Source organism: Salibacterium lacus (genome assembly GCF_042684865.1).
Classification (GTDB): domain Bacteria; phylum Bacillota; class Bacilli; order Bacillales; family Marinococcaceae; genus Salibacterium; species Salibacterium lacus.
On the sequence record NZ_JBHUML010000002.1, the window covers coordinates 730,289 to 845,631 of the forward strand.

A 115,343-nucleotide genomic window follows, 5' to 3' on the forward strand; every position below is an offset into this window, starting at 1 on the left:
GCCCGCCATGTTTTCCGTATCATGGACATTCATCTGGCATCCGTACGTACGAATTAAATACTGTTTGCCAGTGCCGATATGCTGCATATGCTCCGGAATGGAAAAGTCATAATGCACTGCGACTTCTTCCCGGCCGCGTTTACGCCCTTTTTTATAATCGGGCTGCTCATTGATTAAAATACTGCGTCCACCGATTTTCATGTACTGTCTGCCGTCTTCTTCTTCCATTTCCGCGCCGGAAAAATCAAAGTATTTACTGAAATCTTTATTTTCCAGCCGATCTGTGCCGCTGCTGGATTTTAAGTCCGAGGGCGCAGCGTCGGCGGATGTTCTGCGGTTCTCATCGTCATTCATTGGATAGTCACCGTTCCTTTCAATCTTTCATGATGTCCTGCCAGTCGGCCTGTACAGACAGTCATGTTTCCCCTGAAATTATACCTTCTCACCCGCTGGAAAACAATAGTGCGCTGCAGCAGCAGCGCACGTTTTCGTATTATTTCACTTTTACGGGGCGGTAGCGGTTGATGGCTGCGGCGAGCTCGAAGCGGCGCGGCCGGGCCAGATCTCCCGGGTGCTGCCCCTGAAACGGCGATACGGCATCAAGCCCCTGCTCCTTGAGCTCCTGTTCGATAAATGACAGCATGTCCTCCAGAACCGCCTCTTTTCCAAGCTCCCGCACAGCGTGGCGGATCATTTCAGCGATGGCGTTCGTCTGGCTCGAATCAATAAGCTGTTCCACGCCGGATACATCAATATTATCTTTGCCGTACATGATTGTGTAGAGTCCTTTTCCGCCCACTTTTTCCTTTTTGCCTTTCTGGGCCTGAAAGCTTGTAAGCTGTATCGTCCGCGGTGTAATGTCTCCAAACGTGGTGCCCGCTTCTTTTTTGCGGTCCGAACCGATACGTCCGGCAATATCTTTTGCTTCCTGCGTGACATCTTTTGGAAGGTATTCCTCCATCATGACGACGCGGTCGGCTACGTCGAAGTAGTCACCCGCTCCGCCGACGACCAGAATCGTGGATACTCCATGTTCTTCATGGAGAGCTCTCACTTTATCAATGAACGGGGTGATCGGCTCTTTTTCTTTGGATACCAGTTCCTGCATACGGCCGTCCCGGATCATGAAATTGGTAGCGCTCGTGTCTTCATCCATCAACAGGCATTCTGTTCCGGCTTCCAGACTTTCCATGATGCCCGCGGCCTGGGAAGTGCTTCCACTTGCATTGTCAGTGGAAAACGAGCGGGTGTCTTTTTCATTTGGCAGGTTGGCAATAAACGGAGATATGTTCACGCCGGATACGCTTCTGCCGTCTTCTGCCCTGACTTTACAGGAGGAATCATTCGTGAGAACAAATTCTCTGCCATCTTCAAGGCGGTGGTTATACACTCCTCGTTCCACCGCTTCCAGCAGTGTACTCTTCCCGTGATAACCGCCGCCGACGATGATATTTATGCCTTCTTTGAGCGCCATGCCCCTGATGGGTCCGCGGTGCGGAAGATCAATTTCCACTTCGAGCGGCTCCGGCGACTGAAAAGGAACAACACCGCTGTCACGGAGCGGTTTGTTGCTGATTCCGCTTTGTCTGGGCAGAATGGATCCATTGGCAACAAACGTGATGTATCCATTTTCCTTCAGAAAACGACGAACCGCCTGCTGCTCGTCAGCAAGCTTCAGGTGCTGCTCCAGCTGCTCTTTCTGAAATTGGGTGACCGCTTTATCGATAACCTCAGGCAGGTCTTTTGTCATTCGCTGCTGCGCCTGTTTTCCGAGAATCGTCCGACCTTTTGCCGGCAGGTGGAGGGAAAGACGGATACTCAACTCCTTCTCACCGAGCGCCACAGCCGTGCGGTCCATCACTTCCTGGCCGGGGCCGTCAATGACAATCGCCTGCTTTTGTTCATCCTTGTTCAACTGCTGCTGCACGTTGCGGGCAAAAAAGTCAACTACCGCTGTCTGTCGTGCTTCGGTCTCGTCACACTCAGGACCGAGTCCAAGACTGCTTCTTTTCATGACCACTCTAATGCGGGACGGACTCGCAAATGGGTCAGCCTGTACATGGTCCACCCAGAGGGTAAAGGCTCCGAATGAATACGAACCTTTTATATCGTTATATGCTTTATATCCTTTGTTATCAATTCGTTGTAAAATCTGCGTCAATTGCTGCATCGTAAGCGGTACTCCTTTCTTTCATTTCTTTTTATATTTTCCGTGAGCCCTCCTGATAAAACGTTGAATATCAGGCTGCTGTTTTTTAGTGAAAAAAGCAGCCTGATATTCAAAAAAACCGGTTCCAGGCCGAAGCGGAACCGGAAAAGCCTCGGCTTACAATCACCTTGGCTCTATAATTAATTTAATAGCCGTTCGTTCTTCGCCGTCGATTTGAATGTCAGTAAAGGCAGGAATACAAATTAGGTCAATACCGCTTGGAGCCACAAATCCCCGTGCGATAGCCACCGCTTTTATGGACTGATTAAGGGCACCCGCTCCGATAGCCTGGATTTCGGCAGCACCTCTTTCCCGGATAACGTTTGCTAATGCGCCGGCAACGGAATTTGGAGTGGATTTTGCTGAAACTTTTAATACTTCCATTTGTAGTACCTCCTTATGTGGTATAATGCCCCTCTTCCTTTTATATTCCTGTTAAAGCCGCCGTATTCCTGCCATACATATTTCTTTATTTTATTTCAGCCTAATCATTCATAAAAAGGAGAATCTTCGCTGATCTGAATACGATCTATTTTTTTTGTCCGGCCGGTTTTGTCATCTATATGAAACAGTACTCCATTTAATTGTTCCCGGCCGCCGGCTACTTCAAACTTTACCGGCAGATTCGTTAAAAATTTATGAATGATATCTTCCTTTTCCATCCCCAGAATACCGTCCATAGGTCCTGTCATGCCGGCATCGCTGATATAACCTGTACCTTCGGGCAGAATCCGGTTATCCGCTGTCTGTACGTGGGTATGAGTTCCGGTGACCGCTGTCACGCGCCCGTCGAGAAACCAGCCCATTGCCTGCTTTTCACTGGTCGTTTCCGCATGGAAATCGACGAAAATATACGGTGTCCGTTTCCGGATCTTTTCGACAATCTCATCTGCCTTCTGGAACGGACAGTCATTGGGCTGCATAAACGTGCGGCCGATAAGATTGACAATCCCGACTTCCAGATCATTTACTTTCAAAAGCAGATACCCGTTGCCCGGATTGCTTTCCGGATAGTTTGCGGGCCGTATCATGGACGATGCACTGTCGATAAACTCAAATATTTCTTTATTGTCCCACGTGTGATTGCCAAGGGTAACAGCCTGAGCTCCCTGTTCGAGAAACCCTTTATATATTTTCTCGGTTATTCCTTTCCCGGCCGCCGCGTTTTCTCCATTAATGACCGTTACGGTTGGTTTGTATTTCTGTTTTAGTTTCGGCAGGTACTCCTGAACCATGCTGCGTCCCGGTCTGCCGACAACATCTCCGATAAATAATAGTTTCATCCAACTACCCTTTCTTCTTCGTTCATGATGCGTTCTGGTTTATTTCTGCCCCAAAATCCAGAAAATCCTGCTCTTTTCTATACATGAGAGGCATTAAAATAAAGCGGCATGTAAGCCGCTTTATTTAGCATATTCTACTGCTCTGGTTTCCCGAATCACCGTCACCCTGATATGTCCCGGATAATCCAGGTCATTTTCAATCTGCTTTGTAATATCGCGGGCGAGCCGGTGGGAGGTTATATCATCCACCACATCCGGCTTAACCATAATGCGGACTTCCCGTCCGGCCTGAATGGCGTACGTCTTTTCCACTCCGTCAAACGACTCGGCGATTTCTTCGAGTTTTTCAAGACGGCGGATGTAGGTTTCCAGTGTTTCTCTCCGTGCTCCCGGGCGGGCCGCGGACAAGGTATCTGCGGCAGCAACCAGAGTAGCAATGATAGATGTAGCTTCTGTGTCACCATGGTGAGAGGCGATGCTGTTAATCACTACATCGTGTTCTTTATACTTCTGAGCCAGCTCCACTCCGATTTCCACGTGGCTTCCTTCCACTTCATGGTCGATGGCTTTTCCGATATCGTGAAGCAGTCCGGCCCGTTTCGCCAGCTGCTGGTCTTCACCAAGTTCTGCCGCCATGAGCGCGGTGAGATTGGCCACTTCCATCGAGTGTTTCAGCACATTCTGGCCGTAACTGGAGCGGAATTTCATCCGTCCGAGAATCTTTATCAGGTCAGGATGGAGATCGTGGATACCCATTTCAAACGTCGTTTCTTCCCCGTACTCACGTATCGCATCATCCACTTCGCGTCTGGATTTTTCCACCGTTTCTTCAATCCGGGCCGGATGAATACGACCATCCTGAACCAGTTTATCAAGCGCCGTCCGTGCAATTTCACGGCGGATTGGATCAAAACCGGAAAGAATGACGGCTTCCGGAGTATCATCAATAATGAGATCAATGCCTGTCAATGTCTCCAGCGCACGGATATTGCGGCCTTCCCTGCCGATAATGCGTCCTTTCATTTCATCATTCGGCAGATTCACTACAGACACGGTCGTCTCTGCAATATGATCAGCAGAACAACGCTGAATGGCAAGAGACAGAATTTCCCGCGCCTTCTTGTCGGCCTCTTCTTTGGTCTTTTCTGTATACTCCTTGACCATCAGTGCTGAATCATGCTCCAGTTCCTTCTGCAGGTCCTGTTTGAGCATTTCTTTGGCTTCTTCTCTTGTTAATCCCGAGATTCTTTCCAACTCTTCCTGCTGCTTAGATAAAATCTCCTCCACTTTGCTGTTTTGCTCTTCCACCTGTCGTTGTTTATCGGCGAGAGATTCTTCTCTCTTTTCCAACGATTCTTCTTTTTTGTCCAAAGTTTCGCTTTTACGGTCGAGAATCTCTTCTTTCTGCATTAAGCGGTTTTCCTGCTTCTGCACTTCATTTCTGCGCCCGCGGAGATCTTCTTCCGCTTCTTCGCGAAGCTTGTGCGCTTCATCTTTGGCTTCCAGCACCGCTTCTTTCTTATCAGCTTCCGCCTGACGGTGGGCATCATCAATAATCTGTCTGGAAGCCTGTTCCGCGCTGGCTATTTTAGCTTCTGCTGTCGACTTACGAACAAAATAACCAATACTTCCACTCAAAGCTGCAACGACAACAAGCAAAATGGAGATGAGAAAGATACTATCCATGTCTTTTCACCTCCTCTTGCTATCCTTTTTTTGCTTTCTGCCATCCGGCAGAAAGGTGTGTTGTTTTCGGAATTCATACATCATCCGGAATGGATGATACTGCTTGAATGTTTCGGACACTTATACCGATCGACAGCGCCCTGACGTTCCGGTTCCTGGATTTTTGCGTTTTCTAAATAAAAAAAGAGAACACCTCAAACGGTAAACATTCCATCATGCTGAGAGAAGCATCATTCCCCTTAATTGTATCCCTGTGTCAGAACCATGTCAAGACTTGCCATAGCGCACTTTCCAGCGGTACGACGTGAAAAACCCCTCCGGACGGAGAGGTTTTGCATCCTTTATTCACGGTTTTCCGTGTCAAGCGGGAGTTCTTCTTCCGCGTTTTCCTCTTCAGGTGCTTCAGGCTTATTCGTGTCAAGTTGATAGTGAGCCCGGATATGCTGCTCAATCGCATTTGTAACCTCCGGATTTTCCTTCAGGTACTGTTTAGCATTTTCACGTCCCTGGCCGAGACGGTCTCCTTCATAGGAGTACCAGGCTCCACTTTTTTGAATGATCTCCAGTTCCGCTCCCATATCAAGCACGGAGCCTTCTCTGGAAATGCCTTCGCCGTACATGATATCGACTTCCGCCTGTTTGAACGGCGGTGCGACCTTATTTTTCACGATCTTCACTCTTGTCTTGTTACCGACCATTTCATTTCCCTGCTTCAGCGTCTCGGCCCGGCGGACCTCAAGACGGACGCTGGAATAGAACTTCAAAGCTCTTCCGCCGGTCGTGGTTTCGGGGCTTCCAAACATGACGCCGACTTTCTCCCGGATCTGGTTGATAAACATGGCGATGGAATTGGATTTGCTGATGGCGCCGGAGAGCTTACGCAGCGCCTGGGACATCAGACGAGCCTGCAGCCCGACATGGCTGTCTCCCATTTCACCTTCGATTTCCGCCTTCGGAACAAGGGCGGCAACAGAGTCAACGACAATGATATCGACCGCCGCACTGCGGACAAGGGCTTCTGCGATTTCAAGCGCCTGCTCCCCTGTATCGGGCTGGGAAAGCAGCAGCTCATCTATGTCCACCCCGAGATTCTGGGCATATACCGGGTCCAGAGCGTGTTCAGCGTCAATAAAAGCGGCCTGGCCGCCCTGACGCTGTATTTCAGCGATCGAATGAAGAGCGACGGTTGTTTTACCGGAAGATTCCGGGCCGAATACTTCCACGATCCTGCCCCGCGGGTAACCGCCTACACCAAGGGCTACGTCAACGGCCAGCGCTCCGCTGGAGAAGGTGGAAACTCTCCGTTCCGCCTGTTCGCCCAGTTTCATGATGGAGCCTTTTCCAAATTGTTTCTCAATATTTTTCAGCGCCTGATCCAGGGCTGTTTTGCGTTCACTCATCAAGACCTCTCCTTTTTACGTGCACTGCTGCTTCCCGTTAATCCGCCGCTGCCCCCGCTGCAGCGGCCGGTAACAGGAAGCGGGTGCCTGTTTCTTTTGAACGGGGACCGTCTAACTTTATCACCACGTTCATCATATCTTTTTTTCGAGAGTTTGCCAATAGGAATGACGAACATTTATTCGTTTTTTTAAGAGAACAGTCTTTCAGCGGAATATGCCGGATACGGAAAAACTGTCCAAGGCGCTGCCGTTGAACAGTTTTTTCAGCGTTTTACCGGGCCGCTCCTTTTTCCTTCGGAGGACCGGTTTTTTTCGGGCGCGGTTTGGCTGGTTCCAGATTGACCCGGGCTCCGTTAATACGGGAGTAACGGAGAGCTTCATAAACAAATGGAGCCGATTCTTCCGGTACTTCTACGAACGTGAAGTTTTCAAAAATATCAATACGTCCGACTGCCTTGTCGGAGATACCAACAGCGTCGGATATTTCCTGAACGAGAATTTTCGGATTTAAGCCTACATTACGGCCTACATTTATAAAGAAACGGATCATCCCTTTTGCAGCTCCTGTTTCTCCAAAGTTATAACCGTCACTCGTTTCATTGATAGACGTAGAGAAGTTCATTTTCATCAAGGAGCGGATGATGTTTTTCGCATCATATTCGGCCAGCAGCTCATCTGCAATATCATCAAACAGGGAGAGGCTCTGCTCATCCTGAAACTGATCGACGACCATTTTCTTCCACGACTCCTGTTGTTTTTCAACAACTTCCTCGATGGTAGGAACACTCTGCGTCGGAATGGTCATTTTAATTTCTGACTCAATGGAGCGCAGATGCTTCATCTCTCTTGGTGTGACAAGCGTGAGAGCCTGGCCTTTGCGGCCGGCGCGTCCCGTTCTGCCGATACGGTGCACATAACTTTCCGGATCCTGTGGAATATCGTAGTTGATCACGTGGCTTACATTCTGAACATCAATGCCGCGTGCGGCTACGTCTGTCGCAACGAGGAACTCAATCGTGCCTTTGCGGAACTTGTTCATAACGTCATCACGCTGGGACTGAGTTAGATCGCCATGCAGGCCGTCTGCGAGATACCCCCGCGCCTGCAGTACTTCCGCCAGTTCAGCCACCCCTTTTTTCGTACGACAGAAAATGATACCGAGTTCCGGGTTCTCGCTGTCCAGAATACGGCACAGAGATTCCTGTTTGTTCCGCTCCAGCACTTTGTAGTATACCTGATCAATCGACGGTGCCGTGACTTCACTTTTGTTGACGGAAATCGTCGTCGGCTGTACCATATATCTCTTCGAAAGTTTACGGATCGCCGGCGGGATGGTTGCAGAAAACAAAAGCGTCTGCCGGTCTACATTAATCTGCTTGAGAATCGTTTCAATATCATCGATAAAGCCCATATCAAGCATCTCATCGGCTTCATCAAGAACAACCGCGCGCACTCTGTCCAGTTTCAGTGTTTTCCGGCGCAGATGGTCCTGGACACGGCCGGGCGTTCCAATGACGATTTGGACTCCTTGATTCAACGCTTTAATCTGATGCCCGATGGACTGCCCGCCGTAAATCGGAAGCGTCCGGATATTTAAATGTTTGGACAGTTTCTGCAGCTCTCCGGAGACTTGAATGGCAAGTTCTCTTGTCGGAGTCAAAATCATCGCCTGCACGTGATCTTCATTGGTAATACGGTTGATCAGCGGAATGCCGAACGCGGCCGTCTTTCCTGTCCCTGTCTGGGCCTGGCCGATTAAATCCCGGCATTGCAGAATTTCCGGGATGGCTTTTTCCTGAACAGGGGAAGGTTCTTCAAATCCCATTTCCCGTACAGCCTGTTTTATTTCATCTTTTACTTCAAAATCGTCAAAATACGTCATACGTTACCACCTTTTCTTTTAAAGAAGCCCGCTTTCCACTGCCTTGCACAGCGGAAGGGCTGGTATCAACCGGACGGTGAGTCACTCCCGGCCGGTTCTATCTGTTCAAAACGTGCCAGCATCCGTAATAAACCGCCATCCGCCGGATATGTTCCCGGCTTCCTGACAGTTGAAGAAGGTGCGATTCGGTCGTTCCATTTACCGAAATTCCGATCCATACGGTGCCGGGTTCCTTTCCTTCCAGTGTACCGGGTCCTGCACTTCCTGTAAAACTGATACCAATCGTCGTGCCGTAAAGAACACGGACCTTCTCGGCCATCTGCTCTGCGCATTCCCTGCTGACCGCTCCGAAATCATCAAGAATGCTCTGCTCTATTCCAAGCACATTCGTTTTGGCTTTTTCTGTATAGACGGTGGACGCCCCTTCAAACACAGTGGATGCACCAGAAATGTCTACGAGAGCTTTGGAGAACCACCCGCCCGTTACACTTTCAGCAGCTGCTATTGTTTCATTGCTTCGGCCTAGTTCCGTAACAACCCGGGAAGGCAGCGTTTCCTGATCTCTTCCATAAAGGTAGGAGCCGGCTGTGCGGGTGATTTCCTCCTCTATGTTATCCAGCATCTCTTCAGCTTTTTGACGGTCCGGTGCCTTGGCGGTCAGCCTCACGGTCACTTCCCCGTCTGAAGCGAGAGGAGCGATGGTTGGATTTGTCTGCTTTTCAATGATATCAGACAGCTGTTCTTCCAGGCTTGATTCACCGATACCAAAAAAACGGAGTACCCGGGAATGAACGACCGCGTGTTCGTCCATCCGGTTCAGAAGATAAGGTTTCATACTGGATTCAAACATATGTTTCAATTCACGCGGGGGTCCCGGAAGCAGCAGAAACAGGGAACGTTCCCACACTTCTGCAACACCGCACGCAAAACCTGCTTCATTATAAAATACATCGCTGCCCTCTGTATAGAGCGCCTGTTTCTTATTATTTTCCGGCATAGATTTTTCTTTTCCCTCAAAATATGCTGTCATTTTCTGAAGGGTGGGTTCATGAATAATGAGCGGTCTTTCGGTGAGACGTGCGAGCATATCTTTGGTGATATCATCCTGCGTGGGCCCGAGTCCGCCTGTGACTACAACGACGTCTGCACGTTCGGAGGCTTCCCGGAACGCTTCGAGAAGACGCGTCTCATTGTCACCAACGACCGTGTGGCGGTACACATTCATACCGATTCCGGCCAGCTCCTCAGACAAATACTTTCCGTTTGTATTTGCAATTTGTCCAAGGAGGAGCTCCGAACCTACAGCAATGATTTCTGCATTCATGATTATCCTCTCCGTTCTTTGTTTACATGGAACCTTTGAAAACGTGGCGGTTTTTCACGAAATAGTCCACTCCCGACACAATCGTCAACACTACGGCTGCCCACATGAAAATCATGCCTGTTGGAATATTCCACGCGGCAAACGGTACATTGTGCAGAAGAAGCACAGCCAGAGCCAGCATCTGAAACACCGTTTTCCATTTGGCCAGGCCGCTTGCGGCGATGACCATCCCATCAGAGGCAGCCACCAGTCTCATCCCGGTTACGGCAAATTCACGGCTTAATATGACAATGCCCATCCAGGCGGGAACGATCTGCAGTTCAATCAATGAGAGGAGGGCCGCCGTAACGAGAAGTTTATCGGCCAGCGGGTCCAGAAACTTGCCGAACGTGCTGACGAGATTATACTTTCTGGCAAAATATCCATCCAGCCAGTCCGTCGCTGCTGCGATGATGAAAAGAACAGCACCGGCGAAGTGGGTGTACGGAAGCGCCGTCCCGCTTATTTCAAACTGTCCCGCAGAAAAAGGAATAAGCATCAATACCATAAATACGGGGATCATCAGGACACGGGCTGTTGTTATTTGGTTTGGCAGATTCATCATGGGTCCCCCGCTTCTTTCTATTTGCACGGCGTCTGCAGAAATCCAGTTTTCATTGTATCATACTGCCGGCATAAACGAGATGGAAAGGCTCGGATTCTTTCACAAAAAAACCCGGGGACGGCTGGCCGATCCGGGTTGTTCTTTTATTCCGGCTGTTTCTCGAAAATAAGGTGCTGCAATACTTTTTCGTTTGGATCGATGGGATATTCAACCTTTTCCCCGTTGAACTGTACCGTGGCATTAGGCGCGCTGCCGATAATCAACTTGATATAGTCTTCATCGCTCAAATCCATTTCGATACTGTCCCCCGGCTGCAGTGCGGACACATCTTCCAGGCTGTTGCCGTTCTCGTCCTCCACCCCAAGCCATGAATTACCGGAAAGTGACAGTTCAATTACCATTTCTTCCGCTCCCGATACATCAAAAATCGATCGGTTGCCTTCTACCGTTTCTACCAATTCCGGCGTCACCGTCTCGTTTGTTTCTCCGGAATCACCGGTGTCAGACTCTTCGCCGGAGGACGGATCTGTATCTTCGTTGTCACTGCCGCCGCTGTTCCCGGAACCTCCGTCCTCATTATTTTTGGAGGAGTCGGAATCAGAAGACGCAGCTCCTTCTTCCTGCTGGTTGTCCTGATTGTCCGGCTGCTGCTCACCGGTTTCATTCGAATCCATCTCAATGGATGGTTCCCCGTCCGGTGAAGATCCTTCCGAACTGCCCTGATCTGTTCCCTGTACGACAAGATAAACCGCCGCTGCTACAACGAGCAGAAAAAGAACCCCGAGCAGAGCGGGCAGTACCGGGGACTTACGGCGCCCCGTTTTCCCGGCTTTTGAATTGACTTTTTCCGCCCGGGACGGCAGATCCGTCGTCTGTTGTTTCGGCTGGGGCAGCTCATTTCCATATGTTTCAAACACATCTTCGGGGTTCAGCCGCAGCGCTTCGGCGTAGCTCTTCACGAAAGCCCTCGTGTAAAAGGAACCGGGGAGGGAATCATACCGGCCTTCTTCAATGGCAGTCAGATACCTTTTTTGTATCTTTGTCATTTCCTGAAGGTTTTCAATCGTGATACCCTGTTCTTCTCTTTTTGTTTTTAAGTATTGACCAAGCTCTGACAATGTTACCACCTACCACTTAACTGATATCAAATGACGAAAAACCGGACTCTACTACTTCATATGTAATTTCTTCGGATTCATCGTTCCGCAGTTCTATCATACAGTCAAAATCATCCAATGTATACCGGGATTCGCGGACAAATATATCCGGATGCTCCACTACCTTAACGGCGGGCTGCTTCATAATATCATGGACAAGCTCCTGATGACGGATGGAAGCTCTCATCATCGATACAATGCCGTCTATAATGTAGATATGGCCCTTTTCCAGTTCGTCCTCCGCCAGTTGATTCCGAATGGTCTGCCGGAGCATGGTGGACGAAATAAAAGACCATCGTTTATTGGCGCAGACACTTGCAGCCACCAGCGACTCGGTCTTTCCAACCCTCGGCATGCCGCGTATGCCGACAAGATAATGACGGTCCTTTTTAAACAGTTCGGCCATAAAATCAACAAGGAGTCCGAGTTCATCGCGGACGAAACGAAATGTCTTTTTGCCGTCGGCATCACGCTCAATATAACGACCGTGCATAACCGCCAGCCTGTCCCGGAGCTGCGGTTCCCTCATTCTGCGTACCGTAATATTATCCATCGTACCGAGAATCGCACGAAAACGCGCGATCTGATCATCCCGGGCGCTGCGGATCAGCATACCGCGCCTTCCATCTTCCACACCATTTATCGTTACTATATTAATGGAAAGAATACCGAGCAGAGAAGAAATATCTCCGAGAAGTCCCGGACGGTTTTGATGAATCTCATATTCAAGATACCATTCCTTTTTCTCTTCCATGCCGTTTCCCACCTCTAAAACAGACACATTTATCAGATATATGTCATTTTACGCTATTTTTTTCTGTTTGAATAGTACTATTACAATTTTGAGCACAATATCTATTCCAGAACAAAGAAATAAAACGGCAGGCTGTATCCGGAAAACAGCCTGCCGCTTTATTTATTTCGATGAACCCGATTGAACCAGTTTTACCATCATGTTGGCAATGGCGTGCTGCTCCTCCTTGTCGGCAACATGCCAGAGGTCGGATAAAATCCGTTCCTGCTCATTTTTCGGATCAACCGAATCAGCAAGGTACTCGCCGACTTCATAGGCCACGTCCGACACGACACTGTCATTCATGCCTTCCTGCTTCGCCTGATCCAGCCTGCCGTCCAGAAACTGTTTCCATTGATCCCAGTTGTCCATAACCGACATTGCTATTTCCTCCTTCCAGAACATTTCATTTCTAGTCTGCTCCGGTGGAAAAAATATATGTATCATCCGGGGTATGTTTTCACCAGGCACCGTTAACATCGAGAATGTGTCCATTAATATACGATGCGGCAGGATCCATCAGAAAACGTACGGCTTCCGCTATTTCCCCGGGCCGGGCAAATCGTCCTGCCGGAACTTCTTCGGCCAGTTTACGCTGCTCGTCTTCTGTGAATTCCTGCATCATGGGGCTGTCCACCATACCTGGGGCGACCGCATTGACACGGATACCCGAAGGTGCTGTTTCCTTTGCGAGAGCCTTCACGAATGTATTCATTCCGCCTTTCATAGCGGAGTAGGCTGTTTCAAGCGCTGCACCACGGTCTCCCCAGATCGAAGAAATGAGTACGACGGACCCTTGTTTCCGGGAGATCATAGCGGGAAGTAGTTCGTGAACAAGCCACATCGCATTTAACAGATGAAGATTTGCGAGTTCGTACAATTCTCTCTCTTCGATATCCTGAAACAATCCGTAGGAAGCCGACCCGCAATTGTAGACGATACGACCGATTGGACCGTGAAGCTGCGCTGCAAGAGAAGAAGCCCCTCCGGCGGCGGAGAGGTCGGCTTCTATCAGATACACTTCACTGCCGCGTTCTTCACACTGCTTTTTTACACGTTCTGCGTTTTCCCGTGAACGGTGATAATGAAGAAAAAGCACCTCGTCTTCCCCGGCCAGAGAACGGGAAACGGCGCTGCCTATGGCACCTCCCGCCCCTGTGATGAGTGTGCCGGGTTTCACGATGACTGCTCCTGTTTTTTTGTAATACGGGAGACCGCCCGGTTATGCTCCTGAAACAGCTCCGGAAGCAGAGCATGGATCTCTTCGCTTGTAATCTCCTCAAGAAGCGGGATGACATCAAACAGATGCAGCCCGAAAAACGCGTATTCGGTATACTGGTTGGCAAGAAACTCCGGCGAATTAAGCTGTTTCAGAAAAGAGCCGATCTTTTTACGGCGGACCACTTCGATCTGGTCCTCGTTTATGCCGGATGATTTTGCCTCTTCCACCGCCTGGATAATACGTTCGGCGAGTGTGTCGGGGTCGTTTGTATCTCCCCCGAAGGCTGCAAACGAAAACGAGCGCTCCAGCATGAATTCCGATGAAAAGGAATCATCAATCAATCCTTCACGGTAGAGAGATTCATAAACGTCCGATCCGGCTCCGAACAACGTCTCCAGTAAAATTTCAATCGTCAGTTCATAGCGGAGAAGATCTTTCCCCTCTTTATCCGGCACCGGAATTTTATATCCTACCATACATTTTGGTGTGTTCACGCTCATCGGAACCGTTGACACGCGCTGTACCGCCTCTGCCGGTTCGTCTTCCACTACCCGTTCCACCGGTTCCGGCTCCTTGAATGACTTTTGCTCCTGATTTTGTTTCACGAGCTCTATGGTACGGGCAGGATCCGCATTTCCCGCTACGCAGAGAATCATGTTTCCAGGATGATAAAAGGTTTCATAGCACGTATACAGGTCTTCCTTTGAGATCTGCTGAATGGAATCGACGGTGCCGGCAATATCTATCTTCACAGGATGATGGTGATAAAGCGAGGACAACAGATGAAAAAACAGCTGCCAGTCCGGATTATCATCATACATTCTTATCTCCTGGCCGATAATACCCTTTTCTTTTTCCACGGACTCATCGGTGAAATAAGGGTGCTGGACGAAATCAAGAAGGGTTGTTAAATTTTTGTCGACCTCCTGGGTACTTGAAAAGAGGTAAGCGGTTTTCGTGAAGCTCGTAAAAGCATTAGCCGAGGCTCCCTGCTCCCCGAAAGTCTGGAAAACATCGCCTTCTTCATCTTCAAACATTTTATGTTCCAGAAAATGAGCGATGCCATCCGGAACGTTTACCGGCTCGTTTTTGCCGATGGGTACAAAACGATTGTCAATGGAGCCGTAATTCGTCGTAAAAACAGCAAACGTCTTCTGAAAATCCTGTTTTGGAATCACTAAAACAGTTAATCCGTTCGGCAGTACTTCTTTATGCACTGTCTCCTGCACCTGCTCAAATGTCAGCGTTTCGCTCATGTATGATCCTCCTCATTTCTCAGAAAGTAAGCCGTATCCAGTACGGTCCGGGAGGCACAGTCTGTCACGTCTTCTTTTTTCACGTCTTCAATTTGATTCAGCCAGTCTTCAAATGGACGGCGGTGCTGTGCCATGCGCTGCTGGTAATACAATTCAATCAGACCACGGGGATGGTCCATCGTTTCGAGCAGCTGATTTTTTAACATCGTTTTCGTCTGTTCCAGATCTTCATCGGTAAATAATCCCTGACGGATATCTTCCATCTGCTGTTTAATGATAGTGGACGCTTTTTCGTAATCTTCCGGTTCAATGCCTGCCATGACCAGGATAATACCTTTCTGGCTTTCATAGCGGGATGCTGCGTAATAGGCCATGCTTTCTTTTTCCCTGACATTGACGAACAGTTTGGAATTTGGAAAACCTCCGAACATTCCGTTCATCACCTGCATCGCCGAAAACTGTTCGTCGGCAAATGTTACCGGTGTCCGGTACCCAAGATGCAGTTTACCCTGCTGAATATCATCTGTTTCCAGTATTTCTTCAGCCGTCTGTTTTCTTTCTTCCGTTTCCGCAACATTGGATGAATCTTCCGGATGAGGAGAAACGGTGAAGACGGATACGGCTTTTTGGGCTTCCTCGGTTGTTACGTTCCCTACAATGTAGAGGCACATGTCATCCCCGGCAAGCATGCGGCGGTATTCTTCCATCAAATCACCGGCGGTAAGACGTTCTACATCTTCTGCTTCGCCGTACGGGTGAACGGAAAACGGTTCCCCGCTGCACATATGTTCAATGAGGCGCTTGTTCGCATACCGCATCTTATCATCGTAGATGGACTGAATTCTCTGAATCAGCGTCCTTTTCTCTTCGTTGATGACCTGCTCGTCAAACGTTCCATCCGGTAAATAAGGATTTTCCAGTACCTGCTGCAAAAAAGATACACTTTCCTGAAACAGCGGAGGAGCATTCTTGATGAAGGTTTCGTTTGCAATTTCCATTTTCACCGATATGACATGGTGTTCGCCTTTTCGCTGGACATCAGCGTGTAAAGAGGCCCCGTACAGTTCATCCAGGTAACGGCGGATCGATTTGCGCGAACGCCGGCTGTCTGTGGCACTCTCCAGAACACTTGCCAGCAGAGCCCGGGCGGCTGCCGTTTTTCTCTGTAACGTCGTTTTGATCTGCAGAACAAGCGTCGTCGTTTTGTATTTTTCCGTCGGTATGATCCGGACATCCAGACCATGACTGTCTACTTTTTTTTCCTCAAGCATGCTTTTTTATCCTCCTTCTTCTCATCCACGTTCCCCGGCAGAAGGCTCCTCCTCGGGGCCCTGCACTGCGCTGACCAGCACTTCCCGTGGTTTACTGCCGCCGTAAGGCCCTACAATCCCGCGCATTTCCATCTCATCAATAAGCCGGGCCGCCCTTGTGTATCCGATCCGGAATCTCCGCTGGAGCATAGAGACCGACGCGCTCTGCATATGCACAATGAGTTCCACGGCGTCCGGATAGAGTTCATCATCCACTTCATCCTGATTCTCCGGCTGCTCTTCCGGTATCATTTCTTCCTGATAGGCTGCTTTCTGCTGGGCAACGACTGCCTCGACCACTTTTTCCACTTCTTCATCCGAAACGAAAGCGCCCTGCACACGGGTCGACTTGTTTGAACCGACAGACTGAAAAAGCATATCTCCTTTGCCAAGCAGTTTCTCTGCCCCTCCTGCATCAAGTATAGTCCGGGAATCGGTTTGACTCGACACACCAAAGGCGATCCGGGAAGGAATATTTGCTTTAATAACGCCGGTGATGACATCTACCGAAGGGCGCTGCGTGGCAATAATCATGTGTATACCTGCTGCTCTGGCCATCTGGGCAAGTCTTGTTATGGCATCTTCCACTTCATTGGAAGCGACCATCATCAAGTCGGCAAGTTCATCCACGACAACAACGATGTACGGAAGTTCAGGATGATGCTCTCCTGTCTTTTCGTTTTGTTTTTTCACCCATTCATTGTATCCTTCCATGTTTCTCGTTCCCGACTGGGAGAACAGATCATAACGCCGTTCCATTTCAGCCACTACTTTTTTCAGGGCCTGTGCTGCTTTTTTCGGCTCTGTGACAACAGGGGAAAGAAGATGGGGGACTCCGTTGTACACATTCAATTCCACCATTTTCGGATCAATCATCATCATTTTCACTTCGCTTGGCCTTGCCTTCATTAAAATGCTGGTAATAATCCCGTTAATACAGACACTTTTGCCGCTTCCGGTCGCCCCGGCAACAAGCAGATGGGGCATCTTATCAAGAGCGGCGAGAACCGGTTCTCCGGAAATATCGCGCCCGAGCGCCACCGAAAGAACGTGATCATCCCGCAGATACCCTGCTTCTATCACTTCCCGCAGTGTTACCATGGCAACTTCGGTGTTCGGGACTTCAATGCCGATTGCAGCTTTACCGGGAATGGGCGCCTCCATCCGGATACCGCTTGCAGCAAGCGCCAAAGCCAGATCATCTGCCAGGTTGACAATTTTACTCACCTTCACTCCGGTGTCCGGCTGCACTTCGTATTTGGTCACCGCCGGACCAAGATGCACTTCATTCACTTTTGCCTTCACCCCGAAGCTCTGCAGCGTATCTTCCAGTTTTCTCGCATTGGAAGAAATCAAATTGCGCTCCTGCTCCTGCGAATTATAAGACGAAGTACCGAGTATACTGATAGGAGGAAGCTCATAATTCTCATTTTCCGTTTCATCCGGAAGAAGCGGCGCCCGGTTTTCCTCCTGATTCTCTGCGGACGCCGGAGCCGCCTTATATGGTTCTTCTTTTGTAGTATGGACGTCTCCCTGCCCGCTATTCGCCTGAATCTCGCCCGTATCCTGCTTCTGTCCGGCAGCCGGGTATGCGTTTTCGGCAAAGTTATAAATGACGGGAGCTTCTTCACCGGCAGAATCCGGTGTCTTCTTCTCGTTGTCATTAGAAGGAGGGACCGGAGCAGACTGCTTCTTTGTCTCTTTCGACTGCTGCTGCTTTTTTTCCTTTACTTCTTTTGTTTTTTCCTGAAAAAAAGTACGGATGGTGTTCCATGCAGGAGCTCCTTTGTTCATCCCGTACCGGACGACATCCTGCATCGACAGACCGGTCACGAGTAAAAACGAAAGAAGGAACAAAAAGATGGAAACAACCCGTGTTCCACCGGCATCAAATAAAAAGCGGCTGAACACAAACAGCACCGCACCGATCATGCCTCCTCCCATATCATCGACTGTTCCGTTTCCAAACGGATCCAGCATAAACAGTTCAAATGTCGTGACCACGGCTGAATCTTCAGGGTACTCTCCTGTTTCACCGAGGTTTTCAAACATTTGAACATGGGTAAGGAGCAGAATCGTAACCACCGCCAGATATATACCACTCATTCGTTTGCCGGTAAGCGGCGGAGCGCTTCTTTTAACGATGAATACGACCGCGGTCCATAACAATGCAGCTGTCAGCAGGACCGCCCATTCTCCGGCAAGAAAACGAAACAGGGAGTGAATGACGTCTCCAGCAAGTCCCAGGTGGAAAAGAGCCAGGATGCCGGCGGTAAATAAAATCAGGCCGGTTAATTCAAATTTCAGCTGCGCTTTCCACTGTCTCGATTTTTTTGTTCCGCGTTTTTTCCGCTTGGATTTCTGGGCCATGTTTAGTTCCCTGCCTTCCGGTTCCGGTTTTCCTATGTATAGAACGAAGCAGGCTGCCTCCAGTTGACGATATAGAGACAGCCTGCGCATCACACGCTCCAGCATCTATTATAGCATACCTTCGGCTCTATTCCTTCCCTTGTGCACAAGATCATTCCGATTGGTTCCATATTGCTCCCGGCTGACAGGCAGGATGGAGATAATCCTGCGGGTCGGAACTTTGCAGCGCATGCACAATCCATTCTTTTTGTTCATTTTTATAGAGTGTTACTACACCGGATCCGGTTTCCACCGTTTTCATTTCCATCTCCGCTCCGGCTTCAGACGGAAACACCGCTTCCGGGGGCATAGGGGTATAAAGTATCATTGAAGCATGTCCCCTTCCGATTCTTCCATCATTTCATTCAGCCGCGAGAGGGCAGCGCCGATTCCGCCTACGGCATCAATCAAGCCGTGCTTTACAGCATCTTCACCGATGACGTTTGTGCCGATGTCACGGGTCAGGTTCCCCTTGGCGAACATCAGGTCCTTAAACGTTTCTTCCGGAATATCTGAATGCCGGGTCACAAAGTTGATGACACGTTCCTGCATTTTTTCAAGGTACTCAAATGTCTGGGGAACGCCGATAACAAGACCGTTCAACCGGATGGGATGGATCGTCATCGTCGCTGTTTCAGCAATATGGGAATAATCGGCGGCAACAGCAATAGGTACACCAATAGAGTGGCCGCCTCCAAGAACAAGGGTCGTCGTCGGTTTGCTCATGCTTGCCACCATTTCCGCAATAGCAAGACCTGCTTCCACATCTCCGCCCACAGTGTTGAGTACAAGCATCAACCCTTTAATTTTTGGATTCTGTTCGACTGCTACCAGCTGGGGAATGATATGTTCATATTTGGTCGTCTTATTTTGAGGCGGCAGCTGCATGTGCCCTTCAATCTGGCCGACGACAGTAATACAGTGAATGTTGGAGTTTTCCATGTCGGCCACATTCGTCTGTCCAAGTTCCTGAATCTTCTGAACGAGACTGTTCTTCTGATCGTCCTGCTCCGTCCCCCCGGGAGGGTTATCCGTACCAGGGTCCTGCGTTTTTTTCGGCTCCTGGGATCCGTCGGTATGTTGTTCACGCGTCATAAGTGAAACCTCCTTTTTTGTATCCATTTCTAGTATGAATCAATCCGCCTTTTCTCATTCTCTTCCATTGGTTTCATCAGACAATTTAAAGGATCCGGAACATAAAATCTCTGCAACATTAAAAACGAGTTCGGGACAAAACTTCTATAAGAACGAAAAATACCGAACGATTTTTTGAAATCGTTCGGTATTTTTCGTTGCAGAGACAAGCCGCTGCGCCAAAATGCTTTGCTTGCACTCCGGAGTACAAGGGCGACATCGATTCGCTTGGGCTCATCGTGTCTTCTATGCCGCGGGCACGGCTCAAAAAGAGGAAGATCGGCTAAAAGCGCCACGTCCTGGCGGGCGCCGACCTGACCCGCATCCTGCGGGGTCCCCGTGACTCGTGCTGTCCCCGCAGGAGTCAAAGCATTTTGGGTCCGCTATTATACAGTTTTTGATCAATGACCCAGAACATTTGTGTTATCTGCCACCTTATGTTCTTTTGTCCCAGACGCGTTTGTTTGAGGGATTCATTTTATCGGCGGCATGAATGTACTGCCATCTTCCGGGGCATTTCAGCGTATTTTACTGCAGCTTCTGTGTTCCATCAGACTTCCATGATAATCGGCAGAATCATCGGGCGCCGTTTCGTTTTTTCATATAGGAAACGGCTCAGCACATCCCTGATGTTGCTTTTGAGCGTAGACCATTCTTTCACATTTTCACTCAATGCTTTTTCCAGGGTCGTTTTCACCTTCGTATTGGCTTCCTCCATTAACTCCTCTGATTCGCGGACGTACACAAACCCTCTGGAAATAATGTCGGGACCTGAAACGATGCCGGTTGATTTTTTATTCAGTGTCACGACAACGACCAGAATTCCATCTTCGGAAAGGAGACGGCGGTCGCGGAGCACAATATTGCCTACATCCCCGACACCAAGGCCGTCAATCAGTACATTGCCGGACGGTACCTTGCCGGATCGTTTCGCTTTTTTATTCGTAAATTCGACAACTTCCCCTTTATCGAGGAGGAACGTATTATCCGGTGATACACCTGCTGCTTCTGCCAGCTCGCCATGAGCCTGCTGCATCCGGAATTCCCCATGCACCGGAATGAAGTGGGCCGGACGGAGGAGGTTGAGCATCAGCATCAGTTCTTCCTGATAGCCGTGACCGGAGGCATGCACATTATCACGTCCGTAAATAACTTCCGCACCGAGCTGGTAAAGAAAATCAATCAGGCGCGATACCGACTTTTCGTTCCCTGCTTTCGGATTAGCTGCGATAACTACCGTGTCGCCTTTTTCCACCGCCAGTTCGTGGTGGGATCCTTTAGCCATCTGGGTCAGCGCCGACATCGGTTCGCCCTGGCTGCCGGTGCAAAGCACAGCTGTACGCTCCGGATCCATATTTTCCACCTCGGACGGGTCGACAAATATGTCGTCCGGGCAGTGCAGGTAACCGAGCTTTTGGGATATTTCCATGACTTTGCTTATCGAATGACCAACGACGGCGATTTTGCGCTGCTCGCTCTCGGCTGCATTAATCACCTGCTGAATGCGGTGGACGTTGGAAGCAAATGTCGTTACAATAATTCGTCCATGTGCCTCCTGAAACATCTCTGCAATACCCGATCCCGTTGTTGTTTCCGATGGAGAGGTGCCGGGAATCTCCGCATTGGTGCTGTCCGAAAGCAGACACAAAACGCCGCGTTTTCCAATCCGGGTGAGCTTGTCTATGTCTGTGTAACGGCCGTCAACCGGACTCTGGTCAAACTTGAAATCACCTGTGTGGACAATAAGTCCCTGCGGTGTTTCTATACTGATTCCCACCGAATCGGGAATGCTGTGCGTAACGCGGAAAAAGTGGACGGGAAACTGTCCGACTGTAATGCGGCTTTCTCCGTGAATCTGGCGGAGATCCGCTTTTTTACGCAGACCCTTTTCTTTTAAATGATCTTCCACAAGTCCGATTGTTAATTTCGTTCCATATACAGGCGCATGAATCTTGCGGAGAATGTAGGCCAGCGCCCCGATATGGTCTTCGTGACCGTGGGTAATAATAATGCCCCGTACTTTTTCTTTATTCTGGACAAGGTAAGAGATATCGGGGATCACAACGTCCACACCGAGCATGTCATCCTCGGGGAACATCCATCCTGCATCAATAATTAGTATTTCTTCTTCTGTTTCAACGACGTACATGTTTTTGCCTAGCTCTCCCAAACCTCCGAGCGCAAACACACGTATCGTATCTAAAGACTGCTTTGCCAACGTTATTTCCTCCTAAATATACCATTGTAAATATTACTGCAACGTTACACCGTATTTATACACCCCAGGGCATTCCGCAGCCTGCGGCACACTTCTTCCAGGGCACTCTTTCCACGGCGGCGGGAAAGACTGGTCAGTTTATGAAAAATTTCACACCCGAACATATCACTTCTTTGTAGTATAACCTAAACAGAAATGAGAATACAAGTCTCTTCTAACGCTGTCCCGCGAAAAATTGATTCTATGTTTTCAGAACAGCCGGGATGTTCCAACGGCTGAAAAGCCCGGTCCAGTAAAAAATCAGCCCGGCTTATGCCGGGCTGAACGTCTTTTTCAGCTGGGTAACTTCCGCTTCGGTTAAGGACAGAAGCGGGGCTCTTGTGTATCTTGAAATCAAACCCAGCTGTTCGAGCATTCCTTTGACAGGCGCCGGACTCGGCGTCATAAAGCACGCTTTCATTTTCGGCAGTAAAGAGCGGTGTATAGAAGCCGCCTGGGCCGGATTTCCATCTGCAAAACGATCAATCATCGTGCTCATCTCACGTCCTGCAATATGGGAGGCCACCGATACAGCGCCTGTTCCCCCAACCGACATCAGCGGCAGCGTGGATGAATCATCCCCGCTGTAGACTTGAAAATAGTCCGGTGTATGCTCAATAACGTGCGAGATCTGATCAAAGTCCCCGCTCGCTTCTTTCACGGAACGTATATTTGATATGCCCGTCATGCGAAGCAGCGTCCCGGGCTCAAGATTGACGATACAGCGTCCCGGAATATTATAAATCATGACCGGCAGCGATGGAGCGGCTTCTGCCACTCTGCGGAAATGATGATACATTCCTTCCTGGCTGGGCTTACTGTAATAAGGTGTGACTGCCATAATGCCGTCTATATTACAGGACACCGCTCGTTGTGTCATTTGCTCGGAATAGGCAGTGTCGTTTGTGCCCGTTCCTGCTATAACGGCTCCGCGCGTGCCGGCAATCTCTTTCACCCTTCGAAATAAAGCCAGCTTTTCATCTGTCGAGAGAGTGGGAGATTCCCCGGTTGTTCCGGCCACGACCAAACCTTTTGAACCAGTGGCCAGCAGGTGCTCTACAAGTGGTTCAAGCGCCTCCCAGTCAATGGCGCCGCTGCTGTCAAACGGGGTGACCATGGCGGTAATTAATCGACCAAATTCCAATCCTTTTCCGCCCCTTTCTTCATAGCTGTTCCTGCAGGGTTCAGCTTGAACGGTTCAGACAAAACGCATCGTGAAGTGCCGACACTGCCTGCTTTTCATAACTGGAGGAGACGAGCACCCAGATTGTTGTGTGGGAGTCCGACGCCTGGTATATCTCTATACCGTATGTGGCCAGCGCATCAATCATCGCTGCAGCGACGCCGGGAACACCGGTCATTCCCGCTCCGACCGCCGATATTTTCGTACAGCCTTCCAGACATTCCGGTTCATATCCCTTCTGCTGCAGCCGCCGCACCGCTTCCGGGGCACGTTCGGATGGAACAGTATACAAGACAGCAAAAGGCTGTATCGAAATAAAATCAACCGAAATACCCGCATCCGCCATTTCCCGGAATACAGTCTGCTGCAAAGTGTCGTCCTCTGCGCTTCGAACGGTAATCCGCGTCAGTCCGGATTTGTGGGCTATCCCTGTCACCTGCCGTTTTCCGGATCCCGACGCTGCACTCCGCGAAGAGATCCACGTGCCCGGTCTATCAGACATCGTGGAACGAATCCGCATCGGAATGCCGCCCTGTCTTGCCGTTTCCACTGCCCGTGGATGAACGACACGTGCCCCGTGGACTGCCAGATTACTTACTTCTTCATACGTCACTGACGGCAGCAGTGATGCTTCTTTGACAATCCCCGGGTCTGCGGTCATCACGCCATCGACGTCCGTAAAGATTTCCACGACTTCCGCTTGAAGAGCTGCGCCGAGGGCAGCGGCGGTCGTGTCACTTCCACCCCGGCCGAGCGTTGTAATGTCGGGGCCGGATGTCCCCTGAAATCCTGCCACAACAGCTGCATCGATATGTTCAAACGCTTCTTCAAGAAAACTGGTTTGTACTTCTTCGATGCCGGCGTCCCCGAACGAGTTGTTCGTCCGGATGCCGGCCTGGCCTCCCGTAAAAGCCATGGTTTCAAGGCCTGCCACCCGCAGCTGTTCACTAAAAACAACCGCGGAAATGACTTCCCCGCACGAAAGCAGCAAATCCTGCTCCCTCCGCGGCGCCGGCGTTTTTTCGTCCCGGATCAGGTCAGAAAGGGTGTCTGTCGCATAAGGACTTCCTTTGCGTCCCATGGCCGACACCACTACCACAACTTTCACCCCGCTCTCTACAGCCCGCTTTACATGAGCGCATGCAGCAGACCGGGTGTTTTCATCCTGTACGGAGGTTCCTCCGAATTTTTGAACCATGACTTTCATGAGTGCATCCCCTTTTTCATTGGTCACTGCAGCAGGACATCTGCTTTGAAAGGTTTTCCCCTCCAAATGCAGACCTATTATTTTATGAGCTCTTGATTAATCAGACTTTCTGCAATCTGAACCGAGTTGTAGGCGGCCCCTTTCATCAAGTTGTCAGAAACCACCCAGAAGTGATAGCCGTTTTCAAAATCAAGATCCCTGCGGATTCTTCCCACAAAGACATCCGGCAGTCCGACACTGTTTACAGCCATCGGGTATTCCTGTTCTGAAGGATTATCCTGAATCGTAATCCCTCCGCCGGAACCGATTGTTTCTCTCAGCTCTGAAGCTGTCGGCGCGTCATGTTCCACTTCGATATAGACAGATTCCGAGTGTCCGGTTTCGACCGGCAGACGTACACACGTCGCCGCCACCGGCAGATCGTTTTCATGAAGAATTTTTTTCGTTTCATTAATCATTTTCATCTCTTCAAACGTATAGCCGTTGTCCTGAAATTTATCGATCTGCGGAACAGCGTTGAATGCAATCTGATAATGTTTTTCGTCTCCGCTTACCGGCAGCACTTCCGGCTCGGCAGGTTTTCCATCCAGCACGTTCCTGGACTGTTCTTTCATTTCGTCGACCGCTTCATAGCCCGCTCCGGAAACAGCCTGATAAGTTGATACGATCACTTTCTTCAATCCATAAGCACTACGCACCGGTTCGAGTGCCGCCACCATTTGAATGGTGGAACAGTTCGGATTGGAGATAATGCCTTTATGATCTTTGATGTCCTCCTCATTCACTTCCGGTACAACGAGCGGCACCTCTTCATCCATCCGGTAGGCACTCGTATTATCTATAACAATCGTCCCGCGTTTCACTGCTTCCGGGGCCAGTTCTTTAGAAATGGAGCCTCCTGCGGAGAAAAGACCGATTTGTATCCCGTCAAATGATTCGGGTTTCGCTTCTTCGACGATATACTCTTCCCCGCGGAACGTAATTTTTTTCCCGGCAGAACGCGGGGATGACAATAATTTAAGTTCTTTCACCGGAAAATCTTTCATTTCGAGCGTTCTCAAAATCTGCTCTCCGACTGCTCCGGTAGCTCCAAGTACTGCTACAGAATATCCTGTTTCTCCTGTCATAAATGATAATCTCCTTCCAGCTTCGTGTTTTTCTATTTAAAATCTAGTTTATTTAACGTCTATTGTAACATAATAGCTGAAGCTGAAAGAAGCAATTCCCGTGACAGTTCACTTATCGAAATTTTCCACGATGACGGGCTGATATTGGCGTCCGGACAGCGCTTCTTCCAATGTTGGTACGATATCTTCCATTCTGGCAACGAGTGACGTAGGTTTAGCCGCCGGATTATCCTGCCCGAATGGAACAAAGTAGATGTTTTTGGCATTCATCAGTTTCATAATGTTGCCGCCGTTTAATCCAAGCGCATCGTTGGTGGAAATCGCCAGGACAACCGGGCTGCTGTTGCGAAGCGTTGCCTTGGCGGCCATTAACACCGGGGAATCCGTAATGGCATTGGCAAACCGGCTGATGGAATTCCCTGTCATCGGTGCAATAAGCATCGCATCCAGCGGATATTTCGGACCGAACGGTTCTGTTTTGACGATGGAGTCGGCAACGTCTTCTTTTCCAGACGCTGTTTTAATTTCTTTCAGCCACTTTTCCGCTGCGCCGAATTTTGAATCGGTCTTCAGCACTGTGGGCGTGATAATCGGATACACATCAGCCCCCTTCTCACGAAGATATCTCATATACGGGATAGCCTCTTCAAGCGTACAGTGTGACCCAGTCACGCCGAATCCTATTTTTTTATTTTCAAAAGGCAGCATGATGACGCCTCCTTTACTCATTCGTACAGCCCTGATGGAAATCTCCCTTTTTCCCCTCCGGATCGTCAAACAGCTGAAGAAGAACACTGCCAAGAATACGTCCCGCTGTTTTTGGTGCTGTCTTTCCAGGGAGTCCAGGTGTCCAAAGGGCCGTAATTCCTTTTTCTGCAGCATAGGAAAAGTCTGTTCCACCCGGCCGGGATGCAATGTCGATGATTAACGTACGCAGAGAAACGTCCTGCAGCACGCTTTTTGTTAAAAGAAAAGCCGGAATCGTGTTAATGCATAAATCTTTGCGCTGCACTGCCTGCGCCATCTCATCGAGGTGAAAAACGGAATGTCCGTAGGTTTTTGCTCTTGCTTTTTCCACGGGGTCTGAGGTCCCTACTTCTACATATGCGCCAAGTGCGGAGAACGTGCGGGCAATGACACTGCCTGTGCGGCCGAATCCGAGTACAACAACACGTGACCCGTGAATCGTCCGGTTCGTATTCTGAATCGCTGTAAGCAGTACACCTTCAGCTGTCGGTACAGCGTTATACAGAGCTGTTTCCTCCTGTTCCAGAAGAGCTGTATACGCTCTGCCGGATTTCTTTATCCATTGATCCGCTTCATCCGTTGTAATCCCCGTGCAGATACGGGCCTCCCGTGGAAGGCGCTGCAGCCAGTTTTCTTCCACTTTTAAAGGCGATGCCGACAAAGGAGCATGTACGGTGAGTCCGGACTGGATGCCCGATGCCGGGAAAACGACGATATCCAGGTGTTCCCACTGCAGTTCTTCTCCTGTTTGATGACAGGGTATTTCTGCCGGTAATTTGTTCTCTTCCGGAAAACCGAGCATCGCAACGGACATTCCCTGTTCGTGTAGATATTCTGCCATTTCCAGCTGTCTTTCATCTCCACCTGCGAGCAGTATGTTTTTTTTCATCATCCGCTCCGCCTTCCTTTTCATGAATAATTCTCTATGTATCCTATGATAAGCCGGCAAATGGGTGAAAGCGGAACAAAAGAGAAATCAGGGATAAAACATAAAGACACGGCATACAAAAAATCCGAACGATACCTATCAGGTGCCCCCCGCAGCACCGGACTCATCGTTCGGATTTTCTATCTTTCCTGTATTTTCTTATCCGCGCCTTGTTAAACTTTCGGCCTGCCGGGTTGATATTTACCGGCATTTATAATGATCACGTCTTCACCGATTTTCAGGATATCCTGCCAGTGGAACTTCCATTCTCCAGCCTTTTTCCGAAACGGAGAGGAGGGGATGATTAATTCCTTGATTCTGCCGGTGTTTTCATCAATGTCGAGCTCAATGCGCCCCGGCATTCCCAGTTTTTCAGCATAATTTCCATCAATAATTTCTTTTCTGGATATATCACTCAACAGCACGGAAATCACACTCCTTGCGGCTTGTTCTCACGTGAACGTTTTCGATTTATACAAACGGGATTCTGCCGCTGTTTGAAATAAAAGAAAGCGCGTACCCGGACCGGAACATCGTAGAGGCCGTCCGCTGAATGTCTTCCCTGCTTACATTCTCAAGCCGCTGCACTGTATCTTCAAGGGAACGGTGCCGGCCGAGAAGAAGTTCATTTCTCCCATTTCTGGACATACGGCTGCTTGTGCTTTCCAGGCCGAGTATCAAATTTCCTTTTAACTGTTCTTTTCCATTCTCAATCTCTTTTTCCGTCAGTCCGTCTGCAGCAACGTCTTCCACAATCTCAAACACAGCAGCTGCCGCTTCTTCCTGCTGCTCAAGCCCTGTTCCCGCATAAATGGTCAGCATGCCGGTATCAAGAAACGGCACGTGATAGGAAAAGACGGAATAAGCAAGGCCCCTGTCTTCACGGATCCGTTGAAACAACCGGCTGCTCATACTGTCCCCCAGCGCATTATTCATGAGCATTAACGGGTACACCGCTTCATCATCCATGGCAGCCCCTGGAAACCCAAGACAAAGATGAGCCTGCTCTGTTTCTTTCTGGATGCCCGCTTTCCCGGGAAGGAACGACGGCTTCTGAAAAGGCTGCTCCACGTAACCGTTCGGGAGTCCGCCGAACAATGTTTCCAGCTGTTCCAGCAGCTCTGTGCTTTCATTACCGACTGCGGATATGACCATATTTTCAGCTGTATAATGTCTTTCCCTGAAATCAAGAATGCCTTCTCTTGTAAACGTGCGTACGGTTTCTACTGTTCCGAGAATCGGACGGGCAAGCGGGTGATGACCAAATGCCTCCCTGTCCAGGTAATCATGAATGATGTCATCAGGCGTATCTTCCACCATTTTAATTTCTTCCATAACCACCTGCTTTTCTTTTTCTATCTCTTCACGGTCAAACATGGAGTGAAAAAGCATGTCAGCCAAAATCGATAGCGCTGTCACTGTATGTTTATCAAGCACTTTTGCGTAAAAGCATGTATATTCCTTGGACGTAAAAGCGTTGACATCTCCGCCGATTTTATCAAAGCTCTCTGCAATATCAGCAGCACTCCGGTGGGTCGTCCCCTTAAAAAACATATGTTCCAGAAAATGCGATATGCCATTTTCTTCTGCGGTTTCATACCTTGAACCTGTTTTAATCCAGATGCCGATTGTCATAGACTGTACCGACGGGGTGTGTTCCGTTACAACCCGCAGGCCGTTGGATAATTTGTTTCTCTTCATCATAAACAGTCTCTCCTTCTCCGTTGCCCTATCTATCTATACGCGTTTCATCCAGCACGCCGGATACAGTATCCAGACGTATACCCTCCACCCTGATCTGTTCAATCATTTCTTTCAGTCCCGAGGAGGCTGCTGCCGTCGGGTGCATCAAAATCAGGGAACCATTCTCTACTTCAGCTGCCGTCCGGGATGCCATGGCTGCAGGATCCGGGTCTTTCCAGTCCACCGTATCGACTGTCCATAAGATGGTGTGCATGCCGAGTTGATCTGCTGTCTCCACGACCAGATCATTGTAACTGCCGGAAGGAGGAGCAAATAATGCCGGGTCCTCTGACAGCACTGCCTCAAGCACATCACCGGTCTCCTGCAGTTCCTGCTTGATTTCTTCCTCGGAGGAAGCCGCCATATCCGGATGCGAGTAAGCATGACTGCCGATTTCATGGCCTTCTTCCTGAATCATTTTGGCGGCTTTCGGTTGATTCCTCACCCAGCGTCCTTCCAGAAAAAACGTTGCTTTCACCTTTTTCTCACGCAAAACCTTGAGCATGCGGGGAATATACTCATCTCCCCAAGACACATTAATCATCAGCGCTGCCGCCGGCTTGGCCGGGTTTCCTCTGTAAACAGGGGCAGGGGGAAGGTCATCGAGGTGGACCTTGGGGGGGACCTGTTCAAAGACAATATCCTCCTCCCGGAACCGGCCTCGTTCTTTCATCGCTTCAAACGATGCCTTCATGTTGACCATTCTCCCATTATAGCCGGGAAGTGCTTTCCATACTTTATCAATGACCGCATCCCGGGGTGGTTTGTTCCACTGCCCGGCTGCCTGTTCAAGTTTTTCATACATCGAAGGTGCGGAAGGTTCCGAAGAGACTGGAGCAGCTTCTTCGTTATGTACAGAGAAAAAGTGATACAGCGGAGAGCTGTTCACAAAAATCGTAATGATGATAATAAAGAAAAAAGGCAAGGAAAGCAGCAGCTTTTTCATGATATCTCCCTCCTGCTTGTACCATATGATGGAGGAAGCAGGAGTTAGAACATGAAAAAGAACTTGGCATCTGCCAAGTCTTTCCTATCCCCAGTTTATTCAGCTTTGGTTCTGCTCGTTCAAAAGTGCTTTCCTGGACAGATTGATACGTCCCTGATTATCAATTTCCGTTACTTTCACAAGGATTTCGTCCCCAATCTGTACGACATCTTCTACTTTGTTCACGCGTTCTTCAGCCAGCTGGGAAATATGAACCAGACCGTCTTTTCCTTTAATTATCTCTACAAACGCTCCGAATTTTTCAATCCGTTTCACTTTTCCAAGATACGTCTCGCCGACTTCAACTTCACGAACCAGATCTTCAATCTGTTTTTTCGCGTCGTCGTTGGCTTTGGCATCTGTGGACGAGATATAAACCGTACCGTCCTGTTCAATATCAATCTTCACACCGGTGTCTTCAATAATCTGGTTAATTGTTTTCCCACTCGGTCCGATAACGTCACGGATTTTATTCGAAGAAATGGACATGGTAAGGATTTTCGGTGCATATTCAGACAATTCGCTTCTTGTTTCACTGATCGTCGACAGCATATTGCCGAGCACTTTCATCCGGGCGGAACGGGCTTTTTCCAGTGCATATTCAAGCACTTCCCGGTTGATGCCGGCAATTTTTATATCCATTTGGAGCGCCGTCACACCTTCTTCGGTTCCGGCAACTTTAAAGTCCATATCACCAAGTGCATCTTCCATTCCCTGAATATCGGTAAGCACCGTGAGATCTTCGCCTTCTTTCACAAGACCCATTGCGATACCTGCTACCGGAGCTTTAATCGGCACACCGGCATCCATCATAGCAAGGATGCTGGCGCAGATGCTTGCCTGTGACGTAGAACCGTTGGACTCCAGCACTTCCGATACGAGACGGATGGTATATGGAAAGTCCTGCTCCGATGGAATGACCGGTTCAAGCGCCCGTTCGCCAAGAGCACCGTGACCGATTTCCCGGCGGCCCGGTCCGCGTATCGGTCCTGTTTCGCCGACACTGAACTGCGGGAAGTTGTAGTGATGCATAAACCGTTTGGATTCTTCCATGCCAAGTCCGTCCAGCACCTGCATATCACCAAGCGGTCCGAGGGTGCACACGCTGAGCGCCTGTGTCTGCCCGCGGGTGAAAAGTCCGGAGCCGTGTGTGCGTGGAAGCAGCTGCACCTGCGAAGCAAGGTTTCGGATTTCTTCAGGACCGCGTCCATCCGGCCGGATCTTTTCTTCGGTAATAAAGCGCCGGAATTCTTCTTTGACGATGCCCTGCAGGACGTCTTTCACATCTTCCTGCTCTTCTTCATCAAACTGTTCCACCACCGCATCTTTTGCTTCATCTATAGCCTGTTCACGTGCTTTCTTCTCTTTTACAAGCACTGCTTCCTTGATGCCGGCTTCCCCGGATTCACGAACCCGTTCTTCCAGTTCTTTTGGCGGCTGCTTCAATTCCACTTCCATCACTTCACCGGTACCGGCTTCAGCCATAATATCTTCCTGAAACGCGACCAGCCGCTTTATTTCTTCATGACCGAACATGATAGCTTCCAGCATATCATCCTCCGGTACTTCAGAGGCGCCTGCTTCCACCATGTTGATCGCATCTTTTGTACCGGCAACGGTTAAGTCAATATCTGTTTTCTCTTCCTGTTCGACGGTCGGGTTGATAACAAACTCACCGTCCACTCTGCCGACCTGGACACCTGCGACCGGCCCTGAGAAAGGAATATCCGACAGAGAAAGGGCAAGCGAAGAGCCAAGCATGGCTGCCATTTCCGACGAACAATCCTGATCTGAACTCATGACCATGCTTACGACCTGTACCTCATTTCGGAACCCTTCCGGAAACAGCGGACGGATCGGGCGGTCAATCAGACGGCTTGTCAGCACGGCTTCATCACTGGGACGCCCTTCTCTTTTGATAAAGCCTCCCGGTATTTTTCCAGCTGCATAGAGGCGTTCCTCATAATTCACAGTCAATGGAAAAAAAGGAAGGTCTTTCGGAGTGTCCGAAGCAGTGGCTGTGGAAAGAACGGCTGTGTCCCCGTATCTTACCATAACCGCTCCGTTTGCCTGTTTGGCAAGATGGCCGGTTTCTATCGTTAACTGCCTGCCGGCCCAGTCAAATGTGAATGTCTGCATACTCTGTTCCATTTCCAAAGGATCTTCCTCCTGTACTAATATGTTCTTACGTTAAAGTGTTTCCTTCTACCTTTTATTTTACAATCCTCAGAGTCAATATGAAAAGCGTCAGCGCCTCTTTCCAATCTGTAAAGGCCGTACATGGGTGTTAAACGGCTGCACAAAACAGAGCCGCGGCGTGTGCTTATCCATAACAAAAAGCGGGAGATATGACTCCCGCTTTTTTCTCTTTATCGACGCAGACCCAGCTGTTTGATCAGGCTGCGGTATCTGGTAACATCTTTCTTCCGCAGAAATGTCAGCAGGTTACGGCGCTTACCGACCATTTTTAGCAGACCGCGGCGGGAATGGTGGTCTTTTTTGTGATCCCGCAGGTGTTGGTTTAACGTCGTAATCTGTTCAGTCAGGATAGCAATCTGGACTTCCGGAGAACCAGTATCATTTTCATGTGTCTTGAACTCCTGTACCAATTCCTGTTTTCTTTCATTTGTTAATGCCATATCCGGCACCTCCTATTCTTGTAATAACCGCCGATTCCCCAGTCATACGCCGGAGGTACGTTTTGACCGAGCAATGGCTGGCTTGCTGTTACAATCACCAGCATACCCGTTTTAACCGCAGAATGCAAGAGAAAAATTTCAGGATGATCCGGGCACATCAGGATATGCAGCCAGCGCGCCGCGTGCTTTTTCCACATCCCTGTTCATTTCCTCTATCAGTTCCTGGGCGCTGTTAAATGCTTCTTCCCCGCGTATAAATGTATAAAAGCAGACCTCCACATTTTCACCGTATATGTCCTCATTAAAGTCAAAGATATATACTTCGATTAACGGGTCTTCCGGTGCTTCGTCATGAAAGGTGGGCTTAAAGCCGATACTTGCCGCCCCGTCAAGCCACCGGCCGCCGACATGTATGCGGACAGAATAGACTCCCGGCTGCGGTACAACGTAGGTATGGTGTTTCTCTATATTTGCTGTAGGAAAACCAATCGTACGTCCGCGCTGTTCCCCACTTTCAACCATACCTCTGATGCTGTACGGTCTTCCAAGCAGGGCACGAGCTTTTTCGACATCCCCGGTGCGGATATACTCTTTAACCGCCGTGGAACTGATTTTTTCCCCTTCCCGGGTCACTTCCCCTACTACCGTTTGTCCGAACCTGCCTCTGGAGTGAAACGGCAGGGTTTCCATTGTTCCTCTTCCAAGACGTCCATAGGAGTAATCAAATCCGGCCGTGACGTGAACAACCTGAAGCGGCAGAAGGTAATGATCTACAAATTCCTGAGGTTCCTGGGAGGCAAACTGCTTATCAAACTGAACGACAAACAGATAATCCGGGCCTTCCCTCTGGAGACAGTCCTCTTTATGAGGAAGCGGTGTAATGTAACGCATATTGCTTTCATCCGTGTCGGGGGAGAGAACGACTTTCGGATGAGGATGAAACGTCATAACACCCAGAGCACAGCTCTTTTCAGCTGCGATAGCTGCGGCGGTCCGGATCACTTCCTGGTGACCGGTATGCACTCCATCAAAATAGCCGAGCGCAAGTACCATATCCGGAAAGCCGGCGGGTATTTCGTTTTGATGGGAAAGGTAGAAAGTTTGCAACAATGTTCACCTGCCGATCATGAATTTCCTGAAGTGGACTGCTGCGGTGCCAGCTGCAGCATCGTTTTCGGTTTAATGAGCCACGGTTTTTCGGGATGGATCTGATACACAGCAACGGCTCTGTTTTGATGCAGAAACAGAAAAGGGGAGTCTCCTTTTGGGCCTGATTCCGCTGGAAGCAGGCGCCCGTTTCGAATGTCAGCTGCCGTTTCTTTTGTCACTTCCACAGAAGGAAGATGCTGGAGTGCTGTTTCTATGCTCAAGCCGGTCTCATCGAGCGTGTCGTTATCCTTTTTTGCTTCAAGCTCTTCAAATGTATAGCAGCTTCCCACGTCCACCGGGCCGGAACGGGTCCGTTTCAAGTCAGACATGTGAGCAGGAAAGCCGAGCGCGCGCCCGATATCCACCGCAAGTGTACGAATAAACGTACCTTTGCTGCAGGTTACCCGGATGGAAAATGATACGGTTTCGGTGCCCGCGGTGAACGTTTCCTCCAGATACTGCAGTTCATGGATAGCAATATCACGGGCCGGACGCTCTACTGTTTTCCCTTCGCGGGCATATTCGTACAGTTTTTTTCCGTTTACTTTTACTGCCGAATACATCGGGGGAATCTGCTTTTGTTCTCCCTCAAAGGTGTGAAACGTATCTTTCAGCTGTTTTTCAGACGGTATTTTCATCACCGGTTGGGTTTCTGTCACTGTACCGGACGCATCTTCGGTCGTTGTGGCATATCCGAGTGTTATCTCGGCTTCATACTGTTTGTCAGCGTCCGTCATATAGTCGGCGATTTTCGTTGCCCTGCCGATACATACCGGAAGTACTCCTTCCACGTCAGGGTCAAGTGTACCGGTGTGACCTGCTTTTTTCACCCCGTACAGGCGGCGGATCCGGTTCACGCAGTCATGGGATGTTAGTCCTCTGTCTTTATAAAGGGGTATGACCATGTCTTCCATATGTATCCCACCTTTATTCGGAACAGGAAAAAGGCTTGAGCGGCCCAAGCCTTTTAGTCCTGTTTTTCTTCATTTAAATCTTTCAGGAGACGTTCAATCCGGTTGCCGTAATCAATCGATTCATCAAAGTGAAACGATATTTCCGGTGTTTTTCGAAGCTGAATCCTGTTTCCGATTTCACTTCGTATGAACCCCCGGGCTTTCTGAAGGGCCTGAATCGTGTTTTCCTGATCTTCTTCGCTGCCAAGTACAGTCACATATACTCCGGCCTGTTGAAGATCCCCGGTGACGTCTACACCCGTGACGGTGACAAACTGTACACGTGGGTCTTTGACTTCCCGGGCCAGAATATCAGCCATTTCTTTTTTGATTTGTTCTCCCACCCGGTCTGCTCTGACATTGCTCATCAACGTTCCCTCCTTTCCGCTACAGCCATTCCATTTCAGTGATGGTGCGTTCAAGTTCCGGACGCCCGTCGATCATATCTATTGCTTTTTGCAGTTCCTGCTCTACGACAACACGGTCGCGGTTCACCGATACAATAGTGAGTGCCGTCCGCTGCCATAAATCATGATGATCCATTTCGGCAGCAGCGGCATTCAGCTTCTGTTTCACTCTGGTCGTTACGCTTTTGACAACAGCCCGTTTTTCTTTCAGTGAACGGGCTTCATAAATGTAACATTCACAGTGAAGAGCGCCTATCATACAGGTTTAACTTCCTCCATTACATAAGCTTCAATGATGTCGCCTTCCTTAATATCATTGAATTTTTCGATGGTTATACCACACTCATATCCGGACTGTACTTCTTTCGCGTCGTCTTTGTAACGCTTCAAATCATTGATTTTTCCTTCATGGATAACGACACCTTCACGAATAACCCGGATGCTTGAGTCTCTTGTGATTTTCCCTTCTGTCACATAACTCCCTGCGATCGTACCAATTCGTGACACTTTGAAGAGCTGACGCACTTCCACCTGTCCGATAACTTTTTCCTCATAAACCGGGTCCAGCATGCCTTTCATCGCTGACTCGATTTCCTCGATGGCATCATAGATAACACGGTGCAGACGGACATCAACTTTTTCGGCTTCCGCCGTCCTTTTAGCATTGGCATCCGGGCGCACATTAAACCCGATAACAATCGCATTGGATGCAGACGCGAGAATAATATCGGATTCTGCAATGGCACCGGCGCCGGCATGAATGATATTTACTTTGACGCCTTCTACATCAATCTTTTCAAGGGACCCTTTCACGGCCTCGACAGAGCCCTGCACGTCCGCTTTGACAATGACGTTGATTTCTTTCATTTCGTTTTCCTGAATCTGGCTGAAGAGGTCATCAATGTTGACTTTCGCCGTCTGTCCGCGTTCCTGCTCCCGGGCTCTGACAGCACGGGCTTCGCCAAGCTGGCGGGCTTTCTTTTCGTCCTGCATCTGAACGAACGGATCTCCAGCGAGCGGAACTCCGTTCAGACCGGTGATCTCAACAGGGGTGGACGGTCCTGCTGATTTCACACGGTGTCCGGTATCGCTCACCATCGCCCGGATCTTCCCGTGGGTGTTGCCGACAACAACCGGATCTCCAACCTTCATCGTTCCTGCCTGGACGAGTAGTGTCGCCAGAGGGCCGCGTCCTTTATCCAGTTCCGCTTCCACAACCGTTCCACGTGCCCGGGTACCCGGATTTGCTTTTAGTTCTTCCACTTCTGCAACAAGCAGAATCATCTCGAGCAGTTCATCCAGACCACGGTTATTAACGGCGGAAACATTCACAAATATTGTATCGCCGCCCCACGCTTCCGGCACCAGTTCGAACTCCGTCAGCTCCTGCATGACACGGTCAGGGTTCGCACCTTCTTTGTCCATTTTATTGACTGCTACAATAATCGGAACTTCCGCTGCTTTCGCGTGGTTGATGGCTTCTTTTGTCTGCGGCATCACACCGTCATCAGCCGCGACAACAAGAATGGTGATGTCGGTCACCTGGGCACCACGGGCACGCATTGTTGTAAATGCGGCGTGTCCCGGCGTGTCAAGAAACGTAATTTTCTTATCGTTTTCTTTGACCTGATACGCCCCGATATGCTGGGTAATGCCTCCTGCTTCTCCTGCCGTTACTTTTGTGTGGCGTATGGCATCAAGAAGTGTAGTTTTCCCGTGGTCGACGTGTCCCATGATGGTAACAACCGGCGGGCGTTCCTGCAGAGATTCCGGGTCCTCCATTTCAACTTGATGATCGAGATCAAGTTCATCCACTTCCACTTCTTCTTCCACTTCTACGTTGTAATCGGCTGCGATTAATTCAATAGACTCTTTTTCAAGATCCTGGTTAATTGTGGCCATTACACCAAGGTTCATCAGTTTCTTAATGATTTCGGAGGATTCTTTATTCAGCTTATCGGCCAGCTCTCCAACAGTCAGCGAACCAATGAATGTGATTTTTTCCGGTGTTGGTGCGGCCTGTTTCTGTCCGCTGTTTCTGCGATTCTTCTTGCCCTTGTTCCTGTTGTTTGGTTTTTTGTTTTTCGTTTGATTCTGCGGGTGATTATTGTTTTTACGGTTATTGTTACCGCCCGGACGCGCCGGCTGCTGATTGTTATTGCTGTTGTTGCTGTTGTTGCTGCTGCTCTGCCGGCTGTTGTTGCTGCTGTTGCTGCTGCCCTGCCGGCTACTGCTGTTGTTATTCTGCCCGGTGGTATTGCGGGGTTGTTCTGTCTTCTTCTCTGCTGTATCTTCCTGCTTTTTATTTTTTCCTTCCAGTTTTGCCACTGTGTCCTCACTAATAACGGACATATGATTGGAAACCGGTATATTCATATTTTTCAGTTCATTCACTACTTCCTTACTGGATTTATTGACTGTTTTAGCATATTCATAAATTCTCATCTTACTCATAAGCATAACCTCCACCTTTATTCATCCAGCATTGTCATCAGCCTTTCTGCAAAACCTTTGTCTGTAATACCGATAAGTACTCGGCTTTCTTTACCGACGGAGGTGCCAAGCCGCTGGCGGTCTCCGGTAATATAAACAGGAATCTGATAATAACTGGATTTGTCTTTAAATTTTTTTGTCGTATTCGGTGAAGCATCTCCGGCAATAAGCACGAGAAACAGAGTCTGGTTTCTGATTCCGTCCAAAACGACTCCCTCACCTGTCTTCACTCTGCCTGCTTTAGCGGCCAGGCCTAAAAACGAATATATCGATGTTGTCATCGTTTTATTCCTTTCCTGCGTTCCTCCAGCAGACGATCATAGTCCTCTCCGGTTACCTTGATGTTCAAATGGCGGGAAAGAGCATCTTTTTGTTTGGCCTCCAGAAAACACTCATCGCTGTTTGTAAGATAGGCGCCGCGGCCGTTCTTTTTTCCACCGGGGTCTACAAATACCTCACCTTCCGGGCTTCGCACCACGCGGATTAATTCCTTCTTTTCAGCAGTGCTTCCCGTCACAATGCATTTTCTTATCGGCTTCTTTTTTTTCGCCATCCTCTCGCCCTTTCTGACATCAGTATTCTTCGTCGTCGTCGATTTCCTGTTCAGGCTCTTCTTCTTCAGGATCCACCGCGAAAAACTCATCATCTTCTTCCGGTGTCTCTTCCATTATTTCCAAAGGCAGTGTGCCGCGTGCTCCGTATGAAGGATTCTCGGGATCATACAGACCACTTTCAAGTGCTTCGGATTCACTCTTGATGTCAATTTTCCAGCCGGTCAGTTTCGCAGCCAGTCTCGCGTTTTGTCCGCGTTTACCGATAGCAAGCGACAACTGGTAATCCGGTACGATCACGAGCGTGCTTTTGTCCTCGGCGTCCACTTTGACGTCCAGTACCTTGGAAGGACTGAGCGCGTTCGTTACGTAATCAAACACATCCTCTGAATAATGAACAATGTCTATCTTTTCGCCTTTAAGTTCATTTACAATGGTCTGTACCCGCTGTCCCTTGGGTCCTACACAGGATCCAACGGGATCGACTTCCGGATCTTCGGCATGTACTGAAATTTTGGAACGATCCCCGGCTTCCCTTGCGACAGAGAGAATTTCCACCGTACCATCATGAATCTCCGGTACTTCCAGTTCAAACAAACGTTTCAAAAGCCCCGGGTGGGATCTGGAAATGAGTATCTGCGGCCCTTTTGTCGTCTTTTCCACTTTAGTGATATACACTTTGAGACGGTCATTGTGCCGGTATGCTTCATTCGACATCTGTTCGCCCTGCGGAAGAAGCGCCTCCACTTTACCGAGATCTACATAAACAAACCGGTGATCCTGACGCTGGACGATCCCTGTCATGATATCTTCTTCACGATCAATAAAGTCAGAATATATAATACCTCGTTCTGCTTCCCGAACCCTTTGGGTCACTACCTGTTTTGCCGTCTGAGCCGCGATTCTTCCAAAGTTCTTCGGCGTGACCTCCAGCTCGACAATATCATCCAGATCATAGTTGGGATCCATCGTCTGAGCCTCTTCAAGAGCTATCTCCAGCCTCGGATCAAATACTTCCTCGACGATTTCTTTGCGTGCAAACACGCGGATCGTGCCATCTTCACGGTCGATATCAATCCGCACATTCTGAGCCTGGTTAAAATTTCGTTTATAGGCGGAAATAAGCGCTGCTTCGATGGCTTCAATAATAATTTCCTTTTCAATTCCCTTGTCCGTTTCCAGTGTGGACAGCGCGTCCATAAAATCACTGTTCATGAGTATCGGTTTCCCCCTTACACCTGCCGCAGCCCCGTAGTGAAGCTGTGGTCTTCTAAAATTGGATTGCCAGTCTCGCTTTTGCTACTTTTTCGTATGGTACGTCATAGGTGACGGTTTTCTGCTTTTCGGTTGTTTCGATGCTGAGCCGTTCTTCATCAAAGTCCGAAAGTGTGCCTTCAAAGGCTTTCCCGCCGTCCACCGCTTCGTACGTCGTTACATACACATGCTTTCCTACAGCACGGTGCAGGTCTTTTTTCGTTTTCAACGGACGCTCGGCTCCCGGTGAGGAAACGTCGAGATAATAGGCTCCCTGAATGATATTCTCATGATCCAGTGCCTCACCCAGTTTTTCACTCACACTGCCGCAGTCTTCAATATCCACGCCGTTTTCTCCATCAATGTACACTTTCAAAAACCAGTGTTTTCCCTCTTGTTTATATTCAACATCCACAAGCTCCAGTCCCATTTCTTCCACAATCGGTTCTGCTATCCCGGATGCCTGCTCTATTATCCTGTTACTCATCGCCTGCCTCCTTTGCTTCACTGCCATGACCGGTTCATCCCGCACAGTCCCCGTTCCGGGGCGGCGGGCAAAACGAAAGAGTGGGCTAAAACCCACTCTTCTCCGGACGTGCTTATACGAGGTATCTGCAATCATGTTATCACAGTATGCATGGAAATGCAAGACAGGCCTGCTGCTTCGAGCTTCCTTAGAAAAGGGAGAGCTGATTGGATTCCGGCAGTCCATCCAGACAACCGTGCAGATCGAGGTGTTCAATAACGGTCTTCGTTGCCCGGCTCCGCTGCTGCAAGTCCTCTTTCGACAGAAATTCTCCGTCTTCCCGGGATTTCACTATGTTCCGCGCAGCATTGGTGCCGACACCATCAAGGGAATCAAACGGAGGAATAAGACTGTCTCCGTCCACGACGAATTCACTTGCTTTGGAACGGTACAGATCCACCTTCTGGAAAGAGTAGCCGCGTTCACACATTTCAAGCGCCAGTTCCAGCACCGTGACAAGACTTTTCTCTTTGGGCGGGGCTTCCATTCCTTTGGCCTGGATTTCTTCAATTCTTGCACGGATCGAAGCGCCGCCCTTCACCATGGTTGGTATTTCAAAATCATCGGCCCTTACGGTGAAGTAGGCAGCGTAGAAGAGAATCGGATGGTGAACTTTGAAATAAGCGATCCGGACCGCCATCAATACATACGCAGCCGCGTGGGCTTTGGGGAACATGTACTTGATTTTCAGGCATGACTCAATGTACCAGTCCGGCACTCCGTTTTTCTTCATTTCTTCCACCCACTCGTCCTGCAGCCCTCTTCCTTTGCGCACGTATTCCATGATTTTAAAGGCAAGGGAGTGCTCGACTCCTTTGTAGATCAAATAAACCATAATATCGTCCCGGCATCCGATAACGTCTTTCAGTTCGCACGTGCCGCTTCGTATTAATTCGTCGGCGTTGCCAAGCCACACGTCGGCCCCGTGGGAAAGACCGGAAATCTGCACCAGTTCGGAAAATGTGGAAGGGTTGGTTTCTTCCAGCATCTGCCGCACAAAGCGGGTGCCGAACTCGGGAATGCCGTACGTTCCTGATTGACACTTGATTTGTTCCGGTGTCACGCCGAGTACTTCCGGCCCGCTGAAAATTTTCATTACCTCATCATCATCGACCGGAATTGTATTCGGGTCAATACCGCTTAAATCCTGGAGCATACGGATGACCGTTGGATCATCGTGGCCGAGAATATCGAGCTTCAGCAGATTGTCATGGATGGAATGGAAATCGTAATGCGTCGTTTTCCACTCTGAATCTTTGTCATCAGCTGGAAACTGAATCGGGCTGAAATCGTGGATATCGTATTCATCAGGCACGACGATGATTCCTCCCGGGTGCTGGCCGGTCGTCCGTTTCACCCCGGTACAGCCGGAGACGAGACGATCAATTTCCGCCCCGCGGTAATGGGCCTCCATATCCTGCTGGTATCCCTTAACAAAGCCGTACGCGGTTTTGTCAGCGACGGTGCCGATTGTTCCTGCGCGGTAGACACGATCCTCGCCAAACAGCTCTTTTGTGTAATTATGGGCAGTCGGCTGATAATCCCCGGAGAAGTTCAAATCAATATCAGGGACTTTATCCCCTTTAAATCCAAGGAACGTCTCAAAGGGGATGTCATGCCCATCTTTTGTATACACCTCGCCGCATGCCTCGCAATTCTTTACCGGCAGGTCGAAGCCGGAACCGACTGATCCGTCATTAAAAAACTCGGAATGCCGGCAGGAGGGGCATACGTAATGCGGGGGAAGTGGATTTACTTCTGTGATGTCGGTCATCGTCGCAACAAACGAAGAGCCGACCGATCCCCGGGAGCCGACGAGGTAGCCATCCTCCAGTGATTTTGTTACAAGTTTCTGCGATATGAGATAAATAACGGCAAATCCGTTTCCAATAATACTTTCCAGCTCTCTTTCAAGCCTCTCTTCCACAAGCTGGGGCAGTTCTTCTCCGTAGATACGGCGGGCCTTGTTATAGCACATGTCCCGTATTTCCTGGTCGGACCCTTCGATGTTCGGAGTATACAGCTCATCGGGCACCGGCTGAAGGTCTTCCACCTGTTCGGTCAACCTTTTCGGTGTATGAACAACAAGCTCTGCCGCTTCTTCTTGTCCTAAAAAGGAAAAGCTGTCCAGCATTTCCTGTGTCGTTTTAAACCAGACATCCGGAAGAGTCTGCTTGTTGAGAGGATTTGCCCCTCCCTGGGAAGCGATCAGGATTTTCCGGTAAATATGCTCCTCCGGTTCAATGTAATGGGCATTGCCGGTAGCTGCCACCGGTTTGTCGAGTTCTTTTCCGAGCTGAACAATTTTTTGGATGATATCATGCACCGCATCTTCACTTTTTACGAGCTCTTTTTCCACGAGATGAGCATAATTGGAAGGCGGCTGTACTTCGAGGTAATCGTAGAAGGCGGCTGCATTTCTTGCATCCTCCCACGATTTCTGCATCATCGTCTCAAACACTTCCCCCTTGTCGCACGCCGAACCGACAAGAAGTCCTTCACGGTGCTGCTGCAGCTTGGAACGCGGAATCCGCGGTGTCCGGTGAAAATAGTTGACATGGGAAAGGGAAACAAGCTGATAGAGATTTTTCAACCCTTCCTGGGTCCGCGCAATCAATGTACAGTGTGAAGGGCGGAGACGGTGAAAATCGCCCCGGCCCATATTCCGGTTCAGATCGCGGTGCAGTGACAAATCCTCCTGAAGGGCGTCTTTTATCATTTTCCAGAGCAGATAGCCGGTTGCTTCCGCGTCATAAATGGCACGGTGATGGCTCACCAGCTCAATGTCAAAGGTTTTACACAGTGTATTCAGGCGGTGATTTTTAAGATGCGGATACAGAAAGCGGCCGAGTTCGAGCGTATCAATTACCGGGTTCTGCGCTTTTTCCAGTCCTGCTTTTTTGTACCCTTCATTCAAAAATCCCATATCAAAAGATGCATTGTGCGCGACCAGCACCGCATCAGAACTGAATGTATGGAAGTCGCGGAGAACATCTTCCACTTCCGGCTGCCCTTCCAGCATGTCATCGGTGATGCCGGTCAAATCCGTGATCGTCGCGGTCAGTTTTTCGTGCGGGTTGGCAAACGATTCGAAACGGTCGATAATCTCCCCGTCTTTCACTTTGACGGCGGCAAGTTCGATGATGGTGTCATACACAACAGATAATCCGGTCGTCTCGACGTCAAACACGACATACGTATCATCAGCAAGTACCCGGTCGGCTTCGTTGTAAGCAATCGGAACACCGTCATCAACAAGATTGGCCTCCATGCCGTAAAGCACTTTCACTCCATGTTTCTTTCCGGCGTCGTAAGCTTCAGGAAACGACTGAACGACGGCATGGTCGGTGATGGCGACTGCTTCATGGCCCCATTCCGCAGCTTTTTCCACGTACTGGGAGGCGGTCGTTACAGCGTCCATCTGGCTCATCACGGTATGGGCATGCAGTTCCACCCTTTTATCTTCCGCGTCATCCTGACGCTTTGAAGGGTCTACTTCCACCACGTCGTTGGCAATCATGACCAGGTCACGGACAAAGGTATCATTCTGTACACCGCCGCGGGCTTTCAGCCACATTCCTTTTTTCACGGCCTGAAGCTGGGGGACATCTTCTTTGTCGCGCGAAAACATTTTAATGAGAATGGAATCGGTATAATCCGTTATTTTGAAAGTAAGCAGCGTGCGGCCGCTTCGAAGTTCACGGGTTTCCGCTTCAAATACATATCCCTGCACCGTCATACGGCGTTCTTCTTCCTGGATTGTTTCAAGCGGAGCGGGCTCGTCTTTGACAGGATAGCCGATCTGCAGTTTCCGGACGCTCTGCTCCTGTGCGTTCTGCTGTTCCTGTTTCTTTTTTTCCATCATCGCTTCGACAACTTTGGATTGGTCTTCCTGTCTCTTTTTTTCTTCAAAACGGGCTGCTTCTTCCTCCGAATGCTCCACCGTGGTGGTGATCCGGCACGGTGCAAAACCAAGAGACTGCAGGACCTCATTCAGCGGTTCCTGCAGTTTCCTCTCAAACATGGTTCCTTCCGCCTCATTTTTGGAAGGGATGACGAGGCTGCCATTTTCCACCGCCGGTTTCCCGCCGTTCAGCCGCTGACGCAGATAAGGAGCAATGCCGTGAAGACGATCAATAATGGACGGCCAGTACTCCGGAAGAACATCCATCGGTAGCGGACCGGATTCATACGTGATGGAAAACCGAACAGAAGCGATGTGGCGGAAGGCCTGCGTGATACGTTCCTGTATTCCGGCAAAGACAGTATAGGGAAGATGGCTGTATAATTGCAGCTGGAAGTGCCACGTCTGATCTTCTTTATTGATGGTAAGCTTCTGAATGCTTCCGTCCTGCAGATAAGCCTGCACCTGATCTTTTGGCATTCCTATCTGTTCCATCAAAAGCTGAAACCGTTCTTTTCTGATTTTCTGTTCTTCTTCCGTCATGAAAACCCCCCTTCCAGTTTAGAGACGATCATCAGCTGAATAAGGAAGAAAGATAGTCCGCCAGATTGTCGGCGTGTACTTCTTCCATCTCACCTGTTCTTCTCTCTTTCACTTCTACAATGCCGTCTCCTGCTTTTTTTCCGCACGTTATCCTAACCGGAAGTCCGACGAGATCGGCATCTTTGAATTTCACTCCGGCTCTTTCCTTCCGGTCATCAAACAGCACGTCATATCCCTGCTCCCGCAGAATCTCATAAAGCTTTTCGCCAAGATCCATCTGGTCTTCCTGTTTTGAATTCAGAACGAGCAGATGCAGATCAAACGGTGCCACACTCTGCGGCCAGATCAGTCCATTTTCATCATGATGCTGCTCAATAACTGCCGCCAGCGTACGGCTCACTCCAATGCCGTAACACCCCATCAAAAGCGGACGGGAGCTGCCGTTTTCATCCAGATAAAAAGCACCGAGCGCTTCACTGTATTTGGTTCCGAGTTTGAAGACATGTCCCACTTCAATGCCTTTGGCAAACTGAATGGTACCTTCTCCGTCCGGCGCTGGATCCCCTTCTTTAACAAACCGGAAATCGCCGTATTGATCGATGTTCATATCACGCCTGGGATGAACGTGCAGCAGATGGGTATCGGTTTCATTTGCTCCGCACACACCCGAAGACAGACCCTTTACTGCATAATCGGCCATGACGTTCACCTTATCAAAAGCACCCACAGGACCGATAAAACCTGGTTCTGTCCCAAACAGGCTGCGGATTTCCTCTTCGTCTGCCGGTCTTACGGTTTCAGCATCCAGTGCATTTGTGATTTTGATATCATTTAATTCATGGTCGCCGCGGCATATAAACAGCACAGGTTCCTCGTCCACGATAAACAGAACCGACTTGATAAGCCGGTCATGCGGAATGGAGAGGTATGTTGCTGCCTCGTCCATAGAGCGCACGTCCGGTGTATGTACACTCTTTACTTCTTCATCCGGCACAGCGCTTTCGGTAAATGTATCGGGGAGATCCGCGATTTCAAGATTGGCGGCGTAATCTGATGCATCCGAGTAAGCAATGGTGTCTTCTCCTACGTCAGACAGCACCATAAATTCATGGGTGCCGCCTTTACCGCCGATGGCCCCGGCATCGGCTTTTACAGCCCGGAAATCAAGACCACAGCGCCTGAATATATTGGAATACGCTTCATACATAGCGTCATAGCTGCGAGCCAGGCTTTCCGTGTCCGGATTAAACGAGTACGCATCTTTCATGATAAATTCTCTCGACCGGAGTACACCAAAACGCGGCCGGCGCTCATCCCGGTATTTCGTCTGAATCTGATACAGATTGACCGGAAGTTTTTTGTAGCTGTTCAGTTCATCCCGCACGAGACTTGTAATGACTTCTTCGTGAGTCGGTCCCAGAACAAACTGCCGCTCATTACGGTCATTCAAACGCATCAGCTCCGGACCATAATCATTGAGGCGGCCGGATTCCTCCCACAGTTCTGATGGCTGCACGGCGGGCATCAGAATCTCCTGGGCTCCGCTCTTATCCATTTCCTCCCGGATGATTTCCTCGACGTGATTAAGCACTCTCCTGCCGAGCGGAAGATAAGAGTATATGCCCGAAGCCGTCTGCCGGATAAGCCCTGCTCTCAGCATCAGCTGATGGCTTGGAATATCCGCTCCCTGCGGCATATCCCGCAAGGTCGGGCTGAAAAGAAATTGTTGTCTCATAACAAAGACCCTCTTTCATCTATGATTTACGAAAAATGATTCCCTCCACTTCCAAGTTAAAGGAAGAAATTATTGATGTCATTCCAGGTGACGACCAAGATAAGGAGAAAAAGCAGTGCAAATCCCAAGAAGTGAATCATTCCTTCTTTCTGCGGGTCCACGGGTTTCCCGCGGATTGCTTCGTATCCTATAAATAACAGTCTTCCGCCATCAAGAGCCGGAAGCGGCAGAAGATTGACAATGCCGAGGTTCACGCTGAGCATTGCCGCGAACTGAATAAGAACGACCATCCCCATGGACGCTGCTTCGCCTGTGTAGTTATAGATACCAACAGGGCCTGAAACAAAGTCCAGGGAGAAATCCCCCGTAAATATCATACTGAGCGTATCAACGATCACCGTTGTCACCTGGATGACCTGATCTCCGCCGTACTGCACAGCTCCCAATACAGCGTGGTCGACAGGAGCACGAACTCCGACCATGCCGACTTCCTCTCCTGTAGCTTCAATCGTACGCGAGTAGGTTTCTACCGAGGCTGACAACTGCTCGCCGCTGCGGGTGAATTCAACGTTGATTTCCTCATTGGGATGCTCCTGGATAACTGAGGTCATTTCCTGCCAGCTATCCACCGGCTGACCGGCTATCGAGGTGATTTCATCCCCCTGCTGCATACCGGCTTCTTTCGCGGGGCTGTCAGCATTAAGTTCGCCAAACGCTGCTTGGTCCTGCGGCACTCCGTTGATCATGCCAAGAAGTATAAACACGACAAACGCAAGAATGAAATTCATGAAGGGCCCGGCGAATATAGCCAGGGCTTTGCGCAGCGGTGATTTGGAACGGAATTGTCGGTTCAGCGGCGCAATCTGTTCCGGCTGTTCGTCTACGATCAAATCACACTTCTCGTCAACGTGAAACGTCTGCAGTCCTTCTTCTTCATCAGCATAGGCTTCAATAAAAAGACGCTCTTCCAGGTCAATCCGTTCTACAGAAACCACTTTTGCTTCAGGATGCTTTGATTTATTGTTCACAATAATCTGCTGCACTCTGCCGTCTCCCTGGAAAACAAGACCTATTTCATACCCCGGTTTAATCTGGACCTCTTCCGGGTCTTCTCCTGCCATACGGACAAAACCGCCGAGGGGCAGAAGACGTACGGTATATACGGTTTCATTCCGCTTGGTCGTAAATATTTTCGGGCCGAACCCAATGGCGAATTCGCGGCATAAAATCCCTGCTTTTTTGGCAACGTAAAGATGACCCCATTCATGGACAGCGACCAGAACCCCGAACATAATGACGACAGCTATAAAAGTATCCACGTTTTTCCCACCTTCACTTTATTCGAGAGCGCACGTACGCCCTTGTCTCTTCATCTGTTTCCAGTATGGCCGCAAGATCCGGATTGTCCATTTTTTGGTGACGCTCGAGCGCCTCTTCTATTCTGTCTTCAATCGAAAGAAATGTTATGTCTCCCTGCAGAAATGCGGCAACGGCTTCTTCATTGGCAGCGTTTAACACCGCCGGCGTCGTGCCGCCTTCCCGGCCGGCATCATAGGCAAACTGGAGACACCTGTACCGCTGGAAGTCCGGTTTCGAAAAATGCAGCGCTCCTGTTTCCCATAAGTTTAACCTTTTTGTATCGTCTAATTCAAGCCTTTCGGGGTGGGAAAGAGCATATTGAATCGGCACTCTCATATCCGGAGAACCGAGCTGGGCGATCACACTTTTATCCCGGTATTCCACAAGGGAATGAATAATGCTTTCCTTATGAAGAACAACATCGAGCGCATCATAGGGCATATTAAACAGCCAGTGGGCTTCAATGACCTCAAACCCTTTATTCATCATCGTTGCGGAGTCTATCGTAATTTTGGCCCCCATGTTCCAGTTCGGGTGCTGGAGCGCGTCCTCTACTGTAACGCCGCGGAGCTGTTCTCTTGTTTTATCCCGGAAACTCCCGCCGGAAGCGGTCAGAATAATTCTGTCCACTTCTTTCAGTGAATTTCCTTCCAGGCTCTGCTGCACGGCAGAGTGTTCACTGTCCACCGGCAGCAGCTGCACCTCATGTCTGGCGGCCTTTTCCGTCACAATATGCCCTGCCGTAACCAGGGTTTCTTTATTGGCAATCCCGATATCCATGCCTGCCTCTATTGCCTGCAGCGTCGGTTCAAGTCCCATACTTCCAACGACGGCGTTCATAAGAAGGTCTCCGCCACCCGGGACTGCGGCTGCAATCAGGCCTTCCTTCCCGTAGTGGACGGTCGTATTTCCATCTACTCTGGCCCGGATATACTCCGCGTCTTCTTTTCGTTCCACTGCAGCAGTAAGCGGTTTGAACTCTTCAATCTGTTCCATCAACGTATTTACATTTCTGCCGGCGGCAAGAGAAAGAATCCGGAATGATTCCGGATGTTTCCGGACGATATCAAGCGTCTGCCGGCCGATCGAGCCGGTGGATCCAATGAGTGCTATATTTTTCATATTTCCTCCTCGTTACGCTGAAATGATCATCAGCTTCTTGAATTATCCGAAAAACTGTAAGAAATGAAGCACAGGAAGTACAAAAATCAGACTGTCAAAACGGTCCAGAATCCCGCCGTGTCCCGGAAGCACCTTCCCGGAATCTTTCACAGCGTAATGACGTTTCAGCGCTGATTCGACAAGGTCACCGAGCTGTCCGGATACAGCCGTAACAATAATAAACAGGGTCAATACATACCACGAATCAAAAACCGGGAAAAAGTGGTGAAAAGCGGCTCCTGTTACACCGGCTGTCACAATGCCCCCCAGAAACCCTTCTATCGTTTTCTTGGGGCTGATTTCCGGCCAAAGCTTGTACCTTCCCCACTGCTTTCCGACAAAAAAAGCACCGGTGTCCGTTGCCCAAATGATAAATAAAACGAGAAATACCAATACGAGTCCGTTTTCCTCTATATTTCTCGTAATAAGAAGGTGATAGAATCCATAACCGACATAAACCGAAGACAAAATGACAAAACCGGCTTCATCAAAAGTAAAGGAATTTTTCGTAACAACCGTTAAAGCCAGTAGAAATATAATCATCATTAAAAAAAGTTCCACTTTGGGAATTCCGGACAGAAACGTCGGCTGCAGCCAGGTATCAGGCACCAGCAGAACCCACATGAAGACGTAACTGATACAGCCCATCATGGAAAATGTTTTGATGTGTTTCATCTTAAGAAGTTCATGCAGGGCAATGGAGGCAACCCCTGCAACAGCAAGGTTGAACACCCATCCTCCAAGAACGGTGATGATCAGAAAGACAAGCGCTCCTACAATCCCTGTAATCAATCGCTGCTTCATGTCAGGTCCTCCAATTAAACACCGCCGTAGCGGCGTTTGCGCTGCTGATAACGCTGCACGGCTTCTACTAAATCAGACCCTGTGAAATCCGGCCACAATACATCGGTAAACCAGAACTCACTGTAAGCGAGCTGCCACAGCATAAAATTACTGAGACGGATTTCTCCGCTCGTTCTGATTAAAAGATCAGGATCCGGGATATCTTTGGTCAACAATCTCCCGGACAGCATTTCCTCTGTTATATCGTCCGGCTGCAAAGTGCCGTTACGTATTTCTTCACCAAAATCCCGCACTACTTCGACGAGTTCCTGGCGGCCGCCGTAGTTCAGCGCGAAGTTGAGTATCAGCCCGGTGTTTCCGGCTGTCTCCTGCACTGCTTTTTCAACAGCCCGGCGGGTATGCTGAGGGAGCACGGAGGGATCTCCGATCGTCTTCACCTGCACATTGTTTTTCTTTAAACGGGGCAGTTCTTTATGAAGAAAACGTTCCGGCAGCTTCATAAGAAATTCAACTTCTGTTTTCGGACGTTTCCAGTTTTCTGTGGAAAAAGCATACAGCGTTAAATAATCAACGCCTATTTCACCCGATTTTTCAACGACTTCTGTTATCGTTTTCAGTCCTTCCCGGTGACCGGCTGAACGTGGCAGCCCTCTGCTCTTGGCCCACCGGCCGTTTCCATCCATGATAATGGCGATATGAGAAGGAATATTGTCCTGATCAGGAAGATTAGGATGACTTTCAGAACTCTTTTCCTTACGGGAGAAAAATTGATCCATTATCAGGACACCAGCCTTTATTAATGTTGACGTTTCTATGTATAATTGTATTCTTTTTCATACACGCTGTATACCTGAAAACGCTTCAGGCATTAAACAAACGGTGAAAAAAAACCCTCTGATGGAAAGAGGGTTGTCGTCATGCTTTCATTATAACGTGGACGGCATTAAACTTCCATAATTTCCTGCTCTTTATTCTCCGCTGCCTTATCAATAGAGCCGATATGCTTATCCGTCAGTTTCTGCACTTCATCCTGCAGTTTGCGCAGGTCGTCTTCGGGTATATCGCCCTGTTTTTCCTGCTTTTTGAATTCGTCATTGACGTCACGACGGATATTGCGGACAGCAACCCGGGCCTCTTCGGCATATTTGTTAACGAGCTTTTTCAATTCTTTACGGCGCTCATCGGTTAAGGCAGGGACGTTGATGCGGATGACATTACCGTCATTACTTGGGGAAAGACCCAGATCCGCTTTTTGAATCGCTTTATCGATACTACCGATTGATGATTTATCAAAAGGGGTAACGACCAAAAGCCGTCCTTCCGGAACAGAAATTGTCGCCAGCTGATTCAACGGCGTATCCATGCCGTAGTAATTTACCATCACTTTATCAAGCATCGATGGATTGGCACGGCCGGCACGCAGCGTAGCAATCTCTTTATGAAGAGAATCCACAGATTTCTGCATTCTTTCATCGGTTTCTTTTAATTTCTCATTGGACATTATTCTTTCCCCCTGATGACAGTTCCGATATCTTCACCGAGAACCGCTTTTTTAATATTTCCTTCTTCCATAATCGAAAACACTAGCAGTGGAATATCATTGTCCATACACAGCGTGGAAGCGGTCGAGTCCATCACATTCAGGCTGCTGTTCAATAGATCCAGGTACGTGAGCTCATGATATTTTTTCGCGTTGACATCGTAGGAAGGGTCGGCATCGTATACGCCGTCTACTCTGTTCTTTGCCATTAAAATAACTTCCGCTTCTATTTCGGCTGCCCGCAGCGCTGCCGTTGTATCCGTGGAGAAATACGGATTCCCTGTGCCGCCTGCAAAGATGACGACCCGCTTTTTTTCCAGATGGCGGATGGCTTTGCGGCGTATATAAGGCTCTGCCACCTGTCTCATTTCAATGGATGTCTGCACTCGTGTTTCCACTTCATTGTCTTCGAGACTGTCCTGCAGAGCCAGGGAGTTCATAACAGTGGCAAGCATCCCCATATAGTCTGCTGTTGCCCTGTCCATTCCTTCGGCACTGCCGGCCAGGCCCCGCCATATATTGCCCCCGCCTACGACGACAGCAACTTCTGCCCCCAATTCTACAATCTCTTTGATCTGGGTGGCAATGGATTGTATCACATTCGGGTCGATTCCATAGCCCTGCTCTCCTGCAAGAGCCTCCCCGCTCAGTTTTAAAATAACTCTGTTATATTGATCCACTTTATCCCCCGTTTCCCTATGTAGTCATGCAGATCGGTGCTGAAAAACACCATAAAGAAGGGGCTGAGCGCTCTTTCCCACGGATGAACGCTCCACCCCTGCCATTCAGGAGAAAAAGGCACACAGTACACTGCCTTTCAGCCTCCTGTTCTGCTGTTTTATTTTTTCGCCTGGGACATGACTTCTTCGGCGAAATTGTCTTCTTTCTTTTCGATGCCTTCTCCGACTTCATAACGTATAAACGTTTTGACAGTAACGCCTTGGTCATTCAGGAACTGTTCCACTTTTTGTTCCGTGTCTTTTACATATTCCTGATCAAGCAGGCAGATCTGTTCAAAGTATTTGTTAAGACGCCCTTCCACCATTTTTTCCACGATGTTTTCCGGCTTTCCTTCGTTCAGCGCCTGCTGTTTGAGAACTTCGCGCTCCTGTTCTATTTCCTCAGAAGATACTTCGTCTCTGGAAACATACGAAGGATTCACGGCAGCAACGTGCATGGAGAGGTCTTTGGCAATCGTGTGATCCGTCGTACCTTCAGCCAGTAAAAGCACACCGATGCTTCCTCCCATGTGAAGGTATTCGCCAAACACTGCATTATCGTCTTTATGAATAACCTGAAAGCGGCGGAGGGAGATTTTTTCTCCAATCTTTGCGATCTGATCATTGATGTACCCTTCAAGTGTTGTTCCTTCTTCCACTTCCGACGAAAGAGCGCTCTCTACATCAGACGGTTCGTTTTCAAGAAGGAAGTCAGCTGTCGATTTAACCATGTTCTGGAAATTTTCATTTTTCGCAACAAAGTCCGTTTCCGCATTGATTTCTACAATAACGGCCTTGTTCCCGCTGCTTGTTACGTATGTCAATCCTTCAGCCGCAACGCGGTCTGCTTTTTTCTGTGCTTTGGAGATGCCCTTCTCGCGAAGGTAGTTTACTGCCTCTTCCATGCTGCCATCTGTTTCACTCAGGGCTTTTTTGCAATCCATCATCCCTGCACCTGTCTGTTCACGAAGTTCTTTTACCATGCCGGCTGTAATCGCCATGCGTTATTCCTCCTTTATTTCTATCCACATTGCTTTTATATCAGACCGCCGGTCAAGAAAAAGGGTGAAAAAAGGGCTCTCCCCTTTTATCACCCTTTGCGGCAGCCAAAAACACGTACCGTTTAAACACGCGTGTTTCTGAAAATCAGGAAAGGCTTTCTTCCCCACTTTGTTCTGTTTCTTTTTCTGCTTCCGGCTCGTTCTGCGCTTCAGCAGCCTGTGCCGGCTCTTCTTTGGTCTGTGCCGGTTCTTCCGCAGCGCCCTGAGTCGCTTCAATGACCGCGTCGGCCATCTTGGAAGTCAGAAGACGCACCGCACGGATCGCGTCATCATTACCGGGGATTACTTTATGAATCTCATCCGGGTCACAGTTGGTATCAACGATCGAGATAATCGGAATGTCCAGTTTGTGTGCTTCCGCAACGGCAATACGTTCTTTACGAGGATCAATAATAAAGAGAGCATCCGGGAGGCCGTTCATTTCCTTAATGCCTCCGATGAACTTCTCAAGACGATCCATCTCCTTACGAAGAAGCATTACTTCTTTTTTCGGAAGTACATCAAATGTACCGTCTTCTTCCATTCTCTCGATGTCTTTCAGGCGGGCAATACGTGTTCTGATCGTCGCAAAGTTGGTGAGCGTGCCGCCAAGCCAGCGCTGGTTGATATAATGCATACCGGAACGCTTCGCTTCGTCACGCACAGAATCCTGCGCCTGTTTCTTTGTACCGACGAAAAGGATAGTGCCGCCGTCTGCTGCGATGTCGCGGACGTAATTATACGCTTCTTCCACCTTTTTCACCGTCTTCTGCAGATCGATGATGTAGATGCCGTTTCTTTCTGTAAAGATGTAACGGTTCATTTTCGGGTTCCAACGGCGTGTCTGATGACCGAAGTGCACCCCTGCTTCAAGCAGTTGTTTCATGGATATAACTGCCATTCTTAAATCCTCCTTATGGTTTTTCCTCCGCCTGCTTCGTTTCCAGACAGGACCCGGTCTTGCGGGCACCTCCTTCTGAATCAGCGAGGCGTGTGTAGTAACACCGTGAATAAATATATCATACGGCCCGCAGGGAAGCAAGAATAGAACGATGATTTATTGGTAAAATTTCAGAAACAGATCCACTTCCCCTTTGCCGATCCCAAGCTCTTTGGCAATCTCGTCTCTCGTGTAACCACGGGCAGAAAGAGAAAGGACTTTTGCCTGATTTGACGTTTCCATCTGGTCTTCACCAGGTGCCGGCGGCGGAGAAAAACGGTGTTCTGCTTCGTGATTTTCCGCTTTTTTAACAGCTTCTTCCACCCCTTTCTGCGGGACATGAAGGGGTGCGGAATCTTTTTCCACAGGAGCCGGTGCTTCGTGTGCTGCCGCTGATTCGGCGTTTTGATCAGCGGAGGAATGCAGAGAATCTTTCAACTCCTGATTTTCCTGTTTGATTTCTTCTGTATACTGCCGCAGTATCTCTTCCAGATCTTCACGCATGCCGTGCAGCTGACGCCGTTCATCTTTTACATTCTGTATGTGCGAGTAAAAACGCACCAATACAAAAAAAGTGAGAGCATGGAGCGCCAAACTGAACACAAGTACTACAAGGGTCATGTTTTCCATCCTAACCTGTGATGTCGATTAATCTTCCCTTAAAGGGGTGATTCAGCCTGTTCTTTCCTTCTTCCATTCCAGCCGCGTGGGACAGACGCTCTTCTCTAACCGGAAAGCGTTCCCCGTCCCCGCTCTGCAGGCGGCTTTGTTCCGACTCCGCTGAGCCGGGCGCCTGTGTGCGTAGTTTTTCCTGTTCTTTTTCCCCCTCAGCTGCCATCCGGTCCTGGGCAGCCTGCCCCCGCTGCTGAAGCTGCTCTTGAAGTTTTCCTGCATCCTGGGTTCTCGGGAGGGCAACCTGAAGTTCCACTGCTTTCCAGCTCATGGCTTCCGCCTCCTTTTACCAAATCATCACCCATCACGTGACGTTCAGTGTAATTTCCCCTTCCTCCATAGAAACAACGGCCCGGTCATGTGATTTGTTCATCACTCTCCGGTATTTGCCGAAATGGACGTCTACATTGGAGTGAAGGGTTTTTGCCACTCTTATTATACCACTTTCAGGGTTCGGGGAAACATAGGCCGGTTCCTCCAACTCTTCAGCCGCGTTTCGAGCTTTGTCTTTAGCCGCCTCGAGCGTGTTTCTGGCCCGGAGTTTCATGACACGTTCCTTCGAAGAAAGAGAGGCACCGTTTTCTTCCTTACTTTGTATCGTTTTCAAAAGATCGGAGACTTTCGTGCTTTCTTCTTTCGCTTCATACAATGCCTGCTCAAGCTGCCTTCTGCGTTCAACAAATCCATGGGTGGCACCAATATAAAAAGAAGTAGGTGTGTTCATGGCATTGCCCGCTTCGTTCACGTTGATTTCATGAACGGCCGAAATGATGCCGCCTATGACGAGTCCTCTGCCCTGATTACATATCAGACTGCCGCCGGCTGTGCACCGGCTGTGCATAACCGTCTGTTTGACAACAATATCTGCGCCTGCGCTGACATCGGCTTCATTCAAATAGGTCGCATGAACGCTGTGACCCGCGTCGATACTTCCTTTGTTCCGGGCGTTGACGCCGGCGTTGATAAATATCGAACCGGAAGCCTGCAGTACGGCAGCTTCGACAGTGCCAAGCACCCGGATGTCCCCTTGCGCTTTCAGTTCAAAGCCGGAAGGAACATTCCCGCGGACCATAATATTGCCGGTGAAATCAATATTGCCGGTTTTCAGATCGAGATCGCCTTTCACCTCGTATAAGGGATTGACATGAATGGTCTTTTTCCGGACACTCACCTGGCCGGCCTGTACAGCATAAATGTCGTTTCCTTCCACCCTCGTGTTTTTTCCGGCCCGAAGCGCAAAATCCTTCCCGGTTTTTGCCTTCAAATCGCTTCCATCCACCCCGATTCCGTCCGACCCGGGCTCTGCTTCCACTTTTCTGCCGGTATATGCTCCAGCTTCCACCATTGCTATATGGATGACATTTTTCAGATCCATTTCCGCCGGATCTTCCTCTTCTCTTTCTTCTTTGTCAAAACGTGCGGGTTCAATATAAGCGGAAGTTCCGTTTGCAGGAGGCGTGCCGCGTGCAACCTCCAGCGGATATACTACAGAAAGAGGGTCGCTGCCTAACCGTTCGATGTTTTTTTCCAGTATTCCATATGTAATTCCTTCTTCCTCCAGGAAAGTCATCCATTCCTCCGTGCTCCAGGAAGCATCTTCCGGAGGCGAAAGCGCATCTACGACAGCAGATAATTTATTTTCTGCTGTCGTCAACTGAAAATAATCACGAACTCTGTAAGTTTCCATACCCATCCGCCTTTTGTCTGAAAATTTCCTTTTTAGCCGTCCGGCTCTTTTGGATATTGTTCTTTGTATAACAGGACAGTCCTACATCCTTCATCCTGTAATTGTTCTGATTATATCAAAGATTATCTTTTTTAAGAAGAGCCTGTTTCAGCCGGAACAATGCTTTTGAATGAATCTGCGAGATTCTGGAGGTGGAAAGCCCCATAACTTCCCCAATATCGGTCAATGTCAACTCCTCCTGATAAAAAAGACCAACAACCGTTTTCTCTTTTTCCGACAGCTGCTCCATGACTTCCGCCAGTTCCGACACAGAAACAGATTGGACGAGAATATCTTCCGGAGACGGGGATGATGTATCTTCAATGGAAGCTCTATATGTTTCCTCCCTTTCTCCTTCTGGTGTTTCTTCATCAATCGAGAGCATATTCGCAAAAAACGTCTCTGTCACGACTTTACGCACCTCTTCGCCGTTCATATCGAGAACGTGGCCGACTTCGTCTTCGGAAACGTATCTTCCGTGTCTTTGCTCGAGCTCCTCCATCGTTTCTTCTATTCTCTTGGATTTGTCACGCAGAGATCTTGGCATCCAGTCTTCCTGCCGCAGGCCGTCGATGATGGCGCCCCGGATGCGGAAGGAGGCATACGTATCAAATTTCAGATTACGGGAGACATCGAATTTTTTCATGGCATCGTACAGCCCGCTCATTCCATGGCTCATCAATTCTTCTTTGGCTACATTCCGCGGAAGACCGGAACCTATACGCTGCACGTGATACTTCACAAGCGGCATATACGCTTCCACCAATTTGTCAGCCGCTGTCTCGTCTTCCTTGTAAAGCCACCTGTCCCACCACTCTTTGTGTTCTGATGATCCGGGATTCATCATGAATGCCCTCCTCTCTATGTTGATGAGTCCTGCTCTGATTTCTTTCATTTACTGCAGCGTTTGATTTTTTCTCTATTGTCATGTCTTAGATGATGGTTTTTCCCTGGCTCACCGTTCGGATGAACAGACTGCTGTCCATGATATTGAATTCAATCGTACGTCCTTTGCTTCCGCCTGTATCTTCACCCTTTACAGGGATGCCGTTGTGCTCAAGGAACATTTTTACTGCTTCACTGTTTCTGGGGCCGATTCTCATCATCTCACTGCCCTCGGAAAATGAAAACATCTGCGCACCGCCTGCCAGTTTCGCCTGAAGACGGTGGCATCTGCACCCCTTTTCCTGAAACCAGGCCAGCACGTCTTCCAGTGCCGTATCAGCAAATTTTGCTCTTTGCAGCGAACGGGTTCCTGCCATCGATGAATCCGGAAGCATAATATGAGCCATAGCGGCGATTTTTCGGCTTTCTTCGTAGATGACCACACCGACACAGGAACCAAGCCCGGACGTCCGCAGTTTTTCCGGCGCTTCGGCCGTTTTCCAGTCCGCCATTCCTACTTTTATCACTTGATCTTCTTTTAATTTCGTCATGACCATTCGACTCCGAGGGATTTAAATATTTTCTCAAACGCTTTTGGATCGGGAAGCAGAAAAAACTGGCCGGTGACGGCATCCGAATCGCTGCTCTCTGCCTCTTCCATCTCCGTGTCGATGACAATCGCATGATCTCCTTTGGTGGAAACCTCCAGCAGCCCTTCACTAATGACGGCGCCTGCCATGTCAACTGCCAGCGAAGGTACCGACGGCTGCATGGAGAGGCCGGTGAAGTCGGCCAGCGCGGAAAGATAGGCACCTGCCAGTATATTGCCGAGTTCTCTGAGTGCAGACGCTGCCAGCTCATCGAACGAATCATCAATAATATTTACCTTCCTGCCTGTCAATGTGTAAGCAAGCTCCTCGGCTTCTTCTTTCTGCAGGATAAAAAACATGCTTCCCGGGGCTTCTCCCGTTATCCGTAAAAAGGCAGCTGCCACCACTTCTTCTTCGCCGCCGGCTATGGCCTGCATCGCTTGAAAATCCACCATCCTTACAGAAGGAACATGGAGATCGATTTTTTTGTTGAGCAATTGGGATAATGCTGTTGCCGCATTGCCGGCCCCGATATTGCCGGCTTCCTGCAGAGCGTCCAGATGCACCGGCTGAATGTGATTAATATCTGTCATAACATACACTCCTATTTATTAGATCCAGGAAGCAGAGAAGCCGACAAGAAACCGGCTATATCCCCGAGGTCCAGGCTGTGTTCTGCTCCAGCCCGCTGCCGGGCTGCTTTTGGCATTCCGTATACAATGGATGTCCGCTGAGATTCTGTAATAAGCAGGCAGTCCTGTGCTTTTTTCATTTCTGCCAGACCGGAGGCCCCGTCTGACCCCATCCCGGTCAGCACAACACCAACGTGGCTGAAACCATCTATCCCGGCAAGAGAGGAAAACAATACATCCGCCGAGGGTCGGTGACCGTTAACCGGAGGTGTGTCGAGAACTTCGGTGATCAGGGATCGTCCCATTCTGCGGACGGCAAGATGTCTTCCCCCCGGCGCAATATAAACGGTGCCGGCTTGGGCAATTTCTCCATCCCGGGCTTCTTTTACATGCAGAGGGCTCAGCTGATCCAGCCTGCCCGCAAGCGACTGTGTGAAAGCCGGCGGCATATGCTGCACGATGAACACCGGGGCTGGAAAGTTTTCCGGCAGTCCGGATAAGAGAACCTGCAGTGCTTTAGGGCCCCCGGTTGATGTGGCGACAGCGACTGTCTTTCTGCCGTCAAGGGAGATACCATCCGGTTCATCCTGCATTACCTGCATTCCAGCAGTAGAAGGAGCACTTTTCTTTTTTACATCCACCTGTGCTGCTGTCCTGATTTTTTCAACCATTTCTTCTTTCACATGATGAAGATCAAGCGATATGGATCCTGAAGGCTTTGCTAAAAAGTCAACAGCTCCCAGCTCGAGGGCTGAAATCGTCTGTTCCGCTCCTTTTGTCGTAAGCGAGCTCACCATGATGACTGGATGAGGGCAGGTTTCCATGATAGAGCGGAGAGCTTCCATACCGTCCATTTCGGGCATTTCTACATCGAGTGTGATGACGTCGAAACTACCGGTCCGTGCTTTTTCCAAGGCGTCTTTCCCGTTTCTGGCGGTACCTGCTGCGGTCATGCCCGGCTCTTCGTTGATGTAGTCACTGATCAGCTTCCTCATAAACGCAGAGTCGTCGACGACGAGAACACGAATCACCGGCCTCCCCCCTTTAGCAAAAATTCTTTCAACCGGCCGATAAATTGTTTATAAGACCCGGAATCACTTTCGGCTCCTTCTCTTCCTGCCACCCGCTCCAGACATGTCTGTAATGCTTTGGAGGCCGGCGTGTGTGGAAAAGCAAGCAGAAATGGTTCCTGTTTCTTTACCGCCTGCAGAACATGTTTATCCTGGGGAATGGCTGCAAGCAGCTCCACATCTTTGTGTAAAAATCGTTTGGCTGCCCGCTGCAGATTTTCCCCCGTCTGTCTTCCTTCCCTGCTTGTTTCACTTCGGTTGACAAGTATCGAACAGACAAGGTCAGGTGCACGGAGGTGCAGGTGTTTGATGACGGCGTACGCATCAGTAATGGACGTTGGTTCCGGGGTCGTAACGACAATTACTTCGTGGGAGGAAAGAATGAAATGAAAACTGTCTCTGTCCGCTCCCGCCCCCATATCAAACAAAATATAGTCAAAAACCCCGTCCAGCATAGCCATCTGCCTTGAAAAACGTTCCTTTTTTTCCTGGGTCATCTCAAAAATATCGTTCAAACCGGAGCCTCCTGCTGCTACGTGAAGACCACCGGGCCCGGTTTCCATGATATCCCATATAGAGCGGTCATTTTCTATCATGTCCACGATATCTCCGGATGTCTGAAGACCAAGCAGAATATCAACATTGGCCATCCCTATATCAAGATCAAACAGAGCTGTTTTGTATCCTTCCCGCGCCAGTCCTATACCGGCGTTGACGGAAAAATTGGATTTTCCAACACCGCCTTTTCCACTCACTACTGAAATGACTCTGGTCGCTTTTGAAGGGCTGCTGTCTTTGTGTTCCAGTACTCTGCGTAAATTCTGCGCCTGATCACTCATCACCGGCCTCCCCCAAGAGCCATTGGATAACTTTTGTATGGTCTGCTTCTTCCATGTCATCGGGAACGCTTTGACCATAGGTTATATATGCCGCCGGGATGCCGGTACGCGCCATAAGGTTAAACAAGGCTCCATACGTCGCAGTTTCATCTTTTTTTGTGAAGACAAAGCGGTCTATTGTAAGAAGCGAAAACTGCTCATATATGGTTTTCATGTCTTTAAACTTGGACGTCAGTGCCAGAACAAGGTACGTCTGCATCTCTTCTTCAAAATCGATGATTCTGCCAAGCTCCTTTACATAGAGCGGATTTGTAAAATTTCGTCCTGCTGAATCAACAATGACAAGGTCCTTCTCCGCAAACTGCTCCTTCGCCTCGCGGAAATCTTCTATCGAATAGGCGACAGCCACAGGAATGGCAAGGATTTCCGCGTAGGTTTTCAACTGTTCGACGGCGGCAATGCGGTACGTGTCTGTTGTAATGAAGGCGACGGACTTTTTCTCTTCCAGGTGATAGTAGGCTGCAATTTTTGCAGCTGTTGTTGTCTTCCCTACCCCGGTAGGCCCCACCAGATTAATGATTTTTGACATGGAAGCCGAAGGCCCCATCTCTTGAGGGAGCAGCCGGCTGAGATAAGAGGCAGTCCACTCTTTCACATTTTCATTGTCCGCCTCTTCAAAACTGCGGTACCATTCCCCGAGAAGATGCCTGAGAAGTTCATACGTCCAGACTTCCTCCACTTCCTGTTGCTCCAGCATATCTGCGATGGTTTGTATCGGTGCAGGGTAACCGCTTGAGGAAGTATGGCTTTTTTCATAGAGTCCGTTGACCATCGTTTTCAGTTCCCGTACTTCTTCTTCGAGCTTTTCTTTTGATGGTGCAGGCGGCGCCTGTGAAGCTGTGGTTTTCTGCTGCGTGGGCGCCTGCTGCTTTTTTGGCGCGGCGGAGGCGGCCGCAGGCGTATCTTCTTTTGCTGCAATCACCTCAATGTTCTTTTTCTTAAACAGGCCGAGAAACCCTCCTGAATTCACGTACTTTGAATTCAGGATAACAGCGTCATCACCAAGTTCAGCTTGAATTTTTGTCATGGCTTCCGGCATGGTTCCTGCTGTATACTTTTTTACTTTCATCAGGCATTCACCACCCCTGTACTCTGCACTTCAATATTTGGTTCCAGTTCATTGTAGGAAAGAACAGGCACCTGCGGCAGAAAGCGCTCAATCAGCTGTGAAATGTGCATTCTCACCGCCGGAGAGCATAACAGCACAGGAGTCTGCCCCATTTCGGACAACCGCTCTGCCTCCCGCCCGATATTTTCGACCAGGGACTGGGAATCATCGGGGTTCATGGCAAGGAAATTGCCGTGCTCGGTCTGTTGTACCGCTTCGGCGATTTTTTTCTCCGCCTGTCCACTCACCGTTACAACATACAATGGCTCCCCGTCGGGACTGAACTGTTTCGTAATCTGCCTGGATAGAGATTGTCTGACGTATTCGGTCACCAGTGTCATGTCTTTGGTCAAAGCTCCGTATTCAGCAAGGGTTTCAAAAATCGTAGGCAGGTTGCGGATCGATATTTTTTCTTTCAGCAGGTTGGACAGCACCTTCTGAATGTCACCGAGTGAAAGAGGGTTCGGCGTCACTTCTTCCACAAGGGTTGGATAGGTTTCTTTCAAATGTTCGACAAGCTGCTTTGCCTCTTCTCTTCCAAGCAGTTCATGGGCATGATTTTTTATGATTTCGGTCAGATGCGTGGAAACAACCGAGGGTGGATCCACCACCGTATAGCCGGAAAGTTCCGCCTGCTCTTTCATTTCCTCCCCAATCCACAGGGCCGGCAGCCCGAAAGCAGGTTCAGTCGTTTCGATTCCTGTAATGCTTTCATCCTCCACTCCCGGGCTCATGGCCATGTAGTGATCCAGAAGAAGTTCCCCCGAAGCGACATCGTTACCGTGCATCTTAATGGCATATTCATTGGGCTGCAGTTGTATATTATCCCGTATCCGGATAACCGGCACGACCATACCAAGCTCAAGAGCCAGCTGCCTGCGGATCATGACCACCCGGTCGAGGAGGTCACCGCCCTGGTTCGCATCAGCAAGCGGAATCAAACCGTAGCCGAATTCAAATTCAATCGGATCAATCGTCAGCAGGTTAACGACATTCTCCGGTGACTTCATATCATCATCTTCTCTTTCTTCCTCCGGTTCTTCTTCCTCTTTATCAGGCTGCTGCTCCACACGGCTCATGAAGTATGCCATGGAGGCAAGCCCCGCTGCGATAACGGTTGTCAAAAGCACCGTAATCGGGGTGAGCAGACCGAGAAGAAATATGGCGGCAGAAGCAATATACAGCATCTTCGGGAAGGCAAACAGCTGACTTGTCACATCATGACTCAAGTTTCCTTCCGACGCAGCTCTTGTAACGACGATACCGGTTGCTGTTGATACAAGCAGGGCTGGAATTTGACTCACAAGACCGTCCCCGACGGTAAGCAGTGTGTACGTGCTCGCCGCATCGGTGACGCCCATGCCGTGTTCAACCATACCGATAACCAGTCCGAAAATAAGATTGATAATGACAATGACAATCCCGGCAATCGCGTCCCCTTTCACAAACTTACTGGCTCCGTCCATGGATCCGTAAAAGTCCGCCTCTTCCTGGATTTTCTCGCGGCGCTGTTTGGCCTGCTGATCAGAAATCATCCCGGCGTTCAGATCCGCATCAATACTCATCTGTTTCCCCGGCATGGCATCGAGGGTAAAGCGTGCTCCTACTTCCGATACCCGCTCAGACCCCTTTACAATCACGACAAACTGAATAATGACAAGAATCAAAAACACGACAAAGCCAACGAGGGGACTGCCGCCCACCACAAAATTTCCAAATGTATTAATGACGTTACCGGCTTCTGCGTCCCCAAGGATGGAGCGGGTCGTCGAAACGTTCAACCCGAGCCGGAACAGTGTCACAAGCAGCAGCAATGTAGGGAATATGGAAAACTCGAGCGGCTCTCTCGTGTTCATCGAAACGAGAATGATGATGAGGGCAAGAGAGATATTAGTAATAATTAAAATATCAAGAATAAAGGTAGGAAGTGGAATGATGAGCATGACAACGATTAAAATAACACCAAATAACACGGAAAACTCTCTTGTACCCATTTAAATGCTCCTTTTTCTCGATTCCTTTCATTCTTATCAGACGAGCTGATTTTTCAGGCGGTACACATAAGCCAGCACTTCAGCCACCGCTTTAAACAATTCTTCCGGCACTTCATCCCCGATGTCAGCCTGGTCGTAGAGGGATCTTGCCAGCTGCTTATTCTCGACAAGGACCACGTCGTGGGCCCTGGCTGTGGAGCGTATACGGTACGCAACAAAATCGGCACCTTTGGCTGTGATTTTCGGAGCAGCCATCTGATCTTCTTCATATTTCAGGACAACCGCAAAATGAGTCGGGTTTGTGATCACGACGTCCGCTTCCGGAACTTCCTGCATCATTCGCTGCGTCGCCATGTCCATCTGCTGCTGTTTTCGTTTCTGCTTAATCTGAGGGTCGCCTTCCATCTTTTTGTTCTCATCTTTCACGTCCTGTTTGGACATTTTGATTTGTTTTTCATGGTCATGGCGCTGGTACAGATAGTCCGGAATCGCAAGAAACAAAAGAAGAAGCGCCGAACAAACACCGATTAATCCGGTCAACTGTGCTATTTCACCGAAGCCGTCAGCCACATCTTTCTGGTTTAAAAAAAGCAGCGAATCCAGATTCAGCCAGATAATCGTAAAGGTCAGCAGACCGACAAGCGTGATTTTAAACATCGATTTCATGAATTCCACGAGCGCCCTTGCTGAAAAAATCCGCTTGATACCGCTCAGGGGATTGATTTTTGACGGTTTAAATTTGATCGCTTCCGGCGAGAACAAAAAGCCGACCTGAAGTATGGAGGCCCCTGCCCCGAAAACGAGTGCTATAAGCAGAATCGGGGCCATCACAATACCTGTCTCGATAGTCAGTTCGTAAAAAATTTCAGGAATTGTGTTTTCTGTGAACTCCCACATCAGAAATTCAGTAAATACGGTCCGCATGGTGTCATATAAATGCGTACCGAGTACCGGGGCATACATGAACATGAACAGAAAAACGGCAAGCAGAATAAAAGCTGTATTGATATCTGTGCTTTTGGCAACCTGACCTTTATCACGGGTTTCCTGCTTTTTTTTCGGTGTCGCTTTCTCCGTTTTTTCCTGCTGGAAATACTGAAGATCCAGAGTCAGTTTCATGTCATGCTCCCCCAAACATCGCCATTAACGTCCGCATGGCTTCAAATGTTTCATCAAACAGGTGGTCCACCGCCATGAAAAAACCCGGAAGTGTCACAGCCAGAAGCGGCAGACCGGCAAATAATTTCAGCGGCAGGCCGACAACAAATACGTTCATCTGCGGCACGGCTCTGGACATCATGCCAAGCGCGAGGTCGGTCAAAAACAGACAGCCGACAATCGGAAATGCCATTTGAAAGGCAATCATGAACATCGTGCTGAACGATTCAAGGATGTGCTTGGCGACGGCCTCGTCTCCAAAAGGGAGAAACACTTGATCGACGGGAATAAATTCGTAACTGTAATAAATGCCGTCCATAATCAAGTGATGGCCGTCCACAGCCAGCAGGAACATAAGCGCGAACGTATACAGAAATCCTCCCATTAACGGGGTCTGCGCTCCGGTCTGGGGGTCAATCACATTGGCGACAAGAAAGCCCATGGCAATGTCCAGAAACATTCCCGCCACCTGCACGGCATACACCATGATGCCGGCGAGAAGACCCACGGAAAGACCAACAAGCATTTCCTTAAAAATAAGCAGAATATACGTGCTGTCGATGGAAATACTCTCTACATCCAAAGTGAATACGATAATTAATGCAAAAGAAGCACCGAACCCTACTTTAAAATGAGAGGGAACATTCCGATATGAAAACAGAGGCATGCTTGTAAAAAACGCAAGCACTCTGATTAACACCAACAAATAAACCGGTAATTGGTTCAGCCATTCAATCGTCATAAGCTACCTTATATATCCCATTAAATTACTTAAAATTGTTGCCGTAAAATCGGTTAAGACCTGCAGCATCCACGGGCCGAAAACGATAAGAGCTGCAAGCACACCGAGAATCTTCGGAATAAAGGCAAGGGTCTGTTCCTGAATCTGGGTGGTAGCCTGAAAAATCGCGACTCCGAAACCGAGCACGAGTGCTACCACCAAAAGCGGACCCGCTACAAGAAAGACAACCCATACTCCATTTTCTGCAAGGCTGATGACAGTATCCGCCGACATGGTTCCATCCCCTTCTAACACCTAATAACTGAATAATAATGATTCAACAATGAGATACCAGCCGTCTACAAGCACAAACAGCAGAATCTTAAAAGGCAGTGAAATCATGACCGGCGGAAGCATCATCATACCCATCGACATGAGAACACTGGCCACAATCATATCGATAACAAGAAATGGAATAAATATCAAAAATCCGATCTGAAATGCTGTGTTCAGTTCACTGATTGCAAAAGCCGGCACAAGCGCCGTCAGCGGAATATCTTCAATCGTTTCCGGCCGTTCCATTTCGGCGTATCCCATAAACAAAGACAAATCTTTCTCCCGGGTGTGTTCGGACATGAATTCCTTCATGGGAGCCGCGGCTTCCGAATATGCCTCTTCCTGATTCATCTCCCCGTTCAAGAGAGGAGTCAGTGCCTGATTGTTTACCTCAGAAAACACTGGAGCCATAATGAAAAACGTCATAAACAGCGCCAAGCTGATCAATACCTGAGTCGGCGGCATCTGCTGGGTGGCCAGCCCCATCCGGACGAAAGAAAGAACAATGACAATCCGGGTGAAACACGTCATTAAAATTAATATGGCCGGAGCTAGTGATAGAATCGTAATAAGAAAAATTAACTGCAGACTCGTCGTTAAATCGGACGGATCGTCACTGATCAGGCCTCCAAGATCCAGGCCGGGAATCGCAAAAATCATTCGTCATACTCCTTTATGCGCCGCCGGACATTTTTCCGTGCTTGTTTCATCTCGCCGAGCTGTCCTTCCAGTACTTTCTGAAAAGAAGAGGACTCGGAAGTTCCGTCTTCCTGCTGCGGATTTTTCTTCGGAAAGAGCGACTGCAGCCTTTGCAGCGCATTTTCCTCATTCCCTTGGTTCGGTTCCAGCAGCTCCTCCATCTCCTCTTCTTCTTCGACTTCCTTCAACAGCTGGATGGACTCGCCGACACCGACAACGAGGAGCCGGCGTCCCACCTTCACAACCTGGACCGACTTATTTTGTCCAAGTGGTACGCCGCCGAGATTCTGCATCGTCCGGTGGGACTGAAACCGCTGCGACCGTTTATTGATAAACTTGAGCAGCAGATACATGAGCGCGATGACAGCCCCCAAAGCAAGAAACAGCTGCACGAGCATGGAGAAGACATTGGTACTTTCCGCAAAATCCATGTTCTCGGTCGTCTCTGTTGATTCTTCCGGTGTGCCCGTATTTTCTTCGTTGTTCCCGTCCTCTTCCTGCGGGCTGTTCTCCAGAGCATCCTTTATACTCTGGTTCTCTCCTTGGGAAGCCTCGATGGTGAGCGGAAAAAGAAACCACACGAAAAGGACGAGGGTCAGCCGGAGTACGCTGTTTAAGTGCATGCCGGATACCTCCCCAGCCGCGTCAGCTGAGCGTCTTATTGATCGCTTCAAGAACGCGGTCCGCCTGAAATGGTTTTACGATGAAATCTTTCGCTCCGGCCTGGATGGCATCAATGACCATCGACTGCTGCCCCATAGCTGAGCACATAATCACCTTTGCCTCCGGGTTAATGGCCTGAATTTCCTTCAACGCTGCGATGCCGTCTTTCTCCGGCATCGTAATATCCAGGGTGACCAGGTCGGGGGATGTCTCTTTATATAAATCTACCGCTTCCTGTCCATCTTTTGCCTCGCCTGCAATCGTAAAATCATTTTTCTCGAGAATATCTTTGATCATCATCCGCATGAATGAAGCATCATCAACGACTAATACAGAATGTGCCATCGTCTGTATTCCTCCTTGTATATTATTATTTCAGTTTTTTGATACGGTCGGCCTGACTGACGATATCCGTCACGCGCACCCCGAAGTTTTCGTCAATCACAACGACTTCCCCTTTGGCAACCAGCTTCTGGTTCACGAGAATATCCACCGGTTCGCCTGCAAGCTTGTCGAGTTCAATAATCGACCCTTGCGAGAACTCCAGAATGTCTTTGATGGTACGCTGGGTCCGCCCGAGTTCCACCGTTACCTCAAGTGGAATATCCATCAGCATGTCGAGATTTTTCGATTCATTCTCACTCAGCGAGGGGGTATCAAATGATGAAAACTGGGCTGCCTGTACGTTGCCGGAAGGTCCGCCGACAAAACGTTCCTGATTTCCAGTGGAAGTCTGCCGTTCAGAGCCGGCCGGCTTCTGCTGCTCTGCCGCTGTGCTGTGCTGCTGCGGAGGAGCTTCCGGCTGTGGCGGCGCTTGGGTGGCTGCTTCCGGTTCCGGCGCCTTGTCGTCTTCGGGCTCGGACTGATTCATTAAATTATCCACCATGTCTTTTGCAAACGGAACAGATACAAGCTGCATAATAGTGGAATCTATCAAGTCTCCGATAATCAACCGGAATGATATTTTCGTAAGGGTATCAGCATCCGGGACATTGCTGGATCCTTCTTCATTTTTGAGATCCATCATATCGATTCCCGGTGGTGTAATATCAACCCGCTTATTGAAGACCGTGGACATGGAGGTCGACGCCGACCCCATCATCTGATTCATCGCTTCCTGCACGGCACTTATGTGCATCTCTTCCATTTCTTCAGCCGGATTGGTACCATCCCCGCCAAGCATCAAATCAGCAATGATGGAAGCGTCTCTTGTTTTGATGACGAGCAGGTTGGTGCCTTCAAACCCTTCTGTATACCGCACGTGAACGGCAACGTTCGGCCGTGGGAACTGTTCGTCCAGTTTTTCCCGCTGCACGACGGACACAACCGGTGTCGTGATTTCCACTTTTTGATTCAAAAGCTGGGACAGAGCGGTCGCTGAACTTCCAAAGGAAATGTTCCCGATTTCACCTAATGCATCCTGTTCCACCGAAGACAGATAATCCTCAACATTCAATTCTCCGGGCTCGCCCGCCGTTGACTCTGCATCTTCCTGACTCTGCTCTTTATTGTCGGAGTCGCCGCCTTCCACGCTTTTGAGCAGTTCATTAATTTCTTCCTGAGAGAGCATATCATCATTCATACTCGTTCCCCTCCTCTATTTCCTCTGTAATCTGAACGGCGATGTTTTTCTTCCACTGCCCCGGCTGTGCATAATACTTCGCTTCCCCGCCGGCGTTCAAAAGAAGCGGATCGTTGATATTTTGATCCAGTTCCAGTACATCTCCTTCGTTCAGACCAAGAAACTCTTCAATCGAGATTTCCGACGTGCCAAGAACGGCCTGCAGCGTGAGCGGGGCGGCTTTCACGGTCTGCTGCAGTTCTTCCAGTTCATGAGGGTCCCGTTCTTTCTTTTTCGTCTGCATCCAGTAATGAACCGACAAATGCGGAAGAATCTCCTCCAGAACAACGTGGGGAAGACAGATATTAATCATGCCTGTCGTTTCCCCTACCGTAGTCGAAAGCGATATAACAACCACTGTTTCATTGGGCGATACCATCTGCAGAAACTGGGGATTGACTTCAATATCCTCCATCTGCGGATCCATTTCAACCACGGATTCCCAAGCGGTCTGAAACGTTTCAAGCATCGTCTGAAAAACCTGTGTCATAAGTTTCGTTTCAATTTCTGTCAGGGTTTCCACTTTATTAATGCTTGTCCCTTTTCCACCGAGAAGCCGGTCGAGCACCGCATAGCCGACATTTGGATTAACTTCCATCAGAAGACGGCCGTCAAGCGGATACGCATCAAACACATTTAACAGTGTCATTTTCGGAATCGACCGGATAAATTCATCATAAGGCAGCTGATCCACTGATGCGACAGATATTTGTACAAACGTCCGCAGCTGGGCGGATAAAGACGTCGTAAGAAGCCTTGAGAAATTTTCGTGAATCCGGGAAAGGCTTCGGATCTGGTCTTTGGAGAATCTAAGCGCCCGCTTGAAATCGTACGTTTGTATTTTCTTTTCATCTTCTTCTTTTTTTAGTTCGTCCGCGTCCATTTCCCCGGTAGAAAGTGCGGATAACAGTGAGTCTATTTCACCCTGTGAAAGAACGTCCGCCAAACGTTTCCACCTCCTTTTTCGACATAAGCTGCCATTACTGAATCATCCGTTGTGTGGTGTAGACCCGCACCACTTTTCCGTCTTCCATGATGCCGTTGATATCAGAGCGCAGGGTGTCCTCAAGTTCCTTGAGCCCTTCTTTGCTCTGCAGTTCTTCGGGATCTCGGTCTGCCAGCTCATGAATGATAATATTTTTGACCTGGAAATCACGTTTCTGCAGTTCCTCCGCTCCCGATTTTGTCTCAACATGAACGCGGAATCGTCCCCGGAAGATGTCACCGTTTTTCAGGTTGGTCGTCATTTCCTCGGTTTCCCACGAGTTATCGATAATTTCATCGATGGTCGGTTCCGCTCCGGCTTCGGTGGAGGAAGAAAAATAGTTGAACAGCACGAACGCCACAACACCAACCAGGGTCAATGAGATGATAATAATCAGCATAATGTTCACTAAACGGTTCTGAAACACGTTACTCGTCCCCCTCTTTGGATGACAGGCCGATTAAGCCGATCCTCCGGTAAAACGCTGTGATTAATTGCTGCACGCTTTCCATACTCTCCTGGACAACGATCTTTTTGCCGTTGCTGAGTGTGATGGTCGTGTCCGGAAAAGCTTCCACCTGTTCAATCATCGCTGCATTCAATAGAAAGGTTTGTCCTTTTAATCTTGTTAATGTAATCATATGTATTGGATGAGCCGGGCGGCAGGACCCGGCTCACGCCTCCTTTTTAAATGTTGAACCGATTTAACGTTTCAGGTTCATGAGCTCCTGCAGCACTTCATCGGCGGTTGTAATACCACGGGTGTTCGCCTGGAACCCGCGCTGGGCCGTGATCATGTTCGTAAACTCCTCGGACAGGTCTACGTTGGACATCTCAAGCGTTCCCGGTACCAGTTCTCCGGCGCCGTCGCCCGGATTATTGTACTGGGCTTCTCCGGAGTTATCGGTCGGCTGGAAGAGGTTGCTTCCTGCCTTGGACAGACCACCCGGATTCGCGAACCTTGCCATCTCAACCTGTCCGGCCACCTGCTGGTCACCGTCCGCATTTACATAACTAACACTGCCATCGGCGCCGATGCTGAAACTCTGCGCATCTGTCGGAATTTGTATTCTACCTACATCACCATCTTCAAGATCTTCCAAGGAGGGCTCACCCTCATTGTTTGTTGTATTACCTAGTAAATATTGACCGTCTTGATTAACGATATGGCCCGATTGGTCCATATAAAAATTGCCGGCTCTTGTATAACTTGTATTTAAATCGTCATACCCATTGGTTGCCACATTGTCATCGCCACCATTTGGCCATTGATCATTATTTTGTTCACCGACTGCAAAGAAGCCGTCGCCGGAGATACCGAGGTCAAGGCTGCGGCCGGTGTTCTGCAGGCTTCCCTGGGTCTGTACTGTATCGATGCTGCCCATCTGCGTACCAAGTCCGACCTGCATCGGGTTCACACCACCGGAAGTGTCATTTGGAGCAGTTGCGCCCTGAATCTGCTGACTGATCATATCTTTGAACGTGGCTCTTCCTTTTTTGTAGCCGTACGTGTTGACGTTGGCGATGTTGTTACTCGTGACGTCCAGCTGCTGCTGGTGGTTTTTCATTCCGGAAATGCTTGAATACATTGAAGCTAACATATGGTTTCATCCTCCATTTTAGTAGTTCGGACAGCTTCAATCGGTCCGCCGTCCTCCGGCTTCCTTTTCAGGTCCGGCCGGTTTAGTCTCTTACGTTAATCGTACCGTCAATATTGGTAAAGATATGGTCGGCCGCCTCATCACGCTGCATCGCTGTTATAACGGTGTGGTTCTTTGCACTGACAACGAGAGCGCTGTCGTCTGTAAATACGACCGCATCCTTGACCCCTTTCGTGCGTGCTTCTTCCAGTTTGTCACTGATCTTCTGCCACTGTTCTTCGGTTACGATGACATCCCGGTCATGCAGACGCTTTTGTGCATGCCTGCTCACTTTCAGTTCTGCCGTTTTCTCCAGCTGCCCGTTCAGCAGTTCCTGAAACGATGGCCCGGATGGAGATGGTTCTGCTTTTTGTTTCGGCGGTGATGTTGCGGGATGCGGCAGCTGATGCAGTCCACCGGGTTGAATCCCTGAACTCATTTTGTCTGCCTCCTGCCTGTCACAGCTGCGGCGTTAACTGCCGGCGCTGTCCTGTCCGTTATTTCCGGTCTCTTCCGACTCATCCGACGCGGCATCGACCTGAATCATCTGTTCACTGTCCACCCACTGGTCGTTGTCCATCAAAAGGCGGATTGTTCCGCTTCCGTCCTGTTTCACGGAAGTGACCTCGTTGACTCGCTCCTCGGTCTGCTCAACGCCGTTTTCATCCTTTACCGTCTGCTGCCATGTCACCGTTTTGCCAATGAGCTGGCTGTGCTGGACGAGCGATCCTTTCTGCTGGGCACCAGCCATGTCTGTGATAGCCGATGTCATGTTCGTCATCTGCTCAAGAGATGAAAACTGTGCCATCTGGCTGATAAACTCTTTGTCCTTCATCGGATCCGCCGGACTCTGGTTCTGGAGCTGCGTCATCAGAATTTCGAGAAAATCGTTTTTTCCGAGACTGCCGTTTTTCTTATCTGTGCGGAGGGATTCGGTCTGGGTCGGCATTGCATATTGGTCCTGAATCGTATTTGCCATGTTTTTCACCTACACTTGTTCATTAAAAGTTAGTGCATCGAGCACGTCCGCGAACGTTTCTTCCGTTTCTTCGTCCACGTCTGTTTCATTGCCGTCATGGCTGTTCAGATCGTCGGCATCTTCCTGTCCCTCATCGTCCTGCTGCAGGGTGGAAGGCTGCTGCTGGGAAATGTCAATCCGCTCGACCTGTATGTTCTGCTGCTGGAAAGCGGCACGGAGCTGATGAATCTGACTTTCCACCATTTCTCTGGCGTTACTTGAAGTTGTCATGAGCTTGGCGGTCAACTGCCCGTTCTGCTGCATAATCTTCACGTCGAGCCGTCCGAGATTTTCCGGTACCAATTTCACCGTGAGCTGCTGCGTGCCGTTTTTAAACGACTGCAGGCTGCTTTTGCCGATCAGGTTCTGGAACTGTTTCACAAACTCCTGGGCACGGGCGTGCTCTGTTTTTCCCTCTCCAAGATAAACAACGGCCTGCTGTGCTTTTGCCATGACGCCGGTCCCGTCCTGGGAACTCATGGAGGAAGGCTGCGCGTTCGCTGTGTTCGACTCCGTACCGCCTCCTGTCATGCTTCGGTTCAGAAGCTGCTGTAGATATTGCTGCTTGGAGTCCTGACCGGATGAAGAAGTGTTTTTCAGGGCCTGGAAAAAACCGTCCATCGTTTTCTGCTGACCGCCGGTGGATTCCACCCACTGCGTAACCTGTTTCAAAGCTTGATCCGGGGTCATGCTCTGCTGAGCGTTGGATTTTCCTGTGAACGATCCGGCAAGCGAAGCAAGAGCTGCCTGAAAACCACTGTTCCTGGTGCCGGTTCCTGCGTTCTGAGCCGATGAGTCCGTCCCTTGTGCCTGAAGGTTTCCCCCCTGCCCGGCTGCCTGCTGTAAAAGGGCAAGCATCCCCGTGAAAGAAGCAGCAAGTTTCTGCTCATTGTTATCCAAGTTGTTCATCCCGGGTTCCGAACCCGCTTGTTTATCTGCAAACAAGTTCTGCACGGCTTCAGGCAGAGCCTCCTTGCCTTTGTCAGACGAAGTGAGCGCCTGTTCCAGCCACTGCATCATTTCCTCTCCGTCAAGTTCCGGCAGGGCCTGCGCCAGTTCCTGCATGCCTTTTGGCAGTTTGTCGAGCAGCTTTTCCATACTGCCGGACCATTCAAAGCTTCCGTTCTCAAACAAAGCCTTCAGCTCGTCTGAAAACTGCTCGAACAGTTTATCCCCGTTTTTGAAAAAGCCGGACAACAGCTCTTCGAGTGAGCCGCCGGATTCCGCACCGGAAGCTGCTCCTTCTGATTCTACAGCGTTTAACGCCTTCCCGAGCATCTGCATAAATCCTTTTTCGCCTCCTGCGTCCGGACCGTTTTTCCCGGCTCGCTGCGTGTTCAGTTCCGCATTCGGCATCGACTGCATAAGCATCTGCATCTGCATCTGTTTCACCCCCTTTCAGTAATTATTTTTTATTCACTTAACGAGTTTATAATAACGGAGGCGCGCTGCGGCTCCATTTCCGCCAGAATGTCAGCTCTCATTTCCGTTCCCGTTTCCGAGAGGTGACGAACGACTTCCTGGTCGCTCATCTCTGCTAAAATAGAGGCTGCCGCCGATGCTCCCATGCTTTCGTATACTTGAGCGGTTTCCTGGAGGCCGGAATTATCCTGTTCCTGCTCGGAGTTCTCGGTTTGCTGCTCCACCTGCATGGCTTCCATCTCCTGCTCGAGTTCCTGAATTTCTGTGTTTTTTGCTTCGAGCTGCTGCTCCAGCGAAGCTATTTCTTCTTCTTTGGCTGCCAGTTCTTCCGGGTCTGCCTGCGGGGCGGATTCTCCAGCTGTCGTTTCCGTCTCCTCGGCTTCCATGGAAATACCCGGAACTTCGTTTATCATACTGCGCCCCATGTCAGCCACGTTCACACCGAGAAAAGACAGAAGGACGACGCCGATAATGAGCGCAAACACGACGGGAATAAAAATGATAAGGAAAAACCATTGCCCTTTTTTTGTTCTTTTTTCAGTTTTTTGTTTGGCCATCGGATTCACCTAATTTCATCGAAACGCAAACTTCCGGGTTGATATTTCATCCATCATTTTTTCTTCCTGGCGCTTCTCTTCCAGATGGAATTCTTCTTTTTCCCATTCTTTCATCCGGGAGTACTTTTTCCATTCTATCGAAGCTTCCTGCATCTCTGCTTCTTTCTTATGCATGGTGTCTCTGGCTTTATCGGTCTGTTTCTGAGTATCGGCGATCCGCTGCTGCAGCTGAAATACTGCTTTTTCACTCTGCTGCAGCTGATGGACGTAAATGCCGCCGCTCATTTGTTCTTTATAAAGCGACTCGAGCTGCTCTTTTTGCTTAAGCAGTTCATACAAAGCCGATGCCATCCGTTCAAACTGCTGAACCGATTGTTCGTACTCCTGCGACTTCTGTTCTTTCTGGCGCTTTCGCAGCTCAAGTATTTTCTGAAAAGAATAGGTAAACGACATTCATCATTCTCCTTTACCAAACTGGGCGGTCAACTCGTTTTTCGTATCTGCCAGCGGCTGCATTTCTGTTGTATCCTGCTGAAGAAATTGATTAATCTTTGGCTGCATATTGACTGCCTGGTCGATTTCTTTGGAGGAGCCTTTTTTATAAGCGCCGATATTAATCAGATCTTCGGATTCGGTATAAGTGGACAGATAGTGTCTCAGATTCTCCGCTGCTTCCCGGTGATCTTTGTCAACGAGGTCTTCCATTACCCTGCTGATGCTGCGAAGGACATTGATCGCGGGGTAATGGCCTTTATCGGCAAGCTTACGGTCGAGAACAAAATGACCGTCCAGAATACCCCGGACTGCATCAGCAATCGGTTCATTCAAGTCATCTCCGTCTACCAGAACGGTGTAAAACGCAGTAATGGTGCCATTTTCACTCGTTCCGGAACGCTCCAGCAGTTTAGGAAGCATGGCAAAAACTGATGGGGTGTAGCCTTTTGTCGTGGGGGGTTCACCGATCGCCAGCCCGATTTCACGCTGCGCCATGGCAAACCTCGTTACAGAATCCATCATCAGATTCACATTCTTCCCCTGATCCCGGAAATACTCCGCCACCGCTGTTGCGGTCATGGCTCCCTTAATTCTCATTAAGGCCGGCTGATCAGATGTCGCTACAACCACGACGGATTTTTTCATCCCTTCTTCACCGAGATCCCGTTCGATAAAATCTTTCACTTCCCGTCCGCGCTCCCCGATCAAGGCAATCACATTCACATCCGCCTCCGAGTGCCTGGTGAGCATGGACAGGATGGTACTCTTTCCGACACCGCTTCCTGCAAAAATACCAATGCGCTGGCCTTTGCCCATTGTGAGAAGACCGTCTACTGCTTTAATACCAAGAGACAACGGTTCGTTAATCCGCGGGCGGAGAAGAGGATTGGGCGGTTCCGCTTCCGTCGGTACCGGAACAAGACCGTCCGGAAGCTTTGAGCCATCAAGCGGCTGTCCTGTCCCGTCAATGACTTTGCCAATCAGTCCGGTGCCGCTTTTGACCTGCAGCGGTTTGCCGGCTCCTTCGACAAGACTGCCCGGACTGATATCCACGGTGTGACGAAGCGGCATCAGCTGAACGTACTTGTCCTTGAATCCAACCACCTCAGCAAGAACCGGTTTGCTTCCGCCTTCAGGATAAATGAAGCACAGTTCCCCAACCGACGTCCGGGGGCCTTTGGATTCGATGGTCAGGCCAACCACCCTTGTTACCTTTCCGTATTGTTTATACGGATTCAGGGTATGAATTTCGTTGACCAGATCAGCTGCTTTCATTCGTACCGCCCTCTTTCAGTTTTTCTTCGAGCTGTTCTTTCAGTTCCTGAAGCTGGCTGTCAAGGGAAGCGTCCACTTTGCCGTACGGAGTCTCGATGGTGCAGTCCCTTTCCCCGAGGGTGCTGTCCGGATAAATCAGAAGATCCTGGGAGTAGGCAAGCAGCTTTTCCATTTCATTCCGCTGTTTCCGGGTTTCTTCAACTCTGGAGACTGGAACGTATACGGCGATTTCTTCATGATCTTTCACTTCTTTCACCGCGTTTTTCACTATTTCCATCCACGTGCCGTCCCGGTCTTCAAGAGAGTCATAAATGATCCGGTTCGCTATGGTGAGTGCCAGATCAAGAATGACAGGTTCCGCCCGTTCGAGATATTGGTGATACTCTTCACGCGCCGCTGTTATCATCTGCTGTGCTTCCTGCACCGCTTCGTCAACAGCAAAATATCCTTCTTCTTTTCCTTCTTGGAGCCCCTGATTCCAGCCTTCCTGTCTTGCATCCGTGTAAGCCTGTTCGATGCGCTGCCTGGAATTCTCCTCTTCCTCACTGATCTTTCTGCGTGCTTCCTCAAGCTCCTGGTGTGCCTGCTGTCTCAGCTGTTCCATTTCTTCGCGTTCCCTGTCGAGACGATACTTTTCATGGCCGGCCGCTGTCTCTCCCGGCACTTCTTCTCCATGTTCCCCGGGGTCCCGGGAAACATCCGGCGCTACCTGTCTGAGACCGATCGCACGTACATTGTCATACGAAGCAGAAGAAGACGGCCGTTTGATAAGTCTAGACAATGATATCGTCTCCTCCTCCACGTGCGATCACAATTTCGCCGGTTTCTTCAAGTCTGCGGATCACGGAGACAATTCGTGTCTGTGATTCCTCCACATCACGCAGCCGCACCGGCCCCATGAACTCCATTTCCTCTTTAAACGTATCTGCCATCCGCTGGGACATGTTGTTGAAAACAAGTTCTTTGACTTCATCACTGGCCACTTTCAGGGAAAGCTGCAGGTCATCGTTTTCCACATCCCGGATAACACGTTGAATCGAGCGGTTGTCGAGGGTGACAATATCTTCGAAGACAAACATCCGTTTCTTGATTTCTTCTGCGAGTTCCGGATCCTGAATCTCAAGCGAATCGAGAATCGTACGCTCGGTGCTGCGGTCCACCCCGTTCAGCACTTCCACAACAGATTCAATGCCGCCTGCTTCCGTGTAGTCCTGTGTAACGGTAGCAGAGAGTTTCTGTTCGAGAATGGATTCCACTTCATTCACAATTTCGGGGGATGTGCTGTCCATAACAGCAATCCGCCGGGCCACATCGGTTTGAACGTCCTGAGGAAGTTCGGACAATATCTGACCCGCCTGTTCCGACTCCAGATACGATAGAATTAAAGCTATCGTCTGAGGGTGTTCATGCTGAATGAAGTTAAGAATCTGTGACGGATCGGCTTTTCTCGCAAAATCAAACGGCTTGACCTGAAGCGAAGAGGTAAGACGGTTAATAATCTGCATCGCGTTATCTTCACCGAGAGCTTTTTCCAGTACGCTTTTGGCGTAACCTATCCCGCCCTGGGAAATGTAATCCTGAGCGACCGCAATCTGATGAAACTCTTGAAGCACGTTCTCTTTTGTGTCGCTGTCCACTTTCCGCACATTGGAGATTTCCAGTGTCAGTTTTTCGATTTCGTCCTCGTTCAAATATTTATATACCTGGGCGGAAACATCGGGCCCAAGCGAGATAAGGAGCATGGCCGCCTTCTGTTTTCCGGTCAAGGTATCTTTAGCTTTCGGCATGGCAGGACCTCCTTACTCATCGGACAACCACGTCCGTAATAGTTTCGAAAATTCCTCTGGATTTTCCTGAGCCAGATTCTCCAGCTGCTTTCTGCGTTGTGCTTCTTCGCTGTTATCTTCATCCGGAAGATCCGGTATCGGTTCGGCTGTGGTCATTTCCTCTTCGGTCCATTCTTCCCCTCGGCTTCTTCTCCGGATCAACATAACAAAGAGTGCAAGAACCATGAACAACAGTGCTCCTCCGGCAATATACACCCACATCGGGATGGATGTTCCTGCTTCTTCCTGTACCTCCTGCTGGCCGTTGAACGGCTGGGAGGCAACATAAATGTTGTCCTCAATGGCGCCTGCTTCCATATCTTCCTGATACTCGGCATTAATGCTTGTATTCACCATGGTGGTGAGCATTTCTTCAATATCGGTGATCGTCTGCGGGTCGAGCGAGTCCGGATTATCAGGTTCCGGCGGTTCCACCATGACCTGAATACCGAGGTCACGGATTTTATACGGGCTTTCCGTGATCTGACGATGAATTCTGTTCACCTCGTAATTGATCCGTTCTTCATCCCTCTCGTAATCACCCTGTCCGTTGGCGGCTCCAGCTGGATAGTTCGCCACGTCTCCTTCGCCTGCTCCCGCAACGCCGCCGTCCTCAGGCGGCTGTCCTTCGTAGGCTTCTTCAATCCGCTCGGCGCTGACGGCGATGCCTTCCATATTCTCCTCATCGACCGGTTCAACCAAAGCCTCTTCTCTCGTTTCCTGGGTGAAATCAAGATCTGTCGTCACAGAAACGGCTACCTTGTTCAGTCCCATCATGCGGCCGAGCATCTGCTGGAGTCTTGACTGAATATCCTTTTCAATGTCTTCCTGAATGCTCCGCTGTTCTTCATAAGCACTCATCGTGGAGTCACTGCCGGAATCTTCATAGGTGAACTGTTCAAACATCTGATTCATAATGACGATGTTGTCCACTGTCAGCTCGGGTACACTTTTTGAAACGAGATGATGCAGCGCCCTGACCTGGGACTGTTCAAGGTCTGCCGTTCCACCTGTATCAACCACGACAGAAGCGGAGGCATTGCCGCCTTCTTCAGCCACCCATGTGGACTCTTTGGGCATGTTAATCATGACGTCAGCCGCTTCCACCCCATCAATATTCTCCATGAGCCCGCTGAGTTCGGTCTGTATCGCGGCACGTTCCATTGTGTTGAACTCATTGTCTGTCATGCCAAAGCCCATCTGGTCCTCAATAAAGGAATAATCAATGCTTCCACTATCCGGAAGACCTTCCGCAGCTAGATCCACTTTCAGGGAATCGACCTGCTCCTGCGGGACCCGGATGGTGGATCCATTGTTTGACAGTTCATAGGCAATCCCCCTGGAATCAAGATTCTCCGTAATCTGCCCTGTCTCTTCCTGGGTTAATTCAGAATAAAGCGGAGCGAAGTTCGTCCTGGTCGTAAAAAACACAGCGAGAAAAATAATAAGTATAAGTAAAACGATAGAGCCGATCAGCAGTATTTTCTGGACACCGCTTCGGCTGCGCCAGTATTCGGTTGTCTTCTGTCTGAATTGTAGTAGCTTCTCTTTCATGGGGCCTCCCGATTTCCATTATCCGCTGTCAGCAGATCAAACCTGCATGCGCATGACTTTCTGGTAGGATTCCAGTGCCTTATTCCGCACTTCGACAGTGGTCTGCAGCATGACGCCTGCTTTCTCTGCGGAAACCATGACTTCATGAAGATTTTCCACTTCACCGGAGGCGAGTTTTGACGTCATTTCATTCGATTTGACCTGGGCGTCATTCACCTCTGTAACCGCATTGTTTAATGCGTTTTTGAATGATTCCTGGGCTTCAGCAGGAGATGTGTTGTTGTTGGAGGCCGCCTTCAATGCCCCGGTCTGCTGAGCCGCTTCCGGGCCCCCTATAAAACTTTCAAACATTCATAGTCCTCCTCTTACTGACCTCTTCCGATTTCAAGTGCTTTAAGCATCATGTTTTTCGACGCATTCATGGATGTAATATTAGCTTGATAGGAACGGCTTGCCCCCATCATGTTCACCATTTCTTTCAGAGGATCCACATTCGGCATGTCAACGTATCCGTCCTCACCGGCATCAGGGTGTTCTGGATTGTATACCTGCTTAAATGGAGACTCGTCCTCCACAATGCCTGTCACTTCTGTACCGGTTCCTGCCTGGGGACTGCCGCCGCTTCCCATTGCCTTTTGAAGGTGGGAGGAAAAACCGGAATCCGACGAGCTCATCGTCACCATCTTCCTGCGGTATGGCTCCCACTCCCCGTCTACGAGAGTCCCTCTGGTGGAATCGGCATTCGCTGTATTGGCCGAAGCAACATCCATCCGCAGGCGCTGGGCCGTCAGTCCGGAAGCTGCTGCATTTACTCCATCAAATAATCCCACTGCTCATTCCCTCCATTTTCATCATCGATTAATTAGAGCGTACCGCGGTTTTTAGACTGCTGAACTTACTGCTTAACCGATCAGTCAGTGCATTGTAGTAAATCTGGTTTTTAGCGGAATCTGTCATTTCCTTGTCTATATCGACATTGTTGCCGTTATGATTATACATCGTGGAAGTGTCCCGGCTGACATAAATCGAGTCACTGCCGTTTCCTCCAAAAGGAATATGCTGCTGATTTGTCTGCTGCGCCTGGATCTTGTCGTTTTGCATTGCTTCATTCAGGGTATGCTTGAAGTGGGCGCTCTTCGCCTTGTAATTCGGCGTATCTACATTGGAAATATTGTCTGATATCGTCTTCTGCCGCGTAGCCGCACCTTTCAGTCCCTGTTCCAGGTTGTGAAACGTGGCGGAATCAAATAACCCCATACGCTACCTCCTTCCCCCTACTAAAGACCTTATTAAGACAGGAAATTAATTTGGCTTTTTCATTTCCGGCAAAACCTGCCATTTTCTTCTATACTTCGAGGACTTCCACCCAAATTGTATAAAAATATGTGACATTTGTCTAAGGGTGTTTTCACGGTTTTTCATTTCGATAAAAAAGGACCACACCAGTTTTTCCAATATAAATAGTCCTTTTTTCCTAATTAAATTTTCCTGGTATCGTTTTCACGTCTGAGACCTTCACACCCCCGTTCAATATAGTGTAAGGCTTGCCGCGCTTTCTTTTACCCTGATTTGCGTTTCACGTATATCGAAACGCAGCAATGTCCTTACATAGGCCTAACTTATTGATTTCTGAAAATATGAAAACCCGCTGCCTCATACAAGCAGCGGGTTTGATTATTATGATTCGGTTTTAGCTGTTGGCTTTCAGTTTTTCAAGTTCGTAGAGAAATTTATCATTCAATACTTTGATGTATGTTCCTTTCATTCCAAGGGAACGGGATTCGATGACTCCGGCACTCTCAAGCTTCCGGAGCGCGTTCACAATCACAGATCGGGTAATGCCGACTCTGTCGGCAATCTTGCTTGCGACCAGCAGACCTTCTTTTCCTTCCAGCTCTTCGAAAATGTGCTCCACTGCTTCCAGTTCACTGTATGACAACGAGCTGATCGCCATTTGAACAACCGCTTTGCTGCGTGCCTCTTCCTCAATTTCCTGTGTTTTTTCATGGAGGATTTCCATTCCTACTACCGTTGCCCCGTACTCGGCTAAAATAAGATCATCGTCATCGAAATGCTCATTGAGGCGTGCCAGGACCAGCGTACCAAGACGCTGTCCGCCGCCGTTAATCGGAACGACTGTCGTCAGACCGGAGCTGAACAGTTCCCTGTTCTCCACCGGAAAGGCAGTATAATCGCTGTTTATATCAAGATTCGGAGAGGTTTCATCGATTTTGAAAAGGCCGGATGTATATTCCTCCGGAAACTGACGTTCTTCCAGCATTTTTTTCATCCGGTCATTTTCAATTTCCTGTTTAATAGCATATCCGAGCAGTTTTCCCCGGCGGCTGACGACAAATACATTGGAACTTATAATATCACGGAGCGTTTCCGCCATATCTTTAAAGTTTACATGGTCTCCTGCCGTTTTTTGCAGCATGTCGTTAATTTTGCGGCTTTTTGATAATAGATCCATCTGAGACTCCTCCTGTTTTTTCTCTTATAAAATATATCGGCTCATATCTCTGTTTTTTGCAATCGAAGCCAGTTTTTCCTCCACATAAGAGGAGGTGATTGTCACCGTCTCCATTGTGATATCCGGTGCCTCGAACGATAAATCTTCAAGCAGGCGTTCCAGCAGCGTATGAAGTCTGCGGGCACCGATATTTTCCGTGTGCTGGTTAACGTCCTGGGCCATTTCAGCAATCTTGTGAACAGCTTCGTCAGAAAATTCAACATTTATACCTTCTGTATGCAGCAGTGCTTGGTACTGTTTTGTCAGGGCCTGATCCGGCTCCTGCAGAATCCGGACAAAATCTTCAGCACCAAGGTTGTCAAGTTCCACCCGGATCGGAAAACGCCCCTGGAGTTCTGGAATCAGATCAGAAGGCTTCGTCGTGTGAAAAGCCCCGGCACTGATAAACAGAATATGGTCGGTTTTTACCGTCCCGTACTTGGTTGATACTGCCGACCCTTCTACAATCGGCAGGATATCCCGCTGGACGCCTTCCCGCGACACATCGGCACTGGATTGCTGATTTCCGGCAACTTTGTCGATTTCATCTATGAACACCATACCCAGCTGTTCTGCTTTCGAAACAGCAATCTGTCCCACCTCATCCATATCAATGAGCTGCTGGGCTTCCTGCTCCTCGAGCACCGGTCTCGCTTCTCTTACCGTCAGCCGACGCTCCTTTTTGTTTTTAGGCATCATGCCGCCCAACATTTCCTGCATGTTCATGCCCATCTGTTCCATGCCGGACCCTTGAAACATATCAGACATGCCGCGGCCCTGCTCTTCCACTTCAATTGTGACCATATGATCTTCAAGCTCTCCCATGGCCAGCTGATGTTCCATCCGGCGTCTTTTTCCGGCAATATCCTGGTCTTCCTCTGTTTCTTCTTTGGTTTCTTCCTGGTTCTGCTGCTGAAAAAGCATGTCAAAAGGGTTTTTGCTCTGCTGCTGCTTCTTTTTTTCCGGAACGAGCAGTTTTACGAGGCGTTTCTCCGCTTCACGTGCTGCTTCATTTTTTACCTCTTCCATCTTTTCCTCTTTGACAAGCCGCGCTGACGTCTCTACCAGGTCCCGGATCATGGATTCGACATCACGGCCGACATAGCCGACCTCTGTGAATTTTGTCGCTTCTACTTTGACAAAAGGGGCTCCGGCCAGTTTTGCGAGCCTTCTTGCGATTTCGGTCTTTCCGACTCCGGTCGGACCAATCATGAGAATATTTTTCGGGGTGATTTCATCCCGCAGACTTTCCTCCAGCAGGCTTCTTCTGTACCTGTTCCGCAGTGCAACAGCTACGGAGCGCTTTGCCTGGTTCTGACCGATAATATACTGATCGAGGATCTCCACAATTTTTTTCGGTGTCAGCGGAGTGTTCATCTCTCATCCGCCCTTTCCATTATTCGATTTCTTCTACAACCAGCTGGTCATTGGTAAATACACAGATATCGCCGGCGGTCTTCAGAGAAGCTTCCGCCATCTCTTTTGCTTCCATGTAGGAAGCATGCTGCTTTAATGCCCTTCCGGCAGCAAGGGCATAGTTTCCTCCCGAACCTATCGCAATCAGGCCGTCATCCGGTTCAATGACTTCACCGGTGCCGGCCACAAGCAGGAGGGTGTCTTTATCCATCACAACGAGCATTGCTTCCAGACGACGGAGTGTTTTATCACTGCGCCATTCCTTGGCGAGTTCCACGGCTGCCCTCTGCAGCTGGCCGTTCCACTGTTCGAGTCTGGATTCAAACATATCAAACAGGGTAAAAGCATCCGCCACCGATCCAGCGAATCCTGCAAGCACCCGGTCATGATAAATTTTTCTTACTTTTCTTGCGGTCTGTTTCATCACAACCGCCTGGCCGAATGTCACCTGTCCGTCTCCGGCCATCGCAGCTTTTCCGTTATGATGAACAGCAAATATTGTGGTGGCATGAAACGATGACTCCATGGTTTTATCCTCCATTCCTTTCCGAGCGTGGATGAGCCTTATTGTACACTTCCCGGAGCCGGTCCTTTGTTACATGGGTGTAAATCTGGGTCGTGGAAAGATTCGCATGTCCCAGGAGCTGTTGGACACTGCGCAGATCCGCTCCCTGATTCAACAGATGCGTCGCAAACGTGTGACGAAGATCATGCGGGGACAGCTGCAGTGTCGCCGATACATCTTTCACCCGTTTGTTCACAATATAGCGGATCCCCCGGTCCGTCAGCGGCGTTCCTTTATTGTTCAGAAACAAAACGGCCGTATCACTGCCGCTTTTTTGTACCAGCCGGCGCCTTGCATAACGGCGGTAATGATCAACCGCCTCCATGGCAAAACTCCCGACAGGTACGTACCGCTCCCTGCCGCCTTTTCCATGCACGAGAATGGTTCCAAGTTCTTCATCCAGGTGCTGTTCTTCCAACCGGCACAATTCGCTGACGCGAAGCCCTGTGGCATACAGCAGTTCAAAAAGGGCCAGATCGCGCTGATCGAGATCTTTTTCGACATCAAAAGAATCAAACAGCGCCTCGAGCTCCTGTTCATACAAAAACCTGGGTAGTTTTTTCTGTTTTTTCGGCAGATTGGAAGAGGCAAAGGGGTTGGTTTCCATATGCCCTTCTTTTTTTACATACCTGTAAAACGTACGCAGGACGGAAATTTTGCGGGCAGCACTGCTGCGCCCGTATTTCTCATCAAAAAGATGCGTTAAATACAACCGGGCTGTATTCATATCCACATCCAGGGGAGAATGGATGCCTTCCGCCTGTAAAAAACGGAAATAATCATCCAGATCTTTTCGGTACGCATCAATCGTTAAAGACGATGCGTTTTTCTCCACCTGAAGATATTGCAGGAATATGTCATACCAGTATTTCCAGTCTTCATTCATGTCTGTCACCTCACGCACAAAAGCTCTTAAATTCTAACATAGACCCTGTTCCCGTTCAAGGAAATTGATTATTTTTTCATAAAATTCTGACGAGACCTGTCCCTGATTATATGCGTGCTACATAGGAAAACCCCCTTTTGTGAAAAAGGGGATTCCTTTTTATCTTTAGTTCGGTTCTTCTTTATAGTCACAGTCGGTGCACTGAACATGTACACCCTTTTTCGTCTTTTTCTCAACGAGCATGGATTCACATTTCGGGCACGGGCGCGAAATCGGTTTATCCCAGGAAATGAAGTCACACTCGGGGTAGCGGTCACAGCCGTAAAATTTCCGCTGTTTTTTGCTTTTACGCTCTACGACGTTTCCTTCTTTACATTTAGGACAGTCCACTCCGATTTCTTTCATAATAGCTTTTGTGTTCCGGCATTCCGGAAAGTTCGAGCAGGCCATGAATCTACCGTAGCGTCCCATCTTATAAACCATCGGGCTTCCGCACAATTCACAGTCTTCCCCGGCCGGCTCGTCACGAATCTCGACTTCTTCCATTTCCTCTTCCGCCACTTTCAGCCGTTTCTCGAAGTCTTGATAGAATTCATCGATGATTTCAATCCAATTCTGGCGTCCCTCTTCAATATAGTCAAGGTCGTTTTCCATTTTCGCAGTGAACTCCACATCCAGAATTTCCGGGAAAAATTCGACGATTAAATCAAGTACTATTTCGCCTAGTTCGGTCGGCACAAAACGTTTCTCTTCGAGTGCGACATAATTGCGGCGCTGAACGGTGTCCAGTGTCGGCGCGTAGGTCGACGGTCTGCCGATACCCATTTCCTCCATTGTCCTGACAAGCCTTGCTTCTGTGTAACGGGGAGGGGGCTGGGTAAAGTGTTGATTCTCGGTCATTTCCTGCTCTTTTACCTGCTCTCCCTCTTTGAGATCCGGAAGAAATGTGTCTTTTTCTTTCTTTCCATCATCGCTTCCTTCCACGTATACTTTCATAAATCCCTGGAATTTTACTTTGGATCCATTTGCCCGGAAGATGACCCCGTTGTTGTCCATATCCACTGACATGGTATCCATGACAGCCGGCGCCATCTGACTGGCCATCAAGCGTTCCCAGATTAGTTTATAAAGCCTGTACTGATCACGGCTTAAGTGGGATTTCACGCTTTTTGGATCATTGCTGATGGTTGTAGGTCTTACCGCTTCGTGAGCATCCTGGGCGTTGGAATTCTGCGCAGGCTGTTTTTGATTGGTTCCGAGATATTCTTTCCCGTAGTGCTCTTCTATATACGCTTTCGCATCTTCTTTTGCCGTGTTGGACACTCTCGTTGAATCCGTCCGCATGTAAGTAATAAGCCCGATGGTTCCCGCCTTACCGAGGTCCACTCCTTCATACAGCTGCTGGGCGATCATCATCGTTTTCTTGGCGCGGAAGTTCAGCTTCCGGGCCGCTTCCTGCTGAAGCAGGGATGTTGTAAACGGCTGGACGGGGTTGCGTTTCCTTTCTTTTTTGGTGACTTTCTCAATGGTGAAGGAGTCGTCTTTCATCCGACTTCGTACGCTGTCCACATCCTCTTTGGAACGCAGTTCCTGCTTTTTGCCATCCACGCCGTAAAACTTCGCCTCAAAGGCATCTTTATCACGCTGAAAGGATCCTTCGATACTCCAGTATTCTTCCGGCACAAATTGTTGAATCTCTTTTTCCCGGTCGATAATCATTTTAACCGCTATCGACTGCACACGGCCGGCACTCAGTCCTTTCTTCACTTTTTTCCAGAGAAGCGGGCTGATATTGTATCCGACAAGTCTGTCGAGAATCCGTCGGGCCTGCTGGGCGTCCACGAGATCCATATTGATCTTACGCGGTTCTTTGAATGCATCTTTTATAGCTGACTTTGTGATTTCGTTAAAGACGACCCGGCACTCTGATTCCGGATCTATGTTGAGACTATAGGCAAGGTGCCAGGCAATAGCCTCGCCTTCCCTGTCGGGGTCGGCGGCAAGGTACACTTTCTTCACCTTTTTGGCCGCTGCTTTCAGTTCCTTCAGTATCGGTCCTTTTCCCCGGATCGTAATATACTTTGGATCAAAATTATTCTCCGAATCCACTCCCATCTGGCTTTTCGGTAAATCCCGGATATGTCCCATGGAAGCTTTCACTGTATATTTTTTCCCAAGATATTTGCTGATCGTTTTCGCCTTAGCGGGAGATTCCACGATTACTAAATAATCTGCCATATCTCTTGTTTCCTCCCCCTTTTTGCTGCTTTTTGATTTTCCATATTATCAACCAGTGTTCTGCACTTTGTCAAATCTTTTACATTTTTATATTGCTGCATTTATTGTTTAGTCATTCTCAAGGTGTCTGTTCTTCATTTCATTCTCCGCTAATTAGTAAAACTATCTATTGTTTTGGGAAACAAATCACAATCATTTTTTCACAGTTTATGTGCCGTGTCCACCCAAAATGTCTATGTTCCTCTTATTCCTCTTCATCCGGACTCCAGAAGATCATGCGCACCCGTGACCGGCAGAGCCCCTTCTTTGATAAGCTGGTTCGTTCCGGCCGACATCGGGGAAAATATAGATCCGGGCAGCACTTTGACGTCCCGCCCCTGCTCCAGGGCCTGATAGGCGGTAATCAGCGATCCGCTGCGGGAGGCGGCTTCGGTTATAAATACAGCATCCGACAAACCGCTTATAATTCGGTTGCGCATCGGAAACTGCCATTTTCTCGGTGGAGTGTCGGGGGGAAATTCGGAGAGCAGCAGATGACAGCGCGAAAGCTGGTGGAAAATAGCTGTGTTCTCCCTGGGATAAATATGAGCGAATCCCGCACCCAGCACAGCGGCGGCTGCCCCTTTTTTTCGAACAGTCAATTTGTGGGCGGCGGTATCTGTCCCCGCAGCTAAACCGCTTATGATACACGTGCCCTGTTCAATCACTGGCGGAAGCAGTTCTTCAAGAGCTTCCAGTCCGTAAGAAGTCGGTTTTCTCGTTCCTACTACAGCAAGACTTTTTTCACTGTGAAGCAGATCGATTCTGCCTTTGGCATAAAGCACCCAGGGCGGATCATATATGTGCCGGAGCCGTTGCGGATATTCTTTCATAAAAGGAGTCAGAATGTGAATGTCCTGTTTCTCATAACAGGCGGGTGTACGTTCCGTGGAATGAAGATAACGGCGTAAAGAAGAAGCTTGGTAAGGCTCGAGATGGAGGCATTGGGCAAGCTCAGAGGCAGAAAGATGATAAGGAAGAGAGAAAGTCGGATCGATGCGGTAAATGGCTGCTGTCCTTTTCCATGTCATATGCGGCGCTTCATGCAGGTGGAGGAGCCGTGTCGTTTCCGTAGGCATTCATCCTTTCATAAAAAGGGCGGGCTTGATAAAAGCCCGCCCCGTTTCTTTTTTCTATTGTGGATCGTGTGTCAGACACTTTTCAAACAGATTGTTTCTTTTCAGGGAGGAAATCAGCGTATCTCCGATGTCAGCCGGTGTATCGGCAACGTCAACCCCGGAGCTTTCGAGGGTTTTAATCTTTTCATCGGCTGTTCCTTTTCCACCGGAAATGATGGCACCGGCATGGCCCATTCTTTTTCCAGGAGGTGCAGTACGTCCGCCGATAAAGCCGACAACAGGTTTGTCCATGTTTTCCCGGATCCATTCAGCGGCTTCTTCTTCTGCTGTACCGCCGATTTCACCAATCATGATAACCGCTTCGGTATCATCATCTTCGTTGAATTCTTTCAGCACATCGATGAAGCTTGTGCCGTTCACCGGATCGCCGCCGATGCCTACAGCTGTAGACTGACCGACACCGTTGGTGGAGAGCTGGTGTACAGCTTCATACGTCAATGTACCGGAACGGGAAACGACGCCGACATGACCTTTTTTATGAATATATCCCGGCATGATACCGATTTTGCATTCTTCCGGTGTGATAACCCCCGGGCAGTTTGGTCCGACCAGGCGGGTTTTCTTCCCTTCCATAAAACGCTTTACTTTCAGCATATCACTGACAGGGATACCTTCTGTAATGCAGATAGCCAGATCCATCTCTTCGTCCACTGCTTCAATGATAGCATCCGCCGCAAAAGCAGGTGGAACATAAATGACGGAAGCATTGGCTCCGGTTTCGGTTACTGCGTCGCGGAGGGTATCAAATACCGGAACGCCTTCAATTTCGGTTCCGCCTTTCCCTGGTGTAACGCCTCCGACAATATTCGTTCCATAGGCAAGCGCCTGCTGGGTATGAAACAGGCCGGTTGAACCGGTGATGCCCTGTACAACAACTTTGGTATCTTTATCGATAAAGATGCTCATTTTGACTTCGTCCCGCCTTTCTATTGCACTTGAGATACGATTTTCTGTGCGCCGTCAGCCATGGAATCCGCTGCTGTGATGTTCAATCCGGATTCTTCCAGAATCTTCTTTCCGGTTTCCACGTTTGTGCCTTCAAGACGCACAACGAGTGGTATTTCAAGACCGATCTGCTCCGTTGCTTCTACAACACCTTCAGCAATGACATCACACTTCATGATACCGCCGAAAATATTAACGTAAATGCCTTTCACCTGATCATCCTCAAGAATAATCTTAAAAGCTTCCGTTACTTTTTCCGCCGTGGCGCCGCCGCCGACGTCAAGGAAGTTGGCTGGATCGCCGTTGTAATACTTGATGATGTCCATCGTGGACATGGCAAGACCCGCACCATTGACCATGCAGCCGATATTGCCGTCAAGTGCAATATAACTGAGATCAAATTTGGATGCTTCGATTTCTTTTGGATCTTCTTCATCCAGATCGCGGTATTCAAGGATGTCTTTCTGACGGTACAGCGCATTGGAATCAAAGTTCAATTTCGCATCCAGTGCCATCACACTGCCGTCTCCTGTTGTAACAAGCGGGTTGATTTCTGCTACGGAGCAGTCTTTTTCCATGTACACATTGTACAATCCGAGCATAAATTTAACCGCCTGCTTCAAAAGGTCTTTCGGGATATTGATGTTAAATGCGAGACGGCGTGCCTGATACGGCTGCATGCCGACTGCCGGATCAATATACTCACGGAAAATCTTTTCAGGGTTATTTTCCGCTACTTCTTCAATTTCGGTTCCGCCTTCTTCCGACGCCATCATAACGACGCGGGACGATGCGCGGTCCATGACGAGTCCGACGTAATATTCGCTTTGGATGTCGGATCCTTCTTCAATAAAAAGCCGTTTTACTTCTTTTCCTTCCGGACCTGTTTGATGCGTGACAAGTGTTTTGCCCAGAAGTTCTTCGGCATATGTACGCACCTCATCCAGTGATTTTGCGATCTTGACCCCGCCGGCTTTTCCGCGCCCGCCTGCATGAATCTGGGCTTTCACGACAGAAACTGCAGATCCGAGTTCTTTGGCAGCTTCTACTGCTTCATCCGCGGAAAAGGCTACTTTTCCATTTGGTACGGCTACCCCGTATTCTCTGAGGAGCTCTTTTCCTTGATACTCATGAATATTCATGTTCTCTCCATCCTCCTAACGATTCGATACGAATACCCGCTTCAGGCTGAACCTTTCGGGAAAGGATATCAGGTGCCAGGCGCAGGCTGTATCAGCAGGCCATTGCTTCGCACGCACTTATTATCGTATAAAAAAAAACCGGTAAATTCAACAATTCGGCTCGATTTTGTCGTCAAGCGCTGTCACTTTTTTACCGGAATGATTAAAAAATCCCGGTGGCACAGCCTCCGGGACCTGAAATAATTCAAGGTGAATAATGTTGGGATCTTCATCGTCCACGCGCTTTTTTCATTAGTTTTTTCCAAAATTCTTTTAACAGGGACAAAGAATCGGTTTCGGAAGTGCTTCGAAAATAGCCGAGCTCCTGTCCGGCTTCCACTTTGTAAGAGCGTTTTTTGTCTTTTTGGCGTCTTCGTTTCATCACAGGCTCCTTTTTACCTGTAAGGTGCCCGTTTTATCCTGATTCTATGATGAAGAATGCTGATCAACGCGGTATAAAAAGGCGAACACTTCCGCAACGACTTCGTATAATTCAGGGGGGATCGATTGATTAATTTCAAGCTGCGAGAGAAGCTCCACAAGGGAAGGGTCTTCCTGTACAGGGATATTGTTTTCCCTCGCTCGTTCGATAATTTCTTCAGCAATAAGTCCTCTGCCTTTCGCTTTCACACTTGGTGCCTGTTCCGACTGCGCCTGATAGCCAAGCGCCACCGCTGATCGGCGCGGATGCTGGTTACCACTCATATACGTACATCCACTCCTTCCCAGCCGCTGTAGGATGCGGTTGGAGTTTTATATACATTTTGTTCTTCATCTGACGATTTCCAGTGAACGGCGTTCAAGGTATAATTCTGTTCTTCCAGCCGTTTCTCAAGATAGGGCTGAAGCAGTTCCATCAGTTTCTCCGGCTTCTCTGTTTCATTGTACACATGTACCGTTACACTGCGGTTTTGAATCTGAACGTCCGCAACAGTTTCACCCAGATGCTCCATTTCCAGATAAAATAGAATGCGGCAGTGATCTGGATGAAGGCTGCCATCCTCCTGCCTTTTTCCTTCCCACTGAATAGACAAATCGGTATGAAAACCGGCAAGAGACAGCGGAACCTGCACAGCTGTCTGCTGATACTGACCCTGCTGTTCCTGTGAAAGAAGCTGCTGCCCGGAAATTTTATGAAGCAGCGTCTCGGCATGATCACGCACCGGTTGGGGGAGAGAAGCCATGTTCTGCAGGAGGGACTGTTTCAGGTTATCCGCGTTCATGTGTTCCGGCGTATTTCCTGAAGATGCCGGCTGCCGGGCTATCCCGGATTCATGGTGAAGTCCAAGCTGCTGCAGAAGTTGGGTCAGCTGCCCCGCTGTCTGCGAAAAACCTTGCGCTCCACTCGTTCGGTCATTGGCAAAAGAACCCTGCAGCAGGACGGTAAGTGCCTGATTTTCCGCGGTTCCTGATGCCCGTGCGAGCATGGTCTGCATCATTTGCTGCAGCTGATCTTGCGAAGTCTGTACTCCGTGGGACCGGCCGCCTGCCTGCTGCAGCAGCGACAGCAGTTGCTGCAGTTGCTGTCTGCCGGCTTCTCCTTCGGCCGGAGTGAATCTGGTCATTAACGTCTGAAACAGCTCTGAGGGTTCCATGGAAGCAAGTTTTCTGCCACTGCTGCCTGCGCCCGTCTCCGGCCAAACCTGCTGCACCGCTGTCTGGTTTTCCGGCTTAAGAATGGTCTGTTTGAAAGCAGCAAATCCTTCCTCCGTATCCATTCCAGCAGGTACAACACCTGCTTTCTGCAAAAGCGACACTGCTCCGCTCCGGACAGACCCAGGGGCCTCCTCTGCCCCGGCGAGCTGGAAAAGACGCGCCAGCTGATTCGGTTGATCCGTGCGGCCTGCCAGGTTCATCGTTCCGGCCGACAGCGTTTCCTGCAGCGTCCGAGCAAGGTTTGACATTGCCGCAGCCCGGCTGTCGGAAAAACCGCTCGTCTGAAGCTGCTGAAGACTGTTCTGCAGCTGCTGAAGCTGTGCGCTCAGCGGTTTTCCGTGTTCGGCCTGATAAAGACTCTGGAACGTCTCCTGCGTGAGCGGAAATCCCTTCTGATTCATAGCTGAAAGCAGCTGCACACCTTCCTGGTTCATCGCGCCCGCCTGTTTCAAAAGGACAGCTCCCTGACGAATCATATCTCTGGAGAATGGCAGCTGTTCTGACTGAAAGTGCCGGATCATCGAAAGATTGGCCTTATTTTCTTCCAGACCGAGGGCCTGGAGCACTTTCGCAGCATTGCCCTGATCTGCGGAAGTGCTTTTTAATGCCTGCTGATCAGCTTCGAGGACCTGAAGTCTTGGGATGCCGTCATTCTGACGAACTTGGAAAAAATATCTCTGTCCGGCGTTCAACGCCGCTTCCACCCTTGCCGTTACAGTCATCCCCCCCAGACGAAGAGCCGCCGTCTGATTGGGAAACAGTTTGACGATTTCTCCCTCAAAAACCTGACCCTTCGGAAGAGACAGAGCCGTCTGCCGTGACGTGCTGCTTTTGGTTAAAGATGATGCCTGCAACTGTAGAGGATCCATAACGTTCCACCCTGTTTCTTATTTCTGAATTCTTTCCCGTACCGGGGCAAAGCTGCGCCGATGTTCCGGAGTGGGACCCATCCGGTCCAAAGCAGCAAGGTGCTGAGCCGTCCCGTACCCCATATTTGTATCAAAGCCGTATGCTGGATACTGCTGCGTGAGTTCCGACATGTACCGGTCGCGCTCCACTTTCGCAAGCACTGACGCAGCGGCAATGGAGGCACTTCTTTCGTCCCCTTTTGTCAACGGGAGCTGCGGAAGGTTCGTGGAAATGGTAACCGCATCAACGAGCAGCATATCCGCTTTTGTCTGAAGCCCTTCGACCGCCTGCTTCATGGCTTTCCTGGAAGCCTGGTATATGTTGATGTCATCGATCACTTCTGCCGGAATATGAACGATGTGATAGACAGATTCTGCTTTCAGCTTTTCGTAAAAATATTCGCGTTCCTCTTTTTTCAGTTTCTTTGAATCCGTGAGTCCCGGAAGAAAGCAGTTCTCCGGCAGGATCGCAGCAGCTGCAGTCACCGGACCCGCAAGAGGCCCCCTTCCAACTTCATCCACTCCCGCTGCAGCAGTGAATCCTTTTTCCCTGTACTGGTTTTCAAAGAATAAAGAATCCAGAAAGGCGGACTCCTGTGCCCTCTGCTTTTCTTTCTGCCTGTCGTAGCGGCTGATGAGCTGCCGGACACCTTTTCTCTCGTCCCGGCGGAGCATATCCAGCCACTCCTCTTCCGGACTCTCCTCGAATAGATAATATCTGACTTCGGAAATGCTTAACTTTTTCATGGACCTGTTTCCTCATCTCTACTATTAATATCGGACGGTCCGCCTGATTTCGAAGAGTCATCCGGCTCCTTTTTTTCCTCATGATCCGCCGGTGTTTCAAGCGACAGACGTCCGAGTTTTCCATCCCTGAATTCACGAAGTATCAAAGCGGCGCACTGTTCTTCATCCACGTAACCGCCCGCCTGCAGACATCCTCTTTTTTTCCCTATCTCTATAAACAGAGCACGGTCGTCAGCAGGCAGTTCTTCCAGCCGGTACCGCTCCATTAATGCTGACGGATAACGTTCTTTCAAAAGCCCCGTCAAATAAAGAGCGATATCTTCCATATCCAGCCGCTCATCTTTTATAGCACCAGTCGCTGCAAGCCTGTATCCTACCATCTGATCTTCAAACTTAGGCCATAGAATACCCGGCGTATCCAAGAGTTCCATTTTATTTCCTACTTTCAGCCACTGCTGTGCTTTTGTTATCCCCGGTTTATCCCCGGTCTTTGCCGTTTTCTTTCCGACAAGCCGGTTGATAACCGTTGATTTCCCCACATTGGGAATCCCGAGTATCATGGCACGGATGGCGCGCGGCCGAATCCCTTTTCGTTTCATTTTGTCAAAAATCGGCGCCGTTACCTTTTCTGCTTTGTCTACAACCGGTTTTGCCCCTTTACTTTGGAGAGCATTCAATGTCAGCGCTTCAGCCCCCTGCTGTTCATAAAAACGGAGCCACTGTGCACTTACATCGGGATCGGCCATGTCGCTCTTTGTAAGAACGACGATACGCGGCTTGTCCTGCAGTATGTTATCAAGCATGGGATTCCGCGATGAAAAAGGGATTCTTGCATCCACCAGTTCCACCGCCGCGTCCACCCGTTTTAACTGCTCCGTCACCTGGCGTTTCGCTTTTTCCATATGACCCGGATACCATTGAATCGTCATGGCTGTTCTCCTTTCCTGTCCATCTTCCTGACAGCCTGTCCACAAACGTTCTATTTCTATCTTCTAAAAAAAGACTGCTACGGCGCATTTGCCGTGGCAGTCCTCTGGATTCTTATCGAATTTCTTTGATGCGGGCAGCTTTTCCACGCAGATTGCGGAGATAGTAAAGTCTCGCCTGACGTACTCTGCCGCGGCGCTTCACTTCGATCTTGTCAATACGCGGGGAGTGAACCGGAAATGTACGTTCTACACCAATACCGTAAGATACCTTACGTACGGTGAACGTTTCACTGATTCCGCCTCCGCGGCGTTTAATAACTACGCCCTGGAACACCTGGATACGTTCACGGGAGCCTTCCACGACTTTCGCGTGCACCCGTACAGTATCTCCCGGACGGAAATTCGGAAGATCGGTTTTAAGCTGGTCTTTCGTGATTTCACGAATCAGTTCCTGCATTTTCATTGCCTCCTTCTCTCGAATGCTCATGCCGTGCCGGCCGGCAGCGGAACATCGTAGTAAGCGGCTTTCACCACAAATTATATCCTATCACAGCGAAAGTTCCTGTTCAACGGTTTTTTTCGTCTTCTTTCCGGAAAGAATGCAGATCGTTTCTCTCCAGCAGATCAGGGCGTCTTTCCCGTGTTCTGTGCAGTGCCTGCTCCCGGCGCCACGTTTCAATGTTTTTGTGATGCCCGGACAATAGCACATCCGGTACTTTCAACCCCCTGAAATCGGCAGGTCTGGTGTAATGAGGGTGCTCAAGCAGAGGTTCGGAAAAGGAATCCGCCGCCGCTGATTCGTTGTTTCCAAGCACCCCGGGAAGAAGCCGCGTGACGCTGTCGGCCAGGGCCATGGCACCAAGCTCCCCGCCCGTCATGATAAAATCACCGATGGAGTACTCATCGGTAACCAGATGCGTGCGTATCCGCTCATCGTACCCCTCATAATGACCGCATATAAAAATCAGCTGTTCCTCCCCAGCCAGATCTTCTGCATCTTTCTGGGTAAAAGGTGCTCCCTGCGGACAGAGCAGAATAATCCGCGCTGTTTTCTCCCGTTTCTCTCCGGCAAAAGCAGCTGCATCAAAAACCGGCTGCGGTGTGAGAACCATCCCAGCCCCTCCGCCGTAAGGGTAATCATCCGTTTTGCGATGCTTATTCTCTGAAAAATCACGGATGTTATGAACGTGATAAGATACAGCCTGCTTCTCCTGAGCCTGTTTCAGCATGGACGACTGGAGAACACCTGGGAACATGTCGGGAAAAAGCGTTAAAAAATCCATTCTCATCACGGCAGCAGACCCTCCATCACATGAATGATAACGGTTTTTTCCTTCACGTCCACCCGTTTGACAATATCATCAATGTAAGGAATGAGAATATCACTGCCGCCTCCGGCCGCCTCAACCACCCAGACGTCGTTGGCCCCCGGCGACTGCACTTCTTTTACCTCACCGAGGAACGTTCCTTCCTCCGCGTAAACCCGGCAGCCGATGATTTCATAGTAATAAAATTCATCTTCGTGAAGTTCTGTGAGTTCTGTCTCGGGTATTTGAAGTACAGCATCCCGCCAGGTTTCGGCCTCTTCCACAGAGGAAATTTCCTCCACCGTCAGAAGCCGGTGCTGCTTATGCCGGCGGGAATGCGACACGGTAACCGGCATGCGTTCCATGCTGCCTTTTGAAAGGTAGAGGATCATTCCCTGAGCAAACCGTTCTTCTTCAAAGTCGGTAATGGGATATACTTTCCATTCTCCTTTTATTCCATGGGTGTTTACAATTTTTCCAACATTAAACCATTCCATTCTCATCATCCGATCTTTTATTCCTTATCTGTGTAACGATACCGTCCTGAATGATGATCTCCTGATTCTGGGACGGCCATTCATCTCCTTCGGCCACCTCTTCGATTACATCCACTTCTTTGGATCCTATCTCGGTTCCCAGAGGCAGTTGTTCAAGTTGTGACAGCTGAAATTCAGAACGCTGCTTTTTTTCTTTCCGTTTTTCGATTTCCTTATCATATCGATCTTTGATTTCTGTTTTCTTCCATCCGGTATCTGCAGATTTCGATTGTTTCTGCATCTGAAACCGGAGCTGTTCTATTTCTTTGTTGAGCTGCTTTTGATCCCGGTGAAAATCAGAAATCATGGTTTCCCGCATTTTCTCCGTCAGTACGTGTTTTACAGCGGCCTTTTTTATGATGCGCATGATTCACCTCGGTTGGGAACAAATGATGAAGCGGCCTGCATCCGGATAGTAAAGAAACCGGTCTCCTGCCGGCCGCCCGCTTCTGCAGAAAAAGCGCAAGCGTCCTGAACAGCCGGTATTGTACTCCGTTCAATCTTTTTAAAAAAGGCAAGGATCCGCAATCCCTGCCTTTTTTCCTATTCGATAATATCCAATCGAACGCGCTCCTGTTGATGGGAAGCACCGGCCTGCAGAATGGAGCGCATGGCATTAGCCGTTCCACCCTGCTTTCCGATCACTTTTCCCATGTCACTTTCGTGCACCGTTAATGTCAGAACGAGAATTTCTCCTTCCCGGCGCTCTGTTACTTCCATCTCATCCGGAAAGTCAACGAGCGGACGGGCCATTGTTTGAACCAATTGTTTCACAGATTTTCCCGCCTTTCTCCATAATCGGGCAGCAGACAGCGCTTTTTACTTTCCGTTTTTCTCGTTATGAAGACGCTCCATCAGGCCTTCTCTTGAAAAGAGGTTCCGGACTGTATCGGAAGGCTGAGCGCCGTCGAGCATCCACTGAACAGCTTTTTCACCGTTGATGCTGACCTCTGCCGGGTCCTTAAGTGGATTGTACGTTCCGATTTCTTCAATAAAACGGCCGTCGCGCGGAGCGCGGGAATCGGCCACTACGAGACGATAAAATGGTGATTTTTTTGCTCCCATACGTTTAAGTCTGATTTTAACTGCCATTTGCAGTCACCTCCAAATATTTTTAACACAATAAATCATTATAATAGGACTGAAATTCCCTGTAAAGGGTTTTTCCTTTTCACTGTAGAAAAGGAAGCTGCATTCCGCCTTTACCCTTTTTCTTGCCTTTTTGATTACCGCCGGTCATCTGTTTCATCATCTTCTTCATGTCCTCAAACTGTTTAAGCAGACGATTGACATCCTGGATCGTTGTACCGCTGCCTTTTGCAATGCGGCGCTTTCTGCTTGCATTCATTACAGATGGATTTTCTTTCTCATGGGTTGTCATGGAACGGACGATTGCTTCCACCCGTCCGATCTGACTTTCATCCACCTGAATATTTTTCATGGCCTTTTTGTTTGCACCGGGCATCATCTGCAGCAAATCATCAAGAGGTCCCATGTTACGCACCTGCTCCAGCTGTTCCAGAAAATCATCGAAAGTGAGGTCGGCTGACTTCATCTTTTTCTGGAGTTCCTTGGCGCGTTCATCGTCCACACTGGTTTCTGCTTTTTCAATCAGGGAGAGCATGTCCCCCATTCCCAGAATACGGGATGCCATGCGTTCCGGGTGGAATACATCGATTTCATCTATCTTTTCGCCTGTTCCGGCAAATTTAATCGGAACGCCGGTTACTTCCCGGACAGAAAGAGCAGCACCGCCGCGGGTATCGCCGTCCAGTTTGGTGAGAATGGCTCCTGTCACCCCAAGCTGTTCATGGAAGCTTTCCGCTACATTCACGGCGTCCTGCCCTGTCATGGAATCAATAACGAGCAGAATCTCTTCGGGCTGAACCGCTTCTCTTACCTGCTGCAGTTCATCCATCAGTTCTTCATCCACGTGCAGACGACCCGCGGTGTCGATCAGCACATAATCGCAGTTTGCTTCCTTCGCCTCTTCCACCGCACCTTTTGCAATGTCTACAGGCGATGCTTCCGTCCCTTTGGAATAGACGGGCATGTCCAGCTGTTTCCCAAGTGTTTCGAGCTGGTCAATCGCAGCCGGACGATAGATATCAGCCGCGGCCAGGAGCGGTTTGCGGTTGTGATGCTTCCGGAGGTGGTTGGCCACTTTGGCCACTGTCGTTGTTTTCCCGGCACCCTGAAGGCCGGCGAGCATAACAACGGTAGGAGGCTTACGCGACGCTGCGATTTTACTTTCTTCCCCGCCCATAAGAGTCGTCAGCTCTTCATTGACGACCTTGATTACCTGCTGGCCGGGAGTCAGGCTTTTCATCACTTCCTGTCCTACCGCACGTTCTTTTACATCATTTACAAATTTTTTGACGACCTTGAAGTTTACGTCCGCTTCCAGGAGGGCCAGACGCACTTCCCGCATCATTTCTTTGACGTCGGCCTCCGATACTTTTCCACGTCCCTTCATCTTATCGAACGTGGACTGGAGTCGTTCCGCCAACCCTTCAAACGCCATTACATCGCCCCCTCCTCCTCGAGTTTTTCCAGCGCCTCTATCGCATCCAGCATCTCTTGGGAAGGAGAAGCGTGGCTGCCGGCATACTGCCGGAGCTCCCGGTAAAAGGACATCCGCCGCTCATATTTACGATAGAGACCAAGCTTTTCCTCATATTCTTCCAGCATGACTTCGGTTCGTTTGATATTATCATACACCGCCTGGCGGCTCACATCATATCGTTCCGAAATTTCGCCGAGCGAATAATCATCCAGATAATAGAGCTCCAGGTATTTTTGCTGTTTTGCCGTTAACAAGGGTTGATAAAAGTCAAACAATGCGTTCATCCGCACCGTTTTTTCCAGCATAAGTCCCACCCTTTTGTTAAGCCTGTATCCTTCACATACACACATAAGCCTACTAAAGACTTTTTGTGCTGTCAAGACAAAACCTTTACGATGATTCTTCCGCCTGCTCCTCTACAAGTTCGCGGAAAAGCCCGTATACGAACTGTTCGGCGTCAAACGGCTGCATATCATCCATTTTTTCCCCGAGTCCCACCAGCTTCACCGGAATATCAAGTTCGTTCCGAATCGCCAGGACAATACCGCCTTTGGCAGTGCCATCCAGTTTTGTAAGCGCAATTCCGCTTACATCCGTTGCTTCCTGGAATGTCTTCGCCTGGCTCATGGCATTCTGTCCGGTTGTAGCATCAAGCACGAGCAGTACTTCATGCGGGGCACCCGGTATTTCGCGTGAAATAACACGTTTCACTTTTTCCAGTTCTTTCATAAGATTGACTTTGTTCTGCAGTCTGCCCGCGGTATCACACAATAATACGTCTGCGTTTCTGGAACGGGCGGACTGGATGGCATCGTACATCACCGCTGCAGGGTCCGATCCGGCCTGCTGTTTTACAACGTCCACACCAACCCGCTCACCCCAAACGTCCAGCTGCTCAATGGCACCGGCACGGAACGTATCACCGGCAGCCATTACTACTTTTTTTCCTTCTTCTTTAAAAGAGTGGGCCATCTTCCCGATGGTTGTTGTTTTGCCGACGCCGTTCACGCCGACAAACAAAATCACGGTCATCTCATCCTGCTGCATGTTCAAAGAAGCATCGCCGCCGGTTCTATCCAGCTTGTCAGCCAGTTTCTCGGTGATAAGCGGCGCTATGTTTCTCGAATCCTTGATGTTGCGCCGTCTGGCTTCTTCTTTTAGTTCATCGATCAGTTCCATCACGGTCGATACACCCGCATCCGCTCCGATCAGAATCTCTTCCAGTTCTTCGAAAAATTCCTCATCAACCGTTCTGTACTGCGCAAATAATTCATTCATCTGCTCGGCAAAGGAATCTCTCGTTTTTGTCAGTCCTTCTTTGAATTTTTCCGTTACAGTGTCTGTCTGCTGCGTTACTTTGTTTTTAAGTTTTTCAAAAAATCCCATAGCTGTGCCTGCAGTATTCTGCAGATTCTACCTCCTTTTGTCCTTTGCAATTATGGTGCAGCGGATTCCACCAATTCACCGGCTTCTTCCATTTTGACCGATACCATTCTCGATACCCCTGACTCTTCCATCGTAATGCCGTACAGCACATCTGCTTCTTCCATCGTCGCTTTGCGGTGGCTGATCACAATGAACTGGGTGGTTTCACTGAACGTGCGCAGGTATTTGGCAAAACGGGACAGATTTGCTTCATCCAGCGCTGCTTCCACTTCATCGAGCACACAGAAGGGGACGGGTTTTTCTTTGACTATTGAAAAAAGCAGAGCGATGGCGGTCAACGCCTTTTCCCCTCCCGACAGGAGCGACAGGTTCTGACGTTTCTTTCCCGGCGGACGTGCGGCAATATCTACACCGGTATGAAGAAGATGGTCGGGATCTGTGAGCTCAAGATCAGCTTCGCCTCCGCCGAACAGTTCCTGAAACGTGTAGCGGAAATGGTAACGTATCGCTTCAAACGTTTCGGAAAACCGACGTTTCATTTCGTCATCCATTTCCTGTATCACTTCTTTGAGCGAATTCCTGGCCTGCTGCAGGTCTTCCTGCTGTTCCTGGAGAAACGTAACACGTTCGTGCACCCGCTCATATTCATCAATCGCTCCAAGGTTGACGTTCCCCAGTTCATCGATTCCCATTTTCACCAGTTTGATCCGTTTGCGGGTTTCTTCGAGATCTTCGGTCAGAGGGTATCGATCTCTTGCCCGTTCAAAACTTATTTCATAGTTTTCCTGCAGATGTTCAAGCCTTGTATCGAGTTCTACATCCAGACGGTTCAGCTCAATCTGGTGATCCTGCAGTTCCTGTTGTTTTTCGCTGCGGTCATGGTTCAGCTGCTGGATGCGTGATTTCCGCTGCTGTGCATCGTCGCCTGCTTCCACTCTGTCCCGGCGCAGCCGTGCCATCTCGTTGGAAAGTGATTCTTTTTCCCCTCGCAGCTTTTCGATGCCGGTTTCCACATCTTCGTCCCCCTCCATGGAAGACATCTGCTCTTCAAGCACAGCTATATCATGTTCCAGCTTTTCCAACTGGGCGGATTCTTCCTCCCACTGTTTTTTTAAACGCTTTTCCTCTGTTTCGTCATTAGCAGCAGATTCTTTGGCCCCGGCTAATTTAACTTTAATGTCTGTTTCCTGTTCTTTCAGCTGCTCCAGCTTTTCACCGCGCTCTTTTTCCTGTTTTTCCAGTTGTTCAATCTGCTCATCGAGCACCCGCAGCTTTTCTGCAACACTCTCTTTATTTTCCATCAACACTTTTTCACGGGATTGCAGGCGCTCCTGCTCATCTTCCAGAGAAGAGGACTCTTTATCGTACATCGACAGCTTGGAGTTGGCTTTTTCAAGGTCCGCCTCAGCTCCGGTCAGCTCTTCTTTGGCCTTTTCAAGTGCATCTCTTGCTTCTTCTCCACGCCTGCGGCTTTCTTCCAGCTCCGCCGCTGTTTCATCCCGGTTCTGCTTTTCCCTCCTTACTTTTCCTTCCAGTGTTTCGGTCTTAGCCTGCATGTCCTGATGCTTTTCTCTCAGCTCTTCCAGTTCGTTCTGCCTGGCAAGAATCTGACTGCTGTTTTTGCCTGTGCTGCCGCCGGTCATCGAACCACCGGGATTAACAACATTACCATCAAGGGTCACAATGCGCACCTTATATCCGGTAAGGCGGGCCATCTGGTTCGCTGCTTCAAGCGATTCAGCCAGAACAACCTGTCCCAGAAGGTGGTCGATGATATGCCGGTAGGCTTCATCTACATGTACAGCCTCGGAAGCAGTCGTTATAAATCCATCGGCAGACTGCAGTTTGTTCTGAAAATCAGAAGATAAGCGGCGCGGGCGGATAACTTCTGCCGGAAGGATGGTTGCCCTTCCTTTCTGCCGTGTTTTCAGGAGCTGTATCGCTTTTCTTGCGTCTTCTTCCGTCTTTGTGACGACGTTCTGAAGTGCTCCGCCAAGCGCTGTTTCCACCGCCAGCGTATATGATTTCGGTACATCAATAAGTTCTGCCACTGCGCCCACGACACCGGTCAATGTGTCTTTCCCGGCCTTTAATACTTCCCTTACTCCCTGGTAAAAACCGGAATAGTCTGCTTCCATTTCTTCAAGCACATGAATTCTGGAACGCGTCTGGTCCACATGGCGGTAGGCTTCATACAGTTTCTGTTCGAGCCGTTCAACCGATTCACTTTGTTCTTTCCATGTTTCCTGCAGTTGTTTCCACGTTTCTTTTTCCTGTTCATGATCTCCTGCCGCATTGTCTTTTTTCACGCGGGCGTTTTCCACGAGCTTTTCAGCCTGACTGCGTTCTTTTACATACTCCTGATTTTCTTGTGCCAGGGATCCGTGTTTGTGCTGCAGCTGCTTTTTCTGCTCTTCAAGGTATTTCTCTTCGTTACGCACGGCTGCCTGCTCGTTCAACCGCTCAATGTATTCGCTTTTTAGTGATTCAATTTCTTCCCGGCGGCTTTCCTTGTATGTCTTCCATTCTTCCTGAATGGATGTATAATTCTGTTCCAGCGACTGATAGCGGCGGGTGCTTTCTTTCATGATACGAACCTGGTTTTCCCATTCTTTTCGGGATTGTTCCCTTTTCTCTCTTAACTCCCGGCAGCGTTTTTCCCACTCTTCTTTTTTTTCGCCGGCGTTCTTCCCCCGTTCTTCAAGCACCCGTCTGCGTCCTTCTTCTTTTTCGAGACGTTCGCTGACGTTGACAAGATCGTTTTGAATCCGGCTGATGGTGTCATCAATCTCTTCTGCTTTTTTTTCAGCTTCCGATCGTTTTTGTTCCTGCTCATTGACGAGACTGTCCGTCTTCTTCTGCTGCTCCTCAAGATGGCCGATGGTGTCCTGAAGCGTACTCCATCTTTGATGCTTCTGCTGTATTTCAGCCGCAGTCAGAGCGATGTCCTTCTCTTCAAGCTCTTCTTTTTTTGCCAGATAGTCCTTCGCCATCGATGCCTGTTCTTTCAGCGGTTCCACCTGATTTTCGAGTTCATGCAGAATGTCTTCCACCCGGTTCAGGTTATCTTCTGTTTCATTTAACTTCTTTTCCGCCTGGTTTTTGCGCTGCTTGTATTTGGATACTCCTGCCGCTTCTTCAAAAATGGCGCGCCGTTCCTCCGGTTTACTGGAGAGTACTTCTTCCACCCGGCCCTGCCCGATGATGGAAAAAGCTTCTTTCCCCATTCCAGAATCCATAAACAGCTCCACAATATCCTTTCGCCGGCAGGACTGCCGGTTGATTAAATATTCACTGTCCCCGGTACGGTATAATTTCCGGGTGACGCTGACCTCATGGTATTCAAGATCCAGATACTGATCATCATTCTCCAGTACGAGCGTGACTTCGGATACGTTCATCGGCTTTCTTGTGTCACTGCCGGCAAAAATGATATCTTCCATCTTTGCTCCCCGCAGGGAGCGGGCCGACTGTTCGCCAAGTACCCAGCGGATGGCGTCGGACACATTGCTTTTCCCGCTTCCATTAGGCCCCACAACTGCGTTTACACCGGGTACAAACTCTATGTTCATCGCTTCGGCAAACGATTTGAATCCTTTAATTTCTATTCGTTTGAGGAACATCGTATCAGGTGTCCTCCTCCTGGTTGTCATCATTCTTTGAGTTCCTTTCATAACAGGAAAAGAACACTTTCCTATTTTACCATAATACGAAAGTGTGCATAAGGTTCGTCAAAAGGTATTTGCTCTTTTTCCAATGAATCGATACAATAAAATGAGCAGCATACAACCACAACATAGAAGGGGGAGGATCTTTTGGGTCTTGAACAGCCGACAGAAGAAAACCTTAACTTTATGGTGGATGAAATCGGAAAAAAACTGCAGGTTGTGAATGCTTCCGCATTCGAACCGGGCAATTTTGATATCAGCCACTATGACGAGATAAAAGAAATGTATGATATGATTGAATCCAAAAAAAACGTAAGCGTCAGTGAAATGGACGCGATCATCTCCGAACTCGGCCGTATTAAAAAAACCTAAAAAAAGGGCTGTCCCACGTATCTGGGGCAGCCTTTTTCAGTCTTCTTTCTTTTTATCCGGATCCAGTCTGGAGAGAGCCTGCTGGGCAGCGTGTTGTTCCGCTTCTTTTTTCGAACGGCCTCTTCCTTCACCTAAAAAGTCTTCATTCAGATAGACAGCCGAAATGAACTCTCTGCTGTGAGCCGGACCGATCTCGTTTTTAATTTCATAATGAATCGTTCCGTGCCTATCTTTTTGCAGATGTTCCTGAAGCTGGCTTTTAAAATCCATCATATGCGAAAAAGCACCGTCGTCGATTTTGGGATACACCGTCTGTTCCAAAAAAGTGTACACGGCGTCCATTCCCTGATCGAGATACAGGGCTCCGGTGAATGCTTCAAATACGTCCGCAAGGAGAGCCGGGCGGTTGCGCCCACCAGTCATCTCTTCTCCTTTGCCGAGAAAGACAAGTTCGCCGAATGCCAGCTCTTCGGCCAAATTGGCAAGTGATGCCTCACAGACAATAGCGGCACGTAATTTCGTCATTTCCCCCTCACTCATCGTGGAAAATCGTTTAAACAGATGCTGCGATACCGACAATTCAAGCACCGCATCTCCTAAAAATTCCAGTCGTTCGTTGTCATAGACCGAACGAATCCGATGCTCATTCACATAGGATGAATGGGTGAAAGCCTGAATAAGCAGTTTCTCATCCGAAAAAGTCAAACCAAGACGTTCCAGTGTCTGGTAAAGATTCCGGCGGTGTTTTTCCGTCAACACCAGTTTCTTTGTTTTCTTTGAACGGGATCCATGGTTCTTTTTGTCTGTACTCTGTCCCATATCGTCCTCCGTTTAATCGATCCTTGCCTTACCGGCTGCAAAGCCATGGAGCCGCTTTTCCAAAGTTTTTTTCAGCGGCTCCGGCTGTGCCGCTTATTGCTGACCATCTATGTAGTTCACAACATCAGCAACACTTACAATTTTCTCCGCTTCTTCATCGGAAATCTCCAGATCAAACTCATCTTCCAGTTCCATGACAAGCTCGACCACATCCAGGGAGTCAGCTCCAAGATCGTCTTTAAATGAAGCTTCCCGGGTGATATCTGATTCTTCTACATCCAGACGTTCAGCTACAATCTTTTTGACACGCTCCAACGTGTTTTCGGCCATTTTCTTCACCTCCTTTAAATAATTGATGCCTGCCGCCATTATAGAAGATAACATACAAAAATGCCATCTTACAGACAGGAAAGATTAATGCATAATCATTCCGCCATCGATCTGCAGGGTCTGACCGGTAATATAATCAGCATCCGCCGATGCCAGAAAACGTACAGCCCGTGCCACTTCTGCGGCTTCGCCGAGCCTTCCGAGAGGAATGTTCTGAAGCAGCGACTCCTGTGTTGTGTCATCCAGCTGTTCGGTCATTTCTGTTTCAATAAAGCCCGGGGCCACAGCGTTCACCTGGATATTGCGGGGAGCAAATTCTTTTGCCAGACTTTTCGTCAGGCCGAGAACTCCTGCTTTTGCCGCTGAATAATTGGCCTGCCCTGCATTGCCCATCACACCGACTACGGATGAAACATTGACAATTTTTCCGGAACGTTGTTTCATCATCTGCCGGGACGCTCCCTTGGCACAATGATAGACGCCTTTTAGATTCGTATCAAGCACAGCATCCCAGTCCTCTTCTTTCATACGCATCAAAAGGTTATCACGCGTGATACCGGCGTTGTTAATCAGAATATCCAGCTGTCCGAATTGTTCGGTCACTTTTTTTATCATCGCTTTCACATCTTCTTCAACAGCGACATCCGCCTGAACAGAAAAAGCTTTCACTCCCTGATCTCTGCACGCCGCAGCGACCTCTTCTGCCTTCTGGGCACTGCCGGAATAATTGATGGCAACGTCAGCACCACTGGAAGCAAGTTCCAGGGCTATGGCTTTGCCGATACCTCTGGAAGCACCGGTCACCAGGGCGGTTTTTCCTTTAAGCATGTTGTTTCCTCCTTATGTTAAAGCTGCTGCTGTTTTTTCAACAGACTCCGGATCCTGCGCGGAATAAACGTTTACTCCTCTGCGCTGCACCCGGCGCACAAGCCCGCCGAGAACATTCCCCGGACCTGCTTCGATGAATGTATCCACTCCAAGCTCCAGCAGACGGCGTATTGTATCCTCCCAGTACACAGGCGACGTTACCTGTTCGATGACATGCTGTTTCAACTGAGCCGGATCGGTTTCTTCCATGGCATTGACGTTGGACAGAACCGGAAATGCCGGTTCGGAGAAGGTGATCGGTTCGATGGCACTCGTTAGTTTTTCCTGCGCCGGTTCCATCATCCGGGAATGAAAAGGTCCGCTTACTTCAAGGCTGATCACGCGTTTTGCATTTTCCTGCTGTGCCATTTCCTCCGCTTTCGCGACAGCGTCTTTGTCTCCGGAAATAACGATCTGGCCGGGGGCGTTAAGATTGGCCGCCTGTACGATGCCGCCGGCAGAAGAAATCTCCGAACAGATTCGTTCCACTGTTTCCCTTTCCAGTCCCATAACAGCTGACATGGTACCATCCCCTGCCGGAACGGCTTCTTCCATGAAAAGCCCCCGCTGTTTCACGATACGAAGGGCGTTTTCGTAAGATATGACCCCCGCGGCCGTGAGTGCTGTATATTCCCCGAGACTGTGTCCGGCAGCAAAATCAGCCTTTATCCCTTTTTGCTTCAATGCCTCAAGCGAAGCCATTTCTGCCGTTAATAACGCCGGCTGGGCATTTTCTGTTTTCTTCAGCTCATCTTCCGGTCCTGCAAACATCAAACCCGAAAGCGGATAATCAAGAATGCGATCCGCTTCATCTATCAGCGCTTTTATATCGTTGTTTTGTTCATAGAATGCTTTCGCCATGCCGGGGTGCTGGGAACCCTGCCCCGGAAAAAGGAACGCAGTTTTACCCATTTTTCCATTCCTCCTGATGCTTGACTTCCTTTTTCATAATATCTGTTACTTGTTCATTCACCATCTGCCGTGCCTGGCGTATAGCATGGAAAACAGCCGTGTGGTCTGAGGACCCATGCGCTTTAATGACTGGAGCATTCAGCCCGAACAGCCCTGCTCCGCCGTAATGCGAGTAACTCATTTTATCCTTGATATTACTGAAACTCGAGCGGAGCATGCCGGCTGCAAGTTTATTTGACCAGGTACTCGTTAATTCTTTCTTTAAAAGGGAAAATAACGACCCGGCTGTTCCCTCAATTGATTTTAAAATCAGGTTGCCGGAGAATCCGTCACAAACCGCTACATCACAGACACCTTCAAGCAGGTCGCGCGCCTCGACGTTCCCGACAAAATGGAGAGGAGCCTGTTCCAGAAGCTCATAGGCTTCTTTGGACAGTTCGTTGCCTTTGCCTTTTTCGGTGCCGATATTCACGAGCCCGACGCGTGGCTGGTTGACTTTCTTCACCATTTCCATGTAAGCCGATCCCATAAATGCATTCTGCAGAAGATGTTCTGCCCTGGAATCGACGTTCGCTCCAACATCAAGAAGCAGAAATCCTTCCCCGTCCAGAGTCGGCAGCATGGGCGCAAGCGCCGGCCGTTCAATGCCTTCAATACGGCCGACATGGAGCAGTCCTGCTGTCATGAGTGCCCCCGTGTTCCCGGAAGATATGCACGCATCAGCCCGTCCTTCCCGGACTTCCCGGAGAGCGAGCACCATCGACGCATTTTTCTTTTTACGCACCGCTTTGGTCGGCGTATCCTCCGGCTCTATTTTCTCATCGGTATGGAGAACGGAAATACGCTTCGTTTTTGTTAAATGCTCATTAATCTGTTCTTCATGACCTGCGAGTATGATTTCCACATCGTCGAATGCCCGTTCTGCTGCCATAGCACCGGCAACGTGCGCTTTTGGGGAATAGTCCCCTCCCATTGCATCGATGACAATTTTCATGAACATTGTCTCCTTTTTCACTTATACTCAGCGGTGGGAACGATACATGATAAACTCACCTTTAAAAACAGGCTCCTGCTGAACACTGCTCGTCACTTCCACCCACGTTTTATGACCTTTTGAGCGGGTAACGACTGCTCTTGCGGCAACCCGTTCCCCTTCCTTCACCTGCCGGCTGAAATCAACCGACGCCTTCGTTGTCAACGCCAATTCGTCGTTAATGATCGCAACCGCAAGGGAATTAGCCTGCGCGAACAAATAGTGGCCTCTTGCGATCTTTGTTCTTGAAAAAACATGGTCCTTTGTAATATCGAGAATCGAAATCGCTTCTTTATCGAGCCTGAGATCAACGATTTCGCCGATCACTTCCTCCAAAGGCAGAGCCTGTACTTCATCAAGCCTTTCCCTGGCAACATGTTTGATCCGTTCCCTTAATTCCGGGATGGAAAGTTCCAGCCGGTCCAGTCTGATCGTCTGGACACTCACCTCAAAATGTACGGCCAGCGATTCATCTGTCAGGAACGGGTCTGTCTCGAGCATCTGCTTTAACTGCCGCTGCCGTTCTTTTTTATTTTGTTTCACTCCTACACCATCCGCTTCTATGACTAGGTACTAAGAGTAGTATATAATTCCAGTCTTTCTTTTTCAAGCATGTTTAATCAAGTTTGGTCCCATCCAGGATGCCGCTCTCCTCGAGTATAGAGCGAAGTCCGGCATACTGCTGGTCATTCCAGAACGACCGGCTCTGGATTAACGAGGCTGCATCACGGCGGGCGGTTTCAAGTGCTCTGTAGTCATGAACAACATCAGCGATTTTAAAATCCGGCATCCCGCTCTGTTTTCTGCCGAAGAAATCACCCGGCCCCCGCAGTTCCAGGTCCTTTTCCGAAAGCGTAAATCCGTCTTCGGTTTCCTGCATAATCCGCATTCGTTCCTGACCGTTCTCGCCTTTTGGATCTGCCATCAACACGCAGTAGGACTGGTACTCCCCTCGCCCGATGCGGCCCCGGAGCTGATGAAGCTGGGACAGACCGAACCGGTCGGCGTCATAGATAAGCATGACAGACGCATTCGGCACGTTGACACCGACTTCCACCACAGTCGTCGATACAAGCACCTGTATCTCGTTTGCGGCAAAGGCCTGCATGACCTGCTCTTTTTCCTCAGAAGACAGACGTCCGTGCATCAATCCGACATGACAGGAATCAAGAAACTGCTGGAGCTGGGCGTGAACATCGATCGCATTCTGAACATCAAGCATGTCCGATTCTTCAATGAGCGGACAGATAACATAGGCCTGCCGCCCTTCCTTCACCTGCTTATCGATAAACCTTAGAATCCGTTCAAGCATACCATGCTTCACCCAGTATGTCTGGATTGGTTTTCGCCCCGCCGGCAGTTCATCGATGGAGGAAACGTCCATATCGCCGAATACAGAAATGGCAAGCGTCCTTGGGATCGGCGTCGCGGTCATAAACAGCACATCCGGCTCATGCCCTTTATCCCGCAGAATTCTACGCTGCTCCACTCCGAAACGGTGCTGTTCATCTGTAATCACAAGCCCAAGGTTTTTAAAATGGACATCTTCCTGAATTAAGGCATGCGTGCCGACTACAATGTCGGCTTCTCCTTCGTATATGGCCGTATTGCGCTCCCGTCGTTTGCGGCCCTTAACCGATCCTGTCAACAAAACGACGCTCAATCCGGTCTGTGCATACAACTGCCGCAGGCCATCGGCATGCTGTTCTGCCAGTATTTCCGTGGGAACCATAAGCGCCGACTGCCCTCCGGCAAGGTGACAGCCATACATCGCAGCAGCAGCCACAACGGTTTTGCCGGAACCTACGTCGCCCTGGAGAAGTCTGTTCATTTTTAATGAATCCTGCATATCTTTTGTGATTTCATCAATCACCCGGCGCTGGGCACCTGTAAGCGGAAACGGCAGTGTCTGCAGAAATGTTTCCACTTCCGCTTTCTTGAATTCATGAGTGTTTCCGGCCGAAGCCAATCGTTCCTGTCTTTTGAATGTCTGCATTTTCAATTGAAACGTCAGGAGTTCTTCATATACAAAACGGCGCCTTGCCTGCTTCAGCTTCTCTTTATCGGCCGGCATATGAATCATGTGAAATGCTTCACTTCGGGCCGGGAGACGGTAAGAGGAAAGCAGGGTCTCCGGCAGTAATTCCTCCACATCATTTCCAAAAGCCTGAAGAGCCTGCTGTATCCACTGCGTGAGCTTCTTCACGGTTATGCTGCCTCCGACGGAATATACAGGCTGCAGCTGCCTTGACGGATCCGGACTTCCCCACTGAACGTCCTGAACGGTTATCGTCAGTTTGTATTTGTCCCACTTGCCGGTCAAGGTGAGCATATCACCGCTGTTCATTCTGCTTTTCAGGAAAGCTCTATTAAAGAAGACGGCGGTGACAAGAATATTTTCAACCAGAATACGAACGCTCAATCTTGATTTTTTTCTTCCGTAATACCGCACAGCCGGTTCCGACTGAATCATGCCGGCTATCGTCGCACGGTCGCCGTGGCGGAGTTTTTCCACCGGCTCCACTTCCATATTTTCATAACGGTAAGGAAAATGATGCAGGAGATCATAGATAGTTGACAGTCCAAGCTGCTGCAGCTCCTTTTCCTTTTCTTCCCCGATACCGTGAAGAACGCCGGCCGGCTGTTCCAGTTTCTCATCCATTGTCTTCATGCGGGAAGCTCCGGGTTGTGAAACAGTTCATCGTACATGCTGATTCATGCATGCGGCTTCCCCCTTTCCTGTATATATCCTGTCTAAAAAAAGAAGACTGTCCCGGTTCCGCTTTTCCCGGTCAGTCCTTCCGTTTATTCCGCCGGAGTTACTGCCACCGAAATGGTTCCTCTGCCCGTATGCGAGCCGATGACCGCTCCTATTTTCGTCAACGTCGATGAACGGCTGTTGAGTACACTTTCTGCGGCCTGCAGCAGTTCATTGCCACTATCTTTTGCATCAGCATGAGATACTCCAATATGAACCGGACGTTCTCCGTACTGCTGCTCAAGTGCCTCCTGAATCACCGCAACCGCCTTCTTCTTTCCGCGGGCTTTACGGTAAGGGTACACCTCTCCGTCTCCGTTCAAACTCAGGACAGGTTTCATTTTCAGAAGCGATCCTATCAAAGCGGAGGCTTTGCCGATTCTTCCGTTTTTCTGAAGGTATTCAAGCGTATCAACGAGAAAATATACACTCGTTTCCTTTTTATATTCTTCCAGTCTTTTTCTGCATTCGTCGATACCCGCCCCGTCTGCGGCAAGCTTTGCTGCCTCGACAACGAGAATACCTACCGCATAGGAAGCTTTCAGCGAGTCCACAACCTCTACGTTCACTTCCTCTTTCACCGAGTCTGCAGCCAGGACTGCCGATTGTACGGTGCCGCTCATGGCAGAGGAGAGATGGATGGAAAGAATCGATATATCCTCTCCGGCTTTTTCGCGGATCCGCTGATACATCGTTTCAAATTCATAAGGAGTCGGCTGTGAAGTGGCGGGTACGTTATTCATCATATCAAGCTTGTTATAGAACGCTTCCGGCGTTAAATTCACTCCATCCTGATACGTTTCGTTTTCTATCATTACTTTCAGCGGAATAACCGTGATCTGGTATTTCTGAAGCAGTTCCGCTGGTATATCCGCGGTGCTGTCCGTTACGATTTTCACTTTTCCCACCCGTCATCCCTGCCTTTTTTGTGTAGTATCAGCGGCTATTCCACGGCTATGATATAGGAATAAAGCGGTTGACCGCCGTCGTGAATTTCGAGTTCCACATCCGGATACGTCTCGTCCACAAACGAAGAAACGGCCTCTTCCACCGCCTCTGTTCCACCTTCGCCGCGGATCAGCGTGACAATTTCAGTTTCTTTGTTTAAGAGTTCCTGTAAAAGATTTATCGTTACCGTTTCAAGGTCCGGTCCTGCTGTTGCAATATCTTTTTCAACGATTCCCATGTAATCGCCTTTATTGATGTGAAGACCGCCCATTTTTGTTTCTCTTACAGCATACGTAACCTGACCGCTTGTTACCTCGCTTAAAGCCTGCTTCATTGCTGTTTCATTGTCCTCCGGAGAAGCGTCCTCTGAAAACGCAAACATTGCACTCAGACCCTGTGGTATCGTTTTAGCCGGAATAACCCGGACATGTTTCCCCGACACTTCTGCTGCCTGTTCCGCCGACATGACGATATTGCCGTTATTCGGAAGAATGAAAATCGTTTCAGCTTCCACTTTCGTCACAGCGTTTAAAATATCTTCCGTGCTTGGGTTCATCGTCTGTCCGCCAGCGACCACTTCCTGGGCACCGAGACCGCGGAATAACGCCTGAACGCCCTCTCCTGCGGCAATGGTGACAAACCCAAACGGTGCAGGAGGTGCTCCGGCAGGGGCATCTGCTTCTTCCGGTTCCGGATTTTCTTCTTCCCGGCCTCCGTGCAATTCCTCATACTGCTCTCTCATGTTATCGATCTTAACATGAAGAAGACTGCCGTACCGCTGTGCTTTTGACAACACTTCGCCGGGATACTCGGCATGTATATGTACTTTTATAAGATCGTCGTCACTGACAACCAGAAGTGAATCCCCCCAGCGGGTCATTTCCTGCTTAAAGGCGTTCTCATTAAAAGATTGTCCGGCTTCATTTTCCTTATTCAACTTCACCATCAGTTCCGTGCAGTACCCGTACTCTATCTCTTCTGAGGATAAATGAGACTGAGCATTCTGATGATGCTCCACCTTGACGAGCTCATCCATCGGCGGGTTGTTCGCTGTGTCGTGCTGCGATGTGATGCCGGAAAGCGACTGCATCATGCCTTGATAAATATAAACGAGTCCCTGACCACCGGAATCCACAACACCGACTTCTTTGAGTACCGGCAGCAACTCCGGGGTTTTCTCCAGCGAGACTTCAGCATTTTGGCACACCGCTTCCATCCAGCCGGCGGGACTGCCGCTGTTATGAGCGGGTTCTGTATCCGCTGCATCTTTTGCTACGGTTAAAATCGTTCCCTCAACAGGTTTCATCACCGCTTTATAGGCGGTGTCCACCCCTTCCTGAAGAGCCTTTTTTAAATCTTCGACTGTCAGGGTCTCTTTTTTCTCCACTGATTTTGAGAAACCACGGAACAGCTGTGACAAAATAACTCCCGAATTTCCCCGTGCACCCATCAGCAGACCTTTGGAAAAAGTCTTTGCCACGTTACCGGCGTGATGTTTTTCTTTTTGATCAACCTCTCTCACACCGGATGTGATGGTAAGGTTCATGTTCGTGCCGGTATCCCCGTCGGGTACAGGAAACACGTTCAAGGCATCCACCTTTTTTACATTGGCACCGAGAACAGCAGCCCCTTCCCGAAACATCGAGGCCAGCTGTTCTCCATTTACTTTCCTGTCCGTCAACGTCTTCTCCTCCTCACTTCCTAAGCCTGGTTCGAAGTTACTCTTACACCCTGAACGTATACATTTACCGAGTCCACGGTCAAACCGAGCATCTGCTGAAGCTGATACTTCACCTTTGACTGGACGTTGTATGCCACTTCAGAGATTTTGATTCCGTAACTCACAATAATATACATATCTATATGAATGCCGTCTTCCAGTTCACGGATCAATACGCCGCGTGAAAAATTGTCTTTTCCGAGCATCTCCGATAGTCCGTCTTTAATCTGTTTCTGGGAAGCCATGCCGATGATGCCGTAACAGTCCACTGCAGCCCCTCCTGCAATAGTGGAAACCACTTCCCTGGAAACATCAATGGAACCAAGCTGAGAATTCATTTCAATTGTCATAGCAGAGCCTCCCTTTCGTACACCTTCTCTAAGCTAAGGTTATTTTACTATACTCCTTCCTTTTTTGAAAGGAGAAGAAGAAGAGTGCCGATGCTGTGCCTGTATGCGGCCGGTAATTCATGGCCCCCTTTGTGAACCTTACAGCAGCTGCGGCCTCCTCCCTTCCAGGATGTAATCTTTCATTGCACAGCTGAATTCCTTGTGCTAGAATGTAAAAGTATGAATGACATTGTGCACAGCAACACCGAAGATGATAAGGAGGTGCATGTCCATGGCCCGCAAATGTAGTGTAACAGGAAAAGGTCCGAAAACAGGACACAATCGTTCACACGCCAACAACGCCACGAAACGGCGCTGGGGTGCGAACGTTCAGAAGGTACGTATCATGGTCGATGGAAAGCCAAAGCGTGTGTATGTTTCCGCCCGTGCTCTTAAATCCGGCAAAGTACAACGCGTATAATTGACTCATATAACGCAGTTTTAAAAGAAACGGGATGCCTGGCAAAGGTCACCCCGTTTTTTTATACATCTTTTTAGTTTACATAATAATATTATTGTTAATCTTTCTTGATAGTGCCAATGACAGCGCGTACGAATCCTCCCAGAAATCCCGGCAGTTTGATCGTATAGAATTTCATGATAAACTCCTCCTCATTCAGTGATGATTGCGGCACGCGCCGCATCGTCCGTCACGGGTCCGGTTGACTCCTTTCCATGCTGAACCGCTCCGCTTTTCAAACATTCTTTTATATGTATATTCAACAAAGGGCAAATAGTACATAGAATTTCATAAAAAAATTCTGTATCAGCCACTCAGCGTAATATCATTATTTTCTGTGAGCTTTATTTCCAAGATTCATGCACCTTTCATTCAGCTGCCTTTATTCATGAATGATTCGTTCTTTGTTTTTCTCATTAAAAAAAGACGGGGACAAAGCCATTGATAGATCACAAATGGAGACTGTATCAGGCGTTCACAACCAGTCAAAAAGCACCCCGCTGATGCAGCCGGGCATGCGCTGCAGGCGGACACTTTCCGCTCCTGCCCATGATTCCATTCTCTTTATCCAAAAAAGGAGCTGTACCTTTTGATACAGCCCCATCAGTTTCAGGATCCATTTCGAACAGCTTCCACCGCTGCTTTTCTGTTTTGTTTTTTAAAGACAGCAGAGCCGGCGACAAGGACGTCTGCCCCTGCTTCCCGGCAGAGGGGTGCCGTTTGTTCATCAACCCCGCCGTCCACCTCCAGCTCTGCGTCATATCCGGCGGCATCAAGCATGCTTCTCAATTCTGCAAGCTTCGGCAGTACTTCTTCAATGAAAGCCTGCCCTCCAAAGCCTGGATTCACGGTCATCAACAAAATCAGATCCACATTTTTCAGGACGTGCTGAACAGCTGACAGTGGTGTTGCAGGATTAAGCACGACACCTGCTTTCATCTGATGCTCGTGAATCAGTTCAATCGTGCGGTGCAGATGAGGACACGCCTCGGCATGAACAGA

General features: G+C 49.3%; 118 protein-coding genes (2 of these 118 running past the window's edge). 2 read left to right on the forward strand and 116 right to left on the reverse strand.

The features are described 5' to 3' along the window. The 104 genes from miaB to smc all read right to left on the reverse strand — a co-directional run. Positions 1-354: the 5' portion of a tRNA (N6-isopentenyl adenosine(37)-C2)-methylthiotransferase MiaB gene (gene miaB, locus ACFSUB_RS04585; RefSeq protein WP_380712008.1), read on the reverse strand. Its footprint begins 1,266 nt before the window's first position; the window shows 354 of its 1,620 coding nt (coding positions 1-354); it begins with the start codon at positions 352-354; its stop codon lies off the left edge, out of view. Positions 355-493: 139 nt separating this feature from the next. Next, positions 494-2,170 carry an ABC-ATPase domain-containing protein gene (locus tag ACFSUB_RS04590; RefSeq protein WP_380712009.1) on the reverse strand — a complete coding sequence of 559 codons (1,677 nt, stop codon included), beginning with the start codon at positions 2,168-2,170 and terminating at the stop codon, positions 494-496. Between the two features lie 162 nt (positions 2,171-2,332). Next, positions 2,333-2,593: a stage V sporulation protein S gene (locus tag ACFSUB_RS04595; RefSeq protein ID WP_090926051.1), complete on the reverse strand. Its 261-nt coding sequence runs from the start codon at positions 2,591-2,593 to the stop codon at positions 2,333-2,335. A 104-nt stretch (positions 2,594-2,697) separates the two neighbouring features. Next, the gene (locus tag ACFSUB_RS04600; RefSeq protein WP_380712010.1) at positions 2,698-3,492 is read right to left on the reverse strand and encodes a TIGR00282 family metallophosphoesterase; all 795 of its coding nucleotides are present in this window, start codon (positions 3,490-3,492) and stop codon (positions 2,698-2,700) included. 120 nt (positions 3,493-3,612) lie between these two features. Then, entirely contained in the window at positions 3,613-5,178 is a 1,566-nt protein-coding gene (rny, locus tag ACFSUB_RS04605) for a ribonuclease Y (RefSeq protein WP_380712011.1), read from the reverse strand. 341 nt (positions 5,179-5,519) lie between these two features. Next, positions 5,520-6,578, reverse strand: coding sequence for a recombinase RecA (recA, locus tag ACFSUB_RS04610; protein ID WP_380712012.1), 1,059 nt, complete (start codon positions 6,576-6,578; stop codon positions 5,520-5,522). Between the two features lie 271 nt (positions 6,579-6,849). Continuing rightward, positions 6,850-8,460: a DEAD/DEAH box helicase gene (locus ACFSUB_RS04615; RefSeq protein ID WP_380712013.1), complete on the reverse strand. Its 1,611-nt coding sequence runs from the start codon at positions 8,458-8,460 to the stop codon at positions 6,850-6,852. Between the two features lie 97 nt (positions 8,461-8,557). Continuing rightward, positions 8,558-9,784 carry a competence/damage-inducible protein A gene (locus tag ACFSUB_RS04620; protein WP_380712014.1) on the reverse strand — a complete coding sequence of 409 codons (1,227 nt, stop codon included), beginning with the start codon at positions 9,782-9,784 and terminating at the stop codon, positions 8,558-8,560. Between the two features lie 22 nt (positions 9,785-9,806). After that, the gene (pgsA, locus tag ACFSUB_RS04625; RefSeq protein WP_380713174.1) at positions 9,807-10,385 is read right to left on the reverse strand and encodes a CDP-diacylglycerol--glycerol-3-phosphate 3-phosphatidyltransferase; all 579 of its coding nucleotides are present in this window, start codon (positions 10,383-10,385) and stop codon (positions 9,807-9,809) included. Between the two features lie 146 nt (positions 10,386-10,531). After that, positions 10,532-11,506: a helix-turn-helix domain-containing protein gene (locus tag ACFSUB_RS04630; RefSeq protein WP_380712015.1), complete on the reverse strand. Its 975-nt coding sequence runs from the start codon at positions 11,504-11,506 to the stop codon at positions 10,532-10,534. A 16-nt stretch (positions 11,507-11,522) separates the two neighbouring features. Beyond that, positions 11,523-12,299: a DUF3388 domain-containing protein gene (locus ACFSUB_RS04635; protein ID WP_380712016.1), complete on the reverse strand. Its 777-nt coding sequence runs from the start codon at positions 12,297-12,299 to the stop codon at positions 11,523-11,525. 162 nt (positions 12,300-12,461) lie between these two features. Next, entirely contained in the window at positions 12,462-12,719 is a 258-nt protein-coding gene (locus tag ACFSUB_RS04640) for a DUF3243 domain-containing protein (RefSeq protein WP_380712017.1), read from the reverse strand. A gap of 79 nt (positions 12,720-12,798) precedes the next feature. Further along, the gene (gene ymfI / locus ACFSUB_RS04645) at positions 12,799-13,518 is read right to left on the reverse strand and encodes an elongation factor P 5-aminopentanone reductase (RefSeq protein ID WP_380712018.1); all 720 of its coding nucleotides are present in this window, start codon (positions 13,516-13,518) and stop codon (positions 12,799-12,801) included. Next, positions 13,515-14,816, reverse strand: coding sequence for an EF-P 5-aminopentanol modification-associated protein YfmH (gene yfmH / locus ACFSUB_RS04650; protein WP_380712019.1), 1,302 nt, complete (start codon positions 14,814-14,816; stop codon positions 13,515-13,517). Before yfmH ends, ymfI begins: the two co-directional genes overlap by 4 nt. Next, positions 14,813-16,087, reverse strand: a complete 1,275-nt coding sequence (yfmF, locus tag ACFSUB_RS04655) for an EF-P 5-aminopentanol modification-associated protein YfmF (RefSeq protein ID WP_380712021.1) — start codon at positions 16,085-16,087, stop codon at positions 14,813-14,815. Before yfmF ends, yfmH begins: the two co-directional genes overlap by 4 nt. Positions 16,088-16,108: 21 nt before the next feature. After that, positions 16,109-18,496, reverse strand: a complete 2,388-nt coding sequence (locus ACFSUB_RS04660; protein WP_380712022.1) for a DNA translocase FtsK — start codon at positions 18,494-18,496, stop codon at positions 16,109-16,111. Positions 18,497-18,647: 151 nt separating this feature from the next. Continuing rightward, a complete protein-coding gene (locus ACFSUB_RS04665) occupies positions 18,648-18,863 on the reverse strand; it encodes a YlzJ-like family protein (RefSeq protein ID WP_380712023.1) in 216 nt (71 codons plus the stop codon). After that, the gene (locus tag ACFSUB_RS04670) at positions 18,860-19,657 is read right to left on the reverse strand and encodes a ClpP family protease (protein WP_380712024.1); all 798 of its coding nucleotides are present in this window, start codon (positions 19,655-19,657) and stop codon (positions 18,860-18,862) included. Before ACFSUB_RS04670 ends, ACFSUB_RS04665 begins: the two co-directional genes overlap by 4 nt. A gap of 562 nt (positions 19,658-20,219) precedes the next feature. Next, the gene (locus tag ACFSUB_RS04675) at positions 20,220-21,887 is read right to left on the reverse strand and encodes a ribonuclease J (protein ID WP_380712026.1); all 1,668 of its coding nucleotides are present in this window, start codon (positions 21,885-21,887) and stop codon (positions 20,220-20,222) included. A 310-nt stretch (positions 21,888-22,197) separates the two neighbouring features. Next, the gene (dapA, locus tag ACFSUB_RS04680; RefSeq protein WP_380712027.1) at positions 22,198-23,070 is read right to left on the reverse strand and encodes a 4-hydroxy-tetrahydrodipicolinate synthase; all 873 of its coding nucleotides are present in this window, start codon (positions 23,068-23,070) and stop codon (positions 22,198-22,200) included. A 40-nt stretch (positions 23,071-23,110) separates the two neighbouring features. Then, positions 23,111-24,316: an aspartate kinase gene (gene dapG, locus ACFSUB_RS04685; RefSeq protein WP_380712029.1), complete on the reverse strand. Its 1,206-nt coding sequence runs from the start codon at positions 24,314-24,316 to the stop codon at positions 23,111-23,113. A 77-nt stretch (positions 24,317-24,393) separates the two neighbouring features. After that, complete coding sequence (asd, locus tag ACFSUB_RS04690; protein ID WP_380712030.1) at positions 24,394-25,443, reverse strand: aspartate-semialdehyde dehydrogenase; 1,050 nt, start codon at positions 25,441-25,443, stop codon at positions 24,394-24,396. A gap of 108 nt (positions 25,444-25,551) precedes the next feature. Beyond that, complete coding sequence (locus ACFSUB_RS04695; RefSeq protein ID WP_380713175.1) at positions 25,552-26,148, reverse strand: dipicolinate synthase subunit B; 597 nt, start codon at positions 26,146-26,148, stop codon at positions 25,552-25,554. A gap of 16 nt (positions 26,149-26,164) precedes the next feature. Then, on the reverse strand, positions 26,165-27,082 hold the full coding sequence (gene dpsA / locus ACFSUB_RS04700; protein WP_380712031.1) for a dipicolinate synthase subunit DpsA: 918 nt from the start codon (positions 27,080-27,082) through the stop codon (positions 26,165-26,167). A 209-nt stretch (positions 27,083-27,291) separates the two neighbouring features. Then, entirely contained in the window at positions 27,292-27,543 is a 252-nt protein-coding gene (locus ACFSUB_RS04705; RefSeq protein ID WP_380712032.1) for a YlmC/YmxH family sporulation protein, read from the reverse strand. Positions 27,544-27,589: 46 nt separating this feature from the next. Next, a complete protein-coding gene (locus ACFSUB_RS04710) occupies positions 27,590-28,822 on the reverse strand; it encodes a M16 family metallopeptidase (protein ID WP_380712033.1) in 1,233 nt (410 codons plus the stop codon). Positions 28,823-28,847: 25 nt separating this feature from the next. Beyond that, positions 28,848-29,807, reverse strand: a complete 960-nt coding sequence (locus tag ACFSUB_RS04715) for a polysaccharide deacetylase family protein (protein ID WP_380712034.1) — start codon at positions 29,805-29,807, stop codon at positions 28,848-28,850. Between the two features lie 99 nt (positions 29,808-29,906). Further along, the gene (locus ACFSUB_RS04720; RefSeq protein WP_380713176.1) at positions 29,907-31,997 is read right to left on the reverse strand and encodes a polyribonucleotide nucleotidyltransferase; all 2,091 of its coding nucleotides are present in this window, start codon (positions 31,995-31,997) and stop codon (positions 29,907-29,909) included. 218 nt (positions 31,998-32,215) lie between these two features. Continuing rightward, positions 32,216-32,485 (reverse strand): 30S ribosomal protein S15, encoded by a 270-nt coding sequence (rpsO, locus tag ACFSUB_RS04725; RefSeq protein WP_090926075.1) that lies wholly within the window; start codon positions 32,483-32,485, stop codon positions 32,216-32,218. A 138-nt stretch (positions 32,486-32,623) separates the two neighbouring features. Then, positions 32,624-33,592, reverse strand: coding sequence for a riboflavin biosynthesis protein RibF (ribF, locus tag ACFSUB_RS04730; protein ID WP_380712035.1), 969 nt, complete (start codon positions 33,590-33,592; stop codon positions 32,624-32,626). A 17-nt stretch (positions 33,593-33,609) separates the two neighbouring features. Further along, entirely contained in the window at positions 33,610-34,548 is a 939-nt protein-coding gene (gene truB, locus ACFSUB_RS04735) for a tRNA pseudouridine(55) synthase TruB (RefSeq protein ID WP_380712036.1), read from the reverse strand. Between the two features lie 53 nt (positions 34,549-34,601). Continuing rightward, entirely contained in the window at positions 34,602-34,955 is a 354-nt protein-coding gene (gene rbfA, locus ACFSUB_RS04740; RefSeq protein ID WP_380712037.1) for a 30S ribosome-binding factor RbfA, read from the reverse strand. 19 nt (positions 34,956-34,974) lie between these two features. After that, a complete protein-coding gene (locus tag ACFSUB_RS04745) occupies positions 34,975-35,253 on the reverse strand; it encodes a DUF503 domain-containing protein (protein ID WP_380712038.1) in 279 nt (92 codons plus the stop codon). Next, complete coding sequence (infB, locus tag ACFSUB_RS04750) at positions 35,250-37,448, reverse strand: translation initiation factor IF-2 (RefSeq protein WP_380712039.1); 2,199 nt, start codon at positions 37,446-37,448, stop codon at positions 35,250-35,252. Before infB ends, ACFSUB_RS04745 begins: the two co-directional genes overlap by 4 nt. 17 nt (positions 37,449-37,465) lie before the next feature. After that, positions 37,466-37,768 carry a L7Ae/L30e/S12e/Gadd45 family ribosomal protein gene (locus ACFSUB_RS04755; RefSeq protein ID WP_380712040.1) on the reverse strand — a complete coding sequence of 101 codons (303 nt, stop codon included), beginning with the start codon at positions 37,766-37,768 and terminating at the stop codon, positions 37,466-37,468. Continuing rightward, complete coding sequence (gene rnpM / locus ACFSUB_RS04760) at positions 37,765-38,040, reverse strand: RNase P modulator RnpM (RefSeq protein WP_380712041.1); 276 nt, start codon at positions 38,038-38,040, stop codon at positions 37,765-37,767. The genes ACFSUB_RS04755 and rnpM overlap by 4 nt, the downstream gene beginning before the upstream one ends. A 19-nt stretch (positions 38,041-38,059) precedes the next feature. Next, positions 38,060-39,253, reverse strand: a complete 1,194-nt coding sequence (gene nusA / locus ACFSUB_RS04765; RefSeq protein WP_380712042.1) for a transcription termination factor NusA — start codon at positions 39,251-39,253, stop codon at positions 38,060-38,062. Between the two features lie 55 nt (positions 39,254-39,308). Then, positions 39,309-39,779 (reverse strand): ribosome maturation factor RimP, encoded by a 471-nt coding sequence (gene rimP / locus ACFSUB_RS04770; RefSeq protein WP_380712043.1) that lies wholly within the window; start codon positions 39,777-39,779, stop codon positions 39,309-39,311. A 187-nt stretch (positions 39,780-39,966) separates the two neighbouring features. Beyond that, a complete protein-coding gene (locus ACFSUB_RS04775) occupies positions 39,967-44,265 on the reverse strand; it encodes a PolC-type DNA polymerase III (RefSeq protein ID WP_380712044.1) in 4,299 nt (1,432 codons plus the stop codon). A 31-nt stretch (positions 44,266-44,296) separates the two neighbouring features. Further along, the gene (locus ACFSUB_RS04780) at positions 44,297-46,000 is read right to left on the reverse strand and encodes a proline--tRNA ligase (RefSeq protein WP_380712045.1); all 1,704 of its coding nucleotides are present in this window, start codon (positions 45,998-46,000) and stop codon (positions 44,297-44,299) included. A 56-nt stretch (positions 46,001-46,056) separates the two neighbouring features. Then, positions 46,057-47,319, reverse strand: a complete 1,263-nt coding sequence (gene rseP / locus ACFSUB_RS04785) for an RIP metalloprotease RseP (RefSeq protein ID WP_380712046.1) — start codon at positions 47,317-47,319, stop codon at positions 46,057-46,059. Positions 47,320-47,332: 13 nt separating this feature from the next. Then, a complete protein-coding gene (locus ACFSUB_RS04790; protein ID WP_380712047.1) occupies positions 47,333-48,481 on the reverse strand; it encodes a 1-deoxy-D-xylulose-5-phosphate reductoisomerase in 1,149 nt (382 codons plus the stop codon). A 42-nt stretch (positions 48,482-48,523) separates the two neighbouring features. Next, entirely contained in the window at positions 48,524-49,324 is an 801-nt protein-coding gene (locus ACFSUB_RS04795) for a phosphatidate cytidylyltransferase (protein ID WP_380712049.1), read from the reverse strand. Positions 49,325-49,338: 14 nt separating this feature from the next. Further along, positions 49,339-50,100, reverse strand: coding sequence for an isoprenyl transferase (locus tag ACFSUB_RS04800; RefSeq protein WP_380712051.1), 762 nt, complete (start codon positions 50,098-50,100; stop codon positions 49,339-49,341). A 167-nt stretch (positions 50,101-50,267) separates the two neighbouring features. After that, positions 50,268-50,825 carry a ribosome recycling factor gene (frr, locus tag ACFSUB_RS04805; protein WP_380712052.1) on the reverse strand — a complete coding sequence of 186 codons (558 nt, stop codon included), beginning with the start codon at positions 50,823-50,825 and terminating at the stop codon, positions 50,268-50,270. Next, positions 50,825-51,544 (reverse strand): UMP kinase, encoded by a 720-nt coding sequence (gene pyrH, locus ACFSUB_RS04810; protein WP_245736858.1) that lies wholly within the window; start codon positions 51,542-51,544, stop codon positions 50,825-50,827. The genes frr and pyrH overlap by 1 nt, the downstream gene beginning before the upstream one ends. Before the next feature lie 158 nt (positions 51,545-51,702). Then, the gene (gene tsf, locus ACFSUB_RS04815; protein ID WP_380712053.1) at positions 51,703-52,584 is read right to left on the reverse strand and encodes a translation elongation factor Ts; all 882 of its coding nucleotides are present in this window, start codon (positions 52,582-52,584) and stop codon (positions 51,703-51,705) included. 145 nt (positions 52,585-52,729) lie between these two features. After that, positions 52,730-53,524 carry a 30S ribosomal protein S2 gene (gene rpsB / locus ACFSUB_RS04820; protein WP_380712054.1) on the reverse strand — a complete coding sequence of 265 codons (795 nt, stop codon included), beginning with the start codon at positions 53,522-53,524 and terminating at the stop codon, positions 52,730-52,732. Between the two features lie 156 nt (positions 53,525-53,680). After that, positions 53,681-54,184, reverse strand: coding sequence for a DUF6115 domain-containing protein (locus ACFSUB_RS04825; RefSeq protein WP_380712055.1), 504 nt, complete (start codon positions 54,182-54,184; stop codon positions 53,681-53,683). A 10-nt stretch (positions 54,185-54,194) separates the two neighbouring features. Further along, the gene (locus tag ACFSUB_RS04830; RefSeq protein ID WP_380712056.1) at positions 54,195-54,506 is read right to left on the reverse strand and encodes a hypothetical protein; all 312 of its coding nucleotides are present in this window, start codon (positions 54,504-54,506) and stop codon (positions 54,195-54,197) included. Between the two features lie 33 nt (positions 54,507-54,539). Next, a complete protein-coding gene (locus ACFSUB_RS04835) occupies positions 54,540-55,922 on the reverse strand; it encodes a DUF342 domain-containing protein (RefSeq protein ID WP_380712057.1) in 1,383 nt (460 codons plus the stop codon). 115 nt (positions 55,923-56,037) lie between these two features. Then, positions 56,038-56,808 (reverse strand): FliA/WhiG family RNA polymerase sigma factor, encoded by a 771-nt coding sequence (locus tag ACFSUB_RS04840; RefSeq protein WP_380712058.1) that lies wholly within the window; start codon positions 56,806-56,808, stop codon positions 56,038-56,040. 85 nt (positions 56,809-56,893) lie between these two features. Continuing rightward, positions 56,894-57,397 carry a chemotaxis protein CheD gene (locus ACFSUB_RS04845; protein ID WP_380712059.1) on the reverse strand — a complete coding sequence of 168 codons (504 nt, stop codon included), beginning with the start codon at positions 57,395-57,397 and terminating at the stop codon, positions 56,894-56,896. Continuing rightward, complete coding sequence (locus ACFSUB_RS04850; RefSeq protein ID WP_380712060.1) at positions 57,394-58,029, reverse strand: chemotaxis protein CheC; 636 nt, start codon at positions 58,027-58,029, stop codon at positions 57,394-57,396. Before ACFSUB_RS04850 ends, ACFSUB_RS04845 begins: the two co-directional genes overlap by 4 nt. Positions 58,030-58,040: 11 nt before the next feature. Next, a complete protein-coding gene (locus ACFSUB_RS04855) occupies positions 58,041-59,099 on the reverse strand; it encodes a protein-glutamate methylesterase/protein-glutamine glutaminase (protein ID WP_380712061.1) in 1,059 nt (352 codons plus the stop codon). Further along, the gene (locus ACFSUB_RS04860) at positions 59,096-59,977 is read right to left on the reverse strand and encodes a MinD/ParA family protein (RefSeq protein ID WP_380712062.1); all 882 of its coding nucleotides are present in this window, start codon (positions 59,975-59,977) and stop codon (positions 59,096-59,098) included. The genes ACFSUB_RS04855 and ACFSUB_RS04860 overlap by 4 nt, the downstream gene beginning before the upstream one ends. After that, entirely contained in the window at positions 59,970-61,106 is a 1,137-nt protein-coding gene (flhF, locus tag ACFSUB_RS04865; protein WP_380712063.1) for a flagellar biosynthesis protein FlhF, read from the reverse strand. The genes ACFSUB_RS04860 and flhF overlap by 8 nt, the downstream gene beginning before the upstream one ends. Continuing rightward, the gene (flhA, locus tag ACFSUB_RS04870; protein ID WP_380712064.1) at positions 61,106-63,139 is read right to left on the reverse strand and encodes a flagellar biosynthesis protein FlhA; all 2,034 of its coding nucleotides are present in this window, start codon (positions 63,137-63,139) and stop codon (positions 61,106-61,108) included. Before flhA ends, flhF begins: the two co-directional genes overlap by 1 nt. Positions 63,140-63,175: 36 nt before the next feature. Further along, positions 63,176-64,258, reverse strand: a complete 1,083-nt coding sequence (flhB, locus tag ACFSUB_RS04875) for a flagellar biosynthesis protein FlhB (protein ID WP_380712065.1) — start codon at positions 64,256-64,258, stop codon at positions 63,176-63,178. 1 nt (position 64,259) lies between these two features. After that, positions 64,260-65,039 carry a flagellar biosynthetic protein FliR gene (fliR, locus tag ACFSUB_RS04880; RefSeq protein WP_380712066.1) on the reverse strand — a complete coding sequence of 260 codons (780 nt, stop codon included), beginning with the start codon at positions 65,037-65,039 and terminating at the stop codon, positions 64,260-64,262. Positions 65,040-65,042: 3 nt separating this feature from the next. After that, a complete protein-coding gene (gene fliQ, locus ACFSUB_RS04885) occupies positions 65,043-65,312 on the reverse strand; it encodes a flagellar biosynthesis protein FliQ (protein WP_380712067.1) in 270 nt (89 codons plus the stop codon). Between the two features lie 21 nt (positions 65,313-65,333). Beyond that, positions 65,334-66,014 carry a flagellar type III secretion system pore protein FliP gene (fliP, locus tag ACFSUB_RS04890; protein WP_380712068.1) on the reverse strand — a complete coding sequence of 227 codons (681 nt, stop codon included), beginning with the start codon at positions 66,012-66,014 and terminating at the stop codon, positions 65,334-65,336. Then, positions 66,011-66,676, reverse strand: a complete 666-nt coding sequence (gene fliO / locus ACFSUB_RS04895; protein WP_380712069.1) for a flagellar biosynthetic protein FliO — start codon at positions 66,674-66,676, stop codon at positions 66,011-66,013. Before fliO ends, fliP begins: the two co-directional genes overlap by 4 nt. A gap of 22 nt (positions 66,677-66,698) precedes the next feature. After that, positions 66,699-67,061, reverse strand: coding sequence for a response regulator (locus ACFSUB_RS04900; protein WP_380712070.1), 363 nt, complete (start codon positions 67,059-67,061; stop codon positions 66,699-66,701). A gap of 25 nt (positions 67,062-67,086) precedes the next feature. After that, positions 67,087-68,298, reverse strand: coding sequence for a flagellar motor switch phosphatase FliY (fliY, locus tag ACFSUB_RS04905; protein ID WP_380712071.1), 1,212 nt, complete (start codon positions 68,296-68,298; stop codon positions 67,087-67,089). Continuing rightward, positions 68,291-69,283 (reverse strand): flagellar motor switch protein FliM, encoded by a 993-nt coding sequence (gene fliM, locus ACFSUB_RS04910; protein ID WP_380712072.1) that lies wholly within the window; start codon positions 69,281-69,283, stop codon positions 68,291-68,293. Before fliM ends, fliY begins: the two co-directional genes overlap by 8 nt. Positions 69,284-69,317: 34 nt before the next feature. Then, positions 69,318-69,749, reverse strand: coding sequence for a flagellar basal body-associated protein FliL (gene fliL, locus ACFSUB_RS04915; protein WP_380712073.1), 432 nt, complete (start codon positions 69,747-69,749; stop codon positions 69,318-69,320). A 1-nt stretch (position 69,750) separates the two neighbouring features. Continuing rightward, positions 69,751-69,963, reverse strand: a complete 213-nt coding sequence (locus tag ACFSUB_RS04920) for a flagellar FlbD family protein (RefSeq protein ID WP_380712074.1) — start codon at positions 69,961-69,963, stop codon at positions 69,751-69,753. A 63-nt stretch (positions 69,964-70,026) separates the two neighbouring features. Continuing rightward, positions 70,027-70,923: a flagellar basal body rod protein FlgG gene (gene flgG / locus ACFSUB_RS04925; protein WP_380712075.1), complete on the reverse strand. Its 897-nt coding sequence runs from the start codon at positions 70,921-70,923 to the stop codon at positions 70,027-70,029. An 82-nt stretch (positions 70,924-71,005) separates the two neighbouring features. After that, positions 71,006-71,401, reverse strand: a complete 396-nt coding sequence (locus tag ACFSUB_RS04930; RefSeq protein ID WP_380712076.1) for a TIGR02530 family flagellar biosynthesis protein — start codon at positions 71,399-71,401, stop codon at positions 71,006-71,008. Positions 71,402-71,434: 33 nt separating this feature from the next. Then, positions 71,435-71,941, reverse strand: coding sequence for a flagellar hook assembly protein FlgD (gene flgD, locus ACFSUB_RS04935; protein WP_380712077.1), 507 nt, complete (start codon positions 71,939-71,941; stop codon positions 71,435-71,437). A 9-nt stretch (positions 71,942-71,950) separates the two neighbouring features. Beyond that, positions 71,951-73,363, reverse strand: a complete 1,413-nt coding sequence (locus ACFSUB_RS04940) for a flagellar hook-length control protein FliK (RefSeq protein ID WP_380712078.1) — start codon at positions 73,361-73,363, stop codon at positions 71,951-71,953. A gap of 29 nt (positions 73,364-73,392) precedes the next feature. Then, complete coding sequence (locus ACFSUB_RS04945) at positions 73,393-73,959, reverse strand: MotE family protein (RefSeq protein WP_380712079.1); 567 nt, start codon at positions 73,957-73,959, stop codon at positions 73,393-73,395. 15 nt (positions 73,960-73,974) lie between these two features. Continuing rightward, positions 73,975-74,412 carry a flagellar export protein FliJ gene (gene fliJ, locus ACFSUB_RS04950; protein WP_380712080.1) on the reverse strand — a complete coding sequence of 146 codons (438 nt, stop codon included), beginning with the start codon at positions 74,410-74,412 and terminating at the stop codon, positions 73,975-73,977. Between the two features lie 3 nt (positions 74,413-74,415). Next, complete coding sequence (gene fliI, locus ACFSUB_RS04955) at positions 74,416-75,729, reverse strand: flagellar protein export ATPase FliI (RefSeq protein WP_380712081.1); 1,314 nt, start codon at positions 75,727-75,729, stop codon at positions 74,416-74,418. Then, positions 75,716-76,510, reverse strand: coding sequence for a flagellar assembly protein FliH (gene fliH / locus ACFSUB_RS04960; protein ID WP_380712082.1), 795 nt, complete (start codon positions 76,508-76,510; stop codon positions 75,716-75,718). Before fliH ends, fliI begins: the two co-directional genes overlap by 14 nt. Then, entirely contained in the window at positions 76,503-77,516 is a 1,014-nt protein-coding gene (fliG, locus tag ACFSUB_RS04965) for a flagellar motor switch protein FliG (protein ID WP_090928084.1), read from the reverse strand. Before fliG ends, fliH begins: the two co-directional genes overlap by 8 nt. Before the next feature lie 12 nt (positions 77,517-77,528). Further along, entirely contained in the window at positions 77,529-79,109 is a 1,581-nt protein-coding gene (gene fliF / locus ACFSUB_RS04970) for a flagellar basal-body MS-ring/collar protein FliF (protein ID WP_380712083.1), read from the reverse strand. A 36-nt stretch (positions 79,110-79,145) separates the two neighbouring features. Further along, entirely contained in the window at positions 79,146-79,460 is a 315-nt protein-coding gene (gene fliE, locus ACFSUB_RS04975) for a flagellar hook-basal body complex protein FliE (protein WP_380712085.1), read from the reverse strand. A 14-nt stretch (positions 79,461-79,474) separates the two neighbouring features. After that, positions 79,475-79,939 (reverse strand): flagellar basal body rod protein FlgC, encoded by a 465-nt coding sequence (gene flgC / locus ACFSUB_RS04980; RefSeq protein ID WP_380712086.1) that lies wholly within the window; start codon positions 79,937-79,939, stop codon positions 79,475-79,477. Between the two features lie 28 nt (positions 79,940-79,967). Then, positions 79,968-80,366, reverse strand: coding sequence for a flagellar basal body rod protein FlgB (gene flgB / locus ACFSUB_RS04985; protein WP_380712087.1), 399 nt, complete (start codon positions 80,364-80,366; stop codon positions 79,968-79,970). A 433-nt stretch (positions 80,367-80,799) separates the two neighbouring features. After that, entirely contained in the window at positions 80,800-81,582 is a 783-nt protein-coding gene (codY, locus tag ACFSUB_RS04990; RefSeq protein WP_090927911.1) for a GTP-sensing pleiotropic transcriptional regulator CodY, read from the reverse strand. A gap of 24 nt (positions 81,583-81,606) precedes the next feature. After that, on the reverse strand, positions 81,607-82,998 hold the full coding sequence (gene hslU, locus ACFSUB_RS04995) for an ATP-dependent protease ATPase subunit HslU (protein WP_380712088.1): 1,392 nt from the start codon (positions 82,996-82,998) through the stop codon (positions 81,607-81,609). Positions 82,999-83,017: 19 nt separating this feature from the next. Next, positions 83,018-83,563, reverse strand: coding sequence for an ATP-dependent protease subunit HslV (hslV, locus tag ACFSUB_RS05000; RefSeq protein WP_380712089.1), 546 nt, complete (start codon positions 83,561-83,563; stop codon positions 83,018-83,020). Positions 83,564-83,567: 4 nt separating this feature from the next. Then, on the reverse strand, positions 83,568-84,488 hold the full coding sequence (gene xerC / locus ACFSUB_RS05005; RefSeq protein ID WP_380712090.1) for a tyrosine recombinase XerC: 921 nt from the start codon (positions 84,486-84,488) through the stop codon (positions 83,568-83,570). 165 nt (positions 84,489-84,653) lie between these two features. Then, positions 84,654-86,726, reverse strand: coding sequence for a type I DNA topoisomerase (gene topA, locus ACFSUB_RS05010; protein ID WP_380712091.1), 2,073 nt, complete (start codon positions 86,724-86,726; stop codon positions 84,654-84,656). A 254-nt stretch (positions 86,727-86,980) separates the two neighbouring features. Further along, complete coding sequence (gene dprA / locus ACFSUB_RS05015) at positions 86,981-87,796, reverse strand: DNA-processing protein DprA (RefSeq protein WP_380712093.1); 816 nt, start codon at positions 87,794-87,796, stop codon at positions 86,981-86,983. Between the two features lie 102 nt (positions 87,797-87,898). Continuing rightward, positions 87,899-88,810 (reverse strand): succinate--CoA ligase subunit alpha, encoded by a 912-nt coding sequence (gene sucD / locus ACFSUB_RS05020; RefSeq protein ID WP_380712094.1) that lies wholly within the window; start codon positions 88,808-88,810, stop codon positions 87,899-87,901. Positions 88,811-88,830: 20 nt separating this feature from the next. After that, entirely contained in the window at positions 88,831-89,991 is a 1,161-nt protein-coding gene (sucC, locus tag ACFSUB_RS05025; protein WP_380712095.1) for an ADP-forming succinate--CoA ligase subunit beta, read from the reverse strand. Between the two features lie 268 nt (positions 89,992-90,259). After that, a complete protein-coding gene (locus ACFSUB_RS05030; RefSeq protein WP_380712096.1) occupies positions 90,260-90,412 on the reverse strand; it encodes a hypothetical protein in 153 nt (50 codons plus the stop codon). Positions 90,413-90,456: 44 nt separating this feature from the next. Continuing rightward, complete coding sequence (locus ACFSUB_RS05035) at positions 90,457-90,735, reverse strand: EscU/YscU/HrcU family type III secretion system export apparatus switch protein (RefSeq protein WP_380712097.1); 279 nt, start codon at positions 90,733-90,735, stop codon at positions 90,457-90,459. Beyond that, on the reverse strand, positions 90,732-92,555 hold the full coding sequence (locus ACFSUB_RS05040) for a hypothetical protein (RefSeq protein ID WP_380712098.1): 1,824 nt from the start codon (positions 92,553-92,555) through the stop codon (positions 90,732-90,734). Before ACFSUB_RS05040 ends, ACFSUB_RS05035 begins: the two co-directional genes overlap by 4 nt. A gap of 18 nt (positions 92,556-92,573) precedes the next feature. Continuing rightward, positions 92,574-93,341, reverse strand: coding sequence for a ribonuclease HII (locus ACFSUB_RS05045; RefSeq protein ID WP_380712099.1), 768 nt, complete (start codon positions 93,339-93,341; stop codon positions 92,574-92,576). Beyond that, a complete protein-coding gene (gene ylqF, locus ACFSUB_RS05050; protein ID WP_380712100.1) occupies positions 93,338-94,270 on the reverse strand; it encodes a ribosome biogenesis GTPase YlqF in 933 nt (310 codons plus the stop codon). Before ylqF ends, ACFSUB_RS05045 begins: the two co-directional genes overlap by 4 nt. Positions 94,271-94,382: 112 nt before the next feature. Continuing rightward, positions 94,383-94,727, reverse strand: coding sequence for a 50S ribosomal protein L19 (gene rplS / locus ACFSUB_RS05055; protein ID WP_380712101.1), 345 nt, complete (start codon positions 94,725-94,727; stop codon positions 94,383-94,385). A gap of 109 nt (positions 94,728-94,836) precedes the next feature. Beyond that, positions 94,837-95,559, reverse strand: coding sequence for a tRNA (guanosine(37)-N1)-methyltransferase TrmD (gene trmD, locus ACFSUB_RS05060; protein ID WP_380713177.1), 723 nt, complete (start codon positions 95,557-95,559; stop codon positions 94,837-94,839). After that, a complete protein-coding gene (gene rimM, locus ACFSUB_RS05065) occupies positions 95,559-96,080 on the reverse strand; it encodes a ribosome maturation factor RimM (protein WP_380713178.1) in 522 nt (173 codons plus the stop codon). The genes trmD and rimM overlap by 1 nt, the downstream gene beginning before the upstream one ends. Then, positions 96,061-96,480, reverse strand: coding sequence for a YlqD family protein (locus ACFSUB_RS05070; RefSeq protein ID WP_380712102.1), 420 nt, complete (start codon positions 96,478-96,480; stop codon positions 96,061-96,063). Before ACFSUB_RS05070 ends, rimM begins: the two co-directional genes overlap by 20 nt. A gap of 176 nt (positions 96,481-96,656) precedes the next feature. Continuing rightward, complete coding sequence (locus ACFSUB_RS05075) at positions 96,657-96,887, reverse strand: KH domain-containing protein (RefSeq protein WP_380712103.1); 231 nt, start codon at positions 96,885-96,887, stop codon at positions 96,657-96,659. Between the two features lie 45 nt (positions 96,888-96,932). Next, positions 96,933-97,205, reverse strand: a complete 273-nt coding sequence (rpsP, locus tag ACFSUB_RS05080; protein ID WP_090927878.1) for a 30S ribosomal protein S16 — start codon at positions 97,203-97,205, stop codon at positions 96,933-96,935. A gap of 79 nt (positions 97,206-97,284) precedes the next feature. After that, on the reverse strand, positions 97,285-98,637 hold the full coding sequence (gene ffh / locus ACFSUB_RS05085) for a signal recognition particle protein (protein WP_380712105.1): 1,353 nt from the start codon (positions 98,635-98,637) through the stop codon (positions 97,285-97,287). Beyond that, a complete protein-coding gene (locus tag ACFSUB_RS05090; RefSeq protein WP_380712107.1) occupies positions 98,637-98,984 on the reverse strand; it encodes a putative DNA-binding protein in 348 nt (115 codons plus the stop codon). The genes ffh and ACFSUB_RS05090 overlap by 1 nt, the downstream gene beginning before the upstream one ends. An 85-nt stretch (positions 98,985-99,069) precedes the next feature. Then, on the reverse strand, positions 99,070-100,065 hold the full coding sequence (gene ftsY, locus ACFSUB_RS05095; RefSeq protein ID WP_380712109.1) for a signal recognition particle-docking protein FtsY: 996 nt from the start codon (positions 100,063-100,065) through the stop codon (positions 99,070-99,072). A gap of 50 nt (positions 100,066-100,115) precedes the next feature. Then, entirely contained in the window at positions 100,116-103,688 is a 3,573-nt protein-coding gene (gene smc / locus ACFSUB_RS05100) for a chromosome segregation protein SMC (protein WP_380712110.1), read from the reverse strand. Positions 103,689-103,880: 192 nt separating this feature from the next. Here smc and ACFSUB_RS05105 point away from each other — a divergent pair, with 192 nt between their 5' ends. Beyond that, a complete protein-coding gene (locus ACFSUB_RS05105) occupies positions 103,881-104,105 on the forward strand; it encodes a DUF1128 domain-containing protein (RefSeq protein ID WP_380712111.1) in 225 nt (74 codons plus the stop codon). Between the two features lie 36 nt (positions 104,106-104,141). Here ACFSUB_RS05105 and rnc read toward each other — a convergent pair whose 3' ends face one another. The 10 genes from rnc to ACFSUB_RS05155 form a co-directional block, all read right to left on the reverse strand. Further along, positions 104,142-104,924: a ribonuclease III gene (rnc, locus tag ACFSUB_RS05110; protein ID WP_380712112.1), complete on the reverse strand. Its 783-nt coding sequence runs from the start codon at positions 104,922-104,924 to the stop codon at positions 104,142-104,144. A gap of 93 nt (positions 104,925-105,017) precedes the next feature. Beyond that, positions 105,018-105,254 carry an acyl carrier protein gene (acpP, locus tag ACFSUB_RS05115; RefSeq protein WP_090927864.1) on the reverse strand — a complete coding sequence of 79 codons (237 nt, stop codon included), beginning with the start codon at positions 105,252-105,254 and terminating at the stop codon, positions 105,018-105,020. Positions 105,255-105,338: 84 nt separating this feature from the next. Next, a complete protein-coding gene (fabG, locus tag ACFSUB_RS05120; protein WP_380712113.1) occupies positions 105,339-106,082 on the reverse strand; it encodes a 3-oxoacyl-[acyl-carrier-protein] reductase in 744 nt (247 codons plus the stop codon). A gap of 12 nt (positions 106,083-106,094) precedes the next feature. After that, complete coding sequence (fabD, locus tag ACFSUB_RS05125) at positions 106,095-107,033, reverse strand: ACP S-malonyltransferase (RefSeq protein WP_380712114.1); 939 nt, start codon at positions 107,031-107,033, stop codon at positions 106,095-106,097. Beyond that, positions 107,026-108,027, reverse strand: a complete 1,002-nt coding sequence (gene plsX / locus ACFSUB_RS05130; RefSeq protein WP_380712115.1) for a phosphate acyltransferase PlsX — start codon at positions 108,025-108,027, stop codon at positions 107,026-107,028. The genes fabD and plsX overlap by 8 nt, the downstream gene beginning before the upstream one ends. Before the next feature lie 27 nt (positions 108,028-108,054). Beyond that, on the reverse strand, positions 108,055-108,567 hold the full coding sequence (fapR, locus tag ACFSUB_RS05135) for a transcription factor FapR (protein ID WP_380713179.1): 513 nt from the start codon (positions 108,565-108,567) through the stop codon (positions 108,055-108,057). Between the two features lie 115 nt (positions 108,568-108,682). Continuing rightward, positions 108,683-110,728, reverse strand: coding sequence for an ATP-dependent DNA helicase RecG (gene recG, locus ACFSUB_RS05140; RefSeq protein WP_380713180.1), 2,046 nt, complete (start codon positions 110,726-110,728; stop codon positions 108,683-108,685). A gap of 143 nt (positions 110,729-110,871) precedes the next feature. Beyond that, positions 110,872-111,723 (reverse strand): DegV family protein, encoded by an 852-nt coding sequence (locus tag ACFSUB_RS05145; protein WP_380712116.1) that lies wholly within the window; start codon positions 111,721-111,723, stop codon positions 110,872-110,874. 44 nt (positions 111,724-111,767) lie between these two features. After that, complete coding sequence (locus ACFSUB_RS05150; protein ID WP_380712117.1) at positions 111,768-113,453, reverse strand: DAK2 domain-containing protein; 1,686 nt, start codon at positions 113,451-113,453, stop codon at positions 111,768-111,770. Positions 113,454-113,473: 20 nt separating this feature from the next. Further along, the gene (locus ACFSUB_RS05155; RefSeq protein ID WP_090927849.1) at positions 113,474-113,842 is read right to left on the reverse strand and encodes an Asp23/Gls24 family envelope stress response protein; all 369 of its coding nucleotides are present in this window, start codon (positions 113,840-113,842) and stop codon (positions 113,474-113,476) included. 271 nt (positions 113,843-114,113) lie between these two features. Here ACFSUB_RS05155 and rpmB point away from each other — a divergent pair, with 271 nt between their 5' ends. Next, a complete protein-coding gene (gene rpmB / locus ACFSUB_RS05160; RefSeq protein WP_380712118.1) occupies positions 114,114-114,302 on the forward strand; it encodes a 50S ribosomal protein L28 in 189 nt (62 codons plus the stop codon). 97 nt (positions 114,303-114,399) lie between these two features. On the opposite strand, the gene spoVM is transcribed toward rpmB, so the two are convergent. Further along, entirely contained in the window at positions 114,400-114,516 is a 117-nt protein-coding gene (gene spoVM / locus ACFSUB_RS05165) for a stage V sporulation protein SpoVM (protein WP_380712119.1), read from the reverse strand. 434 nt (positions 114,517-114,950) lie between these two features. After that, on the reverse strand, positions 114,951-115,343 hold the 3' portion of the coding sequence (gene rpe / locus ACFSUB_RS05170; RefSeq protein WP_380712120.1) for a ribulose-phosphate 3-epimerase. It continues 258 nt past the right edge of the window; 393 of the gene's 651 nt are visible here — the last part of the coding sequence; its start codon lies beyond the right edge, outside the window — the gene reads right to left on this strand; it ends in the stop codon at positions 114,951-114,953.

What these genes read in the sequence shown, in the direction of transcription:
- rpsO (WP_090926075.1), bottom strand. Translation starts at nt 32,485, where the DNA reads ATGGCATTAACAAATGAAAGAAAACAGGAATTGGTACAGGAGTTCAAG.
- ACFSUB_RS04835 (WP_380712057.1), bottom strand. Translation starts at nt 55,922, where the DNA reads ATGGAAACTTACAGAGTTCGTGATTATTTTCAGTTGACGACAGCAGAA.
- flhF (WP_380712063.1), bottom strand. Translation starts at nt 61,106, where the DNA reads ATGAAAGTAAAAAAGTATACAGCAGGAACCATGCCGGAAGCCATGACA.
- ACFSUB_RS04930 (WP_380712076.1), bottom strand. Translation starts at nt 71,401, where the DNA reads ATGAGTTCAGGGATTCAACCCGGTGGACTGCATCAGCTGCCGCATCCC.
- ACFSUB_RS04710 (WP_380712033.1), bottom strand. Translation starts at nt 28,822, where the DNA reads ATGATGAAGAGAAACAAATTATCCAACGGCCTGCGGGTTGTAACGGAA.
- tsf (WP_380712053.1), bottom strand. Translation starts at nt 52,584, where the DNA reads ATGGCGATTACAGCCGGCATGGTAAAAGAACTTCGTGAACAGACAGGT.
- smc (WP_380712110.1), bottom strand. Translation starts at nt 103,688, where the DNA reads ATGTTCCTCAAACGAATAGAAATTAAAGGATTCAAATCGTTTGCCGAA.
- ACFSUB_RS04790 (WP_380712047.1), bottom strand. Translation starts at nt 48,481, where the DNA reads ATGAAAAATATAGCACTCATTGGATCCACCGGCTCGATCGGCCGGCAG.
- yfmF (WP_380712021.1), bottom strand. Translation starts at nt 16,087, where the DNA reads ATGCTTGAGGAAAAAAAAGTAGACAGTCATGGTCTGGATGTCCGGATC.
- ACFSUB_RS04825 (WP_380712055.1), bottom strand. Translation starts at nt 54,184, where the DNA reads ATGACCCTTGTAGTACTTGTGTTCAGTTTGGCGCTCCATGCTCTCACT.
- fliF (WP_380712083.1), bottom strand. Translation starts at nt 79,109, where the DNA reads ATGAAAGAGAAGCTACTACAATTCAGACAGAAGACAACCGAATACTGG.
- flgG (WP_380712075.1), bottom strand. Translation starts at nt 70,923, where the DNA reads ATGTTAGCTTCAATGTATTCAAGCATTTCCGGAATGAAAAACCACCAG.
- ACFSUB_RS04720 (WP_380713176.1), bottom strand. Translation starts at nt 31,997, where the DNA reads ATGGAACAGAGTATGCAGACATTCACATTTGACTGGGCCGGCAGGCAG.
- dprA (WP_380712093.1), bottom strand. Translation starts at nt 87,796, where the DNA reads ATGACATGGAAAAGGACAGCAGCCATTTACCGCATCGATCCGACTTTC.
- ACFSUB_RS04830 (WP_380712056.1), bottom strand. Translation starts at nt 54,506, where the DNA reads ATGAGCTGGAAAGCAGTGGAACTTCAGGTTGCCCTCCCGAGAACCCAG.
- fliY (WP_380712071.1), bottom strand. Translation starts at nt 68,298, where the DNA reads ATGAATGATGATATGCTCTCTCAGGAAGAAATTAATGAACTGCTCAAA.
- fliR (WP_380712066.1), bottom strand. Translation starts at nt 65,039, where the DNA reads ATGACGATTGAATGGCTGAACCAATTACCGGTTTATTTGTTGGTGTTA.
- hslU (WP_380712088.1), bottom strand. Translation starts at nt 82,998, where the DNA reads ATGAACACTCCGCTGACACCGAAAAAAATTGTGGAGATCCTCGATCAG.
- rpsP (WP_090927878.1), bottom strand. Translation starts at nt 97,205, where the DNA reads ATGGCAGTTAAAATCAGACTTAAACGTATGGGAGCAAAAAAATCACCA.
- ACFSUB_RS04845 (WP_380712059.1), bottom strand. Translation starts at nt 57,397, where the DNA reads ATGACGAAATTAAAAGAAGATCAAGTGATAAAAGTAGGAATGGCGGAC.
- rnpM (WP_380712041.1), bottom strand. Translation starts at nt 38,040, where the DNA reads ATGGCGAAAAAAAAGAAGCCGATAAGAAAATGCATTGTGACGGGAAGC.
- dapG (WP_380712029.1), bottom strand. Translation starts at nt 24,316, where the DNA reads ATGAAAGTCATGGTTCAAAAATTCGGAGGAACCTCCGTACAGGATGAA.
- frr (WP_380712052.1), bottom strand. Translation starts at nt 50,825, where the DNA reads ATGTCCAATGAGAAATTAAAAGAAACCGATGAAAGAATGCAGAAATCT.
- ACFSUB_RS04615 (WP_380712013.1), bottom strand. Translation starts at nt 8,460, where the DNA reads ATGACGTATTTTGACGATTTTGAAGTAAAAGATGAAATAAAACAGGCT.
- ACFSUB_RS04640 (WP_380712017.1), bottom strand. Translation starts at nt 12,719, where the DNA reads ATGTCGGTTATGGACAACTGGGATCAATGGAAACAGTTTCTGGACGGC.
- ACFSUB_RS04635 (WP_380712016.1), bottom strand. Translation starts at nt 12,299, where the DNA reads ATGGAAGAGAAAAAGGAATGGTATCTTGAATATGAGATTCATCAAAAC.
- ACFSUB_RS04595 (WP_090926051.1), bottom strand. Translation starts at nt 2,593, where the DNA reads ATGGAAGTATTAAAAGTTTCAGCAAAATCCACTCCAAATTCCGTTGCC.
- fliE (WP_380712085.1), bottom strand. Translation starts at nt 79,460, where the DNA reads ATGTTTGAAAGTTTTATAGGGGGCCCGGAAGCGGCTCAGCAGACCGGG.
- nusA (WP_380712042.1), bottom strand. Translation starts at nt 39,253, where the DNA reads ATGAACAGTGATTTTATGGACGCGCTGTCCACACTGGAAACGGACAAG.
- recG (WP_380713180.1), bottom strand. Translation starts at nt 110,728, where the DNA reads ATGGATGAGAAACTGGAACAGCCGGCCGGCGTTCTTCACGGTATCGGG.
- ACFSUB_RS04860 (WP_380712062.1), bottom strand. Translation starts at nt 59,977, where the DNA reads ATGAGTGATCAGGCGCAGAATTTACGCAGAGTACTGGAACACAAAGAC.
- ACFSUB_RS04940 (WP_380712078.1), bottom strand. Translation starts at nt 73,363, where the DNA reads ATGCAGATGCAGATGCTTATGCAGTCGATGCCGAATGCGGAACTGAAC.
- ftsY (WP_380712109.1), bottom strand. Translation starts at nt 100,065, where the DNA reads ATGGGATTTTTTGAAAAACTTAAAAACAAAGTAACGCAGCAGACAGAC.
- sucD (WP_380712094.1), bottom strand. Translation starts at nt 88,810, where the DNA reads ATGAGCATCTTTATCGATAAAGATACCAAAGTTGTTGTACAGGGCATC.
- ACFSUB_RS04850 (WP_380712060.1), bottom strand. Translation starts at nt 58,029, where the DNA reads ATGACAGATATTAATCACATTCAGCCGGTGCATCTGGACGCTCTGCAG.
- fabG (WP_380712113.1), bottom strand. Translation starts at nt 106,082, where the DNA reads ATGCTTAAAGGAAAAACCGCCCTGGTGACCGGTGCTTCCAGAGGTATC.
- codY (WP_090927911.1), bottom strand. Translation starts at nt 81,582, where the DNA reads ATGGATCTATTATCAAAAAGCCGCAAAATTAACGACATGCTGCAAAAA.
- rpmB (WP_380712118.1), top strand. Translation starts at nt 114,114, where the DNA reads ATGGCCCGCAAATGTAGTGTAACAGGAAAAGGTCCGAAAACAGGACAC.
- ACFSUB_RS04715 (WP_380712034.1), bottom strand. Translation starts at nt 29,807, where the DNA reads ATGAAAAAGCTGCTGCTTTCCTTGCCTTTTTTCTTTATTATCATCATT.
- pgsA (WP_380713174.1), bottom strand. Translation starts at nt 10,385, where the DNA reads ATGAATCTGCCAAACCAAATAACAACAGCCCGTGTCCTGATGATCCCC.
- ACFSUB_RS04775 (WP_380712044.1), bottom strand. Translation starts at nt 44,265, where the DNA reads ATGACGGAAGAAGAACAGAAAATCAGAAAAGAACGGTTTCAGCTTTTG.
- ACFSUB_RS04665 (WP_380712023.1), bottom strand. Translation starts at nt 18,863, where the DNA reads ATGATACTTTATACCCCTATGCCCCCGGAAGCGGTGTTTCCGTCTGAA.
- fliI (WP_380712081.1), bottom strand. Translation starts at nt 75,729, where the DNA reads ATGAAAGCAGCTGATCTGGTCAACGAAATTCATACCCTGAATCCGTAT.
- ACFSUB_RS04920 (WP_380712074.1), bottom strand. Translation starts at nt 69,963, where the DNA reads ATGATTACATTAACAAGATTAAAAGGACAAACCTTTCTATTGAATGCA.
- plsX (WP_380712115.1), bottom strand. Translation starts at nt 108,027, where the DNA reads ATGAAAATTGTCATCGATGCAATGGGAGGGGACTATTCCCCAAAAGCG.
- ylqF (WP_380712100.1), bottom strand. Translation starts at nt 94,270, where the DNA reads ATGACGATTCAATGGTATCCGGGTCATATGGAAAAAGCGAAACGCCAG.
- yfmH (WP_380712019.1), bottom strand. Translation starts at nt 14,816, where the DNA reads ATGAGCGAAACGCTGACATTTGAGCAGGTGCAGGAGACAGTGCATAAA.
- flgD (WP_380712077.1), bottom strand. Translation starts at nt 71,941, where the DNA reads ATGGCAAATACGATTCAGGACCAATATGCAATGCCGACCCAGACCGAA.
- acpP (WP_090927864.1), bottom strand. Translation starts at nt 105,254, where the DNA reads ATGGCCGAAAACACGTTGGAGCGTGTCAAAAAGATTGTAGCTGAACGT.
- dpsA (WP_380712031.1), bottom strand. Translation starts at nt 27,082, where the DNA reads ATGATGAAAAAAAACATACTGCTCGCAGGTGGAGATGAAAGACAGCTG.
- ACFSUB_RS05070 (WP_380712102.1), bottom strand. Translation starts at nt 96,480, where the DNA reads ATGCGCATCATAAAAAAGGCCGCTGTAAAACACGTACTGACGGAGAAA.
- ACFSUB_RS04660 (WP_380712022.1), bottom strand. Translation starts at nt 18,496, where the DNA reads ATGGCCCAGAAATCCAAGCGGAAAAAACGCGGAACAAAAAAATCGAGA.
- hslV (WP_380712089.1), bottom strand. Translation starts at nt 83,563, where the DNA reads ATGGAGTCATCGTTTCATGCCACCACAATATTTGCTGTTCATCATAAC.
- ACFSUB_RS04795 (WP_380712049.1), bottom strand. Translation starts at nt 49,324, where the DNA reads ATGAAGCAGCGATTGATTACAGGGATTGTAGGAGCGCTTGTCTTTCTG.
- ACFSUB_RS04840 (WP_380712058.1), bottom strand. Translation starts at nt 56,808, where the DNA reads ATGATGAATCCCGGATCATCAGAACACAAAGAGTGGTGGGACAGGTGG.
- truB (WP_380712036.1), bottom strand. Translation starts at nt 34,548, where the DNA reads ATGGAAGACATGGTCATACCCCTTTATAAAGACAGAGGACTAACATCC.
- xerC (WP_380712090.1), bottom strand. Translation starts at nt 84,488, where the DNA reads ATGAATGAAGACTGGAAATACTGGTATGACATATTCCTGCAATATCTT.
- ACFSUB_RS04620 (WP_380712014.1), bottom strand. Translation starts at nt 9,784, where the DNA reads ATGAATGCAGAAATCATTGCTGTAGGTTCGGAGCTCCTCCTTGGACAA.
- ACFSUB_RS04800 (WP_380712051.1), bottom strand. Translation starts at nt 50,100, where the DNA reads ATGGATCAATTTTTCTCCCGTAAGGAAAAGAGTTCTGAAAGTCATCCT.
- ACFSUB_RS05030 (WP_380712096.1), bottom strand. Translation starts at nt 90,412, where the DNA reads ATGAAACGAAGACGCCAAAAAGACAAAAAACGCTCTTACAAAGTGGAA.
- ACFSUB_RS04755 (WP_380712040.1), bottom strand. Translation starts at nt 37,768, where the DNA reads ATGACAACATCGATATATTCGTTTTTAGGCCTGGCCGCTAAAGCAGGC.
- asd (WP_380712030.1), bottom strand. Translation starts at nt 25,443, where the DNA reads ATGACAGGAGAAACAGGATATTCTGTAGCAGTACTTGGAGCTACCGGA.
- fliG (WP_090928084.1), bottom strand. Translation starts at nt 77,516, where the DNA reads ATGCCGAAAGCTAAAGATACCTTGACCGGAAAACAGAAGGCGGCCATG.
- fliQ (WP_380712067.1), bottom strand. Translation starts at nt 65,312, where the DNA reads ATGTCGGCGGATACTGTCATCAGCCTTGCAGAAAATGGAGTATGGGTT.
- rbfA (WP_380712037.1), bottom strand. Translation starts at nt 34,955, where the DNA reads ATGAGCAATGTCAGAGCAGACCGGGTGGGAGAACAAATCAAAAAAGAA.
- ACFSUB_RS05090 (WP_380712107.1), bottom strand. Translation starts at nt 98,984, where the DNA reads ATGCTGGAAAAAACGGTGCGGATGAACGCATTGTTTGACTTTTATCAA.
- ACFSUB_RS04600 (WP_380712010.1), bottom strand. Translation starts at nt 3,492, where the DNA reads ATGAAACTATTATTTATCGGAGATGTTGTCGGCAGACCGGGACGCAGC.
- ACFSUB_RS04590 (WP_380712009.1), bottom strand. Translation starts at nt 2,170, where the DNA reads ATGCAGCAATTGACGCAGATTTTACAACGAATTGATAACAAAGGATAT.
- infB (WP_380712039.1), bottom strand. Translation starts at nt 37,448, where the DNA reads ATGAGTAAGATGAGAATTTATGAATATGCTAAAACAGTCAATAAATCC.
- ACFSUB_RS04670 (WP_380712024.1), bottom strand. Translation starts at nt 19,657, where the DNA reads ATGGATACAAAAAAGGAGGTTTCACTTATGACGCGTGAACAACATACC.
- rimM (WP_380713178.1), bottom strand. Translation starts at nt 96,080, where the DNA reads ATGAGAATGGAATGGTTTAATGTTGGAAAAATTGTAAACACCCATGGA.
- ACFSUB_RS04780 (WP_380712045.1), bottom strand. Translation starts at nt 46,000, where the DNA reads ATGAGACAACAATTTCTTTTCAGCCCGACCTTGCGGGATATGCCGCAG.
- fliJ (WP_380712080.1), bottom strand. Translation starts at nt 74,412, where the DNA reads ATGTCGTTTACCTATTCTTTTCAGAAAATACTTGAGCTGCGAAAGCGC.
- fliP (WP_380712068.1), bottom strand. Translation starts at nt 66,014, where the DNA reads ATGATTTTTGCGATTCCCGGCCTGGATCTTGGAGGCCTGATCAGTGAC.
- flhA (WP_380712064.1), bottom strand. Translation starts at nt 63,139, where the DNA reads ATGGGTACAAGAGAGTTTTCCGTGTTATTTGGTGTTATTTTAATCGTT.
- ACFSUB_RS05155 (WP_090927849.1), bottom strand. Translation starts at nt 113,842, where the DNA reads ATGACAATTGAAATGAATTCTCAGCTTGGTTCCATTGATGTTTCCAGG.
- rnc (WP_380712112.1), bottom strand. Translation starts at nt 104,924, where the DNA reads ATGGGACAGAGTACAGACAAAAAGAACCATGGATCCCGTTCAAAGAAA.
- fapR (WP_380713179.1), bottom strand. Translation starts at nt 108,567, where the DNA reads ATGCTCGAGACAGACCCGTTCCTGACAGATGAATCGCTGGCCGTACAT.
- ACFSUB_RS05035 (WP_380712097.1), bottom strand. Translation starts at nt 90,735, where the DNA reads ATGAGTGGTAACCAGCATCCGCGCCGATCAGCGGTGGCGCTTGGCTAT.
- flhB (WP_380712065.1), bottom strand. Translation starts at nt 64,258, where the DNA reads ATGAAACTGACTCTGGATCTTCAGTATTTCCAGCAGGAAAAAACGGAG.
- ACFSUB_RS04900 (WP_380712070.1), bottom strand. Translation starts at nt 67,061, where the DNA reads ATGGCACATTCTGTATTAGTCGTTGATGATGCTTCATTCATGCGGATG.
- rplS (WP_380712101.1), bottom strand. Translation starts at nt 94,727, where the DNA reads ATGCAGGAACTGATTCGTGAAATCACGAAAGACCAGCTTAAAACCGAT.
- rimP (WP_380712043.1), bottom strand. Translation starts at nt 39,779, where the DNA reads ATGAGTAACAGGATAATAGAGCAGGCATCCGGGATAGCAGAACCGATT.
- flgB (WP_380712087.1), bottom strand. Translation starts at nt 80,366, where the DNA reads ATGGGGTTATTTGATTCCGCCACGTTTCACAACCTGGAACAGGGACTG.
- ACFSUB_RS04945 (WP_380712079.1), bottom strand. Translation starts at nt 73,959, where the DNA reads ATGGCCAAACAAAAAACTGAAAAAAGAACAAAAAAAGGGCAATGGTTT.
- ACFSUB_RS05045 (WP_380712099.1), bottom strand. Translation starts at nt 93,341, where the DNA reads ATGAAAAAGTTAAGCATTTCCGAAGTCAGATATTATCTATTCGAGGAG.
- ffh (WP_380712105.1), bottom strand. Translation starts at nt 98,637, where the DNA reads ATGGCGTTTGAAGGGTTGGCGGAACGACTCCAGTCCACGTTCGATAAG.
- fliO (WP_380712069.1), bottom strand. Translation starts at nt 66,676, where the DNA reads ATGCACTTAAACAGCGTACTCCGGCTGACCCTCGTCCTTTTCGTGTGG.
- topA (WP_380712091.1), bottom strand. Translation starts at nt 86,726, where the DNA reads ATGGCAGATTATTTAGTAATCGTGGAATCTCCCGCTAAGGCGAAAACG.
- rpsB (WP_380712054.1), bottom strand. Translation starts at nt 53,524, where the DNA reads ATGGCAGTTATATCCATGAAACAACTGCTTGAAGCAGGGGTGCACTTC.
- sucC (WP_380712095.1), bottom strand. Translation starts at nt 89,991, where the DNA reads ATGAATATTCATGAGTATCAAGGAAAAGAGCTCCTCAGAGAATACGGG.
- trmD (WP_380713177.1), bottom strand. Translation starts at nt 95,559, where the DNA reads ATGAGAATGGATTTTTTAACGCTTTTTCCCGACATGTTCCCAGGTGTT.
- fabD (WP_380712114.1), bottom strand. Translation starts at nt 107,033, where the DNA reads ATGGGTAAAACTGCGTTCCTTTTTCCGGGGCAGGGTTCCCAGCACCCC.
- ACFSUB_RS04745 (WP_380712038.1), bottom strand. Translation starts at nt 35,253, where the DNA reads ATGATAGGCGCTCTTCACTGTGAATGTTACATTTATGAAGCCCGTTCA.
- ACFSUB_RS05040 (WP_380712098.1), bottom strand. Translation starts at nt 92,555, where the DNA reads ATGGATCCTCTACAGTTGCAGGCATCATCTTTAACCAAAAGCAGCACG.
- recA (WP_380712012.1), bottom strand. Translation starts at nt 6,578, where the DNA reads ATGAGTGAACGCAAAACAGCCCTGGATCAGGCGCTGAAAAATATTGAG.
- rny (WP_380712011.1), bottom strand. Translation starts at nt 5,178, where the DNA reads ATGGATAGTATCTTTCTCATCTCCATTTTGCTTGTTGTCGTTGCAGCT.